Below are 111,141 nucleotides of genomic sequence, written 5' to 3'. Positions count from 1 at the left end.
AGGAGCTGACCTACCACCAGAACGCGATGGGAGCGGTGGCGGGGCCCTTCGACGCGTGGCTGACGCTGCGCGGGCTCAAGACGCTCGGCGTACGCATGGACCGCCACTGCGACAACGCCGAGCGCGTCGTCGACCTGCTGCTGGCGCACCCCCGGGTGACCGAGGTGCTCTACCCGGGGCTGGCCGAGCACGCCGGGCACGAGGTGGCGGCCAAGCAGATGAAGCGGTTCGGGGGCATGGTGTCGTTCCGCGTCGCCGGGGGCGAGGCGGAGGCCGTGGAGGTCTGCAACCGGGCCAAGCTCTTCACGCTGGGTGAGTCGCTGGGCGGGGTGGAGTCGCTGATCGAGCACCCGGGGAGGATGACGCACGCCTCGGCGGCCGGGTCGCCGCTGGAGGTGCCCAACGATCTGGTGCGGCTGTCGGTCGGCATCGAGACCGTCGATGACCTGCTCGCGGACCTCACGCAGGCGCTCGGGTAGGCAGGCTCTCAGCCGGTCGGGACCACCATCAGGAAGAGGATCACCAGCCAGATCACGGACAGGAGCCCGCTGATCGCGGCGATCCGCCCGTTCTGCACCTTCGCGTCGTCCTCGGCGCTCTCGCTCGAGAGCGCCCGGACGGCGGTACGCAGATCGCGGTCGATGATGACGAGCAGCACCGCGGCCACGATGAACAGCGTCATCGAGGCGGTCATGTACCACTTGCCGAGCAGCCCTTGGCCGATGACCGCGCCGAGCGCCAGCCCGAACACGAACACGCCAAGGGTGCCGAGGCTGTAGATCCTCGTCAGGCGCTGGACGAACTGCAGCGCGGACACGTTCTTGTTACGGATGACGCGCGGCGCGGCCATCGTCGCGGCGGTGACCGGGCCGATGGTGAAGATCGCGAAGCCGATGTGCAGCCAGAGAAGCAGGGACGACATGCCGCTGAGACTAGTCGCCGACGATCTCGGTGGGAGACTCGACACTCTCTTTGCTCTGCGCGGAGCAGTACATGATCATCTCTGTGGCCGCGACGGCGACCACCATCAGGACGATGAGGAGAACCGTGGCTATCATGGGCACCCCTCCTTCCCCGTGTCGGACTTAAATATCGTCCGTAATGACTAGACGTCCGTGCAACGGAATAAGTTCGCCCCGGGTAGGGTTGTGCACTGTCTTTTCTTCGCGCCGTTAGGGCACAAGGGGGTGCCGTCCGTGACCATCAGTCACGTCGAGCCGTACACCGATGAGTGGCTGCAGCAGCCGGCCAGTTACGTACGGCAGGTCATCGACGTACTCGGACCTGAGGTGGCGGACTGGTGGGAAGGCCCTTGTGATCCGCGCGACGCCACTGTCCGGCTCAGCGACGGCACCGCGCTGGTGTGGGACGAGGAGAGCGGCTGGCGCCTGGGCGCGTTCGTCTCGGGCGGCCGCGGCGCTCACACCGAGCTGAACGGCATCCGCTACCTGGGCCACGGCCTGCTGCCCAAGCCGGAACGCGTGCCCACGGCCCTCAGCGACGCGAGGGCCGGAGTCGGCGCCAGCTCGGCCTGGCGCCCCTGCTACCGCTCCCACCGCAACTGCCGCGACGGCTTCGACGTGGCCCTCGCCTTCTACGCCGGCCTCATAGGCGCCTGACGGCGACCGTTCGTGCTCGCGGGTACGCGGCGAGTCGCGGTGCCGGCCCTGGTCCTGGCGCTGGCAGGATGCTCGGCCGGCGCACCCTCGGGACCTGAGCCCCGTCCGGGTCACGGACGATCACCGAGCGTGAGCCCTGCCGTGGCGGAGCCTGTGGAGGTCGCCACGGCGAGCCGTCTCGAGGGGCGCCGGCGGACGGTCTACCGGCAGAAAGGCCTCGCGAACGGTGCGGCGCTCCTGGACATCGTGGCCAACGGCCGCGATGCGTGGGCAGTCGGAGAGCGGGTCGTGGTCGATTACCACGAATCGGTGCTGGTCCACTGGGACGGCCGGCAGTGGCGCCGGCTGGTGAAGGAACTGCCGCAGAGGGGCCGGGCACTGACCCTCTCCAAGGTCGACGCCTCGGCTCCCGGCAACGTGTGGGTCGTCGCGGAGGACCAGGAGGGCGGCGATTCAGGTTTGCTGCGCTTCGACGGTCGGCGCTGGTCCTTCATCCCGGACGGGATCGATGAGTCGGACGAGACCGAGTCGGCGCAGGAAGTGATCGCGTTGGGTGATGACCAGGCGTGGTCGTTCGGTGAGCGATGGGCGCGGCACTTCGACGGCCGAAGCTGGGTCAAGTATGAGACACCCATCTCCACCAACGCGGCCTCCGCCCTGTCGCCACAGGACATCTGGGCGGTCGGGGCGGTGACAAAGGACTCGTCGCCCTCTGAGCCCGCCGTCGCGCACTTCGACGGCCGAGCCTGGCAGCGGACGCCGCTTCCTTCCGCAGTGCCTGCCGACATGTTCGATGCGCAACTGACCGCGGTCCTGACCGTGGCGGTCGATGACGTATGGGCCGTGGGCAACTACCAGACAGCGGACTCGCGATATCGGCCGTTGCTGTATCGATGGAACGGCACGGGCTGGCGCGCCCTCGCCCTCAAAGAGGGGAAGCCGACCGGGCTTGCCCGGGACAGCGGCGGAACGGTCTGGATAGCCGGCGATGTGGTGAACCCCGACCCTCCGTATGACAGCTATTACCTGTTGACGCATGCGGACGGGAGATGGTCACAGGTCAAGACGGAGCTTCCGCTGACCGCGCTGACTCAGGCCTCGGGCGGAAGGACACTGTGGGGCCTGGCAGCGAATGAGATCGTGGAGTTTCGCAAGGACTGATCGACGATCCCGCCTCGCGAGCAGATCGGGGCCTGGACCTCGGGGAGAGGCCCAGGCCCGTGCGGCTCAGCAGCCGCAATGGCCTCGGACGTTACATCCGTAACAACTCGGGGCTCAGCGCAGGCGTTCGGCCAGGAACGCCTCCCAGGTCCGCTTGCCTACGTCGGCCCCCAGGGAGAGGTTCTCGCCGTTCCGGTACGCGCGGCCGGGCTTTCCCGGCATCCGGACCGGCAGCAGCCACCGGCTCCGGCCCTGCGTGCGCAGGTATCCGCGGACCAGGTCGCCCAATCCGTACACCTCCGGCCCCGCCAGGTCGGGCACCAGGCCGGCGGGCCGGCCGAGCGTGAGCTCCACGAGCCGGTCCGCCACGTCGCGCGCGTCGACCGGCTGGAACCGGAGCCCGCCCGGGATCGGCACCACCGGCAGCTTCGCCATCGTCCGCAGCACGTTGAGCACCAGGTCGTGGAACTGGGCGGCACGCAGCGTCGTCCAGGGCAGGCCGGAGCCGGTCACGGCCTGTTCCGCGCCCAGCTTCTGCCGGAAGTAGCCCAGGGGGACCCGGTCCGCCCCGATGACCGAGATGTACACCAGGTGCCGTACCCCTGCTCGCGACGCGGCCCGCACCAGGTTGGCGGTGGCCACGTCGTCGCCCTTGGCGCCGCCCGCCAGGTGCAGGACGGTCTCGACCCCGGACACGGCGGGCTCGGTCCCCTCGCCCTTGAGCAGGTCGCCGGCCACGTCCTCGATGCCGTCGCCCGGCTCGTGGCCGCGGCGGCTGAGCACGCGTACGTCGCGGCCGGTATCGCGCAGGAGCGGTACGACGATGCGTCCGAGGGTGCCGGTGCCGCCGGTGACCAGAATGGGTGATGTCATAGCTCCTCCAAAGCGGGGGTCTGCCCCGGTTTCATCGGCTCGGTTCGGTGCGTTTACCGTTGTGAACCCGCGCGAAGAAGGAATGTGACAGGTGGACGAGCCTGGTTTGCCGATGGAGCAATTCGACGAACATCGCGCCCGTCTGCGATCGGTGGCCTACCGGATGCTCGGCTCGGTCAGCGAGGCCGAGGACGCCGTACAGGAGGCCTGGCTGCGCTTCAGCCTGGCGGACACCGGGCGCGTGGAGAACCTCGGCGGCTGGCTGACCACGGTGATGGCGCGCGTCTGCCTGAACGTGCTCCGCGCGCGCCGGCAGCGGCGCGAGGAACCTCTCCAGGTGCACCTGCCCGACCCGATCATCAGCCGCGAGGACGAGGGGCACCCCGAGCACGAGGCGGTGCTGGCCGACTCGGTCGGGCTGGCGTTGATGGTGGTGCTCGACACGCTGTCGCCCGCCGAGCGGCTCGCGTTCGTGCTGCACGACATGTTCGCCGTGCCGTTCGAGGAGATCGCCCCCATGATCGAACGGTCACCGGCCGCGGCGAGGCAGCTGGCCAGCCGCGCACGCCGCCGGGTCCGCGGGCAGGCTCCGCCTCCCGACTCCGATCCCGCCCGTCAGCGTGACGCCGTCAACGCGTTCTTCGCCGCCGCTCGCGACGGCGACTTCGAGGCGCTCGTCGCCATCTCGACCCCGAGGTCGTGCTGCGGTCCGACGGCGGCCTCGCCCGCCCCCGCCAGAACGTCGTGCTCACCGGCGCGCGGAACGTGGCCGGTCAGGCGGTCACCTTCGGCCGGCTCTCGCCGTTCGCACGCCCGGTGCTCGTCAACGGGGCCGCCGGAGTCGTGGTCGCGAACAACGGACGGCTGGTGTCCGTCATGGCCTTCACCGTCACCGGCGGGAAGATCGTCGCCATCGACGTGCTGTCCGACCCCGAACGCCTGCACCGGCTCGACCTGCCGGCCCTCGGCTGAGGGCCCGACACCGCGGGGTCAGTGGTCGAGCACCAGCATGATGTGCTGGTCCTCGCCGTGCCGCACCGTGCCCGACCGCTGGAAGCCATGCTTCTCCAGGAGCCGGACCGACCCGGTGTTCTCCTCGAACGGGTCGGCGTGGAGCGGGCGGGCCTTCTCCTGCTGCAGGAAGAGCTCCATGGCGCGGGTGCCGATGCCGCGGCCCCAGAACCGGCGGCCGAACCAGTAGCCGATGAAGCGTCTGTCCTCCTCCCACCAGGCCACCAGGTTGCCGGCCAGCTCGCCGTCCACCGTGACCGCCTGCACGAACACGGTGGGGTCGCCGAGGATCCGGGTGGTCCAGTGGCGGAGGAACGCCTCCCGGGGCCGGGGACGGAACTTCGACCTCCGGACCGCCTCCGGGTCGTGCTCCTGCTCCAGGAACACCTCCAGGTCCGCCTCCACCACGTCCCGCAGCCGCACGTCGTCGCTCATGCCGAGCAACACTGCCAGAGCCCACCGACAGTTCAGCGGGCGCGGCGCAGGCGGAGGAAGTCGCTGACCACGTACTCGCCCAAGCGCTCGGCGCTCGGCGAGAAGACGCGCCCGCCGTTCCTGCGGGCCACCTCGTCCACGAACTCCTTCAGCCGGTCGTCCGCCGCCAGCATGAAGACGTTGAGCGTGGCCCTCCGCCGGGTCATCTTGTCGACCTCGGCCAGCGTGAGCTCCAGGGTCTCGTGCGAGGGCGGCCACTCGAACGCCGACCTGCCGTTGCGCATGAGGTGGGCCGTGGGCTCGCCGTCCGTGACGACCAGCACCACCGGCTCGAAGTCGGGGTGGCGGTCGAGGTGGCGGCCGGCGATCAGGAGGGCGTGGTGCAGGTTGGTGCCCTGGACCATGTCCCAGTCGAGGCCCGCCAGCTCGTCCGGCTGCAGCACCCTGGCGTAGTTGGAGAAGCCGATGATCTGGACGGCGTCCTGCGGGAACTTGGACGCCACCAGGGCCTGGAGCGCCAGGGCCGTCTGCTTGGCGGCGGCCCAGGTGCCGCGCAGGGCCATCGAGTACGACAGGTCCACCAGGAGGCAGACGGCCGCGGCGGTGCGGCGCTCGGTCTCGGCGACCTCGAAGTCGTCCACGGACAGCCGCAGAGCCGTCCCCCCGCCGCTCAGCGGGGCGACGCCGCCGCTGCGCACGCCGTTCACCAGCGTGCGGACCACGTCGATGGGCTGCTCGTCGCCGAAGCGCCACGGCCTGGACGAGCCCGTGAGCTCGCCGGCCGAGCCCGCGTCGTGCTGGTCGTGGTCGCCGCGGCGGCCCGCGTCGAGCGAGGCGAACACGCGGCGCAGCGCCGTCTCGCCCAGGCGGCGGACCGCCTTGGGGGTGAGCTCGAGCTTGCCGCGGCGGCGCAGGAGGTAGCCCTGCTCCTCCAGCTCCCGCTCGATGCGCTTTAGGGCCTCCAGGTCGTCCACGGCGGAGCGGCCGAGCGCACGGCGTACGGCGGCCTCGTCGATGTCGTCCAGCCGCGCGCCCGGGTAGTCCTGGCGCAGGGCGGTCTCCAGCTGGGTGAGGTCGGCCAGCTCCTCCAGGGCCGTGACGGCGTCGCCCATGGCCAGGGGCTCCTCGCCGGTGAGGCGCTCAGGGGCGTTCCAGGCCAGGTCGGGGCGGCGGGCGTAGAGTGCCTCGCCGAGCCGGCGCATCTCGTCGGCGAGCCCGGCCTGGTCGAGGGTCTGGTTGATCAGGCCGGCGAGCTCCTCGCGCTGGCGCGGGGTCATCGAGGCCAGCATGCGCTGCGTGGCGGCGGCGCGGCGGGCCAGGATGTCGACGAGCTCCTCAAGGTTCCGCGGCTTTTCGGGGAACAGATCCCCATATTTCCCCATGAAGGCTTCAAAATCGGCCTGAGTGTGCTGGCCGCGGGCGTCCTTGTCCAGCATGCCGTTCAGGTCCGACATCATCTGCCGGACGCGCTCCATCGCCTCGGGGTCCGGGTTGGCGAGGGCGTCCCGCAGGCCCCTGAACTGGCTGTCCAGGACCTCCCGCCGCAGCAGGTCCCGCAGCTCCTCGAACGTCTGGCGCGCCGCGGACGAGCGCCATTCGTACGTGCTCAGCTCCTGGATCGCACTGGCCGTGTCATCGGGCAGCGCGTCGAGCTCGGTCTCGCGCAGCCGCGCGTCGTCGGACGGGTCGGGGAACAACTCGGCCCGCTCCTGCCCGATGGCCTTGTCGAGCAGCGCCCGCGCCTTTTCGAGGGTGCCGTCGAGCCGCCCGCGCTCGCGCAGGTCGCGTCGGCGCCTGCGTACCTCCCTGAGCATGTCGTCGAGCCCCCGGCGGTCCTGCGTACCGGGGAGTCCGCGCTTGAGCAGGTCGCGCAGGGCGTGGACCGGCGTCGAACCGGAGAGGATCGCGTCGCCCATCTCGTCGAGGGCCGCCCGCACGTCGTAGGGCGGGGCGAGGGGGTCGGGGCCGTCGTGGTACTCGCCATAGCGAAAGGCCATCACGCACCCACGCTAACCCGATCCGCCCGGTTATGCGCCCCCGAAGGGCTTCTCCGCGGCTCCGGCTACGCGTCCCCGAAGACCTCCCACACCTCGTTCACGCCGTCGACGCCGGGCGTGTAGTCGATCTTCACGAGTACGGGGTGCTTGGCCGTCTTGAGCGCTCTGGTCAGGTCGGCAGCGGTGCACGACTTCTTGCCGAGCCCGTTCTTGTCGGCGTTGACCGGCTTCCCGGCCAGCCACGCGTCCTGGCACCGCGCCGTCGTCCGGTGGAAGGACGTGGCGTACGTGTACCCGAGCTTGACCTGCTTTCCGCCGGTCGCGAACAGGACGGTGCTGTCGTTGACGCGCTTCAGGGTGCCACGGGCGGTACGCGCCGCGGGCCACCCCTGGACCAGGAACTCGTTGATCCTGACGGCACGGGAGCCCTGGTACTCGACGCGGAGCGGAACGGGACCGCGGTCCAGCGAGTCGTCCAGGTCGCCGGGCTTGCAGGCCGTCCTGCCCAGCCCCTTGGCGTCGAGGGCCACCTGGCCCTCGGTCTCCTTCAGGTCGCAGGCCACCGTGACGCGGCCGTAGGACGCGCGGGTGTAGCCGAGCCGCACCTCCTTGGCCCCCGTCACCGCCTTGAGCCGGTAACCGACGAAGCCGTCCTTGCGAACGAATGCGGCCGACTTCGGCACGACACGCAGGTGCCCCGTGCCGTCGGCCCACGCGTACCCGTACACGACCTTCGTGGCCTCCGCGTGCGCAGGAACGGCGAAGCAGCCCATGGCCAGAGCGGCGGTACAGGCAAGCAGACGCATGGGCGGTCTCCTCCTCGGGGTGATCAGCTACCCACTTTGACGCTGGAGACCGCCAAGATGTTCACGTGCGATAGACGGAGACTCCGTCAAGGTCCTCCTTGGACAGGCGTCGCATGAGGTAAAGCCCCTCAAGAGCGAACTCCAGGGCCGCCGCCGCATGTCCTGGCGACTCCTCGCCCGCTCCCATGCCGAGACGGGACATGACCTTCGCCAGCCCGGGAACGGGACCCATCCGGTGCAGGAGCTCGCCCGCGGGGACCAGCTCGCCCGACTCCACCTGGGTGCCCTCGGAGAACTTGTCGATGATCGCGGCCAGGTCCATGCCGCCCAGCCTGGTCCTGAACGTCTCCGCCGTGGCCCTGCGCAGCAGGTGAGAGAGGATCTCGGTCTCCCTGCCCTCCTCGCTGACCTCGAACTCCACCTTGCCCCGCAGGCTGTGGACCACGGAGGCCAGGTCGACCACGCGCGTGACGGCCTGCTCCTCACCCGCGATCGCCGCCCTGCGCACGGCCGAGGCCGCGGCGGTCTCGGCGGCCGCGATCGAGAAGCGCGCCGACACGCCGGAGCGGGCGTCCACGGCCGTGGACTCGCGTACCAGCCGGGTGAACCGGGCGATGATCTCGATCAGGTGCTCGGGAACGTCCGCGCCGATGTCCGGCATGGACTCCTGGCGGATGAGCGTGAGCTCGTCCTCCACCGTCAGGGGGTAGTGGGTGCGGATCTCCGCGCCGAAGCGGTCCTTCAGCGGGGTGATGATCCGGCCCCTGTTGGTGTAGTCCTCGGGGTTGGCGCTGGCGATGAGCAGGATGTCGAGCGGCAGGCGCAGGTTGTAGCCGCGCACCTGGATGTCGCGCTCCTCCAGCACGTTGAGCAGCGACACCTGGATCCGCTCGGCCAGGTCGGGCAGCTCGTTCACGGAGAAGACACCGCGGTTGGTGCGCGGGACCAGGCCGTAGTGGACGGTCTCGGGGTCGCCGAGCCGGCGCCCTTCCGCGATCTTGATCGGGTCGACGTCGCCGATCAGGTCGCCCACGGAGGTGTCGGGCGTGGCGAGCTTCTCGCCGTAGCGCTCGTCGCGGTGCTTCCATGCGACAGGCAGCTCGTCACCCAGCTCCCGCGCCAGAGCCTGGCAGCGCGTGCAGGCCGGCGCGTACGGATGGTCGTTGATCTCGCAACCCTCGACGACGGGGGTCCATTCGTCGAGCAGGCCCGTGATGGTGCGGATGAGCCGGGTCTTTCCCTGGCCGCGCTCGCCGAGGAGCACCAGGTCGTGCCCGGCGAGCAGCGCCCGTTCCAGATGCGGCAGGACGGAGTCGTCGAAGCCCACGATGCCGGGGAAGCGGGGCTCTCCCGCCCGCAGCTTGGCCAGCAGATTTTCCCGGACTTCGGCCTTGACGGTGCGATGAACGTGGCCGCTCTCTCGCAACTCGCGGAGAATACGTGGCTGATGCACGGGATCGAGACTACGTCCCTCGCGAGCAAACCGGCAGAGACTTTCGCATCTGGCGGAGATTTCGGATCTGAACCATTGAGTGACGGTTCGTGTGCGTGCTTGTCCCTTTAGTGGGGAGAATGCGGCCTAGGGAACTTTGACATGCCGAGGGAGGCGAGACGCGTGGCCCTGATGACTAGTCGCTTCGCCGACGGCCTCGCCGTGGGTTCCGACCTGGTGGAGGCCGCGGAGACCGCCGTCGGCCGGGCCCTGTCGAGGCTCAGCGGCCGAGCGGACCTGGTCTGCTTCTTCATCTGCGGCGACGATCCGGACGACGTCGCGCGGGCCGGTGAGGCCGCGATGAAGCTCGCGCCCGACGCGCACGTGATCGGATGCAGCGCCACGGGAGTGATCGGCGACGGGCAGGGAGTCGAGCTGACGCCTGCCGTGAGCGCGTGGGCGGCGACGCTGGACGGTGCCAGGCTGACGACGTTCGCGCTGGAGACGCTGGCAGCCGAGGACAGGTTCGTGGTGGTCGGGCTGCCCGAGCGGGGCGGGGACGACCATGTGGCGATCCTGCTCGCCGATCCGTACAGCTTCCCGACCGACGCCTTCGTGGAACGCTCGGTCGATGTGCTCGGCGACCTGCCGCTGATCGGAGGGCTGGCCAACGGGCTGCAGGGCCGGGGCTCCGTACGGCTGTTCGCCGACGGCGAGGTCTACACCGAGGGCGCGATCGGCGTGCTGATCAGCGGCCCGGTCAAGATCAGCACCGTGGTGAGTCAGGGCTGCCGCCCGATCGGTCCCAGCATGGTCGTCACCGCGTCGGAGGACAACCTGCTGCTGGAGCTGGCCGGTCAGCCCGCGCTGGCCCGGCTGGAGGACATCGTCAGCGAGCTCGACGAGGACGACCGCGAGCTGGTCGCCTCCGGCCTGCAGATCGGCGTGGCCATGAACGAGTACGCCGAACGCCACGAACGCGGCGACTTCCTCATCAGGGGCGTCATCGGCATCGATCCGGAACGCGAGGCCGTGGCCATCGGCGACATCGTGGAGATCGGCAGGACCGTGCGCTTCCAGGTGCGCGACGCGGCCACCGCCGACGAGGACCTGTACGACCTGCTCGACGCCCACCGGGAGCAACTCGGCAAGGTGGACGGGGCGCTGCTGTTCTCGTGCAACGGCCGGGGCTCGGCCATGTTCGGCACGGCCGACCACGACCCGGTCGCCCTCCGCGACACGCTGGGGCCCATCGGCATGGCCGGCTTCTTCGCCGCCGGCGAGGTCGGCCCGGTCTCGGGCCACAACCACGTACACGGGTTCACGGCGTCGGTCCTGGTGTTCTCCAGCGCCGGTCCTTGAGCCGGGCCTTGAGCCGGTCCCGTACGGCAGGCCGTCGGTGATCCTCGCGATCGACGTCGGCGGCACCAAGATGGCCGCCGGCCTGGTCGCGGACGACGGCACGGTGACCATGTCCACCCGGGCCGCCACGCCGCAGGGCGCGGACGCTTCGACCCTGTGGAAGACGCTCATGAACCTCGTCGATCTCGTGGAGCCGCTCCCCACGGGTCTCGACGGCGTGGGCGTGGGCGGCGGCCTGATCCTGAACGGCCGGCTGGTCAACGGGCGGGACGGGCAACGCCGGGCACATCGGCCACGTGGTCGTCGAGCCGGTCGGCGGCCCCCGGTGCGGTTGCGGCGGCCACGGCTGCCTCGAGGCCGTGGCCCAGGGGCCCGCCCTGACCGCCTGGGCCCTGTCCCACGGGTGGACGCCCGGCTCCACCCCTTCTGAGGCCGCCGCTCCGGTCGTTCGGGCTGCAGATGCCCAGGCGGGGAAAGGCGGCTCCGAGGGTGGGTTCGTTGCCCGCCCCCGTGTGCCCAACGCCGTCTCGGATGGGCGCAGCGCCGTCTCGGGTGGGCCTGGCGCCGTCTCCGGTGGAGTCGCTGTCGCGTCCGGTGGGTCCGCAGGTGGGGCGGGGTGGGACGGCGCTGGGGAGGCGTACCGGGAGGATCGGGCGGTCACCGCGCGGGCGTTGGCGGCGGACGCGCTGGCCGGGGACCCGGTGGCGCTGCTGGCGATGCGTCGCGCCGGGCGCGCGCTCGGCATCGCCATCGCCTCGGCCACCCACCTGTGCGACCTCGATCTGGTCACGATCGGCGGTGGGCTGTCGCAGGCCGGCGAGCCGCTGTTCGGCCCGCTGGAGGAGGCGCTGTGGGAGCACGCGAGGATGCGCTTCGCCCGCCGGGTGAAGGTCGTCCCCGCCGCCCTGGGTCAGGAGGCGGGGCTGGTCGGCGCCGCCGCGCTCATCCTGGCCGGCGAGCGCTACTGGAGCTGAAGCCCGGCGACCCCGTCTGCTCGGGAGGGCCGCCGGGCCTGGAACGGCCGCGGCCCCCGGAGGAGGGCCGGGCCTGGGATGGCCGCGGCACCCAGAAAGGGACCCCGGCCTGGGGCGGTCAGGACGCCTTCGCGCGGTCGGGCGAGGAGGCGCCGACCCGGTAGAAGGGGGTCAGTTGGGTCCGGTGTGGGTGCCAGGACCCTGGTCCGCACCATCCGTCCTGGTGACCAGACCACGCCCGCCGTCGTCCTTGGCGCCGGGGCCGGGTGCGGGCATCGTGGTGGGCTCGCAGGGCGCGACGGGGCCCTTCACGACCGTGAGCGACATCGCGAACGGCGGCCTGTCGTCGCCGTCCTTGCTCTTGGAGACGGCCAGCACCAGCGTCTCGCCCGCCGGCACCTGCCCCTTTTCGATCTTGAAGGAGATTGCGCCGCCCGACCGGCCGACGCTCGCTGTGAACTTCCCGGTGCCGGACCCGCGCTCGCCACGCGGCTCCTTGCAGGTCTGCCCCTCGGGCAGGTAGTTCACGACCGCCTTGACCCCGGCCCCGGCCAGCTCCCCGGCCAGCCCCTCCGGGTCGCTGAACTCGTTGATCCGCACGTTGACCGCCCCGTCGGCGTCCTTGGTGACCGCGTACGCCGGGGCGCTGCTGAGCCCGGTCAGCACTACCACCGCGGTGGCGGCGGCGGCGAGCCCGGCCGCCGCGGTCGTCAGGCCCACGAAGCGCCGCCGCCGCGAAGGGCGCTCGATCGGTGTCACGGTCGTCGTCATCGTGTTCTCCGCCTTCCGCGTCGTGATGTCTTCCTTGAGTGCACTGAGCAGGCGCTCTTCGAAGTTGCTCATACCTGTCCCTCCACGTACACAGTTGAAGAAGGGCTTTCCGGCCGCTGCGAATCCGGCTGTGCTTGTGGCCGAGCTCCGCTCGGCGGGCTGAGGTGGATGTCCTCGCTTCGCTGCGGATCCACCTCAGCGACCTCCCCAAGCGCACGTCTCGCCCGGTGCAACCGCACTCGTGCGGTCACCTGCCTGATGCCCAGGGCCGCAGCGGCCTCCGCGACGGTGAGCTGGTCGATCGCCACCAGCTCCAGCACCGCCCGCTCGCCCTCAGGCAGCCGGCGCATGGCCTCCAGGGCGCGGCGCATCCGGCGCTCCGCGTCGACCCGCTCCTCCATCCTGACGAGATCGTCATCGTCCATCAGCCGGCGGCCGGCGACGCGGCCGGTCGCCCGCGCCTCCCGCGCCGCGTTGCGGTGCTGGGCCGACACGACGTTGCGCGCGATGCCGTACAGCCAGGCGATCTCGCTGCCCCGGCCCGGCACGTAAGTGTGCGCCGTGTCCAGGACCGCCAGGAAGATGTCCGCGGTCAGGTCGGCGGCGAGGTGGGGGTCGCTCACCCGCCGGACCACGAACCGCATGACGGCATCGACATGGCGGCGATAGAAGGCCTCAAAGGCCGCAGGGTCCTCGTTGAGGCGCACTGGCCTCGCTCCCTTCGTCGTTCGCCTTACACCCGTACTTGGGCCGAGCGACGAGAAGCGTTTCCGCCCTGCTCAGGCGGGGCGTTGCGGCTGGAAGAGCCAGGCGTCGAAGAGCGGGCGGAGGTTCTTGCCGGACAACTGCTCGGCGAGGCGGATGAACTCCTCCGTCGTGACGTTGCCGTTGCGGTGGTCGGCGGTCCACGTCTTGAGCAGCTTGAAGAAGGTGGCGTCGCCGATGGCCTTGCGCAGGGCGTGCAGCGTCATGGCGCCGCGGGCGTAGACCGACGCGTTGAACAGGTCCTCGGGCCTGGCCCGCCCCGGCGGATAGGCCCAGATCGGGTCGCTCGCCGGGCGGGCGTGCTCCTGGTTGAAGATCGCCTCGGCGGTCTTGCCGCCCTTGTGCTCCGACCAGAGCCACTCCGCGTACGTGGCGAAGCCCTCGTTGAGCCAGAGCTCACTCCAGCGCTTGATGGACAGGCTGTCGCCGAACCACTGGTGGGCCAGCTCGTGGGCGATGATGCTCGGGTCGGGCTCGAAGCCCCCGTAAAGCGGCTTGGTCTGGTTCTCCAGGGCGTAACCGGCGGCGAAGTCGTCGACGATGCCCCCGGTCGAGGAGAACGGGTAGGGGCCGAACACCGTGGACCAGTAGTCGGTGATCTCACCGGAGAGCTTGAAGAGCGTGTTGAGTGACTTCTTGAACTTGGGGTCGACGGCGGCGATCTCCGTGATGCCCGCGGGCGTGCGGCCCTCGCGCAGGTCGAACATGCCCATCGTGGCCGTCGCCAGATAGCTCGCCATCGGCTGCCGCTCGCGCCACCGGAAGGTGGTCTTGCCCTGGGCGGTCGTGGGCCGCCCGACGAGCTCGCCGTTGGCCAGGGCGGTCACCCCGGCGGGGACGGTGATCGTGAAGTCGTACGTGGCCTTGTCGGCCGGGTGGTCGTTGTTGGGGAACCAGGTCTTGGAGCCGTCGGGCTCGGAGGCCACGAACGCGCCGTCAGGGGTCGCGACGAATCCGAACGTGCCCAGGTTGGCGCTGTCCCTGATCGGCTGGGGCTGCCCCGCGTAGGTGACCTTGACGGTGAAGCGGGACTTGACGTCGATCGGCTCGGACGGCGTCACGGTCAGCTCGCTGCCCTGGCGCCGGAACGTCGCGGTGGCGTTGTTGACGGTGACCTTGCTCACGGTCATCCCGGAGAAGTCGAGGTTGAAGCTCGACAGGTCCTGGGTGGCGGCGGCCTTGATGGTGGCCACCCCGTGGAGCTGCTTGGTCACCGGCACGTAGTCGATGTCCAGGTCGTAGTGGGAGACGTCGTAGCCGCCGTTGCCGTCGGTGGGGAAGTCGGGGTCGCCGATGCCGGCCGCGCCCGGCCGGTATTCGGTGAGCGGCGGCGGGTCGTCGAGCCGATGGTCGGCGAGCGGCGGTTTGTCCGCGGGCGCGCAGCCCAGCACGCTGACCAGCGCCGCCATCAGTGCCACCCAGCGCTTGTAGGAACGCATCGGCTTACGAGCCCCCTTCGAATCGTGACCAGAAGCTTACGCTGAGTTACGCGTTGACGACGACGGTCCTGGCCACCTTGTCATGCAGGGCTTGTTTGCGCGGGTCGAAGAGGATCCAGCCGAGGTCCACCAGCATGCCGACGCAGCATAGCCATACGAGCGCGGACGCGACGGCCTGCCTCACCGCGGCCTGGGACACGGTGATCCGGGCGCCGCGCTCCTGTACGACCCGCATGCCGAACAGCCTCTTGCCCAGGGTCTGGCCGTTCCAGAAGGCGTGCAGCAGCCAGAAGTACAGGAAGGCCACGAGCCCGGCCAGGAAGGTGTGCTCCACCGGATAGCGTTCCCACGCGCCTCTGCCCCGGTCCCAGACGTACTCCCAGCCCGGAGACGTGAAGGGGGCGGAGACGACGTTGACGATGAGCCAGTCGAGGACGCCGGCGAACAGGCGTCGCCAGCGTCCCGCCAGCCCCGGTGGTGATCCCATGATGTCCTGATGACCACCACTAAGTCGGGACAAACTAAAGGTTGCCCCTCCGTTCCTGTTCCCGCTCGATCGCCTCGAACAGGGCCTTGAAGTTGCCCTTGCCGAACCCGAGCGACCCGTGCCGCTCGATCAGCTCGAAGAACACGGTGGGCCGGTCCTGCACCGGCTTGGTGAAGATCTGCAGCAGGTAGCCGTCCTCGTCGCGGTCCACGAGGATCTTCCGCCGCTTGAGCTCCTCGATCGGCGCCCGCACCTGCCCGATGCGCGCCCGCAGCTCGGGGTCGTCGTAGTACGAGTCGGGCGTGTCCAGGAACTGGACGCCGGCCGCCCGCATGTGGTCCACCGTGGTCAGGATGTCGTTGGTGGCCAGCGCGATGTGCTGGACCCCCGGCCCGCCGTAGAACTCCAGGAACTCGTCGATCTGCGACTTCCTGCGGCTGATGGCCGGCTCGTTCAGCGGGAACTTGACCTTGCGCGAGCCGTCCGCCACGACCTTGGACATGAGCGCCGAGTACTCGGTGGCGATGTCGTCGCCGACGAACTCCGCCATGTTCGTGAAGCCCATCACCTTGCGGTAGAACTCCACCCACTCGTCCATCTTGCCCAGCTCGACGTTGCCGACGCAGTGGTCGATCGCCTGGAAGAGCCGCCCGTTCCTGGTGCCGGGGGGCGCGACCAGCGGCTCGGCCGCCACGTATCCGGGCAGGTAGGGGCCGCCGTAGTTGGACCTGTCGACCAGCGTGTGCCGGGTCTCGCCGTAGGTGGCGATGGCCGCGATCTGCACCTTGCCGTGCTCGTCCTCCATCGTGTACGGCTCCGCCAGCCCCTTGGCCCCATGGGCGACCGCGTGCGCGTACCCCGCCTCGACGTCGGGCACCGCGATGGCCAGGTCGATCACTCCGTCGCCGTGCTCGGCCACGTGCCTGGCCAGGTCCGTGCCCGGCCGGAGCGAGGCGCGGAACTCGAACGTGGCGCCGCCCGAGACCAGTACGTACGCGACCTCGTCGCGGCTGCCGTTCTCGGGGCCGCGGTAGGCCACCAACCTCATGCCGAACGCGGCCGAGTAATAGTGGGCCGCCTGCTTGGCGTTGCCCACGGCGAACACGACGGCATCCATGCCGTTGACCGGAAAAGCGTCATTCATAAGACCAACTGTCGATTTTCCTGGGCGAGCTGCGCAACAGTTACCTGATCCGGTGCACAAGCTGTCTAGCTTCTCCATGAAATGTCCGGTAAATCTGTACAGTATGACGATCGATGACCTTGACGCCCGGCTGATCGCGCTCCTGACGGAGGAGCCCCGTCTGGGCGTGCTCGAATGCTCGCGCCGGCTCGCCGTGGCCCGCGGCACCGTTCAGGCCCGGCTCGACCGGCTGATCGCCAGGGGCGTGATCACGGGGTTCGGGCCCGACGTGTCGCCCGAGGCCCTCGGCTACGGCGTCACCGCGTTCGTCAGCATGGAGATCAGGCAGATCGCCGGGCACGATCCGGTGGCCGACCGGCTGGCCGCGATCCCCGAGGTGCTGGAGGTGCACACGATCACCGGCGACAGCGATCTGCTCTGCCGCGTGGTCGCGCGGACAAATGCCGATCTTCAACGGGTTATCGACCGGATAGTGGACGTTCAGGGTGTGCTCAGGACTAATTCGATCATCGCCCTGGACACACCGGTTCCATACAGAGTGCTGCCGTTGGTCGCCGATGTCCCGCGCAGGAGCTAGCTCCCGCCGTACTATCGCTGTGGGACGGGGCACCGATATCGATCGTTTACCCTTGGCATTCGCCCAGCTTGCGGGGGTTGTCCGAAGGTGACGAGGGGGTCGGGGTGCGGAGCGGCGGTGGTAACGGGATGCGAAAACGGCGGGTTCTCCGGCTTCTACTGATTTCTTTGGGTGCAGGAATCCTCGTACTCGTCGGGCTTTTCGCGGTCGCGTGGGCCATGACGCCCATTCCTGACTCCACGCAGAAGGAAGCCACTGCGCAGGGTTCGGTGATCTATTACCGTGACGGCAAGAGCGTGATCGCCCGCCAGGGCATCGACCGCAAGAACGTCGAGCTGGCCAAGGTGCCCAAGCACGTGCGCGACGCGGTCATCGCGGCGGAGAACCGCTCCTTCTACGAGGACGGCGGCGTGTCGGTCAAGGGCACCGCGCGGGCCGTCTGGTCCACCGTCAGCGGGCAGCAGCTCCAGGGCGGCTCGACGATCACCCAGCAGCTCGTACGCAACTACTACAGCGGCCTCAGCCAGGAGCGCTCCGTCACCCGGAAGTTCAAAGAGATCCTCATCGCGATGAAGGTCGACCAGTCCAAGTCGAAGGACTGGGTGCTGGAGCAGTACCTCAACACGATCTACTTCGGCCGCGGCGCCAACGGCGTCGAGTCGGCCGCCCGCGCCTACTTCGGCAAGCACGTCGACCAGCTCAGCGTGGCCGAGGGCGCCTACCTCGCGGCGGTGATCCAGCAGCCCAGCCGGTTCGCCGACCCCAAGGGCGCCGATCTCGAGGCGGCCAAGGTCCGCTGGCAGTCGGTGATCGACGCGATGGGCCAGACGGGCACGCTGACGCCCGAGCAGGTCGCCGCCCAGCGCTTCCCCCAGCTCGCGGCCCCGAAGAAGCCGTTCGAGCTCAAGGGCCAGGCCCAGTACATGCTGGAGCAGGTGACGGCCGAGCTCAACCGGCGCGGCTACACCGACGAGGACATCAACGGCGGCGGCCTGAAGATCGTCACCACGTTCGACAAGAAGCTCATGCAGGCGGCACAGCGGGCCGTCAAGGACGTGCTGCCCGACTCGACACCCAAGAAGGTCCGTACGGGGCTCGCGGCCGTCGATCCGGCCACCGGCGAGATCGTCGCCTTCTACGGGGGCAAGCCTTCGCAGTCGGAGCACTGGGACAGCGCGTTCTCGTCCAAGGTCCAGGCGGGGTCGACCTTCAAGCCGTACACGCTGGCGGCGGCGCTCGACAACGGCTTCGACCTGTCCACCAGGGTCAACGGCAACTCGCCGATGCGCGTGGCGTCGGACCCGAAGCCGATCCCCAACGACAGCGACCGTTCGTACGGCCAGATCAACCTGGTGCGGGCCACCCAGAACTCGGTCAACACCGCGTTCGTGGACCTCGGCCAGAAGGTCGGCCTGGACAAGGTCGCCGCCGTCGCCGAGAAGGCGGGCATCCCCAAGGCGCAGATCGAGCAGCAGCAGGCCTACGCGTCCTTCCCGCTCGGCGTCTCCTCGGTCAGCGCCGTCCAGAACGCCTCGGGCTTCTCCACCTTCGCCAACAAGGGCACGCACATGGAGGCCCACGTGGTGATGTCGGTCACCGACGCGAAGGGCAAGAAGAAGGTCATCGAGCCGGTCGCGACGCGGGTGGTCAGCGAGCAGGCCGCCGCGGACACCGTGTACGCGATGCAGCAGGTCGTCAAGTACGGCACCGGCACCGCCGCCCGGCTCTACGACCGCCCGGTGGCCGGCAAGACGGGCACCACGGACAAGTCGAAGTCGGTCTGGTTCAACGGGTTCACGCCGCAGCTCGCCGTCGCGGTCGACATGTTCAGGGAGGACAACGCCACCGTCACGATCCCCGGGTACGGCACGCAGTTCGGCGGACAGCTGCCGGCGCAGATCTGGCGGGCGTTCATGACCGAGGCCATGGCGGGCCAGCCGGTGGAGGAGTTCCCCGAGCCGTCGGACTACGGCTGGGGGCCCGACTACTCGACGCCCGACAACAACCAGGACGTTCCCCAGCAGGACTACACGTCTCCGACGAACCCCAACGACTGGAACAGCACGCCCACGCCTGAGCCCACCGGGCCCACGGCCACGGACCCGCCGTCGACCGATGCGCCGAGCGACAACGGTGACGGGCAGAACGGACAGCCGGACCAGCCGCCCGAGCACACGGAGCCGCCGGCCACGCAGGCCCCCGTCCCCACGACCGGTGGCGACACGGGGACCGACCCCAACACGGGCCGCCCGCAGACCGGATAGCTGTACTCAGTTGGCCAGCTCGGCGCGGAGCTCCTGGACCGTGCTCACGGGCATGCGGCAGGTGAATCCCCTGCACACGTAGGCGGCAGGCGCCCCGCCGACGAGCCCGCGGCCCTCCAGCAGCTCGGGGAAGTCGCCGGGGCCGAGTGCGACCACCAGCCCGGGAACGTCGGCCAGCAGCGCCTGCCGGTGCAGCGCCACCGTACGCGGGTCGTCGGCCGGCCCGATCACGGCGACCTCCACGGGACCGTCCAGGGCCGCCCGCGCCACGGACAGCCCCCACCCGGCGAACCTGGCGTGCCCCGTGGCCAGCACGGACACGGTGCCGAGCGCGGCCTGGGCGGCCTCACGGTGCCGCGTGGAGCCGGTCAGCGCGCCGTACGACAGCAGCGCGCCCGCGGCCGCGTACTGGCCCGACGGGGTGGCGTTGTCCGTGGGGTCCTGCGGCCGCTGGAAGAGCCGCTCGGCGTCGTCCGCCGTGTCGTAGAAGCCGCCCGTGCCGTCGGCGAACCTGTCGAGCACGGTGTCCAGCAGGGTCCCCGCGAGCCGCAGCCACCTGGCCTCGCCGGTGACGCCGTACAGGGAGATCAGGCCTTCGGCCAGGTTGGCGTAGTCGTCGAGCACCCCGGCGTTCGTGCCGGCCCTGCCGTCCTTGGACGTACGCAGCAGCCTGCCGTCCACCACATGCGTGCTCGCGAGCAGTTCGGCCGCGCCCGTGGCCGCCGCCACGAGGTCGGGCCGCTCGAACGCCAGGCCGGTCTCCGCCAGCGCCGCGATGGTCAGGCCGTTCCACGAGGCCACGACCTTGTCGTCGCGCCCGGGGCGTACCCGCAGGTCTCTTGCGGCGAGCAGCCGGCCGCGGACGCCCGCGTAGCGTACGGGGTCGTCGGGGTCGCGCGGCAGCTGCAGCACGGACGCGCCGTGCTCGAACGTGCCGGTCACCGTCACCTCGAAGAGCTCCTGCGCCCAGCGGCGGTCGTCCTCGCCGAGCACGTCGCGGAGCTCCTCGGGCGTCCAGACGTAGAACTTGCCCTCCACGCCCTCGCTGTCGGCGTCGAGCGCCGAGGCGAACCCGCCCTCCTTCGTGCGCAACTCGCGCAGCATCCAGTCGGCCGTCTCCAGCGCCACGCGCCGCGCCAGCTCGCCGCCGCCCGCCTTCCACCAGTGCGTGTAGACGCGCAGCAGGAGCGCGTTGTCGTAGAGCATCTTCTCGAAGTGCGGCACCACCCATTCCGCGTCCACGCTGTAGCGCGCGAACCCGCCGCCGAGCTGGTCGTACATGCCGCCGCGGGCCATCGCCTCGAGCGTCCTGCCGCTCATCTCGCGCTCACCGGAGCGCAGCAGGAACTCCAGCACCATCGACGGCGGGAACTTCGGCGCCCCGCCGAACCCGCCGTTCGCGGCGTCGAACTCCTCGCGCAGATTACGCACGGCCCGCGCCAGCGTCTCCTCGTCGGGCACGGCTCCGCTGGGCAGGGTGGTGCCCGCGTTGAGCGCCTCCACCACCTTGGCGCCCTGCTTCAGCACGATGTCCCGGTCGCCCCTCCACACGTTGTGCACCTCGGTGAGCAGGCGCTGGAAGTGGGGGCGCGGGAAGTAGGTGCCGCAGTAGAACGGGTGGCCCTCGGGCGTCGCGAACACCGTCATCGGCCAGCCGCCCTGGCGGGTCATGGCCTGCGTGGCGCCCATGTAGACGGCGTCCACGTCCGGCCGTTCCTCGCGGTCGACCTTGATGTTGACGAAGTGCTCGTTCATGAGGCGCGCGGTTTCGGCGTTCTCGAAGCTCTCATGTGCCATGACATGGCACCAGTGGCACGCCGAGTAGCCGACGCTGATGAGCAGCGGCACGTCCCGCCGCCTGGCCTCCGCGAACGCCTCCTCACCCCAGGGGTGCCAGTCCACGGGGTTGTCCGCGTGCTGGAGCAGGTAAGGGCTTGTGGCGTCTTTCAAGCGGTTCATCAGGACCTCCCCTGATCAGCCTAGTCCGCCCCCGACCCGGCACTCCTCGATCGCCACCTCCCTGGCCCCCGCGAGACAGGGCGGGAGGCTGACCCGGGAGGGTGGGACGGCGTAGGTTACGGGCGTGGATATGGACTTCCTCTGCGCCCACGCAGCACGCCCAGCGAGCGCCATCACGCGCAGGGACGTGGCACGCGCGCTGCTCGCCGTACCGTCAGGAGTGGCGCTCGTGGCGCTGCCCGACCTGCGGCGGGCGATGATGTCGGCGGGCAACCCGCTCTCCCTCCCGTTCTGGGAGTCCGCCAAGGCCACGCTCAGCTCCATCGAGTCCGGCGTCGCCACGGTCGGTGACGTGCAGCGCTGGGTCGAGTCCACCGGCACCGAGCCGATGCTCATGACGCCCAGCTACTTCGTCTGGCCGGAGGAGGACGAGCGCGGGCCCGTGGCGGCGGAGATGTTCGCGCGGCTCGTCGCGTACCTGGAGGAAAAGGTTGAGGTCGGCGAGATCGACCCCGACGCGCTGGTCGCGGGCGATCAGGAGGCCCGCAGGGTGTACGAGGAACTGCAGGAGCACTGGCTCAGCACCCCGCTGCCCGACGGCAGGGTGCCCGGGTTCGCGGTGAGCGACGAGCAGGACGAGGAGCTGTTCGCGGCCTGGGACGAGGAGGAGGCGTTCGCGCTGTCGGAGCTGCGGCGCATCGTCGCGGGCCTGCCCGAGCAGCCCGAGCTGCCCGCCGGCGACCTGGAGGCGGCCGGCGCGCGCCTGCGCGAACTGCTGGCCGAGCCGGGCTACCCCGGCAACGTGCTGCGGGCCTGTGCCGGGTTCGATGACGCTCCCATGCCGGACGACGACGGTGAGCTGTGGCTGGCGGTGGCGGCGGGCATCGCGGGGCCCATCTCGGACCTGTCAGAGGGTGGGGACGCGCTGGAGGAGTTCGCCGACCTCGACAGGGAGCTCAGCCTGGAGGACGCCACGCTGGCCGACCTCTGCGCGATCCAGCACGCCGACTGGCTGGCCGGGGTGGCGGCGCTGACCAGGCTCGGCCCCGGTGTGCTCGCCTCGCCCGAACGGATCGCGCGGCTCATCGCCGAGTCGGAGGACATCGACGTCGACGACCAGGACGACGACGACCTCGACGCGACGGAGACGCTGTTCGCGTCGGTGGTTGGCCTGTGGGCCCAGCTCGGCATCGTCGACCGGAGCGAGGTGCTCACCCCGCTGGGCTGGTGGGGGCTGCCCAAGGCCCTGGAACGGGCCTGGTCACCTGCCGCCGAATGAGGCGTCGACCAGCTCCTGGAACTCGGGGTGGCGCTCGATGTACTTCGCGACGTACGGGCACAGGGGCACGACGCGCAGGCCGGTGTCGGCGCTCGTCTGGAGCGCGTATCCGACCAGCTTGCTCGCCAGCCCCTGCCCCTCGTACGCGGGCAGCACCTCGGTGTGCGTGAAAACGATCTTCGTGGGCAGCAGCCTGTAGTCGGCGAAGCCGGCGACCTTGCCGTCCACGAGGACCTCGAACCGGCTCTCCGTCGAGTTGTCGACCACCTCGATCGGCATCTACTCGGCCTTCTTGTCGTCCGTGTCGCCCTCGTGCGGCACCTGGATCTTCGACATCTGCTTGTTCATCGACTTGATCAGGATGTAGAGGGCGAACCCGAGAAAGGCGACAACGAGGAAGCCGAGCAGCCCCGGACTCACATCACCTGCTGCTAGAACGTTCACAGTTCCAGTCTGCCACTCAGGGCGGGTGGTCCCGTCAGTGGCAGGCGGGGGAGACGTCCTCGGCGTGGATGCCGGCGAACAGGTCGTCCTCGGGCAGCTCGGTGTCCACCAGCGAGCGCGCCAGGTGGTAGTCCTCGGTCGGCCAGATCTCCTGCTGGAGCTCGCGCGGGCAGACGAACCACCAGCTGTCGGGGTCGATCTGGGTGGCGTGGGCCAGCAGGGCCTGGTCGCGGATGTCGAAGTAGTCGCCGCACGGCACCCGCGTGGTCACCGGCCACTTGGCCGGGCGGTCCTCCCAGCGGGCGATCCAGTCGGCGTAAGGGGAGCCCAGGCCGCGCGAGGTCATCGCCTCGTGCAGCGCCTCGAAGCGCTCCTTGGTGAAGCCCATCTGGTAGTAGAGCTTCAGCGGCTGCCAGGGGTCGCCGGTGCCGGGGTAGCGGTCGGGGTCGCCGGCCGCCTCGAAGGCCTCCACGGAGACCCTGTTGGTCATGATGTGGTCGGGGTGCGGGTAGCCGCCGTCGTCGTCGTACGTGATGATCACATGCGGCCTGAACTCGCGCACGGCCGCCACCAGCGGCGCCGATGCGTCCTCAAGCTTCTGCAAGGCGAAGCAGCCCTCGGGCAGCGCCTCGTCCTCGTTCTCCGGCAGGCCGGAGTCGACGAAGCCCATGAAGCGCTGCTGCACACCCAGGATCTCGCGGGCATGGTCCATCTCGGCCTTGCGCACTGCGGCGATGTTGGCCACGATCTCGGGTCGGTCCATCTTGGGGTTGAGCACGGAGCCGCGCTCACCGCCCGTGAGGGTACAGACGAGCACTTCCACGCCTTCGCGCACGTAACGCGCCATCGTGGCGGCGCCCTTGCTCGACTCGTCATCGGGGTGGGCGTGGACGGCCATCAGCCTCAGCGGTGCACTCACGGGCTCGATGTCTCCTCAGTCGGGACCGGTCACTCGCCCAGAGAGGCTAGTTTCTGCTGGGCGGTCGCGAGGGCACACCCCCCGCGGGCGACAATTGTCTCGGATAACGCTCAGGGAGTGCAGGGAGATTCCGCCATGGCGACCAGAGATGTCGAGAACGGACCAGTTCTCGGCACACCCGACGACTTCCCGGACCGTCCCAGGCGCGGCGGCCGGCTCGTCGTCCACGTCGTGATCGGCGTGCTGGTGGCCATCATCGCCGGCGGCTGGGGGTACGTCATGTGGTCCATGACGGCCGGCGGCTCGGAGGCTCCGTCGCAGGTGGTGACGTTCACCATTGAAAGCGCGAATCGCGCAGAGATCACCTTTGAGGTGTACAAGCCAGACGATAGGGTGGCTGTCTGCCGGATCAGGGCGCTGGACGTCTATCACACGGAAGTGGGCAGCAAGGAAGTAAGAATCCCGGCTGGGGAGGGTAGTAAGCAGATCAAGGAAAGCCTCGACACGAGTGGTCAGGCCACTTCCGTCCACATCCAGTACTGCAATCTCGTATAGTGAGACATTTGGGGAAGCGTTGGAGCGGTTGACTTGTTAGCCTTTCGCAATTCAACCACACGTAACCTCAAGTGACCTCAGGGCCCCCTAGGCAAGCAAGGAGAACCCGTGGCCGACTCTCGTGATGAGAACGTCACATGGCTGACGCAGGAGGCGTACGACCGCCTGAAGGCGGAGTACGAGTATCTCTCGGGCCCCGGGCGCGTCGACATCGCCAAGAAGATCGAAGCCGCCCGTGAAGAGGGCGACCTGCGTGAGAACGGCGGCTACCACGCCGCCAAGGACGAGCAGGGCAAGATGGAGGCCCGCATCTTCCACCTCCGGCAGATCCTCGACAATGCCCAGGTGGGAGAGGCTCCCAAGGCCGAGGGCGTGGTGGGCCCCGGCATGACCGTGACCATCCGGTTCGTAGGCGACGACGACGAGGTCACCTTCCTGCTCGCCTCCCGCGAGGAGAGCGGAGCGCCGATCGACGTCTACTCGCCGAAGTCGCCGCTGGGAGCGGCGATCAACGGGAAGAAGATCGGGGAGAAGGCGACCTACTCGATGCCCAACGGGCGCCAGAACACCGTCGAGATCCTCGAGGCAGTGCCGTACATCGGCAACTGACTCCCCCGCATGACGACCGCCGGGCCCACGTCGGCCCGGCGGATTTTTCGCGTGCGACGGGGATTCGGCAGGACCTCAGCTTCCTGGTCAAGTCTCGTAAGCGGCGCGACACGTACAAGCTGGTGCCGTTCATCGTGGTGGCGCTGGTCGCGGTGCTGACAGCCGACGTGCTGCTGCTGGTGCGGCCCGAGCAGGAGGCCGGGCAGCCCGTACGCGCCCAGGCCACGCCCAAGTCGACGCTGATGGCCCAGCAGCGCCGGCAGCAGCCACCGGCCCAGCAGCAACCGGCCCAGCAGCAACCGGCCCAGCAGCAACCGGCACAGCAGCAACCGCCGGCGCAGCAGCCCGCCGTGACGCTCCAGCCGGTGGCGCCGCTGAAGAAGCTGCACAAGCCCAACTTGTTCGTGCTCACCCGCAAGCCGTTCACCAACGAGCTGTTACAGAAGGTCGCCAAGCTGCGCGGGGTGCGGGCGCTTGAGCTGGCCGACGCGGCGTCGATCACGCTCGACGGCAAGCGGGTGCAGACGCTCGCGGTGAATCCGTCCACGTTCCGCTCGTACACGCCCAAGGTGACCGCTTCGTCCGACCCGCTGTGGCAGAACGTCGCGGCCGGTGACGTGGCCGTGTCGTTCGTACTGGGCAACGACGGCGGGCTCACGCTGCACAGGCGGGTGGCGGGTCCGGCGGGGACGCTGCGGATCGGCGCGTACGCCACCACCGGGTTCGGCGCGGTGGACGCCGTCGTCTCCAAGGACGTGGGCCGCAGCCTGGGACTGCCCCGCGACAACGCGCTCATCGTGAGCGCCCCCGACACCAACTCCGACACGCTGCGCAAGTCCATACTCAAGGCGCTGCCCAAGGGCACGCAGGCGGTCATGGTCAACCCCGTGCTGCCTCAGCCGCAGACCAGGACGCGCAGCTGGCCCGCAGGGTCGTTCATGACCGGCGAGCAGATCACCGTGGCGCTGAAGGCCGCCGCCTCCAAGCTGGGCCGGCCGTACGTGTGGGGCGCCGAGGGTCCCGACACGTTCGACTGCTCAGGTCTGGTCCAGTGGGCCTTCGCCCAGGCAGGGGTGCGGATGCCCCGGGTGACGCACCAGCAGTGGGTGACCGGTCCCCAGGTCCCGCTGTCGCAGGCCCAGCCAGGCGATCTGATCTTCTGGCGCCTTGATCCGACCAATCCCGGTTATATCTCGCACGTAGCGATTTACTGGGGTGACGGGAAGATGATCCAGGCGCCCCGCACCGGAGACGTCGTGAAGATCTCCCCGGTGCACACCCGCAATCTGGCGGGCGTCGTCCGCGTGAGCCCCATCGCGGCGGCCAAGGTCCGCTGACCACCCTTCGCCATCCTGCTCGGACAGGACGGGAATCGGTGCGTGCATTTCGCGTGCAACTATGTAATGGTAATTACATGGCAACGGACAACGAGACAGCGCAGATCCACGGCTGGTTCACCGGGCGGTTGCCCGAAGGATGGTTCACCGGCGCGCCAGAGATCGTCAGGGACCGCGAGGAGATCGCGGTGCTCGGCACGCTGCCCGATCCCCCCGGCGATGTGCCCGAGGCCGAGCGCATCGCCCTGATCGAGGGGCTGGCCAGAAGGTTCAGGGAAGAGACGCGCGAGCGGCGGATCGAGATCGCCAGGGAGGCCGAGCGCAAGTTCCGGCAGAAGGTCTCCTGGGGCGTGGTCTGCGGCGGTGAGACTGTGATGTTCACCACGCTCTCCGTGCCCGTCATGACCAGGCTGCGCCAGTCCGAGCGGCAGGTGCTCGACACGCTCGTGGCGGCGGGAGTGGCGAGGAGCAGGAGTGACGCGCTCGCCTGGTGCGTCCGGCTGGTCGGGAAGCACACCGACACGTGGCTCGCGGATCTGCGGGACGCTCTCCAGCATGTCGACCGAGTCCGCTCCGAGGGGCCGGACGTCAATTCCTGAGACGGTCCAGCGGAAACGGACGCGGAAATGGACTAAACCACTTGGGAAATTGGTTTAGACCAGCTCTATTGGACTGGACCACTGTGTGTTAATTCTCTTTTAAATCCGCTCCGCGTGGGTAGGCTCCTCCAATCGTCAGGGCCGCTGCCTGCGACGACGGCCAGTGCCAACAGGTCTATGCCAATTGGCCACAATGCCGGTTCGTCGTTAATGATGACTGAGCCCTGGAGAGAGTGGAGGAGTCACAGTCGTGTCCGTTTCCGTGGAAGTGCCCGCACCGACCAGCAATAGCGAATTGGCCGCGTGGGTGAACGAGATCGCCGCCCTGACCCAGCCGGACCGGATCGAATGGTGCGACGGATCAGAGGAGGAGTGGACGCGTCTGACCAACCTCCTCGTGGATCAGGGCACGTTCGAGCGGCTGGCCGCCCGGCCCAACAGCTTCTACGCCAAGTCCGACCCCAGCGACGTGGCCAGGGTCGAGGACCGCACCTTCATCTGCTCCGAGCGCGAGGAGGACGCGGGGCCCACCAACAACTGGATCGCTCCGGACGAGATGCGCCGGACGTTCGGACAGCTGTTCAAGGGCAGCATGCGCGGCCGCACCATGTACGTCGTGCCCTTCTGCATGGGCCCGCTCGGCGGCGTGATCTCGCAGCTCGGCGTCGAGATCACCGACTCCCCGTACGTCGCCGTCTCCATGCGGATCATGACGAGGATGGGGGAGAGGGCGCTCCGCCTCATCGAGGAGCGGGCCGAGTTCGTCAAGTGCGTGCACTCCGTCGGGGCGCCGCTGGAGCACGGCCAGGCGGACGTGCCGTGGCCGTGCAGCTCGACCAAGTACATCAGCCACTTCCCCGAGACCCGCGAGATCTGGTCGTACGGCTCCGGGTACGGCGGCAACGCCCTGCTCGGCAAGAAGTGCTACGCCCTGCGCATCGCCAGCGCCATGGCCCGCGACGAGGGCTGGATGGCCGAGCACATGCTGATCCTCAAGCTCACCCCGCCCTCCGGCGAGACCCGCTACGTCGCCGCCGCGTTCCCGAGCGCCTGTGGTAAGACCAACCTCGCCATGCTCCAGCCCACGATCCCCGGCTGGAAGGTCGAGACGATCGGCGACGACATCGCCTGGATGCGCTTCGGCGACGACGGCCGCCTCTACGCGATCAACCCGGAGGCCGGCTTCTTCGGCGTCGCGCCCGGCACCGGCCAGGTGACCAACGCCAACGCGATCAGGACGCTCTGGGGCAACAGCATCTTCACCAACGTCGCGCTCACCGACGACGGCGACGTGTGGTGGGAGGGGCTGACCGAGGAGCCGCCGGCGCACCTGACCGACTGGAAGGGCCGCTCCTGGACGCCTGACAGCGACGAGCCGGCCGCCCACCCGAACGCCCGCTTCACCACCCCGGCCGCCCAGTGTCCGACCATCGCACCCGAATGGCAGGACCCCAAGGGCGTGCCCATCTCAGCGATCTTGTTCGGCGGGCGCCGCGCCACCGCCGTGCCTCTGGTGACGGAGTCGCTGAGCTGGGAGCACGGCGTCTTCCTCGGAGCCAACGTCGCCTCCGAGAAGACCGCCGCGGCCGAGGGCAAGGTCGGCGAGCTGCGCTACGACCCGTTCGCCATGCTGCCGTTCTGCGGCTACAACATGGGCGACTACTTCGACCACTGGCTGGACATCGGCCGCCGCAAGGGCGCCAAGCTGCCCCGGATCTACTACGTCAACTGGTTCCGCAAGAACGCCGACGGCAAGTTCATCTGGCCGGGCTTCGGCGAGAACAGCCGCGTGCTCAAGTGGATCGTCGACCGGCTCAACGGCGAGGCCAAGGCCGTGCCGACCGCGATCGGCCTGCTCCCGGACGACCTCGACACCGAGGGCCTGGACCTGTCAGAAGAGGACCTGCGCACGCTGCTGTCGGTCGACAAGGACGTGTGGCGCGAGGAGGCGTCGCGGATCCCGGCCCACTTCGACAAGTTCGGCTCGCACCTGCCGAAGGAGCTGTGGGACGAGTACCACGCTCTGCTGGACCGGCTGGGCTGACCCCCTTGTGCGGTACGGCGGCGCCGTCTAACTTGACGGACTGCCGTACCGCTCAGAGGGGGCCGCCATGGACCACGTCCTGCTGTTCGCCGCCATCGGTGTGGTCATACTGGTCAACCTGGCCGAGAAGAGCGTCGAGCACGAGCGAAGACGCGTCAGCGAGGCGGCGCCGCCGAGGGGCGACAGCCACGATCTTTCCCCGTACGAGCTGGCCTACCTGTCCGGCGGGCCGCGGCGGACCATCAACACGGCGCTGGCCGTCCTCGCGACGGCCGGCGCCGTTCGGGTGTCACGAGGCTCGCATGTCACGCCTGTCCAGGGCGCGCGGCCCTCGCCGGTGCCGATCGAGCAGGCCGTGCTCGACACGCTGGTCGCCAGGCCGGGCGGCTGCCGGGCGGGCGAGCTGCGCCGGGAGTTGGAGACGCATCCGGCGCTCGCCGGGCTGGCCGCCGGGCTCCAGGCGCGCGGCCTGATCGTGCCGGAGGACGCGTTCGGGACGGCGTGGCAGCGGATGCGGCTGCAGAAGGTGGCCGCGGGCGTGGCCTGCGGGTTCGCCATGCTGGTGATCGCGCTCGCCGTGGCAGGGATGGCGGGCAAGGAGACGGTGTTCGTCGGCGCGCTGCTCTTCAGCGCGTTCGCCGTCATCCTGGGGCTCACCGGGCTCTCCCGGCAGCGGCGCAGGCTGCTGAACGTGGTCACCCGGGCCGGGCGCGAGGCCCTGCGGTCGGCTCGGAGCCACCACCCGAGGGGCGTACGCGACCAGACCTCCCTCGCCATGGCGGTCGGAGTGCCCGTCGCGCTGTACGGGCTGCAGGACGCCGGCGACCAGAGCCTCTGCGACGAGCTGTCGGCCGGCGACCCCGGGGGCGACTGCACCGGCGCCTGCGGGACCTACAGCGGCGGCGGCGACGGCGTCACCTTCGGCGGCCACGACTTCGGCGGAAGCTCGTCCAGTTGCGGGTCGTCCGGCTGCGGCGGGGGCTCGTCGAGCTGCGGTGGCGGGTCGAGTTGCGGCGGCGGGTCGAGCTGCGGCAGCAGCAGCTGAAAAAGTTCTTGAGAGCTAAATGCGCAGAACGAAACCTTTACCATCCCCTTACACGTCTCTCCGGTAACCAGCCTGAACGGCTGCACGGAGGGAGGCCGTAATGGACCTTGTCCTGCTGATTCTCTCGGTGGCTCTGGCGGCGATCGCCGTCACCATCGCCTCCGCGATCAAACGCGAGCACGCCGCCGGTCGGGCGGCCGCGGACGGATCCCGCGCTCGCGACCTCGATCATTACGATCTCGCCTATCTGGCGGGCGGGCCCGAGCGGGTGGTCGACACAGCCCTCACGCTCCTGGCCGTAGAGGGGAAACTGCGCGTGTCACGGGGGCCGCGCTTCCACATCCTCTCCAAGGGATCCACCGGTGACGAGCCCCTCGAGCAGGAGACCCTGACCGCCGTCGCGGAGAACGCCGGTCCGTCGAGGTTCCTGGTGAACCAGGCGGTGGGCCGCGGCCCGGCCATGGGCAAGCTCGAACGCCGTCTCGCCGAGCTGGGCCTGATCCTGTCCGGCGCGCGCATCACCCGGCTCAAGTGGCTGGCCGCCGGGCTGAGGGTGGTGCTGGTCCTGGCGGTCGCGGCAGGGGTGGTCGTACTGGCCGGAGGTCCGGTGCGGTTCCCGATCGTGGCCGGGCTCCTCCTGGTGGCAACGGGGGTCGTCGCCGTCGTCATGCTCGCCGGCGTCCGGAAGTCCAGGCGGTTCGCGCGCACCCCTGCCGGGATCGAGGAGCTGGCCCGGGCCAGGGAGGCGCATCCCGCGGGCTCGGGAAACACGCGGGTGCACATCGCCCTGCACGGTCACTGGGCGCTGCGTGACACGAAGCTGAGCAGGGCGCTGGACACCTACGTCCCGGCCTCGCGGCCCACGCCCCGGCGCGGGCGGCGACGGGCGGCGTACGGTGGCTCCGGCGGTGTCGTCGCGGGCTCGGGCTGCGGCGGCGCGTCGCACTCCGGGTCGGGCTGCGGCAGCGGCTCCTCGGGCTGCGGCGGCGGGTCCGGCTGTGGCGGCGGCGGTTGCGGCGGAGGGAGCTGACATGTCCGAGCCGGAGGCGGGACGGCGGGCCGCGCCCGGGGACGGTCCGGGAGCCGAGCTCGGGGTGGGGGGCCGGCGGGCCGCGCCCGGGGACGGTCCGGGAGTCGAGCTCGGGGTGGGCATCGGCTGGCGGGCCGAGCTCGACCTGTCGATCGAGCGGATGCCCGGCGTCGACTTCCTCGAAGTGGTCGCCGAGAACATCAGGCCCGGCGACCTGCCCGAGTCGTTACGCCTCCTGCGTGCCAGAGGCCTGCCGGTGATCCCGCACGGGGTCTCGCTGGGGATCGGTGGCGCGGAGCCGCCCTCCCCGGCCCGGCTGGCCCACCTGGCCGCGTGCGCGCAGGCGCTGGACTCGCCGCTGGTCAGCGAGCACCTGGCGTTCGTACGGGGCGGCGGCCTGGAGGCCGGGCACCTGCTGCCCGTGCCGCGCACTCGCGAGTCGCTGCGGGTCATCACCGAGAACGTGCGCAGGGCGCAGGACGCGCTGCCGGTGCCGCTGGCCCTGGAGAACGTGGCCGCGATCTTCGGCTGGCCCGGTGACGAGCTGACCGAGGCCGAGTTCCTCGCCGAACTGGTCGAGCGCACGGGGGTGGGGCTGCTGATCGACGTGGCCAACCTCTACACCAACCAGGTCAACCTGGGTCTGTCGGCCGTGGACGCACTCGACGCGCTGCCGCTCGAGCACCTCGCGTACGTCCACGTGGCCGGGGGGTACGAGCATCACGGCATCTGGCACGACACGCACACCACCTCCGCGCCGCAGGCCGTCCTCGACCTCCTCACCGAGCTGTGCGCCCGCGCGGCCCCGCCGGGAGTGCTGCTGGAGTGGGACGACGAGTATCCGAGCGACGCGGCTCTGGAGGGCGAGTTGTCCAGGATCAGGGCCGCGATGTCCATGGCGCGGGAGGCTGGATGACGGACGAACACCCGGAGGCTCGGCGCCGTCTCGCGGAGGCGCAGGGGCGGGTGGTGGCGGCCCTCGTCGCGGGGGCCGCCGTGCCGGAGGGGTTCGATCCGGAGCGGATGCGGGTGCAGGCGTTGAGCCTGGTCGCCAAGCGGCGCAGCGTCGTGGCCAGGATCCGGCCGGACGCTGCCGCCGCGGCGGGTCCCGACCTGGTCGCGGAGTTCGCCGCCTACGCCCGGTCCCGCAGCGCGCCGCCGACCGGCTACCGCGCCGACGCCGACGATTTCGCCGCCTGGCTACGCGAACGCGGCCGCATGCCCGACCCGCCCCGCAAGCCTCGCTGGTGGTCCCGCTTCCTGCCCTGACCTGCGCTTATCCGCTGCCGGCCGCACTCCGATGGCGGATCGGGCATAGGCGGTTTAGCCGACATTGGGCCGGAAAATGGTGAGGGAATGGGGGGACTGCGTTGCGTTGACGGCTCTTATCTGACCGTCACGCCGGTGGCATGCAAGGACAGCGTGGGCACGCCGTACGAGGTCACCCTCGAGCTCCATAGGGACGGCACGCCGTACGGGAGTGTCGGGGAGCGCTGCGGCTGGCTGCTCGCGCGCCTGGCGCGCGGCGTGGACGAAGCCCGCGAGGGCCGGGGGGCGGCCAGGCGGTGGATCGATCCGGACGACAGGTTCCCCGACGACGAGCCGGACAGCGAGCTGTTCTCCTTCCGCTACCGCACGAGAGCGGGCCTGGTGGGCGGTGGCGAGCTGCGCTGCCAGCTCAGGACCATCCCCGTGTGGCAGGCGGCCAAGGGGCAGTGGCGGCTGACCAGGCGGGCGTACGTGGAGGCGTGGGGCTCGACGGGCGTGGGCATGCGTGCGGTGTTGACGTCGGCGGAGCTGGCGAGGTTCGTACGGGGCCTCGTGAGTGAGGCGGAAGGATGTCTAGAAGGTAGAGATCTGGCGAGGAATCCGATAGACGGAGCAGGCACGGGCGAATCGCGGTGATAATTGCCTGTTGGGTCAAGCGACCAAAGGCGACCGCTGGGGAGGAACTCCGTGGGCCTGCGCGATCTGGTCTACCGGCTGTATGAACATCGGCTGGAGTCCAAGCTGTCGAAGGACAGCATCCCCCGGCACGTCGGGGTCATCATCGACGGCAATCGCCGCTGGGCGCGGGCTATGGGCATACGTGACGTCTCCACGGGCCACCGCAAGGGTGCCGACAAGATCTCCGAGCTGCTCGGCTGGTGTCGCGAGACCGGCGTCGAGGTCGTCACGGTGTGGATGCTGTCCAACGACAACCTCAACCGGCCGAAGGAGGAGCTGGAGCCGCTCCTGCGCATCATCGAGGACGTGACGCAGGAGCTGGTGGACGAGGGCTGGCGGATCAGCCCGGTCGGCGCGCTCGATCTACTGCCCGATCGAACGGCCAATGTCCTGAAAAATGCAAAGGAAGCGTCATCGCACCGTCCGGGCCTGATTGTGAACGTTGCAGTTGGGTATGGAGGAAGACGTGAGATTGCCGATGCGGTGCGCTCACTGCTCCAGGAGCACGCGAGCAAGGGGGCGAGCATCGAGGACCTCGTTGAGGTGCTCGATGTGGAGCACATCGCGGAGCATCTCTACACTCGCGGCCAACCCGACCCGGACCTCCTCATCCGGACCTCGGGCGAGCAGCGTCTGTCCGGCTTCATGCTCTGGCAGAGCGCTCACTCTGAGTTCTACTTCCACGAGGCTTACTGGCCTGACTTCCGCAGGGTCGACTTCCTGCGGGCGCTGCGCGACTACGCTGCGAGACACCGACGTTACGGTTCATGACGCGACATCTGGGCATTCACGACGTAACGTAGGAAATATCCGGCCGCAGGTCGGATATCCGGAGAGGGCCCGCCTTTGCACCAAGAACTGCCGAGGGGGGCCGGGACCCGGCGCCGACGGCAGCTTGCGGTCGGGGAAGGGGGCCCGGTCCAATTCCCGCCTCGTCTGCAGGGTGCCCGCCCCAATGGGCGCCCGGGGGAGAACGTGTGGCAGTGTCCTCGAGCAACCCTACTCACCAGTCGGCGAAGCGCACGTACGTGCTCGACACGTCGGTCCTGCTGGCCGACCCGGCGGCTATGACACGCTTCGCCGAGCACGACGTCGTCCTGCCGATCGTGGTCATCACCGAACTGGAGGGCAAGCGGCACCATCCAGAGCTCGGCTACTTCGCGCGTAAGGCCCTGCGTTACCTTGACGACCTGCGGATCCAGTACGGCAGGCTCGACGAGGCGATGCCTACGGGAGACGGCACGATCAGGGTTGAGCTCAACCACAGTGATCCTTCGATCCTGCCCGTCGGGTTCCGCCTGGGGGACAACGACACACGCATCCTGACCGTGGCCCGTTCGCTGGACGCCGAGGGCTGCGACGTCGTGCTGGTGTCCAAGGATCTGCCGCTGCGGGTCAAGGCGGCCTCGATCGGCCTGGCAGCCGAGGAGTACCGGGCCGAGCTCGTCCACGAGTCGGGCTGGACCGGGATGGCCGAGGTCCAGGTGACCACCGAGGACGTCGAGGCGCTCTTCGACCAGGGCGCCGCCGACCTTGAGGAGGCCAGGGACCTGCCGGCGCACACCGGGCTGCGACTGCTGTCGGCCAAGGGCTCGGCGCTCGGCCGGGTGCAGCCGGACAAGTCCGTACGGCTCGTGCGCGGCGACCGCGAGGTGTTCGGCCTGCACGGCCGCTCCGCCGAGCAGCGCATCGCGCTCGACCTGCTGATGGACCCGGAGATCGGCATCGTCTCGCTGGGCGGCCGGGCCGGCACCGGCAAGTCGGCGCTGGCACTCTGCGCGGGCCTGGAGGCGGTCCTGGAGCGCCGCCAGCACCGCAAGGTGGTCGTCTTCCGCCCGCTCTACGCGGTGGGCGGCCAGGAGCTCGGCTACCTGCCGGGCACCGAGGGCGAGAAGATGGGCCCGTGGGCGCAGGCGGTCTACGACACGCTCGGCGCGATCACCTCGCCCGAGGTGATCGAGGAGGTGCTCGACAGGGGCATGCTGGAGGTCCTCCCGCTGACGCACATCCGCGGCCGGTCGCTGCACGACGCGTTCGTGATCGTGGACGAGGCCCAGTCGCTGGAGCGCGGGGTGCTGCTGACGGTGCTGAGCCGGATCGGCGCCAACTCGCGGGTGGTGCTCACCCACGACATCGCCCAGCGTGACAACCTCCGGGTCGGCCGGCACGACGGCGTGGTGGCGGTGGTGGAGAAGCTCAAGGGCCACCCCCTCTTCGCGCACGTCACGCTGACCCGCTCGGAGCGCTCTCCGATCGCCGCCCTGGTGACGGAGATGCTGGAGGACCTCAGCCTTTAGCGGTCGGGCTATTTCAGCTCGCCACAGGTGTACCGTCCCTCCGGCTTGGAGGGGCGGTGCACGTTCTCGCGGACGATCTTGACCAGCTCGAACGCCGCGTCCTGCTGCGCCGTGCAGACGATCTGCGCCTTGCCCAGCTTGGTCAGCGTGCCGTCGCCCCTGATGTAGACGGTCAGCGTCGAGGTGCGCGGAAGCTGGATCTCGTCCCGCTGCACGGGGTTGAGCGAGTCCTTGATCCCCAGGTACGTGAAGCCGCGCAGCGCGGTGTCCCGCTCGCCGAGCGGCTGTTCGGAGGCCGCGAAGAGCGCGCCGAGCAGGCTCCCGACGGTGTCGTTCTCGACGTCGGCCGGCTCCAGGGCGAGCTTGCCGTCCCTGATCAGATAGATCGTCTTGGACGGCGGCGGGATCCTGACGGTGGGCACGTTGCCGCGATCCTGGACGTCCGTGGGCGAGATGCCACAGGCCGCCACGGCGACCAGGCAGAAAAGAGTCAGAGCGAGGGAGTGCCGTCGCCTGGAGGAGCGGCGGGAGCGTAGCGACCAGAGCGGGGGAAGGCGGCGGCATCGAGGCGACCGAGCCCGCCTCCACGGAGTGGAGGCCATAAGCAGAGCTTTCATGAGTGTGGAAGCCAGACGGTGAACAGAGTGCCGGGGTTCTGGTGGCGTACGGAGATCGTGCCGCCGTGGAGGTGGACGTTCGCCCTGGCGATCGCGAGGCCGAGGCCGCTGCCCTGGCTGCGGGCCCGGCCCGCGCCCGCCTTGAAGAAGCGGTCGAAGACGTGCGGCAGCGCCTCGGCCGGAATGCCCTTGCCGTGGTCGCGCACCTTCACCTCCAGGCCGTTCTCCGTGCCCCTGGCGCTCACCACGACCGGCCGCTCACCGTGCTTGAGTGCGTTGCCGACCAGGTTGGCCACGATGACGTCGAACCTCCTCGGATCGAGGTTCACGGTCAACCCCTGGGAGGCCTTGACCTCCACCTGGTCGCTCCAGCCGCGTACCTCCAGGCAGTCCGTGATGGCGTCGGCCACGTTCACCGGCTCGAGGTTGAGCGTGGCCGTGCCCGCGTCGAAGCGGCTGATCTCGATGAGGTGCTCGACCAGCTCGCGCAGGCGCTCGATCTCCCTGAGCACCAGCCGTACGGCCTCCGCCGGCGCATCGGGCAGCCGGTTGGCCTCCTCCGAGAGCATGTCGGCCACGGCCGTCATCGCGGTCAGGGGCGTGCGCAGCTCGTGCGAGACGTCCGCCACGAACCTGCGTGACATGGCCTCCAGCGCGCGCAGCTCCGACACGCTCAGCTCCAGCGCCGCGGCCGCGTCGTTGAACCTGGCGGTCAGCTCGGCCAGCTCGTCCTGCCCGTGGACGGGCAGGCGGGTGTCCAGCCTGCCCTGGCCGAGCGCCTGCGCGGCCGCGCTGAGCCGCCTGACCGGCAGCAGCACCTGCCTGGCCGACAGCAGCGCCACGACCAGGGCGATCAGCACGATGGCCGCGCCGCCCTGGACGAGCGTGGACCTGAGCGTGTCGAGCTGACTTTCGTCGTCGTGCATCGGGAAGAAGACGAACGCACGCAGCCCCGTGGCCTCGGGCACGCTGTCGGCGTCGCGGTAGACCTCGGCGCCGACGATGAGCCAGAGCTGGTCATCGATGATCTTGCGCTGGGTGACGACGCTCTGCTTGGCCCGGCCGTAGAGCTCGTTGGGCACGTCGCTCATGGTCATGGACCCCTCGGCGGAGACCATGTTGCCGTACTCGATCAGCACGCTTCTGCCCGGCCCGCTCAGCGCGGCGGTCACGCGGTCGAGATCCTTGGTCGTCGGAGCGGCCTCGCCCGGCCTGAGCCTGCCGACGGGGAAGGTGATGCTGCTCAGCTCCCTGGTGACCAGGTCGAGCGAGGTGCTCTCGGCCCGGGTCACGAGCGCGGTCTTGGCGAGCTCGAAGCCGATGGTGGCGACCAGCGTCGACGCTGTGACGGCGACGAGCGTGAACGTGATGACGAGACGGGCGCGCAGCCCGGTGGGCAGCGGGATCACGGAGGGCTGAAACGGTAGCCGAACCCGCGCACCGTGTGGATGAACACGGGCTCGGCCGGCTTCGGCTCGATCTTCGCGCGGATCCGCTGCACACAGGCGTCCACCAGTCGCGAGTCGGCGATGTGCGTGTGGTCCCACACCTCGCGCAGCAGGTAGCGGCGGTTGAGCACCTGGCCGGGGTGGCGTACGAGCTCGAGCAGCAGCCGCAGCTCGGTCGGCGTCAGATGGATCTCCTTGTCGGCCAAGGTGACCTTGAGCGCGCCCCGGTCGATCACGAGGTCGCCGAAGGTGATGCGATCGGAGGCGGCGGACTCGGCCCTGCGCAGGATGGCGCGGATGCGCGCGTCCAGAACCCTGGGCTCGACCGGCTTGACCACGTAGTCGTCCGCGCCGGCCTCCAGCCCGACCACCACGTCCAGGTCGTCGCCGCGGGCCGTGAGCAGGATGACGGGCAGCTGGTCGAGCTTGCGTACGCGGCGGCACACCTCGATCCCGTCGATGCCCGGGAGCATCACGTCGAGGATCGCGATCTCCGGGCGCCGGGCCCTGATGTGGTCGAGCGCCTCCTCGCCGGTCGCATAGGACGTGACGGAATGCCCCTGCCGGGTCAACGCGAGCTCGAGAGCAGTGCGGACGGAGGGGTCGTCTTCAACAAGGAGGATGCCGGCCACGCGCACATTATTATTCCATGTCCCGAATGCCCGAACTAAGTCACCAAACTGTGACATGTCGTGGATGGGATCCAGAAGTGGGAGCGGCACCCTGAAACTGGCTCCCCTTCGGTCACGGGTGCCCGAAGGGGAGCCTGTGGCTCGTGTGACCAAAATCACACCGATGGGAAACGCCGTGCTTACCAGCCGGTTAATCAATGTAGAACCAAGCGATTACCGCGTTTCGGTTGCGGACCACCCCCCGGGACAAGGCAAGCTCATGGTTCGTGAGCCCCGGTCCGCAGTTGAGTGAGCGCCCCCCGAAGGAAGACCTGCCCTCGGCGCGCCGGCCTGCGCGTTTCACCCCGAAGCGGGTCATCATCATCGCCGCCTCCCTGGCGGTCGTCGTCGGCGGAGGCGGCTTCGTCGCCTACCGCGCGATGGAGAACGCCAAGAGGCCGCCCGTGGATCCTTTCACGGCGGAGCAGCTCGGCGCGATCGTCAGCGGCAACCTCTATGTGCCCGACCCCAAGAGCGACGCGCTCAAGAACGCGGCCGAGCAGGCGGCCAAGGCGGACAAGCTGAAGCAGGGCCGTTCCGGTGCGGGCAAGAACGACCTCGACTGGGTCGTGCCCAAGAAGGCGCCGGGCGGCGACGGGTTCCCGTCCATGAACTTCCCGCCGGGCAGCGATCCCTCGCCGGGCAGCAACAAGGCCACCGCCAAGACCATGCTCGCCTCCATGGGCTGGAGCGACCAGTGGGGCTGCCTGGAGCGGCTCTGGACCAAGGAGAGCGGCTGGAACGAGCGGGCGATGAACCGCTACTCCGGCGCGTACGGCATCCCGCAGTCCCTGCCAGGCAGCAAGATGGCCAGCGCGGGCGCCGACTGGCAGACCAATGCCGCAACCCAGATCAAGTGGGGCCTCGGCTATATCAAGGGCCGTTACGGCACGCCCTGCGCCGCATGGGGCCATTCACAGTCGGTGGGTTGGTATTAGAGGGTCAACTTTCCTTCTCTAATCGGCAAGCCGCCCCGCCGGAAGGGGTATATCCGCGCACGCTGGCCGCATGGGTGTGAAGGTCAGCGTGATCGTCAATGTCCACAATCCGGGTGTGACCGCCAACGCGTGCATCCGTTCGGCCGTGGAGCAGACCATGCCGGCGGCCGAATACCAAGTGATCTTCGTGGACGACGGCTCCACCGACGGGATAGGTGAGCGGCTCGACACCATCGCCGCCGCCCGCCAGAACGTCCGCGTGATGCACCTGCCGCACACCGGCTCACCGACGCGCGGCCGCAACGTGGCCCTCGCGGCCGCCACCGGCGACTACGTGTACTTCCTCGACCAGGGCGACCGGCTGGAGAAGGACGCGATCGCCCGCATGTACGAGCGCGCCGTGGAGACCGACGCCGACGTCCTGATCGGCCGCCTGATCCGGGACTTCGGGCCGCCGATGACCGCCTTCGAGCGTGGCACGGCACGCGCCGACATCCTGCGCGACCGGCTGCTCAGCCTGCTCGTGCCGCAGCAGCTCTACCGCCGCGCCTTCCTGGAGGAGCACGACCTGGGCTTCGCCGTGCCCGGCGGCCGGATGGCCGAGCAGGCGTTCGCGATGCGGGCCTACCTGCGCGCCAAGGTCATCGCCGTGCTCTCCGAGCACGTCTGCTGCCACCTCGGCGATCGGCGCGGGGGCGAGGAGGAGCCGCGGACGATGGCCAAGGAGCTGATCGGGGTCCTCGACGACATCGACACCTACGTCGGCGAGGGCCGCCAGCGCGACCGCATGTACGCCCACTGGTTCCGCTACGCGGTCCTGCGCCCGCTGCTGACCGCCAGGTTCGCCGACTCCTCCGTCGATCGCGGCCTGCACTTCCGGGTGGCGCAGGAGCTCGTGATGGAGCGGTTCCCCGCGCGGCTCGACCGCTACCTCCCGGTCCAGCTCCGCGTGGTGGCCGCGTACGTCCGCATGGGCCGCCTGGACCAGGTCGTGCTCCTATCGAACTCCTCCAGGCGCGCCGGCCTCCGCGCCGACCTGACCGAAGTGCGCTGGGACGCCCACGTGCTGGTGCTCGGGCTGAATGTGGAGGTCCTGTCGGGCGACGGCACGCCCGACAGGTACCGCACGCAGGGCGAGCGCGTGCACTGGATCCCGCCGCGCGCCCTGGAGACCGCCTCGCTGGACGACAGCGTCACCGACGTCACCGAGGCGGTCGAGCGGGCCCGCGTGGACCTCTACGTGCGCCACTCCGAGACGGGCGCGATCCACTTCCTGCCGATGACGCAGCACGTGGAGACCGTCCCCGACGGCCGCAACAAGGTCAGGGTGCAGATCAAGGGTGAGGCCAGGCTCGACGTGACCAAGGCCGCCCACGGCGAGCCGCTCAAGCCCGGTCAGTGGGAGGTGCACGTACGCATGTTCGGGGGCGCGAACCAGGCCAGGAGCCGGGTCGGGCGCTCCGACGGCCCGCTCAACTGCCTGGGCGTGCTGGCCCAGCGCCCCAGGGTACGGCTGGTGGTGCCGTGCTGGACCGACCACGGCGAGCTGGGCCTGGCCGTCGAGCCGCGCTCGTTCTCCGAGTCGATCGCCCTGGTGTCGCCGGGCGTGGAGATCAAGAAGCTCGACGGGCACGTGTACGTCGTGCTGCCGGTCCCGTACGTGCCGCCGAGCGGCGGCCCGCCCATGGAGCTGGTGCTGCGCAGCACCGGGCGGAGCGGCCGCGAGGTGTGCGCCCCGGCGCTGGTCGAGGCGGGGGTGCCGGGCAAGTTCGCCGGGCAGCTCGTCGCCAAGGTGCCGGTCAAGTGGATGATGCCGACCCCCGACCAGCTCGGCCCCGGCCGGTGGCTGTCGTCGCTGCGGGCGTCGGAGGAGGAGATCGGGCTGAGGTTCGCGCTGGAGATCCGCAGGGGGCGCATCCAGGTCCGGCCCGCCGCCGCCGATCAGCGACGCCGCTCACCCATGGGCCGGGACACCATGCTGCACAGGATCGGCAGGCGGCTGCCCGGCGCGCGTCACCTGGTGCGCCTGGCGCGCGCGGGCAAGCACCGCTACCTCAAGGACTGACCCAGCCCTCCAACTCCTCGAAGGCGCTCCTGAAGGCCGGCAGCATGGGCTTCAGACGGTCCGGATAGACGTCCACCAGGCTGTCGAGGTGGTTGCCGCCCTCGACGCGGTGGTAGCGGAAGGGGCGGTTCGGGCCGACCATCTTCGCGTACACGTCGGAGTCGCGGGAGATCGGCAGCAGCGTGTCGAGCGTCCCGTGGATGGTGATCAGCGGCTTGGTGATCCTGCCGGTCAGCGCGATCTTCGACACGGCCTGATAGGGCCTGCGCTCGTCGTAGTCGTAGTCGGCCGCCGCGCCCTGGTAGGACGGGTCCAGCTCCTTCTGGTAGAGCTGCTGGGTGAGCTCCCAGTAGTACTGCCGGTGGAACGGCCACAGGAACTCCGAGCCGGCCGCGAACCCGGCCGCCCGCACCCCGGCCTCGTCCGGGTACGCCTTCAACGCGGGCGGCAGGAAGGTCAGCAGGTTGTCGCCCTTGACCCGCCAGAGCGTGCCCTCCCAGTCGACGCCGCCGTCGTAGAGCCAGCCGCGGTTCTCCAGCTGCCACCGGACCAGGTAGCCGCCGTTCGAGATGCCCGCCGCGAACGTGCGCGCCGGCCGCTTGCCGTAGTGCTGCCTGACGACCGCCTTGGCGGCCACCGCGAGCTGGGTGACGCGGTCGTTCCACTCGGCGATGGCGTCGCCCGGGCGGCGGCCGTCCTCGTAGAAGTTGACGCCGACGTTGCCCTTGTCGGTGGCGGCGAACGCGTACCCCTTGGCCAGGACCCAGTCGGAGATCGTGTAGTCGTTGGCGTACTGCTCCCTGTTGCCCGGGGTGCCGCTGACGACGAGGCCGCCGTTCCACTTGTGGGGGAGCCTGATCACGAACTGGGAGTCGTGCTTCCAGCCGTGCGTGGCGTTGGTGGTGGAGGTGTCGGGGAAATAGCCGTCGATCTGGGTGCCGGGCACGCCCGTCGGGTTGACGGTGGCGGCCGAGTGCAGGCCCGCCCAGTCGGCCGGGTCGGTGTGGCCGGTCTTCACCGTGCCCGCGGTGGTCAGGTCGTCCAGCGTGGCCACCACGGCCTGCTCCGCGCCCGGGACCGTGAGCTGCGGGGCCGGCGTGAGCAGGCCGGCTACCAAACTCAGCGCGACGAACATCATGCCTCCCCGAGGTGGTCGGCCAGCAGGCGCCGGAACTCTTCCGGGCGCTCCAGGTGCGGGCTGTGGCCGCAGTCGTCGAGCAGTACCTCGCGGTACGGCCCGTAACGCTCCAGTACGGCCCTCGTCTGCGCCACCATGGGCTGGGCCGGCGTGCCGGGGGAGCCGGGCACCACGCCGAGCGCGCCCAGGTGGGCCAGGTCGAACAGCGACGTGTCCGAGACGATCACGTCGTCGGCGCCCCTGATCCACAGGACGGGCGGCTTGGGATCGATCTCGTGGAGGTCGTCCAGGCGGAAGTTGGTGGGGGCGATGGCGTTGAGCAGGCCGGTCCTGCCGGGGGCCACGCCGGGCCACTCGGGGGAGGCGGCGGCGTCGCCGGGGTAGTTGGCCTCGCCCACGTGGGTGGTGAGCATCGAGCGTACGTAGAAGTCCTCGTCGGGGACGTCGGGGTGCTTGACGTACGAGGAGCGGAAGACGCTACGGGGTGACGTGGGAGATTCATCCGACATGTCGCCCGCCTTGAGCCGGGCCACGAAGTCCGGGTTGGCGGCCCCGGCTCCCGCCCCCGTGCCGTCGGGGTGCGTGAGGAGGCCGTCCGGACCCTCCGTGCCGCCGAAGCCGTACGGGGAGATCGGGTTGACCAGGGTGACGCTCCTGACGGCGGCCGGCCGGTCGCGCAGGACCTGCAGGACGATGCCGCCGCCCAGGCTCCAGCCGGCCAGGTGCACCCCGTCCAGGTCGAGCGCTTCCAACAGCTCGATCACGTCGTCGGAGTAGTCGCGCAGGCCCCTCGTGGCGTCCACGGGCGCGGGGTCGCTCTCGCCGAACCCGCGCAGGTCCACCGCGAGCGGGCGGTAGCCGTCGGGCAGCGCCGCCATGCTGTCGCGCCAGAAGGCGGACGACGAGACATTGCCGTGCACGAACAGCACGGCCTCGCCGGTGTCCCTGCCCTCGACGGCCAGGACGTTCTGGGTGAGCCTCGGCGTACGGACCTTCATTTCGCGTGGACCCTTTCGGCCAGGTCGCGGCCCTGGGTCTCGCGCGCGGCGTAGACGGCGATCAGGGTGAGCACCGCCGCCACACCGAGGTAGGCGGAGATGGGCACGCTGCTGGAGTAGCTCTTCAGCAGCGCGACCGCGATGATCGGGGCGAGCGCGCCGGCCACGATCGCCGAGAGCTGGGCGCCGATGGAGACGCCGGTGTAGCGCATCCTCGTGCCGAAGAGCTCGGAGAAGAAGGCCGCCTGCGGGCCGTACATCATGCCGTGGAAGAGCAGGCCGACGGTGACGGCGAAGGTGATCACCAGGAAGTTGCCGGTGTCCACGAGCGGGAAGAACGCGAAGATCCACACTCCGATCCCGGCGGCGCCCGCCAGGTAGATCGGGCGGCGGCCGATCCGGTCGGACAGCGCGCCCCACATCGGGATCGTGACGAAGTGGATGGCCGAGGCGATCAGCACCGCGTTCAGCACGGTGGAGTTCTCGATCTTGGCCGACTTCGCGTACGTGATGACGAAGACGGTGAGGAGGTAGAACGAGATGTTCTCCGCGAGCCGCGCGCCGATCGCGGTGAGCACGTCCTTGCGGTGATACCGCCACACCCCCTTGATGGGCGGCGCCTTCTCCGGCGGGGCCTGCTGGAACACCGGCGACTCGGTGATCGTCAGCCGGATCCAGAGCCCGATCAGCACCAGCACGCCCGACAGCAGGAACGGCACCCGCCAGCCCCACGCCAGGAACGCCTCGTCCGACTGCCAGGCGGCCAGGGCGGCCAGGACGCCGGTGGCCAGCAGGTTGCCTCCGGGGGCGCCGGCCTGCGGCCACGAGGCCCAGAAGCCGCGGCGGTCCGTCTCCCCGTGCTCGGAGACGATCAGCACCGCGCCGCCCCACTCACCGCCGAGCGCGAAGCCCTGCACGAGCCGGAGCGCGGTCAGCAGCAGCGCCGCGGACGGGCCCAGGGTCTCGTACGTCGGCAGGCAGCCGATCAGGAACGTCGCGGCGCCCATCGTCAGCAGGCTGACGACCAGCAGCGTCTTGCGGCCGATCCGGTCGCCGAAGTGGCCGAAGACCAGGCCGCCGAGCGGGCGGGCGACGAATCCGACGGCGTAGGTGAGGAACGCCAGCAGCGTGCCGGTCAGGGGGTCGGACTCGGGGAAGAAGAGCTTGTTGAAGACGAGGGCGGCTGCCGAGCCGTACAGGAAGAAGTCGTACCACTCGATGGTGGTGCCGATCAGGCTCGCGGCGACGATCTTCTTGATGGAAGTGGCCATGCCGGTCACGCTAGGGAGTGACCGGCATCACTCATATGGGGCCGGAGCCCACAGTCTATGGGGTGGATGTGTGGCCGAGCCGATGCAGGCGGAGCGCGAGCTGGATCTCGAGCGCGCGCTCGGGCTCCAGCCAGCCGTCGCCGAGCAGCTTGCCGATCCTGTCGAGCCGTTGCGTGACGGTGTTGACGTGGATGTGCATGGCCTCGGCCGTACGGGAGGGTGAGCCGCCGGAGCCGAAGTAGGCGGCCATCGTGTCGGTGAGCGCGGTGCCCCTGCGGGCGTCGTAGTCGATCACGGCACCGATCACCCTGCTGACGAAGCCGAGCACGTCGCGGCCGTCGCCGACGAGCAGCCCCACGAACCCCAGCTCGGCCGCGCTCGCGCCGTCACCGGCCCGCCCGAGCGCGATCAGCGCCTCCGCGCACCTGCGGGCCTCCTGGTACGCGCCGGCGACGTCACCGGCGGCGTCACCGTCGAGGGTGGCCTTCGACGCGCCCGCCGTGGCCGGGCTGTGCAGGGACGCGCTCAGCTCGGCGGCCACGTTCTGGGCGACGCGGCCCGCGTTCTCGCCGGGCAGCAGCAGCACGACCTCGTCACCCCGCCCCGCCGCCAGCCCGTGCCTCAGCGCGGCCTGCGACGAGGCCCAGAACGCGGCCCGCTCCCGCTGGCCGCCGTGCTTGGCGACCACCACGACATGCGGCGCGTGCAGGTCGACGCCCAGCCTCCGCGCCCGGTCGGCCAGCCCCGGAGAGTCGGGCCGGGAGATCAGGTCGTCGAGCAGCTCGCCCCTGACCCGGCCCTCGGCCTCCGCCACGCTCCTGCGGAACAGCAGGAGCAGCGCGCACACCAGCGCCGCCCGCTCCAGGATGCGCTCGTCGGCGTCGTCGCTGCGCAGGATCAGCGTGCACAGCGGCTCGCCGCCGACGTCCACGGACGCGATCAGCAGGTCGCCCCTCCGCACGGTACGCCCCAGCGCCCTGGACGCCTGCGCCGCCTCGAACACGCCCGCGTCCAGCTCGCCCACGTCACCGGTGAGCGGGCGGCCCAGGTCGTCCAGCACGGCCAGCGAGCCGCCGAGCACGTCGGTCACCACGGCCGCCACGTCCTCGATCCCGCCGCCGCGCAGCACCAGCGAGGTCATCCGGTCGTGGGCCAGCGCGCCCCGCTCCACGGCGTCGCCGTGCTCCCTGGCGATCCTGTGGGCCTGGGAGAGCTCCTCCAGCGCGTTCCTGGTCTCCTGCAGCAGCCTGGCGTTGTCGATCGCGACGGCGGCGTGCGCGGCCAGGCTGGCCAGCAGCGACACCTCCTCCTGGTGGAACGGCCGGGCGCTGCGGTTGGCCGCCATCAGCACGCCGATCACCCGCTGGCCCAGCCGCAGCGGCACGCCCAGGATCGCGACCAGGCCCTCCTCCTTGACGGCCACGTCGATGTGTTCCTTGTGGCGGAAGCGGGAATCGGCGAAGTAGTCGGCCGTCGAGTACGGCGTGGCCGTCTGCGCCACCAGTCCGCCCAGCCCCGCCCCCATGGCCAGCCGCAGCGCCCGGAACTTGGCCGAGATCGAGCCGTCGGTGACCCGCATGTACGTGTCGCCCTGCTCGGGGTCGTGCAGCGTCATGTAGGCGACGTCGGTGGCCAGGAGCTGCCTGGCCCGGTGCACGATGGCCTCCAGCACGGCGTCGAGGTCGCGCAGCGCGGCCAGGTCGCCGGCCGTGTCGTAGAGCGCCGACAGCTCGGCCTCGCGCCTGGCACGCCTCTTGAGCAGCTCGCGCACCTTGAGCGCCTCGACCTTGGCCTGCTCCAGCTCCTCGATCGTCGCCGGGTCCGCCCCGGCCGCCCTGGCCGCGATGATCGGCCCCTCGAACTCGACCGCGGAGGCCTCCCTGGCCAGCAGTTCGAGGAAGTGTGTGCTCACTAGCGCGCCGTCCAACCGCCGTCCACTGGCAGCGACACGCCCGTGATGAACGACCCCGCCGGGCCGCACAGATAGTTGACCAACTCGGCCACCTCCTCCGGCTCGATCAGCCGCTTGATGGCGGCGGGCTGCAGCATGATGCTCCCCACGACCTCGTCCGGCTCGATGCCGTGCACTTTAGCCTGGTCGGCGATCTGCGCCTCGACCAGGCCGGTCCGCACGTACGCGGGGCAGACGCAGGTCGAGGTCACCCCGTGCGGCGCCCCTTCGAGCGCCACCACCTTGGAGAACCCCTCCAGCGCGTGCTTGGCCGTCGTGTAGGCCGACTTGTACGGCGAGGCCCGCAGCCCGTGCACCGACGAGATGTTCACGAACCGGCCCCAGCCCTTGGCGTACATGCCGGGCAGCACCTTGCGCGCGATCAGGAACGGCGCCTCCACCATCACCTTGAGCATCGTCGAGAAGACCTCGGGCGGGAACTCCTCGACCGGCGCGACGTGCTGGAACCCGGCGTTGTTCACCACGATGTCCACCGGCTCGTCCGGCAGCGACGCCACGAAGCCGGGATCGCTCAGGTCGGCGACCACGGCCGCGCCGCCGATCTCGGCGGCCACCTTCTCGGCGGACTCGGCCCGCATGTCGACGACCAGCACCCTGGCCCCCTCGGCGGCCAGGCGCCGGGCGCAGGCCGCCCCGATGCCGCCTCCCGCCCCCGTCACAAGCGCGGTCCGCCCCGTCAGCTCCTTCGCCATATCCCGAACCCTAGGCGCTCTCCGCGCTCCGACGCATGGGTGCGGGCGACATAGCTGAGCGCCGTTCTATGTGGATCTACGGACTCTGCTATGGTGAGCGCGTGATCGCGTATTCGTCCCAGTGGTGGCCCGCCTCCTAGGCGGACCTCCTGGCGTATACGCACTACGGCCGCCTCGACGAGGCGGCCGTCGGCATTTCTCGGGCGCCCCGTCGAGCACTGACGAAAGGGCGCACCCCATGACGACCTGGCCCGCACTGCTCACCACGCTGCTCGACGGCGTGTCCCTCACCTCACGCCAGGCCCGATGGGCCATGGAGCAGATCATCTCGGGGGCGGCGACGGACGCCCAGATCGCCGCGTTCGCGGTCGCGCTGCGAGCCAAGGGCGAGAGCGTGGCGGAGGTGTCCGGGCTGGCCGACGGCATGCTGTCCAGGTCGGCCGCCATCAGGGTCTCCGGTGACCCCGTCGACCTCGTCGGCACCGGCGGCGACCGCGCCAACACGGTGAACATCTCCACGATGGCCGCCGTCGTCGCCGCCGCCGCGGGCGTCAAGGTGGTCAAGCACGGCGGCAGGGCCGCCTCCTCCATGGCGGGCGCGGCGGACGTGCTGGAGGAGCTCGGCGTGGTCGTCGACCTGTCGCCGGCCGCCGTGGTGAGGGTCGCGGACGAGGTCGGCATCACGTTCTGCTTCGCGCCCGCGTTCAACCCCGGGCTGAGACGCACCTCCGGGCCGCGCCGCGAGCTGGGCGTCCCCACGGTCTTCAACTTCCTGGGCCCGCTCACCAACCCCGCGCTGCCGCCCGCCCAGGCGGTCGGCGTCTTCCATCCCGGGATGGCGCAGGTCATCGCGGGCGTGCTGGCCGAGCGCGGCGGCTCCTCGCTCGTCTTCAGGGGCGACGACGGGCTCGACGAGCTCACCACCTCGGGCCCCTCCACGGTCTGGGTGGTACGCCGCGGCACCGTGACGCGTACCGGCTTCGACCCGGCCGACCTGTCGATCCCGCGGTCGCGCCCCGAGGACCTGCGCGGCGGCGACGCCCGGCACAACGCGGCCGTGGCGCGGGCGGTGCTCGCCGGGGAGCGGGGGCCGGTGCGCGACGTCGTGCTGCTCAACGCGGCCGCCGCCGTGGTGGCCGGCGAGGGCACGCCGCCCGCGCCCGAACTCACGGCCGCCCTGGGCGCCGCCTACAAGCGGGCCGCGGACGCGGTCGACTCCGGCGCCGCGCTCTCCCTGCTCACCCGCTGGGCCGAGGCCACCCGGGCGACGGCGTCAGGGTCTCGTCATTGACAGCACGTCGAGCGCGGCGTCCAGCTGCTCCTCGGTCAGGGTGCCGTTGGCCACGTGGCCGCGCTCGATGACGACCTCGCGGATGGTCTTGCGCTCGGCCAGGGCCTGCTTGGCGATCTTCGCGGCCTCCTCGTAGCCGACGTACCTGTTCAGCGGGGTGACGATCGACGGGGACGACTCGGCGTACTCGCGCAGGCGCTCGACGTTCGCCGTGATGCCGGAGACGCAGCGGTCGGCGAGCAGCCGCGACACGTTCGCCAGCAGCCTGATCGACTCCAGGATGTTGCGCGCGATGACCGGGAGCTGCACGTTGAGCTCGAAGTTGCCGGACGCGCCGGCGAACGTGATCGCCGCGTCGTTCCCGATGACCTGGGCCGCGACCATGGTCGTGGCCTCGGGGATCACCGGGTTGACCTTGCCGGGCATGATGGACGAGCCGGGCTGCAGATCCGGCAGGTTGATCTCGGCCAGCCCCGCCCTCGGGCCCGAGCCCATCCAGCGGAGGTCGTTGGCGATCTTGGTGAGCGAGACGGCCACCACCTTGAGCTGGCCCGACAGCTCGACGATCGAGTCGCGCGCGCCCTGAGCCTCGAAGTGGTCGCCGGCCTCGACGAACGGGATGCCGGTCGCCTCGCGGAGCTTCGCGATGGCCTCCTGGGCGAAGCCGGGCGGGGTGTTGATGCCGGTGCCCACGGCGGTGCCACCCAGGGGCAGCTCGAGGACGTGCTCGAGGGCCGCGGAGACCCGTACGACGCCGCGCTCGATCTGGGTGGCGTAGCCGCCGAACTCCTGACCGAGCGTCACCGGGGTCGCGTCCATCAGGTGGGTGCGCCCCGACTTCACCACCCCGTCGAACTCGATCGCCTTCTCCCGCAGCGCCGCCGCCAGGTGCTGGAGCGAGGGCAGCAGATGGAACGTCACCTCGGTCGCCGCCGCCACGTGGATCGACGTCGGGAAGACGTCGTTGGACGACTGGGAGGCGTTCACGTGGTCGTTCGGGTGCACGGGACGGCCGAGGCGCTCCTCCGCCAGCGTCGCGATCACCTCGTTGGCGTTCATGTTGGACGAGGTGCCGGAGCCGGTCTGGAAGACGTCGATCGGGAAGTGGGCGTCGTGCTCGTTCTCGGCGACGTCGGCGGCGGCCTGGGCGATGGCCTCGGCCAGGTCCTTGTCGATCACGCCCAGCTCGCCGTTCACCTCGGCGGCCACCGCTTTGATCAGGCCGAGCGCGGCGATGTGGGACGGCTCAAGAGGGCGCCCCGAGATCGGGAAGTTCTCCACTGCCCGCTGGGTCTGCGCGCGCCACTTGGCGCCTGCGGGCACGCGTACCTCGCCCATCGAGTCATGTTCGATTCTGAACTCGCTCATGACTTCCAGTCTGGCCCACGGCCGCGCACTTCCCGAGGCGCGGGTGGTCGGCCTGACAACTCAGGCCGAGAACAGGGCCACGATGAGGACGGCGATCACCACGGCCGCGACGGCGGCCACGGTCATGAGCACCAGCATGCCGTTGCGGCGGCCGGTGGTCTGCTGCTCAGGGTTCCCCGCGATGGCGAACAGGTCCGTGCCCAGGCCCTTCCCCTGGTGCGGGACCTGCAGAGGGACCTGCGGCCGGCCCGGCTGCTGCTGGCCCTGCTGCTGCGGCATGACGGGCTGCTGGGGAGCGGGCTGGGGCCGGCCTGCCGTCTGCGGGGGCAGCGGATACACCTGCTGGCCGGGCGGCGGCGGGAGCTGGATGCGCTGGGTGGCGACGGCGCCCTCGTCAGTCGGCTGCTGCGGGGGCTGGGGCCGCTCGACAGCCGGGGGGAGCGGTCCTTTGGGCCGCGCGATGCTGATCGTCCGCTCGGGGTCGTACGCCGCCTCAGGGGCCGCGGCACCCTGGGCGCCGGTCTGCGGCGCGCCGCCGGACCCCGGCAGCGGGCGACCGGGCGGAGTGATCCGCGGGGCGGTGGGCGCATTGGGGCCGCTCGGCCCCTGCGGCCCTGACGCGGTCGCCGGAACCGGTCGCTGCCCCGGCCCGCCCGTCCCCTGACCGACAGGCCCTTGACCACCAGGACCACCCTGTACGGGTCCGCCCGGACCCACGGGCATCGGCTTCCCGGGCCCTCCGGGCGCGGGACGGCCGGGAGCGCCCACAGGTGGTCCACCCGGTCCGGCCGGATGTTGGCCCTGACCCCAGGGCTGGCCTGCGGGAGGCTGGGGAGCGGCGGGGCTCTTGGGGGTGGCGAACGAATCGGGCATAGGTCCCTCCTGCGCCATAAGAGCCTCGGCCGTGAGCACCGGCATCTCGCTCGTGGGGGTCTCGGCGAGCATGCGCAGCAGCATCTCCGCCTTGGCAGCGCCGAGCCGCTGCCGGTAGTCCTTGTTCAGCAGCCCGTTCAGGATGGGGCGCAGCTGCCCTGCCTGCGTCGGCGGGTCGGCGCTCTCGGTGAGCAGCGCCGCCAGCGTCTCCGCGATCGTGGCCCGCTCGTACGCGGGCCGTCCCTCGACGGCGAAGTACAGCGTCGCCCCGAGCGACCAGACGTCGGACTCGGGGCCGGTGTACTCGCCTCTGGCACGTTCCGGTGCCGTGTAGCCGGGTGAGCCGATCACCATGCCCGTCTTCGTCAGCCGCGAGTCGCCCTCCGCCTTGGCGATGCCGAAGTCGGTCAGCACCACGCGCCCGTTCTCGGTGATGAGCACGTTGCCCGGCTTGACGTCGCGGTGGGTGATGCCTTTGGCGTGCGCGGCGCGCAGCGCCCCGAGCAGGTCCACGCCGATCTCCGCCACCAGGCGCGGCGGCAGCGGCCCCTCCTCCTCGATCACCTGCTCCAGCGAGCGGGCGTGGATGAGCTCCATGATGATCCACGGGCTGTCGTCCTGGATCAGCACGTCGTGGATGGCGGCGACGGAGGGGTGGTTGATGCGTGAGGCTACGCGACCCTCACGGACCATGCGTTCACGCAGCTCGGCCCGCTGTTCCTCGGTGAGACCGGGGTCCTGGCGGATTTCCTTGACCGCCACCTCGCGCCCGAGCGCCCGGTCGCGGGCGCGCCACACCGTGCCCATGGTGCCCCGGCCGAGCGGGGCTATGAGCTCGTAGCGCTCCGCGAGCAGGCGTGTCTGCTGTTCCGGCATGAGAAGAAGATATCGATTCTCGCTTGGGAAGTGCTTTAACCTCGCTTGCGAAGTTCTCTTGGCCAGAACCGTCGAGGAAGACACAACTTTATCACCGCCGCTTTGAAACGGGCATAAGCGGACGGTGTCGGCCGCGCTTCAACGCGTTTCCTGTGCACGCCTTCACCGGCCTTGCGTTCTTGGCGCGGCGCCGGGACCGACAGCGCTGTCGTAGCGACGTCCGCCCTGTGCAGCCCGCGGTGCGTGGGCCTGCGCGCGAAAGACGGCGGCGTGATGGTCGTGGTGCCCATGCGTACGGACTTGCGCGGCGGCAGCGGCTCCTCGGCCGAGCCTCCCGCGGCCACCCTGGCCAGCATGAGCGAGGCCCGTACGGAGTCGAGCCTGGTCTGGGGGTCGATCCTGAGCAGCGCGTCGAGCACGGGGGCCAGCGGCCCCGCCTTGGTCATCGGGATCGGCTCGCCACTCGTCAGCGCCGCCAGCGCGGCGGCGGCCGTACGGCGGCCGTGCAGGCCTCTGCCCTCGACGGCGGTGTAGAGGGTCGCGCCGAGCGACCACAGATCGCCCGCGGGGCTGGCCTTCGAGCCGAGCAGCCGCTCTGGAGCGATGTATCCCGCGGACCCCAGAACGATGCCCACCTGGGTGATGGAAACATCACCTTCGAGCGCGGCCAGCCCGAAGTCCGTGAGGACCGCGCGGTCCTCGGTCACCAGCACATTGCTCGGCTTGACGTCGCGGTGCAGGATGCCCTTGGCATGGACGGCACGCAGCGCTCCGAGGATCTGCCGGCCGATCTCGGCGGCCCTGCGCGGATGGAGCGGTCCCTGCTCCTGGATGAGCTGCTCCAGGGACTTGGCCCGCAGCAGCTCCATCACGATCCACGGCCGGTCGTCCTCGGTGACCACGTCGAAGACGGTGATGACCGACGGGTGCGCGACCATCGCGGTCGCCCTGCCCTCGCGCTCGGTGCGCGCGCACAGCTCGGCGCGCAGTTCCTCGTCGAGCACGGTCGGCAGCCGCACCTCCTTGACCGCCACGTCACGGTCGAGCAGCTCGTCATGCGCCCGCCAAACGGTGCCCATGCCGCCGCGTCCGACCGGTTCCACAAGCCGGTAGCGCGCGGCGAGTAGGTAACCAGAGGGCGCACGCATGCCTGGCAGCTTACCTATTTGTGTAAACCGACCAGTAGAGGCGCGGCCGATAAATTGTTGCGAACTTAAGTCAACCTGCCTGACTCGTCACGTCAGCAAACCTCTCGGCCGCATCCGCCCAGTTCACGAGGGCGCGCAGTTTCTCGACGCGGTCCGGGCTCTTGACGATAGTACGTGTGTTCCTCGGACGGCACGCCACAGCCCGGAGCCGTTGCCGTTCGTCGCCGCCCGGCGACGCGCCGTCGGCGTGGGTGCAGGCCTTCTCTTGGCAATGTCGCGGGGGTCGGATCGGCCCGGCCGCGCGGGAGCACTTACCCGCCGCCCGCACGGGCTTCCCGTCGAACTTTCCCGGGCGCGTTCGCGCAGCTCGCCGCGGATGTGTGTCGTCCGGCACACATGAGTCGCGGATAAAAGTGCATGATGCCTGGGAGGGGGCTTTCAGGGGTACGGCAGGCCGGCTGTCAGGAACTTCAGGGATGCTGTCAGTCACTTGTAAGGGTGCCGAAAGGGGGTCGGGGCATGGTACAGCCAAGAGAGAGGGCCGACGTTCTCCCAAAGGTCCGCAAACTGTCGGGCTCGATGGTCAGACTGAGGGTGTACGCCGCGGTTCCACTACTGACGACAGGCTATTGAGGACGTGATGAAGATGCGCCAGACCCAGGTTCGCCGCCGGCCCAAGAAGTCGACAAGAGCCACGCTGGACCTTCGCACGCCATCGGGGCGCCCGTTGCCCTTTTGAATGCCACGAATCAGGAGCGCAATCTGAGAGGTGCGCGATGTGCTGTCACTACCCCGTATGCCCCAGCGCCGACTCGCCCGACCGTGAGGCGTCGCACGTGATCGCGGCCCACCCGGACCAGGGCTGGAGCCTGCTCTGCAACGGCGTCGTGCTGTTCGAGGACACCGGTCTGCTGCTGCCCGACGGCACCGTGGTGGCGCCGCACCGGGCTCCGGTGGCCGCCTGAGCCCCCACCACTCCCCACCGATCCGACTGCGGGCCTTGGCCGGGGGACAGGGTGTCCGCCCGGCGACGGCCGTTCGTCGGAAGGGCGCCTGTCAGGCGCGGCGCCCGATGGTCAGCGCCGGGCCGGTGCGGTCGGCGAAGAAGTCGTCACCCTTGTCGTCCACCACGATGAACGCGGGGAAGTCCACCACCTCGATCTTCCACACCGCCTCCATCCCCAGCTCCGGATATTCCAGCACCTCGACCTTCTTGATGCAGTCCTGCGCCAGCCGAGCCGCGGGCCCGCCGATGGAGCCCAGGTAGAAGCCGCCGTGCTTCTGGCAGGCCTCGGTGACCTGCTTGGAGCGGTTGCCCTTGGCCAGCATGACCATCGAGCCGCCCGCCGCCTGGAAGCGCCCCACGTACGAGTCCATCCGCCCGGCCGTCGTCGGCCCGAACGAGCCGGAGGCGTACCCCTCGGGGGTCTTGGCCGGTCCGGCGTAGTAGACGGCGTGGTCCTTCAGGTATTGCGGCATCTCGCCGCCGTTGTCCAGTAGTTCGGCGATCTTGGCGTGGGCGATGTCGCGGGCGACCACGAGGGGGCCGGTGAGCGAGAGGCGGGTCTTGACCGGATATTTCGTCAGCTCGGCGAGAATCTCGGGCATGGGCCGGTTGAGGTCGATCTGTACGACGTCGTCCGAGAGGTGCTCGTCAGTGGTCTCCGGGAGGAAGCGCGCCGGGTCGGTCTCCAGCTTCTCCAGGAAGACGCCCTCAGGCGTGATCTTGGCGAGCGCCTGGCGGTCGGCCGAGCAGGAGACGGCGATGGCCACCGGGCAGGAGGCGCCGTGGCGGGGCAGGCGGATGACGCGTACGTCGTGGCAGAAGTACTTGCCCCCGAACTGCGCCCCGATCCCCAGCTTCTGCGTCAGCTCGAAGACCTTGGCCTCCATCTCCAGGTCGCGGAACCCGTGCCCCGAGGCCGATCCCTCCGTGGGGATCGAGTCGAGGTAGCGGGCGCTGGCGTACTTGGCGGTCTTCAGCGCGAACTCGGCGGAGGTGCCGCCCACGACGACGGCCAGGTGGTACGGCGGGCAGGCCGCGGTGCCCAGCGAGCGGATCTTCTCCTCCAGGAAGGCCATCATGCGCTTCTCGTTGAGCACGGCCTTGGTCTCCTGGTACAGGAACGACTTGTTGGCCGAGCCGCCGCCCTTGGCCATGAACAGCAGTTTGTACTCGTCCGGGTGACCGTGCGGGTCCTCGGCGTACAGCTCGACCTGGGCCGGCAGGTTGCTGCCGGTGTTCTTCTCCTCCCACATGGTCAGCGGGGCCATCTGCGAGTAACGCAGGTTGAGCTTGGTGTACGCGTCGTACACGCCCCGCGAGATGTGCTCGGCGTCGAGCCCGTCGGTCAGCACGTGGCGCCCGCGCTTGCCCATGACGATCGCGGTGCCGGTGTCCTGGCACATGGGCAGCACGCCGCCGGCGGAGATGGAGGCGTTCTTGAGCAGGTCGAGGGCCACGAACCGGTCGTTGCCGCTGGACTCGGGGTCATCGACGATCTTCCTGAGCTGGGCGAGGTGCGAGGCCCGCAGGAAGTGGGAGATGTCGTGGATGGCCGTCTCGGTCAGCAGGCGCAGCGCCTCCGGCTCGACCTCGAGGAACGTACGCCCGGCCGCCTCGACCTTCCGCACCCCCTCCGATGTGATCAGCCGATACTCGGTCTCATCGGCTCCCAGCGGCAGCAGGTCGGTGTAGTCGAAGTCGCCCATGTCCATCCTTTCGATCCCCCAAGAGATTACGCGCCTCCGGGCGCGGGCACTTCAGAGACCGTTCGCGAGCGCTCCGCGGTCAGGCCCACGAGGATGCCCACGATCACGAGCCCCGCGCCGAGCAGGTCGTACGCGGACGGCGTCGCCACCCCGAGCACCGCACCCGTCACGATGGCGCCCACCGGGATGAGCCCCGCGAAGAGCCCGGCGTGGCCGGGGCCCAGCCTGGGCAGCGCGCTGTACCAGAGGAAGAACGCCACGACCGTCACCACCACCGCCAGGTACGCGAACCCCAGCGCCTCCGCCCAGGTCGGCGGCCTGAACATGCCGGCCGCCCCGTCATCGGCCAGCCCGATCACGGCCAGCAGCGGCACGGCCAGCGCCGTCGAGTAGGCCGACACCCTGATCGGCCCCAGCTTCGGCAGCAGCGGGATGGCGAGCACGGAGAAGCTCACCTCGCCCACGAGCGCGCCCAGCGCCCACAGCAGCCCGGTCGGGTTGCCGCTGCCGAGCCCGGTGGCCAGCGTCGCCCCGGCCACCACCACGCAGGCCCCGCCCAGCAGCCGGGGCGCCGGGCGGCCGCCGGCCAGCGCGAGGGCCAGCGGCACGGTGCCGAGCACGGTGCCGACCAGGGCGGGCCCGGAGGCGCGCGTCGACTCGACCACGCAGACGTTGAACAGCACCAGGCCGAACAGGGTGAGCCCGCCCAGGCAGAGGGCCTCGCGCAGCGTGAGCCGGACGAACCGCAGGCCGATCGCTCGCGTGATGAGAAGCAGGATGACCGAAGCCGCGAGATACCGAATCGCCTGGCCGCCGTACAGGGGATAGCCGTCCACGAGTCCGGACACTCCGGCCAGCGTCCCGACGAGGAACATGGCCGAGGCCGCCCCCAAGATGCCGTTTCTCATGCGGAGGATGCTAGGGAGACAATGGCTCTCACAAACAGTCCAATGTACCGCCAAAAGACAGGACCAATATGGCTGACCTCCATATCCAGATAAATCGTGATGAGGGAGGGATTGCCGGGCAGATCGCCTCCGGGCTGCGCGAGTCCATCAGGGGCGGGCGGCTCACCCCCGGCACCCGCCTACCCGCGACCCGCGACCTGGCCACCGACCTCCAGGTCTCCCGGGGCGTGGTGGTGGAGGCGTACGAGCAGCTCGTCGCCGAGGGTTTCCTGGTCTCCAAGGTGGGCGTCGGCACCCAGGTCACCCCCAAGGCCACCGCCAGGGCCGCCGGCCGCCCGAAGGCGTCGCCCCGGCGCGAGCCGGCGCCCTCGAACTCCGTGTGCGGGCCGTACTACGGGCATCGCCCCACCTCTCCTGACCTCAGCCACTTCCCTCGCGAGCGCTGGCTCGCCTCTGTCAGGCACGTCCTGACCACTGTCCCCTCGGACGCCCTCGACTACGGAGACCCCGGGGGAGTGCCCGAGCTGCGCGAGGAGCTGGCCGGCTACCTCAGGCGGGTCAGGGCGGCGGACGTGCGCCCGGAGAACCTCGTGATCGTGGGCGGCGTGGCCCAGGGGCTGAGCCTGGTCCTGCACGTGCTGGGCCGGCAGCGCCCGCTCCGGCTGGCCGTCGAGGACCCGACGAGCCACCGCCAGGTGCCGCTGCTCAAGCGGGCGGGCGCGCACCTCGTGCCGGTCCCCGTGGACGAGGAGGGCCTGGACGTGCGGCGGCTGAGCGGCGACGCCGTCGTGGTCACGCCGGCGCACCAGTACCCGACCGGCGTGGTCCTCTCGCCGCCGCGCCGGGCCGCCCTGATGGAGTGGGCGTACGCGGGCGACCGGGCGATCCTGGAGGACGACTACGACGCCGAGTTCCGCTTCGACCGCGATCCCGTGGGCTGCCTCCAGGGACTGGCCCCCGACCGGGTGATCCTCTCGGGCAGCGTGAGCAAGGCGATGGCGCCGGGTCTCCGCCTGGGCTGGGTGGCGGCGCCTCCCGACCTGGCCGAGGCGGTGCGCCGGGCACGAGGCGAGCTGGACCTGGGCTCGCCGGTCATCGAGCAGTACGCGCTGGCGCACTTCCTGCGTACCGGCGGCTACGACAAGCACCTGCGCAGGATGCGCCGGGAGTACCGCCGCCGCCGGGACGCCCTGGTCACGGCGCTGGGCGAGGAGCTGCCCGAGGTCCGGGTCAGGGGCATCGACGCGGGCCTGCACGTCTACCTGGAGCTGCCGGACGGCTGGGACGAGCTCAGGACCACGCGCGCCGCCCAGGAGCTCGGCCTGTCCACCGAGCCCGTGGGGCCGATGCGCGAGTCGCCGGGGCCCGCGGCCGTGGTGGTGGGGTTCGCCCGGCTGCCGGCGCACAAGGCTGCCGAGGCCGTACGAGGCTTAAAAGTCAGAATGTCAGGACAAAATGTTGACTGAGGGAGAAGACCTCGCTTAGAAAGAAAGCCGGATCCCGATTGGAGGCGTCATGCGTGTGGGACTGCTGGGTCTGGGCAGGATCGGAGCCTTTCACGCCGCGACCCTGGCCGCGCATCCGCTGGTGGACGAGCTGATCGTGGCCGATCCCGTGCGTACGTCGCCGTATGGCAGGCCGGGGGACCCCTTCGAGTCGGACGCCGTGGTGATCGCGACCCCGACCGGCACCCACGCCGAGCTCATCGTCAGGGCCTGCGAGCGGGGCATACCGGTCTTCTGCGAGAAGCCGGTCGCGAGCACGGTGGCCGAGACCGTCAAGGTGCTGGAGGCGAGCGCGGGCAACCGGGTGCAGATCGGGTTCCAGCGCAGGTTCGACCCCGGGTACGTGGCGGCGGCGCACGCACTGCGTGACGGGGAGCTGGGGGAGCTGCACCGCGTGCACCTGATCACCGCCGACCCCGCGCCGCCGCCCGCCGAGTACATCGCGACCTCGGGCGGCATCTTCCGCGACTGCCACATCCACGACTTCGACATCCTGCGCTGGGTGACGGGCCGTGAGGTGGTCTCGGTCCACGCGACGGGGGCGAACCGGGGGGCGCCGTTCTTCGCGGAGGCGGGCGACGTCGACACCAGCGCCGCGCTCCTCACCCTGGACGACGGCACGCTGGCCACCCTGCAGGGCTCGCGTTACAACGGCGGCGGGTACGACGTGCGCATGGAGCTGGCCGGCACCAGGCGCACCCAGGCCGTCGGACTCGGCCCGCGCGCCCCGCTGCACTCGACCGAGGGCCTGCCCGGTTTCGGCGAGCCCTGGCCCGACTTCGTCACCCGCTTCGAGGCCGCCTACCGCGACGAGATCAACGCCTTCCTGACCAGCGACCAGAGCCTCTGCACGATCGAGGACGCGCTCGAGGCCCTCTACGTGGCCGAGGCCGCCGACCTGTCGCTGCGTGAGCGGCGTACCGTCGAGGTCGCGGAGGTGCGGCACTGAGGCCCGCCGGCGCGCCTCTCGCGGCCTCCCCGGTGAGTCAGGTGGTGGAGGGGTCGGGGGCCTGGCGCTTGGGCTGGAAGCCCGCGGCGAGGGCGATGATGGCGGAGGCCAGCACCAGGGGCGCGGCGAACGCCACCCGCATGTCCGTGGCGTCCGCGATGCCGCCCACCAGGGCGGCGCCCACGATGAAGCCGACGTAGTTGAAGAGGTTCACCCGGGCGATGGCCACCCCGGTCCCCGCCGGGTCGAGCTTGCCTGCCGCCGAGAACGACTGGGGCGCCACCACGGACAGCCCCACCCCGGTCAGCCCGAAGGCGACGATGGCCAGCGGCTGGTTCGGGGCGAGGACGACGCCGAGGAAGCCCACGGTGGCGATCACGCCGCCGATCCTGACGATGACGGCGGGGCCGTACCGCCTGACCGCGAGGTCGCCGCCGAGCCGGACGGCCAGCGTGGTCGCCTGGTACGCGACGTACGCCAGCGGGATCACCTGCGCGCTCGCATGGAGCACGTTCTTCATGAACACGGTGTTGAAGTTGGACACCGCGGCGTCGCCGACGTACAGGAAGGCCATGGCCAGGCAGAGAGGGATGATCGGCCGCCACGGGAACCCGCCGGCGGCCGCGGCGGCCGGGGCGTCCTCGACCTTCTCCTCCTCGGGCGTGCACAGGCTGCGCCCGAAAGCGAGGGAGCCCGCCACCGCGAACACCATCGGGATCGACATGATCAACGGGAGCGGGAGGTCGGCGGCCACCGACGCCCATGCCGCCCCGATCACGCTGAACGCGCTCCACACGCAGTGGAACCCGTTCAGCACCTGCACGCCGTACCTGCGCTCGACCGCCACGCCCTGCATGTTCATGCCCGCGTCCACCGCGCCGACGCCCAGCCCGAACAGCAGGAGCACCGGCAGCAACAGCGGCACGTTCGGGGCCAGCCCGACGAGCACCACGGCGGCCGCGACCACGGGCTGGGCGATGCGCAGGAGCAGCTTGCTGCCGTACCGGCTGGCGAACGTGCCCGCCGCCACACTGCCGGCCCCCGCGAACACGGGCACGATCAGCAGCAGGAGCGTCAGGGTTCCGTCATCGAGGCCGTGCTTGGTCTGCAGGTTGGCGACCTGGATGAGGAGCGAGGCGAATGACAGGCCCTGTACGGCATAGACGACGTACGTGGCGAGGCGGGCCTGGCGATCACGCAGGGACGGCACTACGGCCTCCTGATCGGGGGGACATCAAACGTGAGGCGGGGTCAGGTTAGCGGCCCGCTACTCCGTTACGCCACCCATGATCGCGCCCGCCCTCGCCGGGATCTCCCGTCAGCGCCGCTCTTCCGGCGCGACCTTCGCGGCAGTTTCGAGTTGCCTGGCAGCGGCCCATACGCCGAGTGCGAGGAGGGCGGCCACCTCCGTGACGGCCATGCCGCGCTCCACGAGCCCGAGCGGCATGGCGCGCCACCACGGAAGTCCTTGCCTCGCCCCGATCACCATGACCGTGGCGATGCCCACGACCCACAGCACCGAGCAGATCCCGAGCCCGAACGCCACCAGCGTGGCCCTCGACCGTTCGCGGTGCCGCCAGGGCCTGGCGATGATCACGGCGGCCAGCGGCAGGCTGAGGAAGGCGACGAAGCTGCCCACCCGGTGGATGCTCCCGTGCAGGCTCGGCCCCACCGCCCAGTCGTTCTTCTCGAACCACGCCGTCATGAGCAGCCCCACGCTCCACCCCATGAGCGCGATGGTGCCGAAGATCCCGGCCAGCCGCTTGCGCGCCAGCGACACCCCGATGGCCGCCGACCCTGTCGCGAGCAGCCCCACGGCCAACCCGAAGATCCACCCGTCGGGGCCGAGGCCGTGCTCGCTGATGGTCCGCCTGAGCGGGTTCATCTCGTCGAAGCTGGTCAGCTCCAGCACCACGATCATCGCTATGCCCGCGCCTGCCGCGCCGAGACCCCATCGCGCCGGTTGATGCACGTACACACCTCCCTTTGCCGAGATCAACGGAGAGGAGCGCGCGTAGATTCCGTATCGTCTTCAGGCCTTCAGTCTCCCGCCTCCGTCCACGGTCAGCACGGTCCCCGTCACGAACGAGTTGCGCACCACGTACTCGATCGTGACGGCCACGTCCTCGGGCGTGCCGACGCGTCCGACCGGCAGAGCGGCGGCGGTGCCCTCCAGGAACGCGGCCCGCGCCTCGTCCCCCAGCCCCGACCACCAGTCGGTGTCGATCACGCCGGGGGAGACCGCGTTCACCCTGATGGGCGCCAGCTCGACCGCCAGGCCGGGCACCGCGGCCTCGATCGCCCCGTTCACCGCAGCCAGGACGGAGACTCCGGCGAGAGCCGCGCCCGCGGATGCCGCCGTCACGAAAGTGATCGAGCCGCCGGGGCGCAGCGCGGCGAGCGCGGCCTGTGCGGTCAGCAGGTGGGGGACCAGCTTGTTCTGCACCGCGCTGGTGATCGCGTCGCCGGTCAGCGAGCTCAGCGGCCCGGCGCCGCCGCGGCCCGTCACGGTGATGATCACATGGTCGACGGTGCCGAGCCGCTCGAACAGCGCCCGCATCGCGCCGCTGTCGCGGGCGTCGACGACCTCTCCGCTCGCCTGGTCGCCGAGCTGCTTCAACGCCGCCTCGAGGCGCTCTTCCGAGCGGCCCGTGACGAACACCTCGGCCCCGCCCGCGGCCAGCCGGGCCGCCGTACCCAGGCCGATGCCGGACGTGCCGCCGACGATCACTACGCGCATCTCTGCATCCCTCTCAATACGAGACATCATGCCTCGAATATAAACGAGGCATGATGTCTTGTAAAGTGAGCGCCATGGTTGGCAGACCACGCAGCGAAGTGGCCAGGAAAGCGATCCTCCGGGCGGCGCTCGACCTGTGCGCCCGCGACGGATACCAGAGCGTCACCATGAAGGGCATCGCCGAGGCCGCGGGCAGCGGCAGGCAGACGGTCTACCGCTGGTGGCAGACCAAGGCGCAGGTCCTGCTCGAGAGCCTGACCGACGTCCTGGCCGAGGAGCTGCCCGATCCGCCGGACACGGGGGACGCGCGGGCCGATCTCGTGACGTTCCTGGAGCAGACGTTCACGCTGGCGCAAGGGGTCGCGGGTCAGGTGGTCGTGGGGCTGATGGCCGACGCGCAGTCCGATCCCGCCCTGGCCACCGAACTGCGGGCGAAGCTCATCGAGCCGCGCCGCACCGCCCTGCGCTCGGTGCTGGCACACGGTGCCGTACCGGATGACGTGGATCTGGAGCTGGCCGTCGACCTCGTGTTCGGTGCGATGTGGTACCGGCTGCTCAACCGCCACGCCGAGGTGAACGTGGAGTTGGCGGAGGAGATTGCCGGACTTCTGGCGCGAATCCGGTGATGCGGGTCCGTTCGGCGCGAGCGATTCTCGCGGGCGCCGGTTATCGTCGGATGTGTGAACGAACGCGCGGGATCGTGGTTGCCGAAGCTGCAGGAAGTCGGAGAGCGGCTGGCCGAGGAGTTCGTGTCGGCCCGGCGACCACACGCGGCTGACGACGTACCGCCACCCCACGAGCTCCGCGCGTCCGACGCCGACCGCGAGCGCGTCGCCCAGGTGCTCCAGGACGCGCACGCCGACGGCCGGCTCACCCTCGACGAGCTGGAGGAGCGGCTGGGCGTCCTCTACTCCGCGCGCACGCTCGGCCAACTGGCCGAGCTCACCACCGACCTGCTGCCCGCCGACCAGCAGCCGCTCAACCTGGACGGCCGCCCCGTGTCGGCCATCTTCAAGCAGGAGCAGCGCGGGGGGCGCTGGGTCGTGCCGGCCGAGCTGGACGTGACGGCCATGTTCGGCACCACCAAGCTGGACCTCCGCGACGCGATCCTGCAGAACCGGCAGGTCATCATCAACGCCACCCTCGTCTTCGGCGGGCTGGAGATCCACGTGCCGGAGGGGCTCGAGGTGATCCGGGTCGCCAAGGACAAGACGGTCCGCCTGACCAAGCAGCCGACCGATCCTGGCGCGCCGGTCGTCGAGGTGCGCACGACGAACTTCGTGGGCGAGATCAAGATCAAGGAACCACCCCGCCGCAAGCGCCGCCGCTGACCGGACAAGTCAGCCCGCCGTGACCGCGGTGACGGCGGGCTGAGCTGCTGGGGCTACTCGATGTGCAGCGCCGTCCAGTGCGATGGGGTCCCTTCGTGAAGCACGTCGCCACAGTTACAGTTGCCGCAGCCTGGGATCATTTCGACGTTCCTCCTCGCCTGGCGTGAGTGGGCCTCGTACCCACAGTGACATGCTCACGCGCTGACGTGCACGGGCGAGTTTGCTACCCCTGCGCGTGGCCGCGTATGACGGCCGTGGTCAGCGAGGCCAGACCGCTCTTGATGTCGTCGACGGTCATGCCGCGCTCCTCCTGCTGGAACGCGATCAGGCAGGCGCTGACCGGTGCCAGGAGGGCGTCGGCCAGGTAGGGGGCGGCGGCGCGCGGGCAGGCCTGGGCGATCAGGGTGGCCAGGTGGATGTGGTGCACCCGGTACGGCCCGGCGGCGAACCTCTTCATGCCGCCGCCCTTCTCCAGCAACATGTAGAGCCCCGGCTGCGCCACGATGCGGTCGACCAGCGCGTACAGGAACGCCTCGATCCGGTCGGCGGCGGGGGCGCCGGGGCCGAGCGGCGGCGGCCCGGAGAGGAAGGCGGCCTGGAAGAGCCGCTCCCGCTCGTCGATCAGCGCGTAGAGGAGTCCGGCCTGGTCGCCGAAGCGGCGGTAGACGGTGCCGACGCCGACGCCCGCGACCCTGGCCACCTCGTCGAGCGAGAGCTCGTCGGTGCCTCGCTCGGCGATCATCCGGCTCGCGACTTCAATGATCTTCTGCCGGTTCCGCGCGGCGTCGGCCCGCTCCGGCTGGGGTTGCCCGACGACGGGCAGCAATCGACGTCCGCACACGGATGGAGCATACCGCTGGAAACCGGAGTGATCTCCGGTTAAGCTTCTAACCGGAGGGTCCTCCGATTAACGGGAGTCGAAATGCCCAACGAGTTCAACCAGCAGATCATCGACGAGTTCCGCGCCAACGAGGGGCGGGTCGGCGGCATGTTCGAGGGGGCTCCCCTGGTGCTGCTCACGACCACAGGAGCCAAGAGCGGCAACCCGTCGACCTCGCCGATGATGTATTTGGCCGACGGCGACCGCTACATCGTCATCGCCTCGAACGCCGGCCGGGACCATCACCCCGCCTGGTATCACAACCTGCGCGCCACGCCCGAGGCGACGGCGGAGGTCGGGGCGGAGACGTTCAAGGTCAAGGCCGTGGTCGTGGAGGGTGCCGAGCGCGACGAGCTCTATGCGCGGATGGCGGAGAAGTGGCCGGGCTTCCGCGATTACGAGACCCAGACGAGCCGCCTCATCCCCGTGATAGCGCTCTACCGCGCGGCCGCCTGACCTCCGCACGGCCGCCCGGCCTCAAGAGGGGCTCAGGACCAGGCGGCGACCGTCAGAACGGCGTGTCGTTGGAGTTGCCCGCTGTGGGCTCGGAGCGGCGCGCCATGGCGGCGGCGAGCTTGACCCTGGCCCCCTGGAGCCATTCCTCGCAGACCGCCGCCAGCTTCTCGCCGCGCTCCCACAGCTCGATGGACTGCTCCAGGGTGAGCCCGCCGGTCTCCAGCCGGCGCACCACCTCGGTCAGCTCCTCGCGCGCCTGCTCGTATGAGGGTGCCTGCTCGTCTGAAGGTGCCTTCGCGTCTGCTGCCACGGGCACCACCCTAGACGCGCCGGCCGACATCCGTGGAGCTGGGCGTACGTGAAGCGCCGGAGCGCTCAGCCCTTGGGGCGCTGCCGCAGGACGGAGGCCAGCTCGGCCAGCTCGGGCCAATCGGCCGTACCGGTGATCACGAGGGTCACCTCGGGCAGGACGCGGACCAGCGAGCGCTGGTTCTTGTCCTGGCGGAAGCGCTGCTCCCACGTCACGTCGCCGACCTGCTGCGTGCCGACCGCCTTGTCGGAGTTGGCCATCCGGCTGGCGAACCCGGCCGCCGGCTGCTCGTTGCTCTGCACGAACATCGCGTGCTGGCGCTTGGCGGTGGCGTAGCCGAGATAGAGGACCTGCGCGCCGTTCTCGCCCTTGGCGATCTTGTTGCTGTTGGGCACCCAGCCCGCCGGGTCCTTCTGCGGGGCATACACGCCGTACGGCACCGAGTGGCCGAAGTTGGCGACGGTGATCGAGTAATCGAGCCGTGGGATGTGCTCCTCCCGGCTCTGCGGAGTGACCAGCAGGAACAGTCCGGCCGCCGCGAGGCAGACGAACAGAGCTACCGCGTAGCCGTAGAAACCTTGGGTGAACCGTCGCACAGTTGGCGAGGTTACCCGCTGGTGGGGGCGGTCGCCGAAGTGGCCGGGCGGATCTGGCCGATGATGGCGAGGACTTCCTCGGCCAGAGCGCGGTCGCCCGTACGCACCACCTCGGACACGGCCGCGGCCAGCGCGCCCGTGACCACCACGACCAGCGCGCTCTCGTCCTCGAACAGCGCCGCGTTGAGCTGCGCCCACTTGCGCAGCCTGTCGCGCATGACGACGTCGAAGCCGGGCGGCCCGTCGCCGCGCAGGAACAGGTCGGCCAGCTCGCGGTCTTCCAGGCACCCGTCGAGATAGGCGCGGGCGGCGCTGATGAACACGCGCATCGGGTCGGTCTCGCCGGCGGCGCGGGCCGCACGGGCGGCCTGCTTGGTCCGCTGCGACTGCTTGACCTGGAACTCCTCGAACAACGTGAGGTAGAGATCGGCCTTGCCGGAGAAGTGGTGATACAGGCTGCCCACGCTGGCGTCGGCCCTCGCCACCACGTCGGTCACCCCCGCCTCGGCGAACCCCTTGGAGACGAAGACCTCCCTGGCGGCGGCGAGCAGTGAGCTACGGGTGGCCGCGCCCCGCTCGGACGTGTGTGGCTGGACGGCCATGTTCTCCACATCGCTCATTCAGATCTCCTCCATGGCAGGGCGCCATGCTCCATCGTGGAGGCAAGATCCTTCACGTGCACACGGTATGGCGCAAAATCCGTTCCCCGATATGACAGGGCGATCCACTCGCAGCTTACCGAGGCCGTCCCCTGTCACGAACCCACCCGCGTCCGGGCAGATTATCCGCCTCTGGGCGGGAATAGAGGGGCAACTACGATCGACGTAGATTTCCCACAAGGAGGCTGCTCATCATGTCCGATCAGACATCCGTACCGCCTGCGCTCGCCACGGGTGAGCACGCCCCTGACAGGAACCTGGCGCTGGAGCTCGTCCGCGTCACGGAGGCGGCGGCGATGGCGGCGGCCAGGTGGGTCGGCAGGGGCGACAAGAACGGCGCCGACGGCGCGGCGGTGAACGCCATGCGCCAGTTGATCAACACGGTCTCCATGAACGGCGTGGTGGTCATCGGCGAGGGTGAGAAGGACCACGCCCCGATGCTCTTCAACGGCGAGCAGGTGGGCGACGGCAGCGGCCCCGACTGCGACGTGGCCGTGGACCCCATCGACGGCACCAGACTGACCGCGCTGGGCATGCCTGACGCGGTGTCGGTGATCGCGGTGAGCGAGCGCGGCTCGATGTACGACCCGTCGGCCGTGTTCTACATGGAGAAGCTGGTCACCGGCCCCGAGGCGGCCGACGTGGTCGACATCGAGGCTCCCGTCTCCGCGAACATCAACGCGGTCGCCAGGGCCAAGCACTGCTCGGCCTCCGACGTGACCGTGGTCGTGCTCGACCGGCCCAGGCACGAGCGGCTGGTCAAGGAGATCAGGGAGACGGGCGCGCGGATCAAGTTCATCACCGACGGCGACGTGGCCGGCGCGATCATGGCGGCCCGTACGGGCACCGGCATCGACCTGATGCTGGGCATCGGCGGCACGCCGGAGGGCATCGTGGCCGCGTGCGCGCTCAAGTGCCTGGGCGGCGTGATCCAGGGCAAGCTCTGGCCACGCGACGATGCCGAGCGCCGCAAGGCCCTGGACGCCGGGCACGACCTCAACCAGGTGCTCACCACGAACGACCTGGTCAGGTCCGACGACGTGTTCTTCGCGGCGACCGGCATCACGCACGGGGAGCTCATGCAGGGCGTACGGTTCCGCGCGGGCTCGGCGGTGACCGAGTCGCTGGTGATGCGCGGCCGGTCGGGAACGATCCGCAAGATCGAGAGCGAGCACCAGCTCTGGAAGCTGCGGGCGTACAGCGCGATCAACTTCGACACCGCAGGCTGAGCGGCCGGCGGCGCACCGACCCCTGCGGAGGGTCAGAGGCTGAGCAGGCCTCTGACCTCGAGTATCCGCGCCCTGCTCACATTGAAGGCTCAGACGTTGAAGCGGAACTCCACCACGTCGCCGTCCTGCATGACGTAGTCCTTGCCCTCGACCCGGGCCTTGCCCGCCGAACGGGCGTTGGCGATGGAGCCGAGCTCGACCAGGTCGTCGAAGGAGACGACCTCGGCCTTGATGAAGCCGCGCTGGAAGTCGGTGTGGATCACGCCGGCCGCCTCGGGCGCGGTGGCGCCCTTGCGGATCGTCCAGGCCCTGCTCTCCTTCGGCCCGGCCGTGAGGTACGTCTGCAGACCGAGGGTGTCGAAGCCGATCCTGGCGAGCTGCCGCAGCCCCGACTCCTCCTGGCCGACGGACTGGAGCAGCTCCAGCGCCTCCTCCTCGTCGAGCTCGACCAGCTCCGACTCGATCTTGGCGTCCATGAAGACCGCCTCGGCCGGGGCGACCAGCGTCGACAGCTGCTCCCTGAGCGCGGTGTCGGTCAGCTCGTCGGCGTCGAGGTTGAACACGTACAGGAACGGCTTGGCCGTCAGCAGGTGCAGCTCGCGCAGCTCCTCGCGGTCGAGGCCGCTCTCGAAGATGGTCTTGCCGGTCTCCAGCACCCGCAGGGCGGCCTCAGCGGCCTCGAGCGCGACCTTCCTGTCCTTGTTGTTGCGCGCCTCCTTCTGCAGGCGCGGGACGGCCTTCTCGACCGTCTGCAGGTCGGCCATGATCAACTCGGTGTTGATGGTCTCGATGTCGCGCTTGGGAGAGATCTCGCCGTCCACGTGCGTGACGTCGGGGTCGTTGAAGACGCGGACGACCTGGCAGATCGCGTCGGTCTCGCGGATGTTGGCGAGGAACTGGTTGCCCCTGCCCTGCCCCTCGGAAGCCCCCTTGACCAGGCCCGCCACGTCGACGAACTCGACCTTGGCGGGCAGGACGCGGGCCGAGCCGAAGATCTCGGCCAGCTTGGGCAGGCGGTCGTCGGGCACGCCCACGATGCCCACGTTCGGCTCGATGGTGGCGAACGGGTAGTTCGCGGCGAGCGCGTTGCCGGACTTCGTCAGCGCGTTGAAGAGCGTGGACTTGCCGACGTTGGGCAGACCGACGATACCGATGGAGAGACTCATGCCACCGACTCCGTCGGCGTCATGAGTCTTTGACTGCTGTGTTTGATGGTTCCCTCGCTCCGCTCGCTCACGGCACCCAAGTTTACGTGCTGAGCGTAACGGGCGTGTCGGGCGGGAACGGCGCGCCGGAGTCCTGCCATCATCGGCCGGGTGGACATCGTCTCGCTTCTCGCAGGTCTGGCCGCCGGGCTCGTCATCGGGTTCCTGGTGGCCAGGACGAGAGCGGCGGTGCGGGTGGCGGAGGCCGACGCGCGGGCCAAGGCGGCCGCCGACAAGCTCGTCTACGTCGAGGAGCAGCTCGCCGAGCGCTTCCAGGCCCTGTCCACGCGCGCACTCGACGTCAACAACGTCCGGTTCCTCGAGCTGGCCGAGACCAGGCTGGCGGCCAGCCGCGCCGAGGCCACGGGCGACCTGGAGCAGCGCAGGCAGGCCGTCGAGCACCTGGTGGAGCCGCTGAAGGACGCGCTGGCGCGGGTCGAGTCGCAGCTTCGCGACACCGAGTCGGGCCAGCGTGCGGCCCGTGCCGAGCTGGCCAAGCAGATGGAGTTCGTACGGCAGAGCAACGAGCAGCTGCGCTCCCAGACCACCGCCCTCGTCAGGGCACTGCAACGGCCGGAGGCACGCGGCAGGTGGGGCGAGCTCCAGCTGCGCCGGGTCGCCGAGATCGCCGGCATGCAGCGCTTCTGCGACTTCGAGGAGCAGGTCACCGAGGGCTCCATGCGCCCCGACATGGTCGTCAGGCTCACCGGCGGCAAGAACATCGTGGTCGACTCCAAAGTCTCGCTGGCGGCCTATCTGGAGGCCGCTGAGGCGTCCGACGAGTCCCTGGCCTCCGTCAGGCTCGACGCCCACGCCAGGCACGTGCGCGAGCACATCGACCGGCTGGCGGCCAAGTCCTACTGGCAGGGGTTCAACCCGTCGCCGGAGTTCGTGGTGCTGTTCATCCCGGGTGAGGCGTTCCTGGCCCCCGCGCTCGAGCGCGATCCCGGGCTGCTCGAGTACGCCATGACGCGGCGGGTCCACATCGCCACGCCGACGACGCTGATCACGATGCTGCGCACCGCGCACTACGCCTGGCAGCAGGCCGCGCTGAGCGAGAACGCGCGGGCGGTGTTCGAGCTGGGCAAGGAGCTGTACGAGCGGCTGTCATCCCTGGGCAGGAACGTCGACTCGCTCGGCAGGGCACTGACGCGGGCTGTGGAGGCGTACAACAAATCGGTCGGGTCGCTCGAAAGCCGCGTCCTGGTCACCGCGCGCAAGCTGCACGATCTGGGCGTTGTGGACGGCGATCTCGACTCGCCGGACATGCTCGATGGCCTGCCCAGACCCCTGGCATCCCCGGAACTGCTCGAAACCTCGCATCTGCTTTCCCACTCGAACGGTAAGTTGGCCAACGGGTCGCAATAAATGGGGGTGGGGCATTGGGTGAGAAGCGGCGTTCCGCGGTCAGGCTGACCGCTCGCGGCGCCATCGCGCTCGCCCTGGTCGCCACCCTGGCGGGCTACGTGCTGGCGGCGCTGTTCGACGTCCAGCAGGTCGTGGGCGCGGCTTTCGTGCTGTCGAGCCTGCTCGGCGCGCTCATGGTCAACCGGCGCGAGCTGCTGTCGCTGGTGGTGACGCCGCCGCTGGTGTTCTTCTGCGCCACGCTCTTCGTCGAGCTCGGTCGGGCATTCGGCTCGGTGTCGATCGTGCAGTCGCTGGCGCTCGGCCTCTACACGTCACTGACCAGCGGCGCGCCGTGGCTGTTCGCGGGCTCGGCGATCGTGCTGGGCGTCGCCTGGCGGCGCGGGCTGCGCGACAACGTACGCGAGCTGCGGGAAGAGCTGAAGGCGGGCGCGGAGGTGCCGCGCCCGCGTCAGACGTTCGTGCCCGAACCGGAGGGCTACTTCGAGCCCAAGGTGTACGGGACGCCGCGCGGGGACGACTAGGACGCCCGCAGGTCCTTGCGCAGCTCGTGAGGCAGGGCGAAGCGCATGCTCTCCTGCACCGACTCGACCTCCGTCACGTCGCCGAACCCGTGCTGGGCCAGCCGCGCCAGCACCTCCTCGACCAGCTCATCCGGGACGGAGGCGCCGCTGGTGACGCCGACCGTGGTGACCCCTTCGAGCCACTCGTCGCGGATGAACGTGGCGTTGTCGACCAGGTACGAGGCCTCCGCGCCGTAGTCCTTGGCCACCTCGACCAGGCGCTTGGAGTTGGACGAGTTCTCGGAGCCGACCACGATGACGAGCTGCGCCTCGGCGGCGATCTCCTTGACCGCCACCTGCCGGTTCTGGGTGGCGTAACAGATGTCGTCGCTCGGCGGGTCGATCAGCGTGGGGAAGCGCTCCTTGAGCCGGGTCACCGTCTCGGTGGTCTCGTCGACCGACAGCGTGGTCTGCGACAGCCACACCAGCTTGCTCGGGTCCTTCACCTGCACCTTGTCGACCGCGTCGAGCCCGTCCACGAGCTGGATGTGGTCAGGGGCCTCACCCGAGGTGCCCTCGACCTCCTCGTGGCCTTCGTGCCCGATCAGGAGGATGTCGTAGTCCTGGCCGGCGAACCGCCGCGCCTCGTTGTGCACCTTGGTGACCAGCGGGCAGGTGGCGTCGACGGTGCGCAGCCCGCGCTGCCTGGCCTCCTCGTGCACGGCCGGGGACACGCCGTGGGCGGAGAACACCACGATCTCGCCCTCGGGGACCTCCTCGGTCTCGTCGACGAAGATCGCGCCCCTGGCTTCGAGCGTCTTGACCACGTGGGTGTTGTGGACGATCTGCTTACGTACGTAGATCGGCGCACCATACTGCTCCAAAGCCTTCTCGACCGCTACCACGGCTCGATCGACTCCGGCACAGTAGCCGCGGGGCTTGGCTACGAGTACTCGGCGGGAAGTAGAGGTCTGGGGCTCCATACTTTCTATGCTACGTGGAGCGGCGATCAGGGCTGCGCGTGCGTGCTTGCCCGCGTTTTGCCAGACTAGCCGTCCAATACTGACCTCCCAGGGAGACGTCATGTCCCTCAGCGACGTGATACGCAACATCGCCAAGACCGTCACCAACAAGGACGAGCTCAAGGAAAAGGCCAAGGACCTTCCGCTGCTCGTCATCCAGACCACGCTCAGTGCGGCCGGCCAGGCGCTGCTGGTCGTCGACCGGGTGAAGAACTCCATCAAGAACCTGGGCAGCAAGGAGGAGCGCGAGGAGGAGTCGTACGACTCGCGTCCTTCGGCCGCCGACCAGGTGGCCGCGGCTCCGGCGGCGGAAGAGGACAAGCCCGCTCGCAAGGAGCCGGTGATCTTCGCGCCGCGCCCGGGCGCGGCCGAGCCCAACGGCGCCGCCAAGACCAAGCCCGACCCGGTCATCTTCACCCCGGCCGGCAAGTCCGAGTCCGTGGCCACCGCCAACACCGAGACCTCCGCCGCCACCAAGCCCGCTGTCGAGGAGGAGCCCGCGGCGGAGCCCAAGGCCGCCGCCAAGCAGGCGGTCGCGGAGGAGCCCAAGCCCGCCACCGAGCCCGCCGCCACGGAGGAGCCCAAGGCCGACTCCAAGTCCGCCGAGCCCGCGGCCGAGTCCAAGTCCGCCGAGCCCGCGGCCACCGTCGTGGAGGAGCCCAAGGCCGCCGCTGAGCCCGCTGTCGAGGAGGAGCCCGCGGCCGAGCCCAAGGCCGCTGAGCCCGAGGTCGCCCCCGCCGCCACGGTCGCCGAGCCCGCCGTCTCCGAGAAGCCTGCTGTCTCGGAGAAGCCCGCCGTCGCCGAGGAGCCTGCCGAGGTCGAGGCGAAGGCCGCCGTCGTGGAGAAGACTCCCGAGGCCAAGCCGAAGGCCACCCGCAAGGCCCCGGCCAGGAAGCCCGCCGCCGCCAGGAAGCCCGCTGCGGCCAAGAAGCCGACCAAGAAGCCGGCCGACGAGGCCGCCGCCACGCCCGAAGCCGCACCGGAGCCCGCTGCCGCGCCGGCCCTCGCCGCCGCCGCAGCGGCCACCGCCGCCTCCGCCTCTGCGGACCAGGCCGAGCCGCTGCCCGGCTACGCCGAGATGACCGTCGCGTCCCTGCGCGCCAGGATGCGGGGCAAGACCGCCGAGCAGATCGGCGACTTCCTCGCCTTCGAGAACGCCACGAAGGCGCGGCCCGAGGTGATCAAGATGTTCGAGAACCGCCTGGCGAAGCTGCAGGCAGGGGAATAGTCACCCTCACCCCGTAGTCTTCGGCCATGACCGACAAGACCTCACCCGAGTCTCCCCTGCCGATCCGTACGGTCCTTCAGATGGTGGGCGGCTGGATCGGCAGACTCGGCACGGTCTGGGTCGAGGGCCAGATCACCGACCTCAGCGCGCGTGGCGGCACGGTGTTCATGACGCTGCGCGACCCGGTCGCCAACGTGTCGGCCAAGGTCACCACCCCGCGCGGCGTCTACGAGGCCGCCGTGCCGAGGCCGGCCGACGGCGCCAGGGTCGTGATGCAGGTCAAGCCCGACTTCTGGGTCAACAGAGGCTCGTTCGCCTTCACCGCCCTGGAGATCCGCCCGGTCGGTGTGGGCGAGCTGCTGGCCAGGCTGGAGCGGCTCAGGCAGCTCCTGGCGACCGAGGGGCTGTTCAACGCCGACAGGAAACGGCGGCTGCCGTTCCTGCCCGGCACGATCGGGCTCATCTGCGGCCGCGACTCCGCGGCCGAGCGCGACGTGCTGGAGAACTCCCGCAGGCGCTGGCCCGCCGTGCGGTTCAAGGTCGAGGAGGTGGCCGTCCAGGGCCCTTACGCGGTGGGCGAGGTGACCGAGGCGCTGCGCAAGCTCGACGCCGACTCCTCGGTCGACGTGATCGTCATCGCCCGCGGCGGCGGCTCCCTGGAGGATCTCCTGCCGTTCTCCGACGAGACGCTCGTACGCTCGGTGGCCGCCTGCCGCACCCCCGTCGTCAGCGCGATCGGCCACGAGCAGGACAGCCCGCTGCTCGACCTGGTGGCCGACGTGCGCGCCTCCACCCCCACGGACGCGGCCAAGAAGGTCGTGCCCGACGTCGGCGAGCAGCTCACGCTGGTGCGCCAGCTCCGCGACCGGGGCCGCAGGGTGATGAGCGGCTGGCTCGACCGGGAGATGTCCTGGCTCACCTCGCTGCGCTCGCGGCCCTCGCTGGCCGACCCGGTGCGCGAGCTGGAGCGCCGGGCCGAGCAGGCCGAGTCGCTGCGCGACCGGGCCAGGCGCTCGCTGTCCAGCTCGCTCGACCGGGCCTCCGACGACCTCACCCACCTGCGTGCCCGCCTGGTCGCGCTGTCCCCGGCGGCCACGCTGGAGCGTGGCTACGCCATCGTCCAGCACCCGTCGGGCGAGGTGGTGCGCCTTGCCAAGGACGTCTCTCCCGGTTCGCTGCTGACGATCCGCCTGAGTGACGACCGACTGACCGTACGCGCCGAGGACTCCGGCCCACCAGAAGACGCGTGAACCGTCGTCCCGGATGACGTCCTGCCCGGCGAGTTGCCGCGTGTCGTCGGCGCAATCACTCAGCGCAGTCGTCGGTTACGCTAAGTTGCCGCGTGGACGGCGGTGCAGCCCCCTCAGGCGTCTGACGTCGGGAGTCGATAGGCGTCTGATGCCGGGAAAACTGATGCGTCAACCACTTTGGGCCCCCGCGCGTCGAATCGTCACGGCGTTCACGCTGACTCGGGAGGCCCTCATGATCCGTCGCATCATCCGGAAACGACGCCCCGCGCCCACGCTCGCGGGCATCAGCCTCGAGGAGGAGCTGGCCCTGATCAGGGTCGAGCTCATGTACGGCCTGCGCGTCAACCGCGAGGCGTACCTCCGCAGGAAGGTCGACGAGCGCAACGAGATGGCGACGCGCATACGTGAACGCGATGCCGCGGAGATGCTGGCCGACCTGCGCGGCTCTCTGGAGCGGGCGGTGCAGCCGACGGTCGTGGACCTGCACAGCAGGCGGCAGCCGAGGCCCACGCAGGACCCGGAGCCCGCCTGACGGCCCGGGGTCGCCGCGATCCATACCAAATCCGCAGGTCGCGAGAGTCCATGCCTGTTGGACAGGAATCCGTGACTGTCGCGCTATGCGATTTCAGGCGTCTGCCCTGGTCAAAAGGCTATTCACCCAGGAGATGACAGGAATCGGCAATGACGCCTGCCGTCCGGTCCGGTTTGCCGTCAGGTCGGTCATGCCGCAGCATGGGCGTGGCTTTCCTGGAACAATGGCGGAGACCGGATAGGGTGACTACTTCACCGCGGATGATGGGGATCGGCAACGGACGACACCGCGCCAGCCGGGGGGATCGGCGCGAGCGGAGGCGTGATGGCTCGTAGGTCTACCGTCCAGCACGATCCTCGGATCGCTGGCGACCCCGAGCTTTCCGCGCGCCTTGACACGGCTGACTACGACGAGCCGCCGTCCCGCAGGCCGCGGCGCGGCGGCTGGTCGGGCGGCGGCGGACGGTGGCTGGTGTGGGTCGGCCGCATCGTTCTCTGGGCGCTTATTGTGGTTATCGTAGTGAATGGGGTTCGTGCCCCATTTGAGCGATTTACCCAGCAAGGGACATCGACCCCTAATGCCGTTGCGCCTGCTCACCATGGTTTTCCCGCCGACCGGGGCATGGCTTTCGCCGCCCAGTTCGCCGGGGTCTATCTCAATTTCAGCCCGGAAGACGCGGCCAGCAGGTCGCGTAAGCTCGCCGCGTTCCTGGCCGAGGGCATGGACCCGCAAATGGGATGGGACGGTTACGGCAAGCTCTCGGCCGTCGCCATCCAGGCGTACGACCTCGAGGCGAGCGACGCCCACAACGCGGTGGTGAGCGTGGCCTTCCAGTCAGGCCCGCGCAGGCTGATGCTGTCCGTCCCGGTCTACTACGCGGGCGACGACGCCGGCGGCAGGTTCGCCGTCGTCGGGCGTCCCGCGGTCCTGCCCGCCCCTGGCCCGGCCGACGTGCCCCAACTGGCCGCGCCGGAGACCGACGAGGCGACCGCGAGCGAGCTCAAGGAGCAACTGAAGGGCTTCTTCACCGACTACGCCCTCGGCAACACCGCCGGTCTGCAGCGCTATGTCGCCTCCGGCAAGACTCTGCCGAGCTTCGGCGGCACGTTCACGTTCAAAGAGCTGAAGAAGGTCGTGGTGCCTGTGGGGGGTGCCACACGAGACATCCAGGCGGTCGTGGTGTGGGTCGTGCCGAACAACGAGACGCCCCCGACCCCCGATGCCACCGACCCGGCGGCCGTGGGGGGCACGCTGGAGATGGCCTACCGCCTGACCGTCGAGAAGCAGGGCGACAAGTGGTTCGTCGCCGACATCCGCGGCGCCGGTCGGGTCGTTGGATAGAGGCACGGCCGCGCTGCTGATCGATACCCCCCGGGAGGACAAGAAGTGACCTTGAAGACCGTAGTGCTCACCTTGATCGAGATGTCGCCGACGCCGACGCCGACCGGCCTGGACACCGGAGGGCTCGCCAACTTCCTGCGCGGGTTCTTCGCCCCGTTGTTCCTCGTCGTCGTCTCCGTGGTCGCACTCTTCTTCCTCTTCACCCGCGAGATCACGCGATTTGTGCAGTTCCTGATATTGGCTGTGGCCATCGGAGTGATCTTCTACGTTCCCAACATCATCGAGGTGACGGCGAAGGCGATCGCCGGCGCACTGGGCATCAAGTGAGGGTTGAGACCGCTCCCTGGCGGTCATGAACGAGCGGGTGGAGAGGAGGACCGGCGTGGACCTGCCCACATATACGAACATCTGGCGGATCGAGAAACGGCTCTACAAGCTGTACGACCTGCGGCTGCCGATGCCGCTCCCGATCGTCTGGATCGGCGTGTTCGTCGGGGTGTTCGTCCCGTGGTCGCTCCTGCTGGTCCTGGTGGGCGTGCCGGTGGAGATGCCCTGGCACGTGCTGTTCCTCGTGCCGCCGGGCATCGTGACGTGGTTGTCCACCCGTCCCGTCATCGAGGGCAAGCGGCTCACCGAGCTCCTCGAGTCCCAGCTCCGCTACCTGGGCCAGCCGAAGGCGTGGTACCGCCTCGCGCCCACGTCCGAGCCCGAGACGGTCACGTTCTCCGCCCGCGTCTGGCGCACCCTGCCCGCCAGGGCCAAGTCGAAGGCGCCCCGCAAGGCCCGCCAACCGCAGCGGCGGCGCGAGGGCCAGCGGATCATCGGTCCCCGCCAGGTACGCCCGGCGGTCGCCGCCGCGGCTGCCGCCGTCTCCCAGGCTCCCGTGGCGGAGCCGACCACCGGCCGCTGGGGCACCCGCCGCGGCACGGCGCCCGCCCTCAAGGCCTCGTCACGCCAGGCGGCTCCGGCTTCGGCGCCAGGGCCCACGGCAGGTGGGTTGCAGCGCCAGGAGGCCCTTCCAGGCGGCCCTGGACGCCGCCAGGAGGCACCGGTGGTCGCTGTCCACGAAGGCTCGCCAACGGAGACCGTCGCCCCGGAGCGCGGCGGTACGACGGGTGCGGCCGTCCGGGAACGTGGCGGCGCTGGAGAGGCCGCCGTAAGGGAGCGTGCCGGAAGGGGAGAGGACGCCACCCGGCAGCGTGGTGGAAAGGACGAGGCGGCCGCTCGGGAGCGTGGTGGCATGCGGGGCGCCGCGCCCGCTGCTCGCGGTGACGTCGCGGCGCAGGAGCCTGCCGTCGGGCCGCTCGGCACCGGGGAGAGTCACAAGCCCGCCACCGGCAAACCCATCGACACTGAGGCGTTGCGACGGTTGAGGAAGCTCGCGGCCAGCGCCGACGCCCCTCCTGCCGACGCCCCTCCTGCCGACACCGTGGCTGCCGACGCGGCGGGACATCCGGAGGGAGAGCGCCGCGAGGACGAGCGGCGCGAGGACGAGGTCGCGCGGGACCAGCACAGGAAGGGCCAGCCGCCCCGGCTGGGGCCGGCGCTGGTGCTGCCGGGCACGAAGCGTGTCTGGCCGCCGCTCGATCCCAACGCCAAGCCGCTGCCCCGCCCCGCCGCCCCCAAGCACGCCCGGGCGGAGACCGCCCCCGATTCACCCGCCACGCAGGACCCGACCGAGCCGAGCACCGCATCCGACGCGACGGCCGGCACCTCTCACACAACGGGCGGTGCGGAGTCGCCGAAGAGCGGCATCCCTCAGGCGATCGCCGCGGTGCCCGACGATGCGGACACTCAAGGAAGCGCCGAGCCGGTACGCGAGGCGGATGCCCAGGGGACGGCCGAGCAGGCGGCTGACGACACGCGGGAAGCCGCCGAGGGCGGCGCCGACGTGCCGGAGCGCGGTTCGAGTGGCGGGCGGCCGGACGCGCCCGCGACCCACCGCGAGCGCGTGGAGCCGACGGCCCCTGATGAGCGCGTGGAACAGGCTGCCCCTCGTGACCGTGTGCGACCGGCGGCCCGTGGCGAGCGGGTGGAACAGGCTGCTCCCCGTGAGCGGGTGGAGCCGGCGGCCCGTGGCGGCAACGGCCAGGGGGCGGCGGCTCGTGAGGGGGCCGGTGGGCTCGTGGCGCCCGTGCCGGTGCCCAGGCCGGGGGAGGGCCGGGTACGGCGGGTCGAGTCCGTGGTGGGACGTGACTCCGGCGGGTGGCGGCGGATCGCTCAGGTGGTCGTCGGCGGCGGCGGGGTGCGGACCGACGGTTCGGAGATCGACGAGGCCAGGGCCAGGGGCGTGTTCAGCGGCAGCCGCAGGATCGTCGTCCTGGGCTGCACCGGCGGCGCCGGCCAGAGCACGACGGCGCTCATGCTCGGCCACACCTTCGCCAGATACCGCGACGACAGGGTGGTGGCGGTCGACGCCAACACCGGTGGCAGCACCCTGACCAGCAAGATCCAGCCGGAGACGCCCGAGACCCTCACCTCGCTCCTGTCCGGGCTCGACCGCGTCAGCGGGTATCTCACCATGCGCGGGTACACGACGAGGACCGCCTCGGGGCTCGAGGTGATCAGCGCGGACACCGACGCGGGCGCAGAGCAGCGGCTGGCGGACCGGTCGTTCTTCTCCGACCACCGGCTGGGCGAGTCCATGCGCCTGCTCGACCGCCACTACAAGCTCGCCGTCATCGACCCGGCCCCGGCGCTGGCCGCGCGGGTCCTGCCGTACGCGGACCAGCTCGTGCTGGTGGTCCCCGCGAGCGAGGAGGCGTCCGAGGCGGTGGCGATGACGTACGAGTGGCTCGACGGGCACGGCTGCGCGGACCTGCGCAGGCGCGCGGTCATGGTGGTCAACGGCGTGAGCAGGCGCTCGATGGCCGACGTCGAGCAGGCGGAGTCGGTGGCCAGGGGCAGGTGCCGGGCCATCGTCAGGGTCCCCTGGGAGGACGGTCTGGCGCCCGACGGCGCGGAGGTCGTCGATCCCGGGCAGTTGCGCGCGGCCGGCAGGCGGGCCTACCTCGCCCTCGCCGGCGTCGTGGTCGCAGGCTTCGCGGCAAAGGCACAGGCACAGACCGTCCGTCCGAGCGAAGAGGAGTTGGCGAGTGACCCCCCGGGCACGAGAATCGGTGAGCGATAAGTGAACAAGCGAGCAGGTAGGGCCCGTTCATGCGCCGAGGGGGCGGCATGAGCAGGGCGTCACGAGCGCACCAGCGCCTCGCGGTCCGCTATTTCGACGACCGCATCCTGCTCACGGACACCAGCGCATGGGCGTACTTCCGCCTCCCGACGGTCAGCTACGAGTTCGTCACCCCGGATGAGCGCGAGGCGCTGGCCACCAACATCACGATCGCGCTGGCCGCGATCAGGATGCCCGACGCGGAGGTCCACCTGAGGATCGCGCACCGCACGTACCCCGCCGCGGAGTGGGCCATGGCGCTCAACGCCACGTCCGACGAGGGGCCCGGCTGGCGCGACTACCTGGAGGAGATGTACCGGCACGTCTGGGCGAAGGACTTCTGGTCCAAGGAGGTCTACCTCGGCGTACGGCTCGGCCCGCGCGGCAAGCAGCTCGGCGCCGGCGCGCTCGCCCAGATCTTCGGCCTCTACCAGAAGACCGAGAAGGCGCTCGGCATGGAGGACGACCACGTACCCGACAGCGAGATCGGGCGGTGGACCGAATCAGCCGAACGCCTCGGGAGAGCACTCGCGTCCAGCGCCCTCTACGCCAGGCACGCCACCTCCGTCGAGGTGGCGTGGCTGTTCCAGCACGCGGCCGCGGGCGCGCTGGGCGACCCGCCGCCGAGCGCCAGCCCGAAGCGGCGCTGGGGCAGGGGCGAGATCGAGTCGCTCGTGGAGGGGGAGATCCACAACGGCAGGTCGCTGCTGCGCATCGTGCAGCCGCAGGGCGACTCGTACGTGGCCTACCTGTCGTTCGCGCGCTTCCCCGACCTCATGCCCTTCCCCGACGGCGAGCCGTGGATGCACTTCGCCGACCAGCTCCCGTTCCCCGTGGAGATCTCGTCGCGGATGCGGCTCATCCCGCCGGTCAAGGCGTCCAAGGACGTGGCGCGCAAGCTCGCGCACGCCCGTGACATGGACCACCACATCCGCGAGGCCGGCGCTGAGGCGCCGCTCGCGCTGGCCGAGCAGATCGACGCGGCCCGTCTGCTGGAGCACGGCATCACCAAGGAGCGTCTGCCCTTCGTGTACGGCTGGCACCGCCTGATCGTGTCGGCCCCCACCGAGGACATCTGCGTGCAGCGCGTCGAGGCGGTCGTCGAGCACTACCGCGACATGGGCATCGACGTGGTCAACTCGACGGGCGACCAGTTCTCGCTGTTCGCCGAGTCGCTGCCGGGCGAGAAGGTGCGCGTCAACGCCTACGCCCAGCGGCAGCCGCTGCGCACGATCGCGGGCGGCATGGCCACCGCCACGGTCGATCTCGGCGACCGGCTCGACGACGGCGGCAACGAAGGCTGGCTCGGCCCGTACATCGGCGAGACCGTCGGCAGGGCCCGCAGCATCGTGCACTTCGACCCGCTGGTCGCGGCCACCCGCAACCGGCCGACGGCCATCGCGATCACCGGCGAGCCCGGCGGCGGCAAGACCACGCTCGCGCTGCTGATGATCTACCAGATGGCGCTCAGAGGCGTGACGGTCGCGGTGATCGACCCCAAGGGCGACGCGGAGTCGCTGATCCGGCTGCTGGAGAAGCGGGGCCGCAAGGCCCGCGTCATCCCGCTGGGGTCGGCGGCGCCGGGGCTGCTGGACCCGTTCTCGTTCGGCGACGACATCGCGGCGAAGAAGACCATGGCCACCGAGACGCTGCGGCTGCTGCTGCCGCGCATGTCGGAGGAGCGCGAGTCGGCGATGATCCAGGCGGTGGCCGCGGTCTCCAACGGCCCCGACCCCTCGCTCGGCAAGGTCGTCGACTTCCTGGAGCAGGCCGACGACCCCGCGTCGAAGAACCTGGGCGCCGTGCTGCGCTCCATGTCGGAGATGCACCTGGCCAGGCTCTGCTTCGACCCCTCCGGCGGCGACCAGATCGACAGCGAGGGGTGGACGACCGTGTTCACGCTGGGCGGCCTCACGCTGCCCGACGTGGCCACGACCAGGGACGACTACTCCTACGAGCAGCGGCTGTCGGTGGCGCTGCTCTACCTGGTCTCCCAGTTCGCGCGCAGGCTGATGAACGGCCTCGACCGGCGCGCACCCAAGGCCATCTTCCTGGACGAGGCGTGGGCGATCACCTCCACACCCGAGGGTGCCAAGCTGGTGCCCGAGGTCAGCCGGATGGGCCGCTCCCGCAACACCGCTCTGGTGCTGGTCTCGCAGAACGCGGGAGACCTGCTGAACGAGCAGGTGACCAACTGCCTGTCATCCGTCTTCGCGTTCAGGTCCACCGAACGGGTCGAGGTGGACCACGTCATGTCGCTGCTCGGTGTGGAGCCGTCGGAGGAGCACAAGGCCGTGCTCCGCTCGCTCGGCAACGGGGAATGCATTTTCCGCGATCTGGATGGCAGGGCCGGGCGGATCGGAGTAGACCTGATCTCCGAGGAACTTCTCCGTTGGCTCGACACGAACCCGACACACGACAAACCCGACGGCGCCGGGCATGATGATCTTCAAGGGGGCGTGAGCAGAGCGCAGGAGGTACGGTCATGAAGATCCGGCTATCGCGACGCCTCGCGCTGGCTCTCGCGCTCGTCAGCGGCATCCTCGTGATGCCGATCGTCGTGGGCGGCCTGTCGGCCCCGGCCGCCGCGGCGCCCTGTGACCTGTCGGGCCCGCTCAACCCCGAGATGGTCGGGGGCGGGCTGGACGGCCTGATCCAGGCGCCGGCCCCCCAGGGCGGGGCACAGGCCGCGGTCACCAACTACTCCCAGTTCGGCATGAGCGGCCAGTTCTGGCACACCCACGACCTGGGCTGCTCCGACTACGTCGCCGTGCTCGGCAACATGTGGGCCAACGGCATCTTCACCGCGGCCAAGGCCGTCGACCGGCTGACGATCACCACGTACCAGGCCGCGTCGACCGAGGGACCGCTCCAGGCGATCAAGGACGTCGTCGACGACATCGTCACGAACCTCGCCGACGCCATGTACTGGAAGTTCCTCCAGCCGATCGTGATCATCGGGGCGATCTGGCTGGCCTGGTACGGGCTGATCCGCAAGCGGGCCACCACGACCGCCGAGGGCGTGATCTGGATGGTGCTCGCGGTCACCGTGGCGGTGTGGTTCTTCAGCCGTCCCGGCGACTTCACCGGCCTCGGCAAGGTCGTGACCGACAAGACCGGCGAGGTCGTCAACTCGGCCTTCTCCGGCCTGCCCGGCGCGGGCGGCGCCTCGTGCCTGCCGCCGCCCGGCGAGGCCGCCCCGCAGATCAAGGCGGGCGGCTACGGCCAGACCGGCACGCCGGGCGTCGACCAGAACGCCGACGCGCTGTGGTCCACGCTGGTCTGCAAGCCGTGGCTGGTGGGCCTGTTCGGCACCGCCGACCCGCAGCAGCCCATCGTGCGCGACTGGGGCCGAAAGGTGCTGGAGATGCAGTCCGTCCCGCGGACCGTGGCCGGCCAGCCGGCGCCCGACGTGGGGGCCCGCCAGTCGGAGTACGCCTCCCTGGCGGAGAAGCTGAAGAACGACCCCGTCTACACCGTCTTCTCCGGCCGCGACTGGTCCAACAGGCTCGGCGTGGCCGTCGGCGCGTTCATCGCGGCCATCGTGGCCGGCCTGCTCATCTTCCTGGTGGCGGTCTCGCTGCTGGTGCTGAAGGTGGGCTTCCTGCTGCTGCTGATACTCGGGCCCGTGTTCCTGCTGATCGGCGTGCATCCGGGCAGCGGCCGGATCGTGGCCATGCGCTGGGTGGAGATGCTCGTCGGCACCCTGCTCAGGCAGGCCGTGCTCACGCTGGTGCTCAGCGTCCTGGTGTACGGCTACGCGCTGATCATCTCCACGGCCATGCCCTGGGGCATGCAGGTGCTGTTCATGGCCCTGCTGACGATCGCGGTGTTCTTCTACCGCAGGCCGTTCCAGCACCTGTTCGCCTCCATGAGCGGCCACACGGTCGCCACCCGCATGCTCGGCGAGGCCGCGAGCTCGTCCGTGCTCGAGCGTTCTGCAGGCGTGCTGCCGCCGGTCGCCTCGGCCAGGATCGGCCGCTGGGGGCTGCGCAAGGCCGAGCCGCTCATCAGGGCGGCCGGCGTGGCCAACCCGGCGGGAGCGGCGGCGACGGCCGCGGCCGGCGCGGGGCAGGCTCGCGTACGCGCCGAGGAGGGCGAGGGCGTCACCACGGGCGCCAGGATCCCGGCCACGGCGGCGCCGCTGGACACCGACCAGCAGGGCGGCAAGGCGGGAGCCAGGGCGCCCCTGGAGCCGCGCAGGGGCACGGCGCCGCCGCTCAACCTGGGCGGCACGCCCACCCGCACGCGCGGTGCCGCGGCGGGCGGCCCCCGGGCGGCCGGCGCGGCCGCGTCCGGTGGCTCGGGTGGATCCGGCGGCTCGGCGGGCGGCTGGTTCGGCGGCGGGTCCGGTGGCGGCTGGGCGTCCCGCGGCGGCTCGTCGTCGGGGTCGCACGGTGGCTCGTCCGGCGGTTCCCGCGGCTCCCGGTTCGGCGGCTCGGGCGGCTCGGGCGGCTCACGGTCGGGCGGGACGCGCTCGCGCGGGTCCGGCGGCGGGCTGTTCGGCGGCTCCGGGTCGGGAGGCTCGGGCGGCGGCTCGAGGTCCGGCGGCGGGTCGCGGCCGAGCAGCGCTCCCAGGGCGTCCGGCGGTTCGTCCGGCCCGCGGATCTTCGGGTCCGACGAGCCGTCGTCCCGCACCTCCGAGGCCCCGCCGCTCTGGCTGCGCAGCAGCAGCAACGGCGGCGGCTCCGGGGGTGACAGCCCCTCCGTGCCGTTCTGGCTCAAGCCGAGCAGGGACAAGGACTGAACATGGCGGAGCGAGGTGACAAGCGCGGGGTGGCTTTCGCCGCCATCGTCGTGGTCATCGCCGCGGTCGGCATCTACCTGACGATGTGGCCGGACTCGGGGAACGACCAGGCCGATCCCAAGCAGGAGCCGGCCAGGGCCGCGAGCGCGCACCCCGCGCCGAACACGCCGCTGGCGACCGCGAGCGGGGCGCCGTTCGACGTCTACTCGTACCTGCCGATGAAGAAGGAGCAGCTCGCCGCGGCGGCGGACCTGGCCGAACGGTTCACCGCCGCGTACGGCACCTTCCGGTACGACGAGGACCCGGCGGCGTACGCGGCCCGCGTGAAGGTGTTCACGACGCCTGAGCTCGGCAACGAGCTCACCAGGACCCTCACCTCGGCCGGCACGGTCGAGCAGAACCGCAACGACCAGGTCGTCTCCAAGGCCACGGCCCGGCTGAAGGAGATCAGGCAGATCGAGCAGACCTCCATCGTCTTCGTGGTCACGGCGAGCAGGCAGGTCACCGCGAAGAGCGGCGACAAGCAGCTCACGGAGGAGTACGCGGTCACGGTGAGCCAGGCCGTGGACGACTGGCGGATCTTCGACATCCGGCCTTCCGAGGAGGGCCAGGAGGGCGACGAGGAGGGGGACACCTCGGGGTGAAGCTCTCACGGGCCCGGCTCGCCCTCCTGATCGGCGCCGCCGGGCTGCTGCTGCTCGCGGCGGTCATCGTGTCGCCGATGCTGCTGATCTCGATGCCGTCGTTCCTCAGCGACGGCGGCACCTCTCCCGACTGCAACGACGGCAAGCAGGTGGAGGACGTGTCCGACTCGGGCGCGTCCGACATCCCTCCCGAATATCTGGACCTATACAAGAAGTACGGCAAGAAGATCGGCGTCCAGTGGAACATCCTGGCCGCCGTCGGCAAGCGGGAGACCGACCACGGCCGCTCCGACCTGCCCGGCGTCAAGAGCGGCACGAACTACGCGGGCGCGGCCGGGCCGATGCAGTTCCTGATCTCCACATGGGGCGGCAAGGCCAGGGTCCCGATGTCGTCGAAGTTCACCGGGTACGCCTCCGACGGCGACGGCGACGGCGTGGGCGACATCTACAACCCGGCCGACGCCATCCTGGGCGCGGCCAGGATGCTCAAGCGCAACGGGGCGCCCGAGAACGTGCGGCAGGCGCTGTTCGTCTACAACCGGGCCTGGTGGTACGTCGACCAGGTCGTGGAGATCGCCAAGAGGTACGCCAAGTCGGGTGAGCTCAAGGTGCCGCCGCAGGCCTCGAAGGAGTGCGACGAGCCGCTGGTGGAGGCCGCCCCCAATGACATCGTGGCGAAGATCATCGAGTACGCGCTCGCGCAGCGCGGCAAGCCGTACCTGTGGGGCGGGACGGGGCCCGACGCCTTCGACTGTTCGGGCGTGATCTACGCCGCGTACCGGGCGGCGGGGCTGTCGATCCCCCGTACGACGTTCACGCAGTGGCCGTTCGGGGTGAAGGTCTTAGAGGGCCAGGAGCAGCCGGGGGACCTGGTGTTCTTCAACGCGGGGCCGGGTACGGGCCCCGACCGCCCCGGCCATGTGGGGCTGGTCGTGTCGAAGGGCAAGATGCTGGAGGCCAGGTGCCGGCTGTGCGGGCCGATCAAGGTGACGAGCTACCAGGCACGTGACAACCGCATGGGCTTCACCCGTCCCCTCCAGAACCCCGACGTTCTCGAACAGCTCAAGAAGCTGCAGAATCCTTCCTTGTGAACGAATTCGACACGGTCGTGGTGGCCGCGGTGATCGTCGGTCCGGGCGCCCGGGTGCTCGCCGCCCAGCGCGCGGAGCCCGTCGCGCTCGCGGGCGGCTGGGAGTTTCCCGGCGGGAAGGTCGATCCTGGGGAGAGCGAGGCGGAGGCGCTGGTCCGGGAGTGCCGCGAGGAGCTCGGCGTGGAGATCGCGGTGGGCGAGCGGGTGGGCGGGGACTGGCCGCTCTCCGCGGGCTATGTGATGCGCGTCTGGCTGTGCTCGCTGGCCTCCGGCGTGCCGGAGGCTCGGGAGCACCTGGAGCTGCGATGGCTCGGGCCGGGCGAGTACTTCTCCGTCGAGTGGCTGGGCGCGGATCTGCCTGTCATGAAGACTGTGGAAAATCTACTGCTTTCGCGGGATTAGGGCGTGCCTCTGGGTGACACAATGACTACTACGGGTGACATGTCGCGATGGGGGAGTTGTGGAGTGATGCGGCGTGGCTGGGTCATCGCGGGGGCACTGATTCTGGCGGTGCCGTCCGTTCCCGTGGCGGTGAGCCAGATGTCGCTGGTTCTCGACGGTGCCGATGAGCCGGGGAAGTGGATCAGGACGGGTGACGTCGAGCGGTTCCGCGTGCGGATGGACGAGGTCGCCGCAGTGCCCGTAGCTCAGACGGAAGCGCCCGCCGGGACCAGGGCGAAGCGGCGTGGCACCGGCGCGCTACGCCCCGCCCTCGTTGTGCGGGCGGCCCAGGGAGCGGCCCCCTGGCCGTGGGAGCCGGTCGCGGCGCGGAGGCCGGTGAGCCCGGCCAGATGGACGGGTCCGCTGGATCGCGCGATGGAGCTGCCGTTCGTCGCGGGAGGCATCGGGGTACTTCTGGGTGCTCTGTGGTGGATTGGCACGGTACAAAGACGACGAAAATGCAAAACGTAGGTTAATCCCGGCTTTACTGTTACTTTGACCAGACTAGTATTCCCTTGACCAAGGTTCTGGGACTGCGCGGAGGGCACCGGTGGCACGCAGGCAAGCGACGGCCGTGTCCGCTATCGTCCTGGCGTTGGGGTTAGCCGGCGCCGGAGTGACCCCGTTCATCGTGCAGAGCGCGAGCGCCTCCGTATCGGCGTACGACCCCGTCGACCCGTGCGACGCCGGTGAGTTCTGCGACACCACGCCCGAGACCACCGTGACGGTCACGGAGACGGCGGGCTCGCCGGAGCCGGAGCAGCCCGAGACGACGATCACCAAGACCGTCACGTCGACTCCGAAGAAGCCGACCAAGACCCCCACGCCGAAGAAGACCACGTCGGCGCCGGCCCCGGCCACCACCCCGCCGACCCTCCCCACGCAGAACCTCCAGCCTCTGCCCACGCAGAGCGCCGAGGTGCCGGAGACGACCCCCGCGCCGCGCACCTCCGACGAGGCCTCCGTCGACATGCCGCAGGTCGCGCCGATCGAGACGGCGACCACGGCCACGGCTACTCCGACGCCCACCGACACGCAGCCGGCCTCCTCCTCCGAGGAGGTTCCGCTGGAGCTGCGTAACGCGGCACCGGAGTTCGACCAGAAGTCGCTGGCGCAGAAGCTCAGCATCCCGGCGCTGGTGCTGGTCCTGCTGGCGCTCTTCGCCGTCCTGATCTTCGAGGGGCGGCTGCGCCGGATGGCCCACGCGGCGGCGGTGCGCAAGGCGGGACCGCAGCCGGTACGCCCGGACATGCCGCCGGCCGGGGGCTACCCCGCCGGGCCCGGTTACTACACCACGGCCGGCTTCCCCGCTCCCGGGTACCCGGGCGGCACGGCGTACGCGCCGATCATCAGCTTCGTGCCGGTGCAGACGTATCCGGCGGGACCTGTCCCCCCGGTCTACGAGGAGCCCCAGTACCCGCCCCAGGGGTACGCGCAGGAGGCCGCGGCGGAGCCCGTGGTGCTGCACCCGGACGAGTTCGACTCCTTCAGCCACGAGCCGCCCAAGGCCAAGGACTACCGCGACCCGTTCGAGCCGCTGGTCCCGCCGGTGCAGCCGCCGGCGGACATCCCGCCGGGCGGCTCCGGCCCGTACGAGAACGAAGGCCAGGAGCGCCCGCTCGGGCCGGCCTCGGCGGCGGAGACCGGCGACTCGGAGCCGTGGCAGGGCCAGTCCATGTTCGAGCCGCCCGCGTCCCGGCAGCAGGAGTACGAGCCGCCGCCCTACCTGGCCCCCGACGCGGACGCGACCGCCGTCCAGCCGCTGCCACAGGCGCCGGAGGAGCCGGCTCAGGGTTCGGAGCCCACCAAGGAGATGCCTGACCCCAAGCGCAGGCGCTGGGGCCGTAAGAAGTGAAACGAAAGGGGGGCTGGACATCCAGCCCCCCTCATTCGTGTGTGACTACTTCGAGCGCTTGAAGATCTTGTTGCCGAGCCACACCAGCGGGTCGTACTTCCGGTCCACCACGCGCTCCTTCATCGGGATGAGCGCGTTGTCGGTGATCTTGATGTGTTCGGGGCAGACCTCGGTGCAGCACTTGGTGATGTTGCAGTAGCCGAGCCCGTGCTGGTCCTGCGCCGCCTCCTGGCGGTCCGCCACGTCGTACGGGTGCATGTCCAGCTCGGCGATCCGCATGAGGAAACGGGGGCCCGAGAAGTTGGCCTTGTTCTCCTCGTGGTCGCGGATCACGTGACAGACGTTGTTGCACATGAAGCACTCGATGCACTTGCGGAACTCCTGGGACCGCTCGACATCGACCTGCTGCATCCGGTACTCGCCGGGCTGGACGCCGGCCGGAGGCGTGAAGGACGGGACCTCCCTCGCCTTCTGGTAGTTGAAGGAGACGTCCGTGACGAGGTCCTTGATCACCGGGAACGTCCGCATCGGTGTGACCGTGATGGTCTCGTCCTCCTCGAAGGTGGACATCCGGGTCATGCAGCCCAGCCGCGGCTTGCCGTTGATCTCCATGCTGCACGAGCCGCACTTGCCCGCCTTGCAGTTCCAGCGCACCGCCAGGTCGGGCGCCTGCGTGGCCTGGAGCCGGTGGATGATGTCGAGGACGACCTCGCCCTCGTTCACCTCGACGGTGAAGTCCTCGAGCTTGCCCTCGCCGCCCTCACCGCGCCAGACCTTGAACTTCGCCTTGTAACTCATTTCGAAATCCCGTCGAACTCGGTCATCTCTTCGTCGGTGAGGTACTTCTTCAGCTCGTCCCTGTCGAACAGGGTGATCAGGTCGTCGCGCATGGCCGGCTGGAGCTTCTCCTCGACCGTGACCGCGGAGCCGTCCTCGGTGGAGCAGACGAGCAGCTTGCGGCGCCAGTCCGGGTTCATCCCCGGGAAGTCGTCGCGGGTGTGCCCGCCGCGGCTCTCCTCGCGCAGCAGCGCGGCGCGCGCCACGCACTCCGAGACCAGCACCATGTTGCGCAGGTCGATGGCGAGGTGCCAGCCGGGGTTGTAGATGCGGGAACCGGCCGCGCCGACCAGCCGCACGCGCTCCTTGAGCTTCTCCACGACCTGGAGCGCCTCGGAGACCTCCTCGGCCTTGCGGATGATGCCGACCAGGTCGTTCATCGTCCGCTGGAGCTCGTGGTGGACCTCGTACGGGTTCTCGCCGTCGCGTCCGAGCGGCGCCACCGCCTCCTCGCGCGCCTCCTCCACGAGCTCGGGCAGGAGCCTGGGCCTGGACTCCAGCGAGTCGACGTACGCCGCCGCGCCCGCGCCCGCCCGGCGCCCGAACACCAGCAGGTCGGAGAGCGAGTTGCCGCCCAGCCGGTTGGAGCCGTGCATGCCGCCGGACACCTCGCCCGCGGCGAACAGCCCCGGGACGGCCGCGGCGCCGGTGTCGGCGTCCACCTCGACGCCACCCATGATGTAGTGGCAGGTCGGGCCCACCTGCATGGGCTCGGCGGTGATGTCGACGTCGGCCAGCTCCTTGAACTGGTGGTGCATCGACGGCAGCCGCTTCTTGATCTCCTCGGCGGGCAGCCGGGTCGAGACGTCGAGGAACACGCCGCCCTGCGGTGAGCCGCGACCGGCCTTGACCTCGGCGTTGATCGCGCGGGCCACCTCGTCACGCGGCAGCAGCTCCGGCGGGCGCCGGTTGTTGGCCTGGTCGGTGTACCAGCGGTCGCCCTCTTCCTCGGTGGTGGCGTACTTGTCCTTGAACACGTCCGGGATGTAGTCGAACATGAAGCGCTTGCCCTCGGAGTTGCGCAGCACGCCGCCGTCACCGCGTACGGACTCGGTGACGAGGATGCCGCGCACGGACGGCGGCCAGACCATCCCGGTGGGATGGAACTGGATGAACTCCATGTTGATCAGGTTGGCGCCGGCGAGCAGGGCCAGGGCGTGGCCGTCGCCGGTGTACTCCCAGGAGTTGGACGTGACGACGTACGACTTGCCGATGCCGCCGGTGGCCAGGACCACGGCCGGGGCGTCGAAGAGCACGAAGTTCCCGGTCTCGCGCCAGTAGCCGAACGCGCCGGAGATCCGGTCGCCGTCCTTGAGCAGCCGCGTGATCGTGCACTCGGCGAAGACCTTGATGTAGGCCTCGTAGTCGCCGTGCTTCTCGTAGTCCTCCTGCTGGAGCGCGACGACGCGCTGCTGCAGCGTGCGGATCAGCTCCAGCCCGGTACGGTCGCCCACGTGTGCGAGCCGCGGGTACTCGTGCCCGCCGAAGTTCCGCTGGCTGATCTTGCCGTCCTTGGTGCGGTCGAACAGCGCGCCCCAGGCCTCCAGCTCCCAGACGCGGTCAGGCGCCTCCTTGGCGTGCAGCTCGGCCATCCGCCAGTTGTTGAGGAACTTGCCGCCCCGCATGGTGTCACGGAAGTGCACCATCCAGTTGTCGTCGGAGTTGACGTTGCCCATCGCGGCGGCCGCGCCGCCCTCGGCCATGACCGTGTGGGCCTTGCCGAACAGCGACTTGCACACGATCGCCGTCCGCTTGCCCTGCTGGCGGGCCTCGATCGCGGCCCGCAGGCCGGCGCCGCCCGCGCCGATGACGACGACGTCGTATTCGTGACGCTCTGTGTTAAGCGAGTTTTCCACTGAAGCTGGTCCTTACGCGTACGGGAAGGCGATGATGCCCTTGGCCACCAGGCGGACGTACAGGTCGGCGCCCATGACGGAGAACATCGAGGCCCACGCGAGGGGTTGGTGCTTGGCGTTGAGCTTGGAGACGAACGTCCAGGCCCGGTAGCGCAGCGGGTGACGGGAGAAGTGGTTGAGCCTGCCCGCCGTGATGTGCCTGCAGGAGTGGCACGACAGCGTGTAGGCGTTGATCAGGATCGCGTTGACGATCAGGACCCAGGTGCCCAGGCCGATCGGCTTGTGGACGAGCGCCAGGACGGCGTCGTAGGCCAGGATCAGGCCGACCACGATGGCCGCGTAGAAGAAGTACCTGTGGATGTTCTGCATGATCAGCGGGAAGCGCCGCTCACCCGTGTACTTGCCGTGCGGCTCCTGAACGGCGCACGCCGGCGGTGACAGCCAGAACGAGCGATAGTAGGACTTGCGGTAGTAGTAGCAGGTAAGCCGGAACCCGCCCGGCAGGCCCAGGATGAGCAGGCCCGGCGGCAGGGCGTACCAGTCGCCGAACGGCGCCAGGCCGAACAGCCGTGCCCCCTCGGGACACGACGTCGCCAGGCACGGCGAGGCGAACGGCGCTATGTAGGGATCGACGAAATAGCTGTTATCGATGATCGCCCACACGCCATAGACAAGGAACGAGCTGAGCCCGAGGAATGTCAGCAGCGGGACCAGCCACCATCTGTCCGTGCGCAGCGTGCGCACCTTGACCTGCGCTCGCTGCCTTCTGACAGGGGCTTCGGGCGTCGTCTGGGTCATCGCGGACCTCTCCACCTCCCGCGGACCATCGCGCATGGGGTCCGTGGTTTCGTTTCGCTGGGCGCGCGTGCGGTAGCCGCTCAGGCGCGCATTGGTGGGGGATACGTTACGACGACAGCATGGAAAATTGTGAGCGGGGTCACTCACAATTTCGATGACTTGCTGTGATTCCTGTCACGTAGGCCCGTCAGGAGCGTTGCCCCTTGGCCGGCAACTTAACCACTGTCACGAAAAAATCATCGATTTGCCGGACAACCCGGATAAATTGCTCAAAGTCCACCGGTTTGGACACATACGCGTTGGCATGCAGCCGGTAGCTGTGCAGGATGTCCTCCTCCGCCTCGGAGGTCGTCAGGATCACCACGGGGATCGTCCGCAACGCGACGTCCGCCTTGACCTCCGCCAGCACCTCCATGCCGCTCATCCTGGGCAGGTTGAGGTCGAGCAGGATGAGGTCGGGGCGCGGCGCGTCGGTGTAGCCGTCCTCATTGCGGAGGTACGCCATCGCCTGCTCGCCGTCGTTGACCACGTTGAGCCGGTTTCGCACCTTGTTGAAGTCGAAGGCCTCCTTGGTCAGCAGGATGTCGCCCTGGTCGTCCTCCACCAGGAGCACCTCGATCGGGCGCCCGTCATTCATCGTCGTCTCCAGCAGCCGGCAGGGTCCATCGGAACGTCGCGCCCTGACTCTCCGCACCGCCGTCGAGCCAGAGCTGTCCGCCGTGATATTCGACGATCTTGCGGCACAGGGCCAGTCCGATGCCAGTGCCCGGATAGACGTCGCGGGGGTGGAGCCGCTGGAATATCAGGAAGATACGGTCAGCGTACTTGGGCTCGACCCCGATGCCGTTGTCCGCGCAGCTGAACTCCCACATGTCGCCGGACCTGCGCACTCCGATGTGGACGCGCGGAGCCGCCTCGGAGCGGAACTTGACGGCGTTCTCGATCAGGTTCTGGAACAGCTGGGTGAGCTGCAGCCGGTTGCCCCTGACCTTGGGCAGCTCGTCCCTGGTGACGGTGGCCTCGGTGTCCTCGATCGTGCCCGACAGGTTCTCCAGCGCCGCGTCGAGTGCCGCGCCCGACTCGACCACGGACTTCTCGCCGGTGATCCGGCCGACCCTGGAGAAGTCGAGCAGGTCGTTGATCAGCAGCTGCATGCGCTTGGCGCCGTCGACGCTGTAGTGCATGTACTGCTTGGCCCGGTCGTCGAGCTGGGAGCCGTAGCGCTGCTCCAGCATCTGCGTGAAGCTGGCGACCTTGCGCAGCGGCTCCTGAAGGTCGTGGCTGGCCACGTACGCGAACTGCTCCAGCTCCCCGTTGGACCTGCGCAGCTCCTCCGCCTGGTCGGCGGCCGCCCGCCAGGCCGACACGATGCGGCCGCGCATGGAGTCGATGTGGCTGGACAGCTCCGCCAGCTCGGCCGGCCTGTCGACGTGCAGGGTGTGGTCGAAGTCGCCGGCGGCGACCGTACGCACCTGCTGGGCGAGCTGGTCGACGGGCTTCAGCACGGCGTACCGGATGATGAACGCCAGCGCCGCGACGAACACGAGCATCGCCGCGAAGAGCACGATCAGCGCCACGTTGAGCCGGGCGAGCTGCACCTCGACGGCGGGTGCCTTCGCCAGCTCGCGGGCGCGCGAGCTCATCATCATCGCGACCACGATCCCGGTCAGGAGCACGACGCCGGCGATCACCCCGATGACCAGGAACCAGCGGGCCACGGGCAGCCTGCCCAGCCCGGTCGGCTCCTTGGCGGGAGGCAGCGGGGTGATGTTCACGATCTCCTCCTCCGTACCAGGACCGCGGCGAGGTCGTCGCTCAGCTTGCCCACCCGGGTGATGAGCCGGTCGAGATCTATGGTGCCGTGCTCGCGTACGAGGTCGAGCAGGCCCTCGACACCGAGCAGTTCGTCGCGCTCGCCCACGGTCGCCTCGATCAGGCCGTCGGTGTAGAGCATCATCGACCAGTCCTCGCCCAGCGGCACGTCGATCACCGGCCACTCCGCGTCCGCGAAGATCCCGAGCGGCGGGCCGGAGGGCGTGCCGTCCACCACCTGAACGGCGCCGTCGCGCACGAGCACGGGCGGAGGGTGCCCGACCACGCGCATCCTGGCCAACCGCAGATCAGCGGTGATCGTGGCCATGCACAGGGTGGTGAAGATCTCGGGGGTCTGGCGCTCGGCCCGCAGCAGGGCGTCGAGCGTGCGCAGCAGCGTGTCGTCCGTCTGGCCGGCGAGCACCAGCGTGCGCCAGGCGATGCGGAGCGCCACGCCGAGCGCGGCCTCGTCGGGGCCGTGGCCGCACACGTCGCCGATCACGACGTGCACCGAGCCGTCAGGGGTCTGCACGGTGTCGAAGAAGTCGCCGGCCAGGGTCCCGCCGCTGCCGGGCAGGTAGCGGGTGACATGCTCGATCGCCTGGGTGTGCAGGAGGGGGCTGGGGAGGAGGGCGTTCTGCAGCCTGGAGTTCTCCTTGGCCGTCAGCTCCGCCTGCACGAGCCCGAGCTGCGCCAGGTCGGCCCGCTTGCGCTCCATCGAGTATCTGATCGCCCTGGCCAGCAGTCGCGCGTCGATGTCCCCCTTGACCAGGTAGTCCTGTGCGCCGGCCTGCACAGCGGCCACGCCCACGTGCGCGTCGCGGAGACCGGTGAGCACCAGCACGGCGGTGTGCGGCGCCAGCGCCAGCACCTCCTCCAGCGCCTCGAGCCGGGTCGCGTCGGGCAGCGAGAGGTCGACCAGCACGCACTGGATCTGGGGCGTCAGCTTGGCCTTGGCCTCCTTCAGGCTGCGCGCCCAGAAGATCTTCGGCGGCGCGTCGGCCTCGTTGAGCAGCTCCTCCACGAGGAAGGCGTCACCGTCGTCGTCCTCGATGAGGAGCAGCGTCAGCGTTTCTGAGAGATGTCCTGTCACAAACGCCTCACCTGGAGTCGGGCCCGTCGATGTTCATTCTGCGATGAGCTCCACCCCTTGCGGAAGCGTGCCCTCGTGACCCGCCTCGACGACGAACGACAGCAGGCTCTCCCTGAACGCCTGGGCGGCCCTGGTCGGCTCGACGTCCTTGCGGTGGGCCAGCGCGATCGTACGGCTGAGCCCGGGCGGCGCGAGCGGCGTGCCCGAGAGCCCCGGGCGGCCGTCGAGCACCATCGAGGGCACCACGGCCACGCCCAGCCCCGCCTCCACGAACCTCAGCACGGCGTCCATCTCGCCGCCCTGCACCGCGAACCTGGGCTCGAACCCCGCCTGCCGGCACGCCGCCAGCGTGGCCTCCCGCAGGTCGTAGCCGCGTCTGAACATGACCATCTGACGCCCGCGCAGGGCTTCGATCTCCATGTACGGGCCCCTCAACCGCTCGTGCGAAGGCGCGACGACCACGAGATTCTCCCGAAGGATCTCCTCGGTCACCAGTGCGGGGTCGTCGCTCTGCAGCGGCATGATGATCAGCGACATGTCGAGCTGCCCCCGGGCCAGCGCCCTGACCAGGTCACGCGAGCCGCCCTCCTCCACCAGCAGCTCGATGCCCGGGTACGCGCGGTGGAAGCGGGCCAGCGCGTCGGCCAGCAGCCCGGCGCAGAGCGAGGGCGTGGCGCCGAGCCGTACGCGGCCCCTGCGGAGCCCGGCGAGCTGGGCCACCTCCTGCCTGGCGGTGTCGGCGTCGGCGAGGATCCGGCGGGCGAGCGGCAGCAGGGCCTCGCCGGCGGCGGTCAGCGTGACGTTGCCCCGCGCCCGGGAGAAGAGCGGGGCGCCCAGATCGGCCTCCAGGGCCTTGATCTGCTTGCTGAGCGACGGCTGCGCGACCCTCATGCGCTCGGCGGCCTGGGTGAAGTGCCTGGCCTCCGCGACGGCGACGAAGTACGCGAGCTGCTGCAACTGCATGTGATTTTCCTCGCACCGCGTGCCTGTCCTGGGTCTGCGTGACCGTGCAAACCAAGGATCATAGCCACAGGCTATCGAAACCAGACCCGTCATGACTTGGACGGATCAATGCTGGATATCTAGCTTCTGAAGATGTGACTGCCACGATAGAGCGCGGCGCTGCCACCGCGCCTGTTCCAGCTCCCAAGAAGGCTCCAACGAGCAGGAGGCCCGAGGGGTTCCTGCGCTCGTCGAACGGCAAGAAAGTCGTCATGGCCGTCACGGGTGCCGTGATGGTGTCGTTCCTCGTCCTCCACATGCTCGGCAACCTCAAGATCTTCCTCGGCAAGGACTCGTTCAACGAGTACGCGCACGCGCTGCGCACGCTCCTCGAGCCGATCGCGCCGTACCGGACGGTGCTGACGGTGCTCGAGATCGGGCTCGTCGTCTCGGTCGTCCTGCACATGTGGGCCGCCATCTCGCTGGCGCGGCGGGCCCACCACGCCAGGCCGGTCAAGTACGTCGCCAAGAAGTCGCAGGCGAACGGCTACGCCACGCACATCATGCGGTTCGGGGGCCTCACGATCCTGCTCTTCGTCGTCTGGCACCTGCTCGACCTCACCTTCGGCGTCGTGAACCCCAAGGGGTACGACTCCGCCCCCGCCGACCGCATGATCGCCGGCTTCGACCCGTCCCGGTGGTGGGTGACCCTGATCTACCTGGTGGCCGTCGTCATGGTCGGCCTCCACCTGCGGCACGGCATCTGGAGCGCCTTCCAGACGCTCGGCTGGGCCAACCGCACGCGTGACAAGGCTCTCCGGCCCATCGCCGGGCTGCTGTCCATCGTGCTGGTCATCGGCTTCCTGGCCCCGCCGCTCGCGATCACGTTCGGAGTTGTGAAGTGATGAAGTTTTCGGAAGGCTCCGAGATCCGGGACACCAAGGCTCCGGCCGGGCCTATCGAGGAGCGGTGGGAGAAGCGGAAGTTCAGCGCGAAGCTGGTCAACCCCGCCAACAAGCGCAAGCTCAACGTGATCGTGGTCGGCACCGGCCTGGCGGGCGGCTCGGCCGCCGCGACGCTGGGCGAGCTGGGTTACAACGTCAAGTCGTTCTGCTACCAGGACTCCCCGCGCCGCGCGCACTCCATCGCCGCGCAGGGCGGGATCAACGCCGCGAAGAACTACCGCGGCGACGGCGACAGCATCTACCGCCTCTTCTACGACACGGTGAAGGGCGGCGACTTCCGCGCCCGCGAGTCGAACGTCTACCGCCTCGCCCAGGTCTCGGTGAACATCATCGACCAGGCCGTGGCGCAGGGCGTGCCCTTCGCCCGTGAGTACGGAGGCCTGCTGGACACCCGCTCGTTCGGCGGCGCCCAGGTCTCCCGTACCTTCTACGCCCGCGGTCAGACGGGCCAGCAGTTGCTGCTCGGGGCGTACCAGGCGCTGGAGCGGCAGGTCGCGGCCGGGACCGTGACCATGTACACGCGGCACGAGATGCTCGACGTGATCGTCTCCGACGGGCGGGCGCGCGGCATCATCGTGCGCGACATGGTGACCGGTGAGATCGAGCGCCACATCGCCGACGCCGTGGTGCTCGCCTCGGGCGGCTACGGGAACGTGTTCTTCCTGTCCACGAACGCCAAGGGCTGCAACACGACGGCGATCTGGCGGGCGCACGAGCGCGGCGCGTACTTCGCCAACCCCTGCTACACGCAGATCCACCCGACCTGCATCCCCGTCTCCGGCGAGTACCAGTCGAAGCTGACGCTGATGTCGGAGTCGCTGCGCAACGACGGCCGCGTGTGGGTGCCGCTGCGCAAGAACGACACGCGGGCCCCCGGGGACATCCCGGACGAGGAGCGCGACTACTACCTGGAGCGGATCTACCCGGCCTTCGGCAACCTGGTCCCGCGCGACATCGCCTCCCGCGCCGCCAAGAACGTCTGCGACGAGGGTCGCGGCGTCGGTCCCGGCGGTCTGGGCGTGTACCTGGACTTCCGCGACGCCATCAACCGTCTCGGGCGCGACGCCGTGGAGAAGAAGTACGGCAACCTGTTCGAGATGTACGAGCGCATCACCGGCGAGAACCCGTACGACGTGCCGATGCGCATCTACCCGGCCGTCCACTACACGATGGGCGGGCTCTGGGTGGACTACGACCTGCAGTCGACCATCCCGGGGCTCTTCGTCATCGGTGAGGCCAACTTCTCCGACCACGGCGCGAACCGCCTCGGCGCGTCGGCGCTGATGCAGGGGCTGGCCGACGGATATTTCGTCCTTCCGACCACCCTCGGCGACTACCTGGCCGCCGGGCCGTTCGGCGACGTGGACGAGGAGGCCGTCGCGGAGGCCGAGATCAAGGTCCGCTCGAAGATCGACCGGCTGCTGGCCGTGAACGGCGACCGTACCCCTGACTCCTTCCACCGCGAGCTGGGCAAGCTCATGTGGGACTACTGCGGCATGGAGCGCACGGAGGAGTCGCTGCGCAAGGCGCTGGAGCGCATCCCCGAGCTGCGCGAGGAGTTCTGGCGCAACGTCAAGGTGACCGGGACCGCCGAGGAGCTCAACCAGGTGCTGGAGCGGGCCGGGCGCGTCGCCGACTTCTTCGACCTGGCCGAGCTCATGTGCCTGGACGCCCTGGTCCGTACGGAGTCCTGCGGCGGCCACTTCCGCGCCGAGTCCCAGGACTCCGACGGCGAGGCGCTGCGCGACGACGAGCACTTCGCGCACGTGTCGGCCTGGGAGTTCTCGCCTTCCGGTGAGCCGGTGCTGCACAAGGAACCGCTCGAGTACGAGTACGTCAAGATGAGCCAGCGGAGCTACAAGTGAACTTGACCCTGAAGGTCTGGCGTCAGAGCGGGCCTGCCGATTCCGGCCGGATGGTGACGTACCGGGTGGAGGACATCTCGCCCGACATGTCCTTCCTGGAGATGCTGGACGTCCTGAACGAGCGCCTCATCCTGGAGGGCGACGATCCGATCGCCTTCGACCACGACTGCCGCGAGGGCATCTGCGGCATGTGCGGCATGGTCATCAACGGTGTCGCCCATGGTGAGCAGCGCGCCACGACGACGTGCCAGCTCCACATGCGTCACTTCGAGGACGGCGCCGAGATCACCATCGAGCCGTGGCGCGCGGCCCCCTTCCCGGTCGTCAAGGACCTGGTCGTGGACCGCAGCGCCTTCGACCGGATCATCCAGGCGGGCGGCTTCGTCTCGGTCCCGGCCGGCTCGGCCCCGGACGCCCACAGCGTCCCGGTACGCAAGGAGGACGCGGACGCGGCCTTCGACGCGGCCACGTGCATCGGCTGCGGTGCCTGCGTGGCGGCCTGCCCCAACGGCTCGGCCTCCCTCTTCACCGCCGCCAAGATCACCCATCTGAGCCTCCTGCCCCAGGGCCAGCCCGAACGCCTCTCGCGCGCCAAGGCCATGGTGGACCAGATGGACGCGGAGGGGTTCGGCGGCTGCACGAACACGGGGGAGTGCACGGCGGTGTGCCCGAAGGGCATCCCATTGGACACGATTGCCCGCATGAACGCCGACTACCTCAAGGCGAACGCCAAGTAGTAGGTCGCCCGGCTCCACCCGCCCGTTGCCCATCTGGGTGGTGAGCCTGCTGGACCCCGCCCCGAGCAAAAAGGGCTTCGCAAAGGAGCGCTTCGCGCTCGGGGCTCAGGCTGTCCCTCTTTAGGCGCCTACCGGCGCAACCCACGCCTTCGGCGCCTGGCCAGGCCCGCCCGTTGCCCGGTTACCGGCTGGGCCTGCTGGAGCCCGCCCGAGCGGTCCTCGCTCCGCTCGGGCGCCCTTCCTTTCAGGCGCCCTTCGGGCGCACCCCACGCGCCTTCGGCGCCATCGCCGATACCGGCTCGGTGCTGGAGTCATCCTCCTGAGTGGGCCTCACCTTGCTCGTCCCAGGACGTGCCTTCGGCGTCGTCTAGATGATGGCGCTGAGGAGGTAGAGCAGTGCATTCATGCTGGTGCCGCTGACGATATCGCGCTTGTCGATCAGACGGCGGACATCGGCGAGCGGTACCCACTCGATGCGCTCGGCCTCCCATGCTTCGGTGGGCGGCCCGATGTACTGGGCGCTGTCGGCGCGGAAGATGTGGTGCTCGGAGTCGGAGATGCCGTTGGTCGCTGGGTGTAGAGCAGAGGGCGCAACGGGCCAGGTCGCCAGCCGGTCTCTTCCTCGACCTCACGGGCAGCGGCTGCGATCGGTTCCTCGCCGTCATCGATCTTCCCGATCGGGATCTCCCAGCCCCAGGTGTCGGTGATGAAGCGGTGCCGCCAGATCAGCAGCACACGGTTCTGCTCATCGATGACCGCTGCGCCGGCTCCCGGGGCGGTGCGGATGAGCCGATGATCGAGATGTCTCCCGTCCGGAAGCTCGACATCGGCCACGCGTACATCGAGCCAGCGGTCAGCGTACAACGGTTCTTCCGAGTGGACCTGCCAGCGCATGCGGCTGCTCCCTGGGTGGACGCCTGAATCGGCACCACGCTACAAGGGATTGCCGGCCTGCCCCCATCCGCTGGCAGACGTCCCTGCTCCATCACGGGGGTCCCGCACTGGCCGCTCTGAGCGCCCGGGCCAGACATCCAGACCCCGGGCGCAACCACGCCGCATGTCGCACCTTGCGTCTGCTTCGTTTATTGCGGATACTGCGATAAGGAGGTGTCGCGGTGGCAGACGTCCAGGCCAAGCGGGTTCAACCCGGGATCATCGATGCCGAGATAGCCGGTCGCGCCGTGCGGCGGATCAAGGACTACCTCATGCGGTATCCCGAGCAGTCGACTATTCGCGTCGCAGGCGAGCACGGTGACGAGGATCCGCTGATCTTGCCTCGTGAAGCTGTGAGCTTGCTCGCCTTCGTCCTCGCTCAGGCAGCTGAAGGACGGGGAGTAACAGTAATCCCGTCCCACGCCGAACTGACGACACAGCAAGCGGCGGACATGCTGAACGTCTCACGCCCCTATCTAATCAAGCTCCTTGAGGCAGGAGAAATACCTTTCCGGTTGATCGGCAAGCACCGACGCATCACGTATGAGGATCTTCACGAGTACAAGCGTCGCGACGACGCCAAGCGGCGTACGGCTGCCGATCAACTCTCTGCGCTCGGCCAAGAGCTGGGCATCTGAAAATGGCTTTCGTAGTCATCTATGACGCGAACGTCCTGTACGGCAACACACTTCGCGACCTGCTCATCCGCCTCGCGATGACGGGACGCCTGCAAGCCAAATGGACAAACAGGATTCTCGACGAGATGCACCGCAACCTTGCTGCCAACCGTCCCGACATTTCAGAAGAGAAGCTGGGCAAGCTCCGTCTCCTCATGAACTCGGCTGTAAGGGATTGCCTGGTCGAGGGGTATGAGCCCCTGGTAGAAGGGCTGAAGCTGCCTGATCCGGACGACCGGCATGTGCTCGCTGCGGCGATCAAGGCCAGGGCGCAGGTGATCGTGACGTTGAATCTCAAGGACTTTCCTCCGGAGGACTTGGCTGCCTGGGACATTGAGGCCAAATCCCCCGATGACTTCGTGCTGGACCTGATCGACCTGGACGGAAGAGTCGTATGGGCCTGTGTGCAGCAGATCGCGGATTCGCGCATTAGCCCGCCAGAAACCGTTGACGACGTGCTCGACGCATTGGAGGCTGCCGGCCTCGTCGAGTCAGTTGCCGCCCTTCGGGGCGGATAGGCACCTCGACGGGTTTGCGCCGATTTACCGACCGCAGTGCGTCAGCAGGTCAACCGCCCAGGGCCGCCGCCATGCGGTCGAGGTCGGTGAGGATGGCGGCCAGGCGCCGCTGCGGGATCGCCTCGACCATGTCGCATTCGATGGCATAGACGGCCGAGCGGGCCGCGTCGAGACGACGGCGACCCTCTGCGGTGAGGTGGGCGGGAAGGGCGCGCCCGTGGTCGGCGGCGGCAGGCCGGGTGATCAGGTCCGCGTCCTGGAGGCCGCGGAGGACCACGTTCATGGACTGCCGGGTGACGAACGTGCCTCGGGCGAGCTCGGCGTTGGACAGGCCGGGCTGCTGGTCGAGGAGTTCGAGGCAGGCGTACTGCGGCACCGTCAGGCCGTGCTCGCGCAGGGCCTTGTCCATGGCGTTGCGCAGCGCCGCGGCGGCGCGTTTGAGTCGGTATCCCACGTGCTCGGTGACGTCCTCAGCGAGGTGGGGCGGGTCCGTCGGCTTCGGGTCTTCCATGTCAGGATTTTGACATACAGAACGGTGGCGCGTACAGTCCCTAATGTCAAAGTCCTGACATGCAAACGACTCAAGGAGAACCCATGACGGTCACCGTTGACGGCCCCGACTTCATCGCTCTGCAGGTACGCGATGTCGAGGCGGCGGCCACGTTCTGCGAGACGCACCTGGGAATGCGGCGGGCACCGGTCTCGCCGCCCGGTGCGGTGGTGTTCACCACCGAGCCGATCCCGTTCGCCGTCCGCGAGCCGCTGCCGGGCGTGGATCTCGACGGCGTCGCGCGTCCCGGGCTCGGGGTGGCCCTGTGGTTCCGCACGGCGGACGCGCAGGGGCTGCACGACCGGCTCGCCGCCGCCGGGGTGCCCATCATCAGCCCGCCGCAGGACGGGCCCTTCGGCCGCATGTTCGTCTTCTCCGGCCCCGAGGGCTACACCCTCACCGCACACGGAGGCTGACCATGGCGGCCCTGGCCATACGGGTGCTGCCGGGCGGCCACATGGCGATCATCTCTCCGTGATGGGCCCCACGAGCATCGGGCGGTCGAGCATGTCCGGCGTGAACGGCACCCCGGTGACCTTCGCCGCCAGGGCGAAGGCCCTCGGCACGGCGGCCCGGTGGTTGTCCTCCCAGGCGGCCTCCCACGCGGCGTCGTCCTCCGGCTCGTCCAGCCCCATGCCCAGCTCCCGCATGAAGGCGTTGAGCCGGTCAGGGTCGGAGCCGTAGCGCTCGTACGGGTGCCCCAGCCGGTAGCCGGTGACGATCGTGCCGTCGATCGCGTACTCGAAGCTGTGCTCGGCGGCGTAATCGTGCCGGGTGACCGCCAGCACCTCGCAGCCTCGTGACAGCTCGGTCACCACCTCGTGGAGCGTGACCATCCAGCCGTGGGGCTCGACGGCCACGCACCACTCGCCGGCCTGGAAGACGCCCACGTGGCCGCCGCCGTCACCGCCTGCCGTCTCCTCGACGAACTCGTAGGCCTTGGCGTCGAGCCCGTCGAAGTCCGACTCCTGGCCGGAGTCCTCGCCGCGGCTGAAGCGGCGCACCACCCCCGCCGGCTCGAGCCCGCGGAAGAAGGCCACGCTGAAGATCACACCCAGTGGGCCCTCGCCCGCGCCCTCGGGCGCGTCGAGCCACTGGAACGGAGCCAAGGGGTCGGTTGTCGTCATGCGGGCGATGGTGGCAGGCCGCACCGACATTCAGCTGAGATCGCCCGCCGGGCCGAAGCGGTCGCCGGCCCTTCGGACGGTTCTCCGGCGAGCGGGTGGAGAACGGCGCCTCCGGGAGGCGATCACGCTTTCCAGGCCGGATCCCGGCCGATGACGCCGAGCAGCCGGTCGAACGCGGGGGCGTCGTCCGGCACCGCCACCGGCGGCCCGAAGGCGCCGCGCTGCCTGCCCATCTCCACCATCTGGTCGGTGAAGTGCAGCGCCCGGGAGACGGCCTCAGGGGCCGGCTCGTACTTCTGGCCCGTGGCCCTGGCCAGGTCCCAGCCGTGTACGACCATGTCGACGAGGTACATGTGGGCCAGCACGCCCATCGGCAGGCCCATGTCCGGGCTGGTCCCCTCCCATGCCTCGGGCCGCGACCAGGCGGCCAGCGTGCGCTCCGCCCGCTCGGGGAAGTCACCCGCGTAAGGTCCCTGCTCGAGTCTCGGCCCCTTGCCCGCCAGCGACTCGAACATCTCCGCCACCCACTCGAGGTGGCTGACCAGGTCCTTGACGTCGAACTTCGCGCACGGTGTCGGGAGCCCAAGCTGGTCCTGCCGTACCGTGCGCACCAGCTCCACGGTCCGTTCGGTGGCACGCGTCATCAGCGGCATCATGTCTTCCATGGCAGCCATGGTGCCCCGTCTGTCTGAGGCGCGGCTTGTAGAAACGCGACAGCGTGGCTGGGTCAACCCGTACGCCGGCCTCAAGGCCTTCGATTACGCCCGTCAGGCTCCATCGCCCGAAATTTCGGCGTATGTGGGTCATTTCTGGGTCGTCACGTGGACCGATCTCGCCGAGCCGTATGAACAGCGCATCGTCTCGCACCCCACCGTCAACATGACGATCACTCGCGACTTCCACCAGATCGCGGGAGTGATCAGGGGCGGGTTCTCCTACACGATGCGCGCCAGCGGCCGCGTGATCGGCACGCGCTTCCGCCCCGGCGGCTTCCGGCCGTTCCTCGGCGGTCCGGTGTCCCAGCTGACCGGCCGCTTCGTGGAGATCGGCGACATGTACGGCAGGGCGGGCGCGACCCTGGTCGAGCAGGTCCTGGCGGAGGCCGATGCTCCGGCCGCCATCGCGCTCATCGAGAGGTTCCTGCTGAGTCTGGGGCCGGAACGGGATCCGGTGGCGGAAGAGGTCGCGGCGCTGGTGGCGATGGCGGAGGACGACGTGTCCGTGACCAGGGTCGACGAGCTGGCCGCCAGATCCGGGCGGTCGGTGCGTTCGCTGCAGCGGCTGTTCAGGGACTATGTGGGCATCGGCCCCAAGTGGGTGATCCGCCGCTTCCGCCTGCACGAGGCGGCGGAGCGGATCCACCAGGGCCTCGACCTCGCCACGCTGGCCGCCGAGCTCGGCTACACCGACCAGGCCCACTTGACCCGGGACTTCACCGCCGCTGTCGGCATGCCACCTGCCGCATACGCCAGGCTCAGCAGCCAGTCCTGATCAAGCGGCCATTGCAGCCGTCAACAATGATCCGGAGCCGGGCGGTCTTGCCCTGGGCGGCCACCTTGGCGCGCTGCATGCTGTCCTTGAGCCCGGCGTACAGCGGCCAGAGATCCTTGCGCAGCTGCTCGCCGACCGGCGTCAGCCGCACCGTGCGGCTGGTCCGCTCGAACAGCAGGGCGCCGATCTGGCGTTCCTGCTTCTTGATGGCCTGAGTGACCCGGGCGGGGGTCAGGCGCAGCCGCTCGGCGGTGCGGCCGAAGTGCAGCTCGTCGGCCAGCGTCAGGAAAATCTCGGTGTCGCAGAGCTCTATGACCCTTCCTCACGTGACCCACAAGTCAGGCCGTGGTTCACGCCGATTCTAGGTCTCGGGGAGAGCCGGAACGCCTCCCGGGGAAACTCCCCGTTCGATAAAATAAGTGGGATTTCCTTACCTGGTAACGCCACACTGATCAAGAACCAGTGAGGAGATTCATCCCATGCCGAACCAGCCCGCACCGAACCTGCTGTCGTGGGCCAGCGAGATCGACGAAGGCGCGATCACGCAGGCCGCTCGCACCGCGCGCCTGCCGTTCGTCTCCGGCCACGTCGCTCTCATGCCCGACGCGCACGTCGGCATCGGTGCGACGGTCGGCTCGGTGATCCCCACCGAGAACGCGATCATCCCCGCCGCCGTCGGCGTGGACATCGGTTGCGGCATGGTGGCCACGGAGACCTCGCTCACGGCCGCCGACCTGCCCGACACTCTCGCCGCCCTGATGCCGATGGTGGAGCACCGCATCCCTGCCGGCGTCGGGAAGGGGCACGACGACCCCTCCGTGGACCGCGCGCTCAGCGACCTCGGGCTCCCGCACACCGACCTCACCCCCAGGCAGGCGAAGAAGGTGGCCGACCAGTTCGGCACCCTCGGGTCCGGCAACCACTTCGTCGAGGTCTGCCTCGACGAGCGGGACCACGTCTGGACGGTGCTCCACTCGGGCTCGCGCGGCATCGGCAACCAGCTCGCCCAGATGCACATCACGGGCGCGAAGAAGCTGATGAAGGATCAGGCCGTCGGCCTGGAGGACCCGGACCTGGCGTACCTCGTGCAGAGCACGCCGGAGTTCACCGCGTACATCGAGGACATGCTGTGGGCGCAGCACTACGCCATGGCGTCGCGTGCCCGGATGGACAGGGTCCTGATCAACGCCCTGTTCCGGGTCGTCGGCGAGGGACAAAGGGTGCGCACCATCAATTGTCATCACAACTTTACCCAGCAGGAGAGCCACTACGGGAAGACCCTGTGGATCACCCGCAAGGGCGCCATCAAGGCCGACACCGGTGACGAGGGCGTGATCCCCGGCTCGATGGGCACCCAGTCGTACATCGTGCGCGGTCGCGGCAACCCCGAGTCGTACAACTCCTGCGCTCACGGCGCGGGGCGCCGCATGTCGCGTACCAAGGCGAAGAAGGAGCTGTCCGTGGCCTCCCTGACCCGGGCGATGGGCGGCCGCACCTGGAACGCGAACCGGGCAGCCGCGCTGGTCGATGAGCACCCGGAGGCGTACAAGCCCATCGACCAGGTGATGGCGGACCAGGAGGATCTGGTGGAGGTCCAGCACACGCTGCGCCAGATCTTCAACTACAAGGGCTAGCTCACCGCGCCGAAGACCTGGCGCTGGAGTCGATCAGCTCCAGCGTGCGGGCGTGGAGCCGTTCCGCGGCGGCAGGGGCGAACGCCGGGCGGTCCACGCTGATCCGGCGTTCGCGCATGAAGGCGCTGAGCGGCTCGGCGGGCGGGTCGTCGATCAGGGCGACGATCGGCTTGATGCCTTCCTCGACCGGCAGCCCGTGCCTCTTGAGTCGCGCCACGTGCGCGGCGGTCGCCCGGTCGTACTCGCCGGCCACGCTCGTGGAGACGCCGCCGGGGTGCATGAGGACATATCGGGTACGGTCGCCGTGCCGCGCGGCGAAGGCCACGCCCAGCAGGTCGTTCGCCTTTCCGGCCTGGAACTGCGCGGCCATGCCGTCGTACCCGCGCTCGAGCATGAGGTCGTCCCAGCGGACGAGCTCGGTCGGCTGTCCCGGGCCGGACACGTTCACGATGAGGCGGGGCGCGGTGAGGCCGTAACTGAGCAGGAAACGGCTCAGGTAGTCGAGGGCGAACGTGCCCTCCACCCCCTCGGCCGTCACGAACCGGTGCGTACGGAAGAAGCGCGCGCACAGCACGAGCGCGTCCACGGCCGGGAACCTGACGTTGATCTCCGCGATCACTCGCCGGTTCTCGCTGATCAGGCTCAGGTCAGCGGGGATGAACGCCGCCCCGGGGACGGCCTTGGTCCTGTCGCGTCCGATGACGGCCACGGCGTCGCCGCGTTCGAGGTAGGTGCGGGCGAGCGCCCGCCCCATGCCGTCCGTGCCGCCGCTGATCACCAGTGTCTTCATGAGGTCCTCGCCAGTTCTTCTTCCGGTACGGCGCCGAGCGCCGCGCCGAGCTGGTTGAGCATGTAGAGCACGGAGCTGCCCTGCGCCACCATGGACGGCGGCAGCGCGCGGTACAGGGCGCCCATCGTGGGCGCGCTGAAGCAGCCGCTGCCCAGCCCGATCGCGAACGCCGCCAGTGCCGGCCAGATCTCCGGCGTGTCCGTGCCGATCCCGGTGAAGGCCAGCGCGCCGAGTCCGGCCCCGATCGCGCCGCCGGCGGCCGACCCGCGGGCGCCGACGCGGTCCGACAGCCGCCCGGCCAGTGGCATGGCGAGCGCCCCGCCGAGCCCGATCGGCGCCATCAGCAACCCGGTGGCGAGCACGCCGTGTCCGTGGGCCTGCTGGTAGTACAGGGGCAGGGGGAAGAGGGCGGCGAAGAGGGCGAGCCCGCCGAGCCCCATGATCGCGACGCTCGCGCTGAAACCCCGGCCGGCGAACAGCCGCAGGTCGATCAGAGGCGGAGTGCGGCCGTCCGAACGGCCGCGCAGCGCGTTGACGGCGTAGGCGAGCAGCAGTGCCGCGCCCACGCCCAGCGGGAGCAGCGCCTGCCAGGCGGTGAACGCGCCCTGCTCGGCCGTCTGCGACAGCGCGAGGACGACGGCCGCGAACCCCGGCCCGAGCAGCGCCAGCCCCACGACGTCCAGCCGGGCGGTGGCCGGGCCCTCGCCGACGGCGACGGCGGCCATCGTGCTGTTGAGGATGCCCAGCAGCCCGCCGAGCAGGATCACGCCGATGACGCCCAGCAGCCGCGGGTCCAGACGATCGTCATCAATTGAACTCATGGGTTCAACGTAGTTATCTCATACGTTCGCATGCAACTCCTTCGTCCATCAAGTTGAACCGGGAAGTACAATCTGGAGGCATGGCCACCATCTCGCGGGGACGCATCGACAAGCGGCAGGCGATCTTGGAGGGCGCGTTCGCCGTGTTCGCCCGCCTGGGCTACGCGCAGGCCTGCGTGCAGGACATCGCGGACGAGGCCGGCGTGGCCAAGCCGACGGTGTACAACCACATGACGGACAAGGCCACCCTGTTCAGGAACGCCATGGAGGCCGCCGCGCAGACCGCCTTGAACGAGCGCCGGGCGGCCCTGGAGCCGCTGGCCGACCCCGGGGGCGACCTGCGTGCCACGCTGGAAAGCGTCGCCGGCGAGTTGCTCCGGCTCCACACCGACGAGCGCTCGTGCGCGCTGCGCCGCCTGCTCTACTCGGAGGCCCTCCGGTTCCCCGACGTGCTCGACATCGTCAAGGAGAGCGGTCCCCACCGCCTCAACCAGACGCTGGCCGACCGGCTGGCCCGGCTCGCGCTCGCGGGGCGGCTGCGGGCAGACGATCCGGACGTGGCGGCCGAGCAGTTCATGGCGCTGCTCATCGGCCCGCTGGAGGCCCGCTCCCAGATGGGCACCCGTACGATCCCGGCTGGTGAGCTGCGGGACGTGGCCGGCGCCGCCGTGGAGACCTTCATGAAAGCCTGGGCCACGGACCAATCATGACGACAAGGCCCCTTGTCGATGGTAGGCAAGGGATATAGTCTGCCGCGTGTGGTGGAACGAGACGACTACGCGGCCATCCGCGATCGGATCATCAGGCTCTCCCACACCCATGGCTTACGCTGCGACTGGGCGGAAACGACGAAACGCCAGCGATTCCTCCTGCTGTGGGACACCGAGGGTCGCGTCGCGGCCCGCGCCGTCGTCCCGCTCTACCCTGGGGAGACGCCGCACCTGGTGGACTCCCTCGAACGGGGGCTCGCGCCGTTGTTCGGCGACGACTGGCTGGAGGATCCATGACCGTGGACCGCGTTGACGTTCACATCACGCTGGCGGGCAGTCTCTGGCTGGCCCAGGTGGACGGCGTGGCCGGCGGCATGTCCGCCCGCACGTTGAAGGAGCTGCACGGGGACGTCGCCGAAGGGCTGCCGTTCCTCTTCGCCGACCGCCCGCAGCCGCCCACGCCGGTCTACCACTACACGCTGCCCGGCCTGTCCGAGCAGGATCTCGACGACTTCGCCGCACTCCAGCGCCAGGCCGCCGCGATCGCCGAGGACTACACGCGTACGCTGAAGAAACGCGTCAAGCACATGCACGAGCTCGGGCTGTCGGACGGTGACATCGGCGAGTTGCTCGGCCTGACCAAGCAGCGCATCCAGCAGATCCGCACCAACGCGAACGACGAGTCCCGCCAGGTCTCCTAGGGCTTGGCGTCGGTCCAGCCCGCCTCGATCAGCGCGGTGGAGTTCCAGACCGTGCCCGGCTCGAAGCCGGCCTGGAAGCCGCCCGGCTTCACGACGACGTTCTCGTTCGCCAGCGCGCGCCCGGTCGCCTCGTCGAAGATCAGCCGATTCTCCGTGACGCCGCCGCCCTGGGTGCGCTCCTTGATCGACACGGCCGTGCCCGGACGTCCCTCGGCGTCCGTGACGTTCTCGATGACCTTCACGCCGTCGAGCTCGGCCAGCATCCGGAACGCGGCTCCGCGCACCTCGGAGGTCACCGGCATGTCCATGATCAACCCCATGCTGACTACGAACAGCCACGCGTCGCCCGACTTCGGCACGTCGGTGTCCTGACCCTTCCAGGCCAGTAGGCGCTTCTTGAGCGCGTCCGGGTCGCTGGGCAACTCGCGCAGGTCCTTCATGGTGACGTTGCGGCCCAGCCAGAACACCTTGTCGCCGTCCACCAGGGGAGTGTGACCGGTCATGGCCCGTCGCTGCGACGTCTTCAGGACCATGGACCCACGCTTTCCGGGGACCGTGACCTCGATCGCGGTGGGAGACCCGGCCCGCTCCCACGCCTGGCGGTCCTCCTCGGTGACCGGGCGCGCCCCGAGGGACTGCATGCGACCCCACTGCTCCTGGTCGGCGCCAGTGGCGCGGGGCGTCCACGTCTCGCTCCGCTGCTGCTCCATGATCCGGTAGCCGCCCTGGGCGGCACTGTACAGGCTGCGTCCCACCGACACGCTGTGCCAGTACGCGCCGGTGCCGTCCGGCTGCCGGTCCGCCTTCGCGGCGGCGGCCAGCAGCACGTGGCGGGCCGACAGCGTCACCTTCTGGGTGCTCGGCACGCTCGCGGGGCTGCCGACGGGCGGACGCGGCGCCGGCGCCGTGCCGTTCATGGAGACGACCACGGCCGCCGCTGTCACGGCCGCCGCGGCCCCTGCCAGGCCCAGCCCCCACGCGGGCCGGACGGCTCGGCGCCTGCGGCGCACCGGCCTCGGGACCGCCATGGCGCGGGAGAGCTCGGCGGCTCTGGTGCGCGGGTCGATGGGCCGGTCATCGAGGTGGGCGGGCCTGGCGGCCTTGAGTTCTTCGATGGGGTTCATGACCACTCCTCGCTGAGGTTCCGCACGTGGGGCAGGGGTTCGCGCCGGGCGCCGGCATCTGTGGCTTCCATGGCCTGTTTGAGCCGTTTGCGGGCCCGATGCAGCCGTACGCGGAACGCCGCCGACGAGCAGCCGACGACCCGCGCGCCCTCCTTCGGCGACAGCCCGTGCCAGGCGACCAGGACGAGGAGCTCCCGGTCGTCGTCGGCCAGCGTGGCCAGCGCGCGCAGCACGCCCAGCCGCTCGGTCACCTGATCGGCGACGTCCCCCTCCGTCCAGGCCCGCAGCTCGGCCGCGATCGCCTCCCGGCGTACCTCGGCGCGTACGTTGTCACGCAGCACGTTCCTCGCGACGCCCAGCAACCACGGCAGCGCCGGCTCGGGCACGTCGTCCAGCCGCCGCCAGGCGATCGCGAACGTCTCGCTCACCACCTCGTCCGCCACCTGCCGCCCCGCGCGGCTGACCACATAGGCCCACACGCGTTGCCGGCATTCGTCGTACATGCCGGTGAACCGGTGCGCATCATCCGTCACCCGCCCAGCCCCTTCGTTCGGGATGCGTTCTTCTGACACCACGAAGTGGTCCGAACCCTCCTGTTGTTACACCTCGGCTGGTGAAATGCCGAACGGCGCCCCCTTGTCCGGGAGGCGCCGTTCGTACGCGGGACTACCTGACCCAGAGGTAGTACCAGCCCGTGCCGTTCAGCGAGCACTTGTACTCGTGCCAGCCCTCACGCTTGTACTGCTGGCCCATGTCGACGCACTTGCTGTAGCTGGTGTACTCGCCGATGTAGGTCCAGTCGGCGGCCTGTGCCGGCGCGGCTACGCCGAAGGCGGCCAGCGCTGCGATACCTGCTGCGACGATGCCTGCACGAACGCGCATGCGTGTTTCTTCCCTTCTGCGGGGGGCTTACGTGACCAACGATCACGACCGGCGCCACAAAAGGGCTATAGATCGGATACAGAACAATCAGGCAGTCAGCCCCTCGTAGGCGGCCAGCACGAACCCCATGCCGCGGTCGTCCCCGAGCGTGCCCGGCTCGAGCATCTGGTTCATCATGTACGCCACCGTCATGCGGGCATCGAGGTCGATCAGCACCAGGGAGCCGCCGCGCCCGCCCCAGGAGCACGTACGCGGCCCGCCGACCAGCCCGTACCCCATGCCGTACCGCATCCGCGTGCCCAGGACGGAATCGAACCCCTGGTACTGCTCCTCCAGGGCGCGCTCACAGCCTGCCTCCGACAGCAGTCGCACTCCGCGCAGCGCTCCGCCGCAGGCGAGCACGGACTGGACGAGGCCGACCGAGCGGGCGTTGCCGTGGCCGTTCGCGGCCGGGATCTCGGCACGCCGCCAGGCGGCGGTGTTCACGTCCGCGGGCTCCACCGGGGGATTGCCGGACGGGTGGGAAGGAGCGTTCGGAGGCGGGATGTTGGGGGCGACCCGGTGATCGTGCTCGGCGGTGAGGCCGATGTGGAAGTCGGCGCCCAGCGGCCCGGTCACCTCCTCGGCGAAGAAGGCGCCCAGGCTGCGACCGGTGACGCGGCGGACCACCTCCCCGACCAGGAACCCCTGAGTGATCGCGTGATACCCGGCCTCGGTGCCGGACTCCCAGTGCGGCGCCTGCGCGGCCAGTCGCGACGTGGCCAGGTGCCAGTCGTAGAGGTCCTCGACCGCCATCGGCTCGTCCCAGGTGGGCAGGCCGGCGGTGTGGGAGAGCACGTGCCGTATCCGCACGTGCTCCTTGCCCGCGGCGGCGAACTCCGGCCAGTAGGCGGCGACCGGCGCGTCCAGGTCGAGTTCGCCCCGATCGGCGAGGATCAGCGCGCACAGCGCTGTCATCGTCTTGGTGGTGGACCAGACATTGGTGATGGTGTCGCGCTCCCAGGGGACGGTGCGGGCCGCGTCGGCGTACCCGCCCCAGATGTCCACCACCGGCTCGCCGTCGA

Annotated in this window: 111 protein-coding genes and 3 pseudogenes (2 of these 114 running past the window's edge); 57 read left to right on the top strand and 57 right to left on the bottom strand. The window is 69.9% G+C overall.

What is annotated here, in order from left to right:
• Positions 1-479: the 3' portion of a cystathionine gamma-synthase gene (locus tag ABD830_RS27065; RefSeq protein ID WP_344992889.1), read on the top strand. Its footprint begins 661 nt before the window's first position; only the last 479 of its 1,140 coding nucleotides appear in the window; its start codon lies off the left edge, out of view; its stop codon occupies positions 477-479.
• Between the two features lie 8 nt (positions 480-487).
• On the opposite strand, the gene ABD830_RS27060 is transcribed toward ABD830_RS27065, so the two are convergent.
• Both ABD830_RS27060 and ABD830_RS27055 read right to left on the bottom strand, forming a co-directional pair.
• The gene (locus ABD830_RS27060) at positions 488-922 is read right to left on the bottom strand and encodes a hypothetical protein (RefSeq protein WP_344992885.1); all 435 of its coding nucleotides are present in this window, start codon (positions 920-922) and stop codon (positions 488-490) included.
• Positions 923-932: 10 nt separating this feature from the next.
• Positions 933-1,058, bottom strand: coding sequence for a hypothetical protein (locus ABD830_RS27055; protein ID WP_344992882.1), 126 nt, complete (start codon positions 1,056-1,058; stop codon positions 933-935).
• Between the two features lie 138 nt (positions 1,059-1,196).
• Here ABD830_RS27055 and ABD830_RS27050 point away from each other — a divergent pair, with 138 nt between their 5' ends.
• Together ABD830_RS27050 and ABD830_RS27045 are read left to right on the top strand one after the other, a co-directional pair.
• Positions 1,197-1,619, top strand: coding sequence for a DUF6292 family protein (locus ABD830_RS27050; protein WP_344992879.1), 423 nt, complete (start codon positions 1,197-1,199; stop codon positions 1,617-1,619).
• Positions 1,620-1,748: 129 nt separating this feature from the next.
• Entirely contained in the window at positions 1,749-2,780 is a 1,032-nt protein-coding gene (locus tag ABD830_RS27045) for a hypothetical protein (RefSeq protein WP_344992876.1), read from the top strand.
• 114 nt (positions 2,781-2,894) lie between these two features.
• Here the strand turns inward: ABD830_RS27045 and ABD830_RS27040 are convergent, their stop codons facing one another.
• Entirely contained in the window at positions 2,895-3,653 is a 759-nt protein-coding gene (locus ABD830_RS27040; RefSeq protein ID WP_344992874.1) for an SDR family oxidoreductase, read from the bottom strand.
• Positions 3,654-3,765: 112 nt separating this feature from the next.
• Here ABD830_RS27040 and ABD830_RS54335 point away from each other — a divergent pair.
• Together ABD830_RS54335 and ABD830_RS54330 are read left to right on the top strand one after the other, a co-directional pair.
• A pseudogene (locus ABD830_RS54335) lies at positions 3,766-4,176 on the top strand (sigma-70 family RNA polymerase sigma factor); the annotation flags it as partial.
• A 176-nt stretch (positions 4,177-4,352) separates the two neighbouring features.
• Entirely contained in the window at positions 4,353-4,625 is a 273-nt protein-coding gene (locus ABD830_RS54330; protein WP_378520721.1) for a sigma-70 family RNA polymerase sigma factor family protein, read from the top strand.
• A gap of 18 nt (positions 4,626-4,643) precedes the next feature.
• On the opposite strand, the gene ABD830_RS27030 is transcribed toward ABD830_RS54330, so the two are convergent.
• From ABD830_RS27030 to ABD830_RS27015, 4 genes are all read right to left on the bottom strand, one after another.
• Positions 4,644-5,099 (bottom strand): GNAT family N-acetyltransferase, encoded by a 456-nt coding sequence (locus tag ABD830_RS27030; RefSeq protein WP_344992871.1) that lies wholly within the window; start codon positions 5,097-5,099, stop codon positions 4,644-4,646.
• Between the two features lie 32 nt (positions 5,100-5,131).
• A complete protein-coding gene (locus ABD830_RS27025; protein WP_344992868.1) occupies positions 5,132-7,096 on the bottom strand; it encodes a vWA domain-containing protein in 1,965 nt (654 codons plus the stop codon).
• Between the two features lie 65 nt (positions 7,097-7,161).
• Positions 7,162-7,902, bottom strand: a complete 741-nt coding sequence (locus ABD830_RS27020; protein ID WP_344992865.1) for a hypothetical protein — start codon at positions 7,900-7,902, stop codon at positions 7,162-7,164.
• Between the two features lie 61 nt (positions 7,903-7,963).
• Positions 7,964-9,355, bottom strand: a complete 1,392-nt coding sequence (locus tag ABD830_RS27015) for a sigma 54-interacting transcriptional regulator (RefSeq protein ID WP_344992863.1) — start codon at positions 9,353-9,355, stop codon at positions 7,964-7,966.
• Between the two features lie 171 nt (positions 9,356-9,526).
• On the opposite strand from ABD830_RS27015, the gene ABD830_RS27010 reads away from it, so the two are divergent.
• Both ABD830_RS27010 and ABD830_RS27005 read left to right on the top strand, forming a co-directional pair.
• On the top strand, positions 9,527-10,696 hold the full coding sequence (locus tag ABD830_RS27010) for an FIST signal transduction protein (protein WP_344993062.1): 1,170 nt from the start codon (positions 9,527-9,529) through the stop codon (positions 10,694-10,696).
• A 512-nt stretch (positions 10,697-11,208) separates the two neighbouring features.
• The gene (locus ABD830_RS27005) at positions 11,209-11,670 is read left to right on the top strand and encodes an ROK family protein (protein WP_344993059.1); all 462 of its coding nucleotides are present in this window, start codon (positions 11,209-11,211) and stop codon (positions 11,668-11,670) included.
• A 171-nt stretch (positions 11,671-11,841) separates the two neighbouring features.
• Here ABD830_RS27005 and ABD830_RS27000 read toward each other — a convergent pair whose 3' ends face one another.
• The 5 genes from ABD830_RS27000 to hppD form a co-directional block, all read right to left on the bottom strand.
• Positions 11,842-12,513 carry a hypothetical protein gene (locus tag ABD830_RS27000; protein ID WP_344992860.1) on the bottom strand — a complete coding sequence of 224 codons (672 nt, stop codon included), beginning with the start codon at positions 12,511-12,513 and terminating at the stop codon, positions 11,842-11,844.
• Positions 12,510-13,148: an RNA polymerase sigma factor gene (locus tag ABD830_RS26995; protein WP_344992857.1), complete on the bottom strand. Its 639-nt coding sequence runs from the start codon at positions 13,146-13,148 to the stop codon at positions 12,510-12,512. The genes ABD830_RS27000 and ABD830_RS26995 overlap by 4 nt, the downstream gene beginning before the upstream one ends.
• Positions 13,149-13,220: 72 nt before the next feature.
• Positions 13,221-14,645, bottom strand: a complete 1,425-nt coding sequence (locus ABD830_RS26990; RefSeq protein WP_344992854.1) for a M1 family metallopeptidase — start codon at positions 14,643-14,645, stop codon at positions 13,221-13,223.
• 46 nt (positions 14,646-14,691) lie between these two features.
• Positions 14,692-15,132: an RDD family protein gene (locus ABD830_RS26985; protein WP_344992851.1), complete on the bottom strand. Its 441-nt coding sequence runs from the start codon at positions 15,130-15,132 to the stop codon at positions 14,692-14,694.
• Between the two features lie 34 nt (positions 15,133-15,166).
• A complete protein-coding gene (hppD, locus tag ABD830_RS26980; protein ID WP_344992849.1) occupies positions 15,167-16,276 on the bottom strand; it encodes a 4-hydroxyphenylpyruvate dioxygenase in 1,110 nt (369 codons plus the stop codon).
• Positions 16,277-16,379: 103 nt separating this feature from the next.
• Between hppD and ABD830_RS26975 the strand changes: the two genes are divergently transcribed.
• A complete protein-coding gene (locus tag ABD830_RS26975; protein ID WP_344992846.1) occupies positions 16,380-16,853 on the top strand; it encodes an Lrp/AsnC family transcriptional regulator in 474 nt (157 codons plus the stop codon).
• A 167-nt stretch (positions 16,854-17,020) separates the two neighbouring features.
• Positions 17,021-19,117, top strand: coding sequence for a transglycosylase domain-containing protein (locus ABD830_RS26970; RefSeq protein WP_344992843.1), 2,097 nt, complete (start codon positions 17,021-17,023; stop codon positions 19,115-19,117).
• A gap of 6 nt (positions 19,118-19,123) precedes the next feature.
• Here ABD830_RS26970 and ABD830_RS26965 read toward each other — a convergent pair whose 3' ends face one another.
• Complete coding sequence (locus ABD830_RS26965) at positions 19,124-21,076, bottom strand: thioredoxin domain-containing protein (protein WP_344992840.1); 1,953 nt, start codon at positions 21,074-21,076, stop codon at positions 19,124-19,126.
• A gap of 130 nt (positions 21,077-21,206) precedes the next feature.
• Between ABD830_RS26965 and ABD830_RS26960 the strand changes: the two genes are divergently transcribed.
• A complete protein-coding gene (locus tag ABD830_RS26960; RefSeq protein ID WP_344993056.1) occupies positions 21,207-22,355 on the top strand; it encodes a hypothetical protein in 1,149 nt (382 codons plus the stop codon).
• On the opposite strand, the gene ABD830_RS26955 is transcribed toward ABD830_RS26960, so the two are convergent.
• Genes ABD830_RS26955 through mca form a run of 3 tightly spaced genes read right to left on the bottom strand, consistent with a single transcriptional unit; the run spans position 22,338 to position 23,718 of the window.
• Positions 22,338-22,634 carry a GNAT family N-acetyltransferase gene (locus ABD830_RS26955; protein ID WP_344992838.1) on the bottom strand — a complete coding sequence of 99 codons (297 nt, stop codon included), beginning with the start codon at positions 22,632-22,634 and terminating at the stop codon, positions 22,338-22,340. The two genes, ABD830_RS26960 and ABD830_RS26955, sit on opposite strands and share 18 nt — an antisense overlap.
• Positions 22,635-22,799 carry a hypothetical protein gene (locus tag ABD830_RS26950; RefSeq protein WP_344992836.1) on the bottom strand — a complete coding sequence of 55 codons (165 nt, stop codon included), beginning with the start codon at positions 22,797-22,799 and terminating at the stop codon, positions 22,635-22,637. It lies immediately after the preceding gene.
• 34 nt (positions 22,800-22,833) lie between these two features.
• Entirely contained in the window at positions 22,834-23,718 is an 885-nt protein-coding gene (gene mca / locus ABD830_RS26945; protein ID WP_344992834.1) for a mycothiol conjugate amidase Mca, read from the bottom strand.
• Positions 23,719-23,853: 135 nt separating this feature from the next.
• Between mca and ABD830_RS26940 the strand changes: the two genes are divergently transcribed.
• The 12 genes from ABD830_RS26940 (at position 23,854) to phoH2 (ending at position 35,181) form a co-directional block, all read left to right on the top strand.
• Positions 23,854-24,273 carry a DUF4307 domain-containing protein gene (locus ABD830_RS26940; RefSeq protein WP_344992833.1) on the top strand — a complete coding sequence of 140 codons (420 nt, stop codon included), beginning with the start codon at positions 23,854-23,856 and terminating at the stop codon, positions 24,271-24,273.
• Between the two features lie 108 nt (positions 24,274-24,381).
• Positions 24,382-24,882 (top strand): transcription elongation factor GreA, encoded by a 501-nt coding sequence (gene greA, locus ABD830_RS26935; RefSeq protein WP_148437100.1) that lies wholly within the window; start codon positions 24,382-24,384, stop codon positions 24,880-24,882.
• 122 nt (positions 24,883-25,004) lie between these two features.
• Positions 25,005-26,219 carry a C40 family peptidase gene (locus tag ABD830_RS26930; RefSeq protein WP_344992829.1) on the top strand — a complete coding sequence of 405 codons (1,215 nt, stop codon included), beginning with the start codon at positions 25,005-25,007 and terminating at the stop codon, positions 26,217-26,219.
• 77 nt (positions 26,220-26,296) lie between these two features.
• Positions 26,297-26,818: a hypothetical protein gene (locus tag ABD830_RS26925; RefSeq protein WP_344992827.1), complete on the top strand. Its 522-nt coding sequence runs from the start codon at positions 26,297-26,299 to the stop codon at positions 26,816-26,818.
• A gap of 250 nt (positions 26,819-27,068) precedes the next feature.
• Complete coding sequence (locus tag ABD830_RS26920) at positions 27,069-28,862, top strand: phosphoenolpyruvate carboxykinase (GTP) (RefSeq protein WP_344992825.1); 1,794 nt, start codon at positions 27,069-27,071, stop codon at positions 28,860-28,862.
• A gap of 67 nt (positions 28,863-28,929) precedes the next feature.
• Positions 28,930-29,907, top strand: coding sequence for a TIGR04222 domain-containing membrane protein (locus ABD830_RS26915; protein ID WP_344992822.1), 978 nt, complete (start codon positions 28,930-28,932; stop codon positions 29,905-29,907).
• Positions 29,908-30,007: 100 nt separating this feature from the next.
• Positions 30,008-30,937, top strand: coding sequence for a TIGR04222 domain-containing membrane protein (locus ABD830_RS26910; protein WP_344992820.1), 930 nt, complete (start codon positions 30,008-30,010; stop codon positions 30,935-30,937).
• A 1-nt stretch (position 30,938) separates the two neighbouring features.
• Complete coding sequence (locus ABD830_RS26905) at positions 30,939-31,853, top strand: MbnB/TglH/ChrH family RiPP precursor modification enzyme (protein WP_344992818.1); 915 nt, start codon at positions 30,939-30,941, stop codon at positions 31,851-31,853.
• Positions 31,850-32,206, top strand: coding sequence for an SCO6045 C-terminal-like domain-containing protein (locus ABD830_RS26900; RefSeq protein WP_344992815.1), 357 nt, complete (start codon positions 31,850-31,852; stop codon positions 32,204-32,206). Before ABD830_RS26905 ends, ABD830_RS26900 begins: the two co-directional genes overlap by 4 nt.
• Positions 32,207-32,341: 135 nt before the next feature.
• Positions 32,342-32,842, top strand: coding sequence for a hypothetical protein (locus tag ABD830_RS26895; protein WP_344992812.1), 501 nt, complete (start codon positions 32,342-32,344; stop codon positions 32,840-32,842).
• 51 nt (positions 32,843-32,893) lie between these two features.
• Positions 32,894-33,655, top strand: coding sequence for an isoprenyl transferase (locus ABD830_RS26890; protein WP_344992809.1), 762 nt, complete (start codon positions 32,894-32,896; stop codon positions 33,653-33,655).
• A 257-nt stretch (positions 33,656-33,912) separates the two neighbouring features.
• The gene (gene phoH2 / locus ABD830_RS26885; protein WP_344993053.1) at positions 33,913-35,181 is read left to right on the top strand and encodes an RNA 5'-3' helicase PhoH2; all 1,269 of its coding nucleotides are present in this window, start codon (positions 33,913-33,915) and stop codon (positions 35,179-35,181) included.
• Positions 35,182-35,189: 8 nt separating this feature from the next.
• Here the strand turns inward: phoH2 and ABD830_RS26880 are convergent, their stop codons facing one another.
• From ABD830_RS26880 to ABD830_RS26870, 3 genes are all read right to left on the bottom strand, one after another.
• Positions 35,190-35,603, bottom strand: coding sequence for a hypothetical protein (locus tag ABD830_RS26880; protein WP_344992807.1), 414 nt, complete (start codon positions 35,601-35,603; stop codon positions 35,190-35,192).
• Between the two features lie 191 nt (positions 35,604-35,794).
• Positions 35,795-37,207, bottom strand: coding sequence for an ATP-binding protein (locus tag ABD830_RS26875; protein ID WP_344992804.1), 1,413 nt, complete (start codon positions 37,205-37,207; stop codon positions 35,795-35,797).
• Positions 37,204-37,878: a response regulator gene (locus ABD830_RS26870; RefSeq protein ID WP_344992801.1), complete on the bottom strand. Its 675-nt coding sequence runs from the start codon at positions 37,876-37,878 to the stop codon at positions 37,204-37,206. Before ABD830_RS26870 ends, ABD830_RS26875 begins: the two co-directional genes overlap by 4 nt.
• Positions 37,879-38,162: 284 nt before the next feature.
• Here ABD830_RS26870 and ABD830_RS26865 point away from each other — a divergent pair, with 284 nt between their 5' ends.
• Together ABD830_RS26865 and ABD830_RS26860 are read left to right on the top strand one after the other, a co-directional pair.
• Positions 38,163-38,855 carry an aggregation-promoting factor C-terminal-like domain-containing protein gene (locus ABD830_RS26865; RefSeq protein WP_344992798.1) on the top strand — a complete coding sequence of 231 codons (693 nt, stop codon included), beginning with the start codon at positions 38,163-38,165 and terminating at the stop codon, positions 38,853-38,855.
• A gap of 70 nt (positions 38,856-38,925) precedes the next feature.
• Positions 38,926-40,920, top strand: a complete 1,995-nt coding sequence (locus tag ABD830_RS26860; RefSeq protein ID WP_344992795.1) for a glycosyltransferase family 2 protein — start codon at positions 38,926-38,928, stop codon at positions 40,918-40,920.
• Here the strand turns inward: ABD830_RS26860 and ABD830_RS26855 are convergent.
• From ABD830_RS26855 to ABD830_RS26835, 5 genes are read right to left on the bottom strand one after another with little or no spacing between them, the layout of a single operon-like run.
• A complete protein-coding gene (locus ABD830_RS26855) occupies positions 40,910-42,058 on the bottom strand; it encodes an alpha/beta hydrolase family protein (RefSeq protein ID WP_344992792.1) in 1,149 nt (382 codons plus the stop codon). The two genes, ABD830_RS26860 and ABD830_RS26855, sit on opposite strands and share 11 nt — an antisense overlap.
• The gene (locus ABD830_RS26850; RefSeq protein WP_344992789.1) at positions 42,055-43,056 is read right to left on the bottom strand and encodes an alpha/beta fold hydrolase; all 1,002 of its coding nucleotides are present in this window, start codon (positions 43,054-43,056) and stop codon (positions 42,055-42,057) included. The genes ABD830_RS26855 and ABD830_RS26850 overlap by 4 nt, the downstream gene beginning before the upstream one ends.
• A complete protein-coding gene (locus tag ABD830_RS26845) occupies positions 43,053-44,327 on the bottom strand; it encodes an MFS transporter (RefSeq protein ID WP_344992786.1) in 1,275 nt (424 codons plus the stop codon). Before ABD830_RS26845 ends, ABD830_RS26850 begins: the two co-directional genes overlap by 4 nt.
• Before the next feature lie 55 nt (positions 44,328-44,382).
• Positions 44,383-46,239, bottom strand: coding sequence for a helix-turn-helix domain-containing protein (locus ABD830_RS26840; RefSeq protein ID WP_344992783.1), 1,857 nt, complete (start codon positions 46,237-46,239; stop codon positions 44,383-44,385).
• Positions 46,239-46,991 (bottom strand): 3-hydroxybutyrate dehydrogenase, encoded by a 753-nt coding sequence (locus ABD830_RS26835; RefSeq protein WP_344992780.1) that lies wholly within the window; start codon positions 46,989-46,991, stop codon positions 46,239-46,241. The genes ABD830_RS26840 and ABD830_RS26835 overlap by 1 nt, the downstream gene beginning before the upstream one ends.
• A 238-nt stretch (positions 46,992-47,229) precedes the next feature.
• Here ABD830_RS26835 and trpD point away from each other — a divergent pair, with 238 nt between their 5' ends.
• A complete protein-coding gene (gene trpD / locus ABD830_RS26830; protein WP_344992778.1) occupies positions 47,230-48,282 on the top strand; it encodes an anthranilate phosphoribosyltransferase in 1,053 nt (350 codons plus the stop codon).
• On the opposite strand, the gene ABD830_RS26825 is transcribed toward trpD, so the two are convergent.
• The 3 genes from ABD830_RS26825 to ABD830_RS26815 are packed head-to-tail and all read right to left on the bottom strand — an operon-like array spanning position 48,265 to position 52,547.
• Complete coding sequence (locus tag ABD830_RS26825) at positions 48,265-49,650, bottom strand: class II fumarate hydratase (RefSeq protein ID WP_344992775.1); 1,386 nt, start codon at positions 49,648-49,650, stop codon at positions 48,265-48,267. The genes trpD and ABD830_RS26825 overlap by 18 nt on opposite strands.
• Positions 49,651-49,710: 60 nt before the next feature.
• Positions 49,711-51,399: a serine/threonine-protein kinase gene (locus tag ABD830_RS26820; protein WP_344992772.1), complete on the bottom strand. Its 1,689-nt coding sequence runs from the start codon at positions 51,397-51,399 to the stop codon at positions 49,711-49,713.
• Between the two features lie 35 nt (positions 51,400-51,434).
• Positions 51,435-52,547 carry a serine/threonine-protein kinase gene (locus ABD830_RS26815; RefSeq protein ID WP_344992769.1) on the bottom strand — a complete coding sequence of 371 codons (1,113 nt, stop codon included), beginning with the start codon at positions 52,545-52,547 and terminating at the stop codon, positions 51,435-51,437.
• A 776-nt stretch (positions 52,548-53,323) separates the two neighbouring features.
• Between ABD830_RS26815 and ABD830_RS26810 the strand changes: the two genes are divergently transcribed.
• Positions 53,324-53,512, top strand: coding sequence for a DUF5999 family protein (locus ABD830_RS26810; protein ID WP_344992766.1), 189 nt, complete (start codon positions 53,324-53,326; stop codon positions 53,510-53,512).
• A 91-nt stretch (positions 53,513-53,603) separates the two neighbouring features.
• Here the strand turns inward: ABD830_RS26810 and ABD830_RS26805 are convergent, their stop codons facing one another.
• Both ABD830_RS26805 and ABD830_RS26800 read right to left on the bottom strand, forming a co-directional pair.
• Complete coding sequence (locus ABD830_RS26805) at positions 53,604-55,259, bottom strand: fumarate hydratase (RefSeq protein WP_344992764.1); 1,656 nt, start codon at positions 55,257-55,259, stop codon at positions 53,604-53,606.
• Positions 55,260-55,285: 26 nt separating this feature from the next.
• Positions 55,286-56,167: a DMT family transporter gene (locus ABD830_RS26800; RefSeq protein WP_344992761.1), complete on the bottom strand. Its 882-nt coding sequence runs from the start codon at positions 56,165-56,167 to the stop codon at positions 55,286-55,288.
• Positions 56,168-56,235: 68 nt separating this feature from the next.
• On the opposite strand from ABD830_RS26800, the gene pdxR reads away from it, so the two are divergent.
• Both pdxR and ABD830_RS26790 read left to right on the top strand, forming a co-directional pair.
• The gene (gene pdxR / locus ABD830_RS26795; protein WP_344992758.1) at positions 56,236-57,633 is read left to right on the top strand and encodes a MocR-like pyridoxine biosynthesis transcription factor PdxR; all 1,398 of its coding nucleotides are present in this window, start codon (positions 56,236-56,238) and stop codon (positions 57,631-57,633) included.
• A gap of 49 nt (positions 57,634-57,682) precedes the next feature.
• Entirely contained in the window at positions 57,683-58,621 is a 939-nt protein-coding gene (locus tag ABD830_RS26790) for a Gfo/Idh/MocA family protein (protein ID WP_344992755.1), read from the top strand.
• A gap of 37 nt (positions 58,622-58,658) precedes the next feature.
• Here ABD830_RS26790 and ABD830_RS26785 read toward each other — a convergent pair whose 3' ends face one another.
• From ABD830_RS26785 to ABD830_RS26775, 3 genes are all read right to left on the bottom strand, one after another.
• A complete protein-coding gene (locus ABD830_RS26785; RefSeq protein ID WP_344992752.1) occupies positions 58,659-59,831 on the bottom strand; it encodes an MFS transporter in 1,173 nt (390 codons plus the stop codon).
• Positions 59,832-59,939: 108 nt separating this feature from the next.
• On the bottom strand, positions 59,940-60,593 hold the full coding sequence (locus ABD830_RS26780) for a DUF998 domain-containing protein (protein ID WP_344992750.1): 654 nt from the start codon (positions 60,591-60,593) through the stop codon (positions 59,940-59,942).
• A gap of 60 nt (positions 60,594-60,653) precedes the next feature.
• Positions 60,654-61,361 carry an SDR family oxidoreductase gene (locus ABD830_RS26775; protein ID WP_344992747.1) on the bottom strand — a complete coding sequence of 236 codons (708 nt, stop codon included), beginning with the start codon at positions 61,359-61,361 and terminating at the stop codon, positions 60,654-60,656.
• A gap of 74 nt (positions 61,362-61,435) precedes the next feature.
• Here ABD830_RS26775 and ABD830_RS26770 point away from each other — a divergent pair, with 74 nt between their 5' ends.
• Together ABD830_RS26770 and ABD830_RS26765 are read left to right on the top strand one after the other, a co-directional pair.
• Positions 61,436-61,987, top strand: coding sequence for a TetR/AcrR family transcriptional regulator (locus ABD830_RS26770; RefSeq protein WP_344992744.1), 552 nt, complete (start codon positions 61,436-61,438; stop codon positions 61,985-61,987).
• 54 nt (positions 61,988-62,041) lie between these two features.
• Positions 62,042-62,692 (top strand): DUF1707 SHOCT-like domain-containing protein, encoded by a 651-nt coding sequence (locus tag ABD830_RS26765; protein WP_344992741.1) that lies wholly within the window; start codon positions 62,042-62,044, stop codon positions 62,690-62,692.
• 223 nt (positions 62,693-62,915) lie between these two features.
• Here the strand turns inward: ABD830_RS26765 and ABD830_RS26760 are convergent, their stop codons facing one another.
• Entirely contained in the window at positions 62,916-63,533 is a 618-nt protein-coding gene (locus ABD830_RS26760; RefSeq protein WP_344992738.1) for a TetR/AcrR family transcriptional regulator, read from the bottom strand.
• A gap of 81 nt (positions 63,534-63,614) precedes the next feature.
• Between ABD830_RS26760 and ABD830_RS26755 the strand changes: the two genes are divergently transcribed.
• Positions 63,615-64,028 carry a nitroreductase family deazaflavin-dependent oxidoreductase gene (locus ABD830_RS26755; RefSeq protein WP_344992735.1) on the top strand — a complete coding sequence of 138 codons (414 nt, stop codon included), beginning with the start codon at positions 63,615-63,617 and terminating at the stop codon, positions 64,026-64,028.
• 52 nt (positions 64,029-64,080) lie between these two features.
• Here ABD830_RS26755 and ABD830_RS26750 read toward each other — a convergent pair whose 3' ends face one another.
• The 3 genes from ABD830_RS26750 to ABD830_RS26740 are packed head-to-tail and all read right to left on the bottom strand — an operon-like array spanning position 64,081 to position 65,554.
• Positions 64,081-64,368: an exodeoxyribonuclease VII small subunit gene (locus ABD830_RS26750; protein ID WP_378520704.1), complete on the bottom strand. Its 288-nt coding sequence runs from the start codon at positions 64,366-64,368 to the stop codon at positions 64,081-64,083.
• Between the two features lie 35 nt (positions 64,369-64,403).
• Positions 64,404-64,934, bottom strand: a complete 531-nt coding sequence (locus ABD830_RS26745; RefSeq protein ID WP_344992730.1) for a DUF4245 domain-containing protein — start codon at positions 64,932-64,934, stop codon at positions 64,404-64,406.
• Positions 64,935-64,945: 11 nt separating this feature from the next.
• Positions 64,946-65,554 (bottom strand): TetR/AcrR family transcriptional regulator, encoded by a 609-nt coding sequence (locus ABD830_RS26740; protein WP_344992727.1) that lies wholly within the window; start codon positions 65,552-65,554, stop codon positions 64,946-64,948.
• A gap of 233 nt (positions 65,555-65,787) precedes the next feature.
• Here ABD830_RS26740 and glpX point away from each other — a divergent pair, with 233 nt between their 5' ends.
• Entirely contained in the window at positions 65,788-66,822 is a 1,035-nt protein-coding gene (glpX, locus tag ABD830_RS26735; RefSeq protein WP_344992724.1) for a class II fructose-bisphosphatase, read from the top strand.
• Between the two features lie 89 nt (positions 66,823-66,911).
• On the opposite strand, the gene ychF is transcribed toward glpX, so the two are convergent.
• Positions 66,912-67,988, bottom strand: coding sequence for a redox-regulated ATPase YchF (gene ychF / locus ABD830_RS26730; protein WP_344992722.1), 1,077 nt, complete (start codon positions 67,986-67,988; stop codon positions 66,912-66,914).
• 150 nt (positions 67,989-68,138) lie between these two features.
• Here ychF and ABD830_RS26725 point away from each other — a divergent pair, with 150 nt between their 5' ends.
• Both ABD830_RS26725 and ABD830_RS26720 read left to right on the top strand, forming a co-directional pair.
• Positions 68,139-69,395, top strand: coding sequence for a DNA recombination protein RmuC (locus tag ABD830_RS26725; protein ID WP_344992719.1), 1,257 nt, complete (start codon positions 68,139-68,141; stop codon positions 69,393-69,395).
• A gap of 14 nt (positions 69,396-69,409) precedes the next feature.
• Positions 69,410-69,916 (top strand): DUF6542 domain-containing protein, encoded by a 507-nt coding sequence (locus tag ABD830_RS26720; protein WP_344992716.1) that lies wholly within the window; start codon positions 69,410-69,412, stop codon positions 69,914-69,916.
• Here ABD830_RS26720 and ABD830_RS26715 read toward each other — a convergent pair.
• A complete protein-coding gene (locus tag ABD830_RS26715; RefSeq protein ID WP_344992713.1) occupies positions 69,913-70,878 on the bottom strand; it encodes a 4-hydroxy-3-methylbut-2-enyl diphosphate reductase in 966 nt (321 codons plus the stop codon). The two genes, ABD830_RS26720 and ABD830_RS26715, sit on opposite strands and share 4 nt — an antisense overlap.
• A 100-nt stretch (positions 70,879-70,978) precedes the next feature.
• Between ABD830_RS26715 and ABD830_RS26710 the strand changes: the two genes are divergently transcribed.
• From ABD830_RS26710 to ABD830_RS26655, 12 genes are all read left to right on the top strand, one after another.
• Positions 70,979-72,145 (top strand): hypothetical protein, encoded by a 1,167-nt coding sequence (locus tag ABD830_RS26710; protein ID WP_344992710.1) that lies wholly within the window; start codon positions 70,979-70,981, stop codon positions 72,143-72,145.
• Positions 72,146-72,171: 26 nt separating this feature from the next.
• Complete coding sequence (gene xseA / locus ABD830_RS26705; RefSeq protein ID WP_344992707.1) at positions 72,172-73,395, top strand: exodeoxyribonuclease VII large subunit; 1,224 nt, start codon at positions 72,172-72,174, stop codon at positions 73,393-73,395.
• A gap of 232 nt (positions 73,396-73,627) precedes the next feature.
• A complete protein-coding gene (locus ABD830_RS26700; RefSeq protein WP_344992704.1) occupies positions 73,628-73,927 on the top strand; it encodes a hypothetical protein in 300 nt (99 codons plus the stop codon).
• A 621-nt stretch (positions 73,928-74,548) separates the two neighbouring features.
• The gene (locus ABD830_RS26695; protein ID WP_344992701.1) at positions 74,549-75,268 is read left to right on the top strand and encodes a conjugal transfer protein; all 720 of its coding nucleotides are present in this window, start codon (positions 74,549-74,551) and stop codon (positions 75,266-75,268) included.
• An 81-nt stretch (positions 75,269-75,349) separates the two neighbouring features.
• Positions 75,350-75,595 carry a hypothetical protein gene (locus tag ABD830_RS26690; RefSeq protein ID WP_344993050.1) on the top strand — a complete coding sequence of 82 codons (246 nt, stop codon included), beginning with the start codon at positions 75,350-75,352 and terminating at the stop codon, positions 75,593-75,595.
• A 25-nt stretch (positions 75,596-75,620) separates the two neighbouring features.
• Positions 75,621-78,398 carry a TcpE family conjugal transfer membrane protein gene (locus tag ABD830_RS26685; protein ID WP_344992698.1) on the top strand — a complete coding sequence of 926 codons (2,778 nt, stop codon included), beginning with the start codon at positions 75,621-75,623 and terminating at the stop codon, positions 78,396-78,398.
• Positions 78,399-78,445: 47 nt separating this feature from the next.
• Positions 78,446-80,926: an ATP-binding protein gene (locus ABD830_RS26680; protein WP_344992694.1), complete on the top strand. Its 2,481-nt coding sequence runs from the start codon at positions 78,446-78,448 to the stop codon at positions 80,924-80,926.
• A complete protein-coding gene (locus tag ABD830_RS26675) occupies positions 80,923-83,184 on the top strand; it encodes a type IV secretion system protein (protein WP_344992691.1) in 2,262 nt (753 codons plus the stop codon). Before ABD830_RS26680 ends, ABD830_RS26675 begins: the two co-directional genes overlap by 4 nt.
• A gap of 2 nt (positions 83,185-83,186) precedes the next feature.
• Positions 83,187-83,828 carry a hypothetical protein gene (locus ABD830_RS26670; protein WP_344992688.1) on the top strand — a complete coding sequence of 214 codons (642 nt, stop codon included), beginning with the start codon at positions 83,187-83,189 and terminating at the stop codon, positions 83,826-83,828.
• The gene (locus ABD830_RS26665) at positions 83,825-84,919 is read left to right on the top strand and encodes a C40 family peptidase (RefSeq protein ID WP_344992686.1); all 1,095 of its coding nucleotides are present in this window, start codon (positions 83,825-83,827) and stop codon (positions 84,917-84,919) included. The genes ABD830_RS26670 and ABD830_RS26665 overlap by 4 nt, the downstream gene beginning before the upstream one ends.
• On the top strand, positions 84,916-85,320 hold the full coding sequence (locus ABD830_RS26660; protein ID WP_344992683.1) for a (deoxy)nucleoside triphosphate pyrophosphohydrolase: 405 nt from the start codon (positions 84,916-84,918) through the stop codon (positions 85,318-85,320). The genes ABD830_RS26665 and ABD830_RS26660 overlap by 4 nt, the downstream gene beginning before the upstream one ends.
• A gap of 613 nt (positions 85,321-85,933) precedes the next feature.
• Positions 85,934-87,214 (top strand): hypothetical protein, encoded by a 1,281-nt coding sequence (locus ABD830_RS26655; protein ID WP_344992680.1) that lies wholly within the window; start codon positions 85,934-85,936, stop codon positions 87,212-87,214.
• A gap of 45 nt (positions 87,215-87,259) precedes the next feature.
• Here ABD830_RS26655 and ABD830_RS26650 read toward each other — a convergent pair whose 3' ends face one another.
• From ABD830_RS26650 to ABD830_RS26620, 7 genes are all read right to left on the bottom strand, one after another.
• Entirely contained in the window at positions 87,260-88,012 is a 753-nt protein-coding gene (locus tag ABD830_RS26650; RefSeq protein WP_344992678.1) for a succinate dehydrogenase/fumarate reductase iron-sulfur subunit, read from the bottom strand.
• Complete coding sequence (locus tag ABD830_RS26645; protein WP_344992675.1) at positions 88,009-89,907, bottom strand: fumarate reductase/succinate dehydrogenase flavoprotein subunit; 1,899 nt, start codon at positions 89,905-89,907, stop codon at positions 88,009-88,011. Before ABD830_RS26645 ends, ABD830_RS26650 begins: the two co-directional genes overlap by 4 nt.
• 12 nt (positions 89,908-89,919) lie before the next feature.
• Positions 89,920-90,705, bottom strand: a complete 786-nt coding sequence (locus tag ABD830_RS26640) for a hypothetical protein (RefSeq protein WP_344992672.1) — start codon at positions 90,703-90,705, stop codon at positions 89,920-89,922.
• A gap of 187 nt (positions 90,706-90,892) precedes the next feature.
• On the bottom strand, positions 90,893-91,342 hold the full coding sequence (locus ABD830_RS26635) for a response regulator (RefSeq protein WP_344992669.1): 450 nt from the start codon (positions 91,340-91,342) through the stop codon (positions 90,893-90,895).
• On the bottom strand, positions 91,335-92,480 hold the full coding sequence (locus tag ABD830_RS26630; protein WP_344992666.1) for a sensor histidine kinase: 1,146 nt from the start codon (positions 92,478-92,480) through the stop codon (positions 91,335-91,337). The genes ABD830_RS26635 and ABD830_RS26630 overlap by 8 nt, the downstream gene beginning before the upstream one ends.
• The gene (locus ABD830_RS26625; RefSeq protein WP_344992663.1) at positions 92,477-93,610 is read right to left on the bottom strand and encodes a PP2C family protein-serine/threonine phosphatase; all 1,134 of its coding nucleotides are present in this window, start codon (positions 93,608-93,610) and stop codon (positions 92,477-92,479) included. The genes ABD830_RS26630 and ABD830_RS26625 overlap by 4 nt, the downstream gene beginning before the upstream one ends.
• Positions 93,611-93,643: 33 nt before the next feature.
• The gene (locus tag ABD830_RS26620) at positions 93,644-94,573 is read right to left on the bottom strand and encodes a LysR family transcriptional regulator (RefSeq protein ID WP_344992660.1); all 930 of its coding nucleotides are present in this window, start codon (positions 94,571-94,573) and stop codon (positions 93,644-93,646) included.
• A 134-nt stretch (positions 94,574-94,707) separates the two neighbouring features.
• Between ABD830_RS26620 and ABD830_RS26615 the strand changes: the two genes are divergently transcribed.
• From ABD830_RS26615 to ABD830_RS26605, 3 genes are read left to right on the top strand one after another with little or no spacing between them, the layout of a single operon-like run.
• Positions 94,708-95,457, top strand: a complete 750-nt coding sequence (locus tag ABD830_RS26615; protein ID WP_344992658.1) for a succinate dehydrogenase cytochrome b subunit — start codon at positions 94,708-94,710, stop codon at positions 95,455-95,457.
• The gene (locus ABD830_RS26610) at positions 95,457-97,382 is read left to right on the top strand and encodes a fumarate reductase/succinate dehydrogenase flavoprotein subunit (protein WP_344992655.1); all 1,926 of its coding nucleotides are present in this window, start codon (positions 95,457-95,459) and stop codon (positions 97,380-97,382) included. Before ABD830_RS26615 ends, ABD830_RS26610 begins: the two co-directional genes overlap by 1 nt.
• Positions 97,379-98,119 carry a succinate dehydrogenase/fumarate reductase iron-sulfur subunit gene (locus tag ABD830_RS26605; protein WP_344992652.1) on the top strand — a complete coding sequence of 247 codons (741 nt, stop codon included), beginning with the start codon at positions 97,379-97,381 and terminating at the stop codon, positions 98,117-98,119. The genes ABD830_RS26610 and ABD830_RS26605 overlap by 4 nt, the downstream gene beginning before the upstream one ends.
• A 367-nt stretch (positions 98,120-98,486) precedes the next feature.
• On the opposite strand, the pseudogene ABD830_RS26600 reads toward ABD830_RS26605, so the two are convergent.
• Positions 98,487-99,013: pseudogene (locus ABD830_RS26600) on the bottom strand (NUDIX domain-containing protein).
• 221 nt (positions 99,014-99,234) lie between these two features.
• On the opposite strand from ABD830_RS26600, the gene ABD830_RS26595 reads away from it, so the two are divergent.
• Positions 99,235-99,690 (top strand): helix-turn-helix domain-containing protein, encoded by a 456-nt coding sequence (locus tag ABD830_RS26595; protein ID WP_344992649.1) that lies wholly within the window; start codon positions 99,235-99,237, stop codon positions 99,688-99,690.
• Positions 99,691-99,692: 2 nt separating this feature from the next.
• Entirely contained in the window at positions 99,693-100,247 is a 555-nt protein-coding gene (locus tag ABD830_RS26590; protein ID WP_344992646.1) for a PIN domain-containing protein, read from the top strand.
• Positions 100,248-100,296: 49 nt separating this feature from the next.
• Here ABD830_RS26590 and ABD830_RS26585 read toward each other — a convergent pair whose 3' ends face one another.
• Positions 100,297-100,758 carry a MarR family winged helix-turn-helix transcriptional regulator gene (locus ABD830_RS26585; protein WP_344992643.1) on the bottom strand — a complete coding sequence of 154 codons (462 nt, stop codon included), beginning with the start codon at positions 100,756-100,758 and terminating at the stop codon, positions 100,297-100,299.
• 83 nt (positions 100,759-100,841) lie between these two features.
• Between ABD830_RS26585 and ABD830_RS26580 the strand changes: the two genes are divergently transcribed.
• Positions 100,842-101,213, top strand: coding sequence for a VOC family protein (locus ABD830_RS26580; RefSeq protein WP_344992640.1), 372 nt, complete (start codon positions 100,842-100,844; stop codon positions 101,211-101,213).
• A gap of 48 nt (positions 101,214-101,261) precedes the next feature.
• Here ABD830_RS26580 and ABD830_RS26575 read toward each other — a convergent pair whose 3' ends face one another.
• Entirely contained in the window at positions 101,262-101,924 is a 663-nt protein-coding gene (locus ABD830_RS26575) for a DUF6461 domain-containing protein (RefSeq protein WP_344992637.1), read from the bottom strand.
• A 122-nt stretch (positions 101,925-102,046) separates the two neighbouring features.
• On the bottom strand, positions 102,047-102,589 hold the full coding sequence (locus tag ABD830_RS26570) for a TIGR03086 family metal-binding protein (protein ID WP_344992634.1): 543 nt from the start codon (positions 102,587-102,589) through the stop codon (positions 102,047-102,049).
• Here ABD830_RS26570 and ABD830_RS26565 point away from each other — a divergent pair.
• Positions 102,579-103,415, top strand: a complete 837-nt coding sequence (locus tag ABD830_RS26565; protein WP_344992631.1) for a DUF6597 domain-containing transcriptional factor — start codon at positions 102,579-102,581, stop codon at positions 103,413-103,415. The two genes, ABD830_RS26570 and ABD830_RS26565, sit on opposite strands and share 11 nt — an antisense overlap.
• Here ABD830_RS26565 and ABD830_RS54325 read toward each other — a convergent pair.
• The gene (locus ABD830_RS54325; RefSeq protein WP_378520703.1) at positions 103,399-103,566 is read right to left on the bottom strand and encodes a hypothetical protein; all 168 of its coding nucleotides are present in this window, start codon (positions 103,564-103,566) and stop codon (positions 103,399-103,401) included. The genes ABD830_RS26565 and ABD830_RS54325 overlap by 17 nt on opposite strands.
• Positions 103,567-103,602: 36 nt before the next feature.
• Positions 103,603-103,656: pseudogene (locus ABD830_RS54320) on the bottom strand (hypothetical protein); the annotation flags it as partial.
• Positions 103,657-103,894: 238 nt separating this feature from the next.
• Here ABD830_RS54320 and ABD830_RS26555 point away from each other — a divergent pair.
• A complete protein-coding gene (locus ABD830_RS26555; protein WP_344992628.1) occupies positions 103,895-105,049 on the top strand; it encodes an RtcB family protein in 1,155 nt (384 codons plus the stop codon).
• A gap of 1 nt (position 105,050) precedes the next feature.
• On the opposite strand, the gene ABD830_RS26550 is transcribed toward ABD830_RS26555, so the two are convergent.
• Both ABD830_RS26550 and ABD830_RS26545 read right to left on the bottom strand, forming a co-directional pair.
• Positions 105,051-105,839 carry an SDR family NAD(P)-dependent oxidoreductase gene (locus ABD830_RS26550; RefSeq protein ID WP_344992625.1) on the bottom strand — a complete coding sequence of 263 codons (789 nt, stop codon included), beginning with the start codon at positions 105,837-105,839 and terminating at the stop codon, positions 105,051-105,053.
• Positions 105,836-106,660, bottom strand: a complete 825-nt coding sequence (locus ABD830_RS26545) for an MFS transporter (protein ID WP_344992622.1) — start codon at positions 106,658-106,660, stop codon at positions 105,836-105,838. The genes ABD830_RS26550 and ABD830_RS26545 overlap by 4 nt, the downstream gene beginning before the upstream one ends.
• Before the next feature lie 80 nt (positions 106,661-106,740).
• Here ABD830_RS26545 and ABD830_RS26540 point away from each other — a divergent pair, with 80 nt between their 5' ends.
• From ABD830_RS26540 to ABD830_RS26530, 3 genes are read left to right on the top strand one after another with little or no spacing between them, the layout of a single operon-like run.
• On the top strand, positions 106,741-107,370 hold the full coding sequence (locus ABD830_RS26540) for a TetR/AcrR family transcriptional regulator (protein ID WP_344992619.1): 630 nt from the start codon (positions 106,741-106,743) through the stop codon (positions 107,368-107,370).
• A gap of 48 nt (positions 107,371-107,418) precedes the next feature.
• Positions 107,419-107,667 (top strand): hypothetical protein, encoded by a 249-nt coding sequence (locus ABD830_RS26535; RefSeq protein ID WP_344992616.1) that lies wholly within the window; start codon positions 107,419-107,421, stop codon positions 107,665-107,667.
• Positions 107,664-108,071, top strand: coding sequence for a hypothetical protein (locus ABD830_RS26530; protein ID WP_344992613.1), 408 nt, complete (start codon positions 107,664-107,666; stop codon positions 108,069-108,071). Before ABD830_RS26535 ends, ABD830_RS26530 begins: the two co-directional genes overlap by 4 nt.
• On the opposite strand, the gene ABD830_RS26525 is transcribed toward ABD830_RS26530, so the two are convergent.
• From ABD830_RS26525 to ABD830_RS26510, 4 genes are all read right to left on the bottom strand, one after another.
• Positions 108,068-109,195 (bottom strand): CU044_5270 family protein, encoded by a 1,128-nt coding sequence (locus tag ABD830_RS26525; protein WP_344992611.1) that lies wholly within the window; start codon positions 109,193-109,195, stop codon positions 108,068-108,070. The two genes, ABD830_RS26530 and ABD830_RS26525, sit on opposite strands and share 4 nt — an antisense overlap.
• Entirely contained in the window at positions 109,192-109,728 is a 537-nt protein-coding gene (locus ABD830_RS26520; RefSeq protein ID WP_344992608.1) for an RNA polymerase sigma factor, read from the bottom strand. Before ABD830_RS26520 ends, ABD830_RS26525 begins: the two co-directional genes overlap by 4 nt.
• A 133-nt stretch (positions 109,729-109,861) precedes the next feature.
• On the bottom strand, positions 109,862-110,077 hold the full coding sequence (locus ABD830_RS26515) for a hypothetical protein (RefSeq protein WP_344992605.1): 216 nt from the start codon (positions 110,075-110,077) through the stop codon (positions 109,862-109,864).
• Between the two features lie 87 nt (positions 110,078-110,164).
• Positions 110,165-111,141, bottom strand: partial view of a serine hydrolase domain-containing protein gene (locus tag ABD830_RS26510; protein ID WP_344992602.1) — the 3' portion only. It continues 106 nt past the right edge of the window; 977 of the gene's 1,083 nt are visible here — the last part of the coding sequence; its start codon lies off the right edge, out of view — the gene reads right to left on this strand; the stop codon is at positions 110,165-110,167.

Origin of the sequence: Nonomuraea helvata, assembly GCF_039535785.1 — a bacterium.
Taxonomy (GTDB): domain Bacteria; phylum Actinomycetota; class Actinomycetes; order Streptosporangiales; family Streptosporangiaceae; genus Nonomuraea; species Nonomuraea helvata.
Note: the sequence above shows the minus strand (reverse complement) of the source record. Positions and strands in the feature narration are given on the sequence as shown.

Bases quoted from the DNA above. Each gene is read 5' to 3' on its own strand.
- ABD830_RS27060 (WP_344992885.1), bottom strand. From the start codon at position 922: ATGTCGTCCCTGCTTCTCTGGCTGCACATCGGCTTCGCGATCTTCACC.
- ABD830_RS27055 (WP_344992882.1), bottom strand. From the start codon at position 1,058: ATGATAGCCACGGTTCTCCTCATCGTCCTGATGGTGGTCGCCGTCGCG.
- ABD830_RS27040 (WP_344992874.1), bottom strand. From the start codon at position 3,653: ATGACATCACCCATTCTGGTCACCGGCGGCACCGGCACCCTCGGACGC.
- ABD830_RS27030 (WP_344992871.1), bottom strand. From the start codon at position 5,099: ATGAGCGACGACGTGCGGCTGCGGGACGTGGTGGAGGCGGACCTGGAG.
- ABD830_RS27025 (WP_344992868.1), bottom strand. From the start codon at position 7,096: ATGGCCTTTCGCTATGGCGAGTACCACGACGGCCCCGACCCCCTCGCC.
- ABD830_RS27020 (WP_344992865.1), bottom strand. From the start codon at position 7,902: ATGCGTCTGCTTGCCTGTACCGCCGCTCTGGCCATGGGCTGCTTCGCC.
- ABD830_RS27010 (WP_344993062.1), top strand. From the start codon at position 9,527: ATGACTAGTCGCTTCGCCGACGGCCTCGCCGTGGGTTCCGACCTGGTG.
- ABD830_RS27000 (WP_344992860.1), bottom strand. From the start codon at position 12,513: ATGAGCAACTTCGAAGAGCGCCTGCTCAGTGCACTCAAGGAAGACATC.
- ABD830_RS26990 (WP_344992854.1), bottom strand. From the start codon at position 14,645: ATGCGTTCCTACAAGCGCTGGGTGGCACTGATGGCGGCGCTGGTCAGC.
- ABD830_RS26985 (WP_344992851.1), bottom strand. From the start codon at position 15,132: ATGGGATCACCACCGGGGCTGGCGGGACGCTGGCGACGCCTGTTCGCC.
- hppD (WP_344992849.1), bottom strand. From the start codon at position 16,276: ATGAATGACGCTTTTCCGGTCAACGGCATGGATGCCGTCGTGTTCGCC.
- ABD830_RS26975 (WP_344992846.1), top strand. From the start codon at position 16,380: ATGACGATCGATGACCTTGACGCCCGGCTGATCGCGCTCCTGACGGAG.
- ABD830_RS26965 (WP_344992840.1), bottom strand. From the start codon at position 21,076: ATGAACCGCTTGAAAGACGCCACAAGCCCTTACCTGCTCCAGCACGCG.
- ABD830_RS26960 (WP_344993056.1), top strand. From the start codon at position 21,207: ATGGACTTCCTCTGCGCCCACGCAGCACGCCCAGCGAGCGCCATCACG.
- ABD830_RS26955 (WP_344992838.1), bottom strand. From the start codon at position 22,634: ATGCCGATCGAGGTGGTCGACAACTCGACGGAGAGCCGGTTCGAGGTC.
- ABD830_RS26940 (WP_344992833.1), top strand. From the start codon at position 23,854: ATGGCGACCAGAGATGTCGAGAACGGACCAGTTCTCGGCACACCCGAC.
- ABD830_RS26925 (WP_344992827.1), top strand. From the start codon at position 26,297: ATGGCAACGGACAACGAGACAGCGCAGATCCACGGCTGGTTCACCGGG.
- ABD830_RS26915 (WP_344992822.1), top strand. From the start codon at position 28,930: ATGGACCACGTCCTGCTGTTCGCCGCCATCGGTGTGGTCATACTGGTC.
- ABD830_RS26910 (WP_344992820.1), top strand. From the start codon at position 30,008: ATGGACCTTGTCCTGCTGATTCTCTCGGTGGCTCTGGCGGCGATCGCC.
- ABD830_RS26905 (WP_344992818.1), top strand. From the start codon at position 30,939: ATGTCCGAGCCGGAGGCGGGACGGCGGGCCGCGCCCGGGGACGGTCCG.
- ABD830_RS26900 (WP_344992815.1), top strand. From the start codon at position 31,850: ATGACGGACGAACACCCGGAGGCTCGGCGCCGTCTCGCGGAGGCGCAG.
- ABD830_RS26860 (WP_344992795.1), top strand. From the start codon at position 38,926: ATGGGTGTGAAGGTCAGCGTGATCGTCAATGTCCACAATCCGGGTGTG.
- ABD830_RS26855 (WP_344992792.1), bottom strand. From the start codon at position 42,058: ATGATGTTCGTCGCGCTGAGTTTGGTAGCCGGCCTGCTCACGCCGGCC.
- ABD830_RS26850 (WP_344992789.1), bottom strand. From the start codon at position 43,056: ATGAAGGTCCGTACGCCGAGGCTCACCCAGAACGTCCTGGCCGTCGAG.
- ABD830_RS26845 (WP_344992786.1), bottom strand. From the start codon at position 44,327: ATGGCCACTTCCATCAAGAAGATCGTCGCCGCGAGCCTGATCGGCACC.
- ABD830_RS26835 (WP_344992780.1), bottom strand. From the start codon at position 46,991: ATGGCGAAGGAGCTGACGGGGCGGACCGCGCTTGTGACGGGGGCGGGA.
- trpD (WP_344992778.1), top strand. From the start codon at position 47,230: ATGACGACCTGGCCCGCACTGCTCACCACGCTGCTCGACGGCGTGTCC.
- ABD830_RS26825 (WP_344992775.1), bottom strand. From the start codon at position 49,650: ATGAGCGAGTTCAGAATCGAACATGACTCGATGGGCGAGGTACGCGTG.
- ABD830_RS26820 (WP_344992772.1), bottom strand. From the start codon at position 51,399: ATGCCGGAACAGCAGACACGCCTGCTCGCGGAGCGCTACGAGCTCATA.
- ABD830_RS26815 (WP_344992769.1), bottom strand. From the start codon at position 52,547: ATGCGTGCGCCCTCTGGTTACCTACTCGCCGCGCGCTACCGGCTTGTG.
- ABD830_RS26810 (WP_344992766.1), top strand. From the start codon at position 53,324: ATGTGCTGTCACTACCCCGTATGCCCCAGCGCCGACTCGCCCGACCGT.
- ABD830_RS26805 (WP_344992764.1), bottom strand. From the start codon at position 55,259: ATGGGCGACTTCGACTACACCGACCTGCTGCCGCTGGGAGCCGATGAG.
- ABD830_RS26800 (WP_344992761.1), bottom strand. From the start codon at position 56,167: ATGAGAAACGGCATCTTGGGGGCGGCCTCGGCCATGTTCCTCGTCGGG.
- pdxR (WP_344992758.1), top strand. From the start codon at position 56,236: ATGGCTGACCTCCATATCCAGATAAATCGTGATGAGGGAGGGATTGCC.
- ABD830_RS26790 (WP_344992755.1), top strand. From the start codon at position 57,683: ATGCGTGTGGGACTGCTGGGTCTGGGCAGGATCGGAGCCTTTCACGCC.
- ABD830_RS26775 (WP_344992747.1), bottom strand. From the start codon at position 61,361: ATGCGCGTAGTGATCGTCGGCGGCACGTCCGGCATCGGCCTGGGTACG.
- ABD830_RS26770 (WP_344992744.1), top strand. From the start codon at position 61,436: ATGGTTGGCAGACCACGCAGCGAAGTGGCCAGGAAAGCGATCCTCCGG.
- ABD830_RS26755 (WP_344992735.1), top strand. From the start codon at position 63,615: ATGCCCAACGAGTTCAACCAGCAGATCATCGACGAGTTCCGCGCCAAC.
- ABD830_RS26750 (WP_378520704.1), bottom strand. From the start codon at position 64,368: ATGTCGGCCGGCGCGTCTAGGGTGGTGCCCGTGGCAGCAGACGCGAAG.
- ABD830_RS26740 (WP_344992727.1), bottom strand. From the start codon at position 65,554: ATGAGCGATGTGGAGAACATGGCCGTCCAGCCACACACGTCCGAGCGG.
- glpX (WP_344992724.1), top strand. From the start codon at position 65,788: ATGTCCGATCAGACATCCGTACCGCCTGCGCTCGCCACGGGTGAGCAC.
- ychF (WP_344992722.1), bottom strand. From the start codon at position 67,988: ATGAGTCTCTCCATCGGTATCGTCGGTCTGCCCAACGTCGGCAAGTCC.
- ABD830_RS26715 (WP_344992713.1), bottom strand. From the start codon at position 70,878: ATGGAGCCCCAGACCTCTACTTCCCGCCGAGTACTCGTAGCCAAGCCC.
- ABD830_RS26710 (WP_344992710.1), top strand. From the start codon at position 70,979: ATGTCCCTCAGCGACGTGATACGCAACATCGCCAAGACCGTCACCAAC.
- xseA (WP_344992707.1), top strand. From the start codon at position 72,172: ATGACCGACAAGACCTCACCCGAGTCTCCCCTGCCGATCCGTACGGTC.
- ABD830_RS26700 (WP_344992704.1), top strand. From the start codon at position 73,628: ATGATCCGTCGCATCATCCGGAAACGACGCCCCGCGCCCACGCTCGCG.
- ABD830_RS26695 (WP_344992701.1), top strand. From the start codon at position 74,549: ATGGCTTTCGCCGCCCAGTTCGCCGGGGTCTATCTCAATTTCAGCCCG.
- ABD830_RS26690 (WP_344993050.1), top strand. From the start codon at position 75,350: ATGTCGCCGACGCCGACGCCGACCGGCCTGGACACCGGAGGGCTCGCC.
- ABD830_RS26685 (WP_344992698.1), top strand. From the start codon at position 75,621: ATGAACGAGCGGGTGGAGAGGAGGACCGGCGTGGACCTGCCCACATAT.
- ABD830_RS26680 (WP_344992694.1), top strand. From the start codon at position 78,446: ATGAGCAGGGCGTCACGAGCGCACCAGCGCCTCGCGGTCCGCTATTTC.
- ABD830_RS26675 (WP_344992691.1), top strand. From the start codon at position 80,923: ATGAAGATCCGGCTATCGCGACGCCTCGCGCTGGCTCTCGCGCTCGTC.
- ABD830_RS26670 (WP_344992688.1), top strand. From the start codon at position 83,187: ATGGCGGAGCGAGGTGACAAGCGCGGGGTGGCTTTCGCCGCCATCGTC.
- ABD830_RS26650 (WP_344992678.1), bottom strand. From the start codon at position 88,012: ATGAGTTACAAGGCGAAGTTCAAGGTCTGGCGCGGTGAGGGCGGCGAG.
- ABD830_RS26640 (WP_344992672.1), bottom strand. From the start codon at position 90,705: ATGACCCAGACGACGCCCGAAGCCCCTGTCAGAAGGCAGCGAGCGCAG.
- ABD830_RS26635 (WP_344992669.1), bottom strand. From the start codon at position 91,342: ATGAATGACGGGCGCCCGATCGAGGTGCTCCTGGTGGAGGACGACCAG.
- ABD830_RS26620 (WP_344992660.1), bottom strand. From the start codon at position 94,573: ATGCAGTTGCAGCAGCTCGCGTACTTCGTCGCCGTCGCGGAGGCCAGG.
- ABD830_RS26610 (WP_344992655.1), top strand. From the start codon at position 95,457: ATGAAGTTTTCGGAAGGCTCCGAGATCCGGGACACCAAGGCTCCGGCC.
- ABD830_RS26590 (WP_344992646.1), top strand. From the start codon at position 99,693: ATGGCTTTCGTAGTCATCTATGACGCGAACGTCCTGTACGGCAACACA.
- ABD830_RS26585 (WP_344992643.1), bottom strand. From the start codon at position 100,758: ATGGAAGACCCGAAGCCGACGGACCCGCCCCACCTCGCTGAGGACGTC.
- ABD830_RS26580 (WP_344992640.1), top strand. From the start codon at position 100,842: ATGACGGTCACCGTTGACGGCCCCGACTTCATCGCTCTGCAGGTACGC.
- ABD830_RS26575 (WP_344992637.1), bottom strand. From the start codon at position 101,924: ATGACGACAACCGACCCCTTGGCTCCGTTCCAGTGGCTCGACGCGCCC.
- ABD830_RS26565 (WP_344992631.1), top strand. From the start codon at position 102,579: ATGTCTTCCATGGCAGCCATGGTGCCCCGTCTGTCTGAGGCGCGGCTT.
- ABD830_RS26570 (WP_344992634.1), bottom strand. From the start codon at position 102,589: ATGGAAGACATGATGCCGCTGATGACGCGTGCCACCGAACGGACCGTG.
- ABD830_RS26555 (WP_344992628.1), top strand. From the start codon at position 103,895: ATGCCGAACCAGCCCGCACCGAACCTGCTGTCGTGGGCCAGCGAGATC.
- ABD830_RS26550 (WP_344992625.1), bottom strand. From the start codon at position 105,839: ATGAAGACACTGGTGATCAGCGGCGGCACGGACGGCATGGGGCGGGCG.
- ABD830_RS26545 (WP_344992622.1), bottom strand. From the start codon at position 106,660: ATGAGTTCAATTGATGACGATCGTCTGGACCCGCGGCTGCTGGGCGTC.
- ABD830_RS26540 (WP_344992619.1), top strand. From the start codon at position 106,741: ATGGCCACCATCTCGCGGGGACGCATCGACAAGCGGCAGGCGATCTTG.
- ABD830_RS26530 (WP_344992613.1), top strand. From the start codon at position 107,664: ATGACCGTGGACCGCGTTGACGTTCACATCACGCTGGCGGGCAGTCTC.
- ABD830_RS26525 (WP_344992611.1), bottom strand. From the start codon at position 109,195: ATGAACCCCATCGAAGAACTCAAGGCCGCCAGGCCCGCCCACCTCGAT.
- ABD830_RS26515 (WP_344992605.1), bottom strand. From the start codon at position 110,077: ATGCGCGTTCGTGCAGGCATCGTCGCAGCAGGTATCGCAGCGCTGGCC.